This is a genomic window from Pseudomonas sp. 25 R 14, from assembly GCF_900004755.1.
In the GTDB taxonomy this organism is placed as follows: Bacteria; Pseudomonadota; Gammaproteobacteria; order Pseudomonadales; family Pseudomonadaceae; genus Aquipseudomonas; species Aquipseudomonas brenneri.
Map to the genome: position 1 here is coordinate 57,672 of NZ_CVTS01000036.1, position 99,826 is coordinate 157,497.

The following is a 99,826-nucleotide window of genomic DNA, read 5'->3' on the forward strand; positions in this document are numbered from 1 at the left end:
GCCGGCGTAGCACCGCCAGTGATTTCGTTTTGCAACTCGTCCAAGGTGTAACCGATCGCCAGCTTGGCAGCGATGCGCGCAATCGGGAAGCCGGTAGCTTTTGATGCGAGCGCCGAAGAACGCGATACACGCGGGTTCATCTCGATCACGACCATGCGGCCTGTGTCCGGGCAGATGCCGAACTGAACGTTGGAACCGCCGGTTTCAACGCCGATCTCACGCAGTACCGCCAATGAGGCGTTACGCATGATCTGGTATTCCTTGTCCGTCAGGGTCTGTGCCGGCGCAACGGTGATCGAGTCACCGGTGTGCACGCCCATCGGGTCGAAGTTTTCGATCGAGCAGACGATGATGCAGTTGTCCTTTTTGTCGCGGACAACTTCCATCTCGTACTCTTTCCAGCCGATCAGGGATTCGTCGATCAGCAGCTCTTTGGTCGGCGACAGGTCCAGACCGCGTGCGCAGATTTCTTCGAACTCTTCACGGTTGTAAGCGATACCGCCACCGGTGCCACCCATAGTGAAGGACGGACGGATAATGCACGGGAAACCCAGCTTTTCGAGAACCGCGTTGGCCTCTTCCATGCTGTGGGCGATACCCGAGCGCGGGCAGTCAAGACCGATGGACTTCATGGCCTTGTCGAAACGCGAACGGTCTTCAGCCTTGTCGATGGTGTCGGCATTGGCGCCAATCATCTCTACGCCGAACTTTTCCAGGACGCCTTCGCGCTCCAGGTCCAGGGCGCAGTTCAGTGCAGTCTGGCCGCCCATGGTCGGCAGCAGTGCGTCCGGGCGCTCTTTCTCGATGATCTTGGCAACGGTCTGCCATTTGATCGGTTCGATGTAGGTGGCGTCGGCCATGTCCGGGTCGGTCATGATGGTGGCCGGGTTGGAGTTCACCAGGATGACGCGGTAACCCTCTTCACGCAGGGCCTTGCAGGCCTGGGCGCCGGAGTAGTCGAATTCGCATGCCTGGCCGATAACGATCGGGCCAGCGCCGAGAATCAGGATGCTTTTTATGTCTGTACGTTTTGGCATGGGTTTGTCACTCAAATCCGCAGGTCAGTCGGCAAGCCGTCTTGAACAATCCTTGAAGAGCCTGAGGGGGCCGCCGATTTTCCGGGCCACCCTCAGGCCACTCATTTAGCGTCGCTTGGCCATCTCATTGATGAAACGGTCGAACAGCGGCGCTACGTCGTTCGGGCCCGGGCTTGCTTCAGGGTGGCCCTGGAAGCTGAACGCGCTCTTGTCGGTGCGCTCGATACCCTGCAGGGAACCGTCGAACAGCGACTTGTGAATGGCACGCACGTTGGCCGGCAAGGTGGCTTCGTCCACCGCAAAACCGTGGTTCTGGCTAGTGATCATCACGACGCCAGTGTCCAGGTCTTGCACCGGGTGGTTGGCACCATGATGGCCGTGGCCCATTTTCAGGGTCTTGGCACCGGAGGCCAGGGCCAGCAGCTGGTGGCCCAGGCAGATACCGAATACCGGGATCTCGGTTTCCAGCACATCCTTGATCGCCTGGATCGCGTAGTCGCAAGGCTCCGGATCGCCCGGGCCATTGGACAGAAACACGCCATCCGGTTGCAGGGCCAGCACATCGCTGGCCGGGGTTTGCGCCGGCACCACGGTCACGCGGCAACCACGTTCGACCAGCATGCGCAGGATGTTGTACTTAACGCCGTAGTCATAAGCGACCACGTGGTAAGGCAGCTCGCTAGCCTCGATGGTCGCGTGACTGTCAGTCTTCAAGTCCCAGACAGTGGAGCGCCACTCGTACTGTTCTTGGGTGCTGACGACTTTCGCCAGATCCATGCCTTTCAGGCCAGGGAAGCCTTGCGCTGCAGCAATCGCTGCGGCTTCGGAAACATTGTCACCGACCATGATGCAGCCATTCTGCGAGCCTTTTTCACGCAGGATGCGTGTCAGGCGGCGCGTATCGATACCGGCGATCGCCACAACGTTGTTGGCTTTCAGGTAATCGGACAGCGACATCGTGTTACGCCAGTTGCTCGCAACCAGTGGCAGGTCACGAATCACCAGACCGGCCGACCAGACACGATCAGACTCGACGTCTTCCGGCGTAGTACCGGTGTTGCCGATGTGCGGATAGGTCAGGGTAACGATCTGCTGGGCGTAGGAAGGATCGGTAAGGATTTCCTGATAGCCGGTCATGGCGGTGTTAAACACCACCTCTCCAACGGTCTGACCGTCGGCTCCAATGGCTTCGCCGCGAAAAATGCTGCCATCAGCAAGGGCGAGTATGGCTGGCTTAGTCAAGAAGACCTCCCGTAAATAAAGCCTGAAAGGGCGATCGCAGGTTGTAAAAAAGCGGAGTGACGTATGGACACGTCACCCCGCTTCTTCACTGAATTATTCTGCGCGCTTTTAGTGGACACACTAAAGCTGTAGCTTACAGAAAAAGGCTTTTTTGGTCCACCGCTAAAGAGCCTAAAAGGCAGGAGAATGCGACAGGACGTCGCTTAGCGGGTAAAAACGGGGCCCTAGAGTAATACCCAGGGCCCGTTTTTGCTACTGATTAACGCAGATCCAGCACGTCTTGCATGTCATAGAGGCCCGCTTCGCGCCCCTCCAGCCACAATGCCGCACGCACCGCGCCCTTGGCGAAGGTCATGCGGCTGGAGGCCTTGTGAGTGATTTCCAGGCGCTCGCCTTCGGCAGCAAACAGCACCGTGTGATCACCCACCACGTCACCACCGCGCACCGTGGCAAAGCCAATGGTTTCACGCTCGCGCGCACCGGTATGGCCTTCGCGGCCATATACCGCGACTTTCGACAGGTCGCGCCCCAGGGCATCGGCAATCACTTCGCCCATGCGCATGGCAGTACCCGATGGCGCATCCACTTTGTGGCGGTGATGCGCCTCGATGATCTCGATGTCCGCGTCATCACCCAGTACCCGTGCAGCCATGTCGAGCAACTTCAGCGACAGGTTGACGCCCACACTGAAGTTGGCGGCAAACACGATCGGAATATCCTTGCCCGCCGCGACAAGCAATTGCTTTTGCTCGGCATTCAGGCCAGTGGTACCAATAACCATGGCCTTGCCCGCCTTGCGGCAGAACGCCAGGTTTTTCAGCATCACCTCGGGCAGGGTGAAGTCGATCAATACATCAAATTCATCAGCCACTTGCTCCAGGCTGCCAGACAACGCCACACCGATCCGCCCCAGCGAAGCCAGCTCACCGGCATCGGCACCGATCAGCGTACTGCCCGGACGCACGATTGCCGCCGTCAACCCCGACAGAGGCGAGCGTTGCTGCACCGCCTCCACCAGGTTCTTGCCCATGCGCCCGGCGGCGCCCATCACTGCTATACGTCGCATATCCACGTCCTTACAGGTCGCCGAAGAAGCGCTTCACGCCTTCAAACCAGCCAGCGGTCTTGGGCGAATGGGAGCCATCACCGTCCAGGGAGCTGCGGAACTCTTCGAGCAACTCACGCTGACGACGATCCAGGTTGACCGGAGTCTCGACAGCCACACGGCACATCAAGTCGCCCGCCCCACCGCCACGCACTGGCGCAACGCCTTTGCCACGGATGCGGAACTGCTTGCCGGTCTGCGTCCCCTCAGGGATCTTCAGCTTGACGCGACCATCGAGGGTCGGAATCTCCAGCTCGCCACCCAGGGCAGCATCGACAAAGCTGATCGGCACTTCACAGAACAGGTGCTTGCCGTCGCGCTGGAAGATCGAGTGCTCGCGCACATTGATCACCACGTACAGATCGCCCGTCGGACCACCCTGCGTACCTGCCTCACCTTCACCCGACAAACGGATACGGTCGCCGGTATCGACACCTGCCGGCACTTTCACCGACAGGGTCTTGTACTCTTCGACACGCCCTTCGCCGTGACAGGAGTCGCACGGATCGGAAATGATCTTGCCCTGACCATGGCAGCGCGGACAGGTTTGCTGAACAGAGAAAAACCCCTGCTGCATGCGTACCTGGCCAATACCACCACAGGTTGGGCACGTAATCGGCGACGAGCCCTTCTTGGCACCCGAACCGTCACACGGTTTGCAATTGACCAGCGTCGGCACGCGGATGTTGACGCTAGTGCCGCGCACAGCCTCTTCCAGGTTCAGCTCCAGGGTGTAGCGCAAGTCGCTACCACGCTGGGCACCGCCACGCTGACCACCACGACCGCCACCGAAGAAGTCGCTGAACACGTCGCCGAAGATATCGGAGAAGTTCTGGCCGCCAAAACCGGCACCGCCGCCGCCCATGCTCGGATCGACACCGGCGTGGCCGTACTGGTCGTAGGCCGCGCGCTTGTTCGGATCACACAGGCATTCGTAGGCCTCATTGGCCTCTTTGAACATTTCTTCGGATTCTTTGTTATCCGGATTACGGTCCGGGTGGTGCTTCATCGCCAGACGACGGTAGGCCTTCTTCAGGTCCGCCTCGCTGGAGCCGCGCTCCACACCCAACACTTCGTAATAGTCACGCTTTGCCATAAGTCTTTGCACTCTTAAGGACGTTCGGCAAAACCCTCCTGAGCTTACCAAACTCGTTGAGCCCCAATACAGGCCCGGACCCAACTCACGTCAAATTCAACGATCCTGGTCTTTACTGCTCTCAGCCGAGACCCAGCTAAAAACGCGGTGACTGTCGATCGCAAAGCAGGAGCATTCCCGATCACACCGCCAGCATCCGAACCTTGTCGCATGCTGTAAAAATTCGCGTACCCCAGACACGCCAACGCGGGAGCAAGCTCCCGCGCGGCGACATCCTACCAGTCACCGCTTGATAGCGGTCAACCGGGCGACCAAGTTACTTCTTCTGGCCTTCTTTGACTTCTTCGAACTCGGCATCGACAACGTCGTCGTGCTTGGCTTCAGGCTCTGCCTGTTGCGCAGCGCCATCACCTTGCGGAGCCTGCTCGGCGTACATCTTCTGAGCAACCGGCGCGGAGACTTTCGACAACTCCTCAACCTTGGCTTCGATGGTGGCCTTGTCGTCGCCTTTGACGGCGGCTTCCAGGGCAACCACGGCTGCTTCGATTGCGGTCTTCTCTTCAGCAGTCACTTTTTCGCCAGCATCAACGATCATTTTGCGCGTCGAGTGAACCAGCGCATCACCCTGGTTGCGGGCAGCGGCCAGCTCTTCAAACTTCTTGTCGGCCTCGGCATTGGTTTCAGCATCACGAATCATCTGTTGAATTTCTTCATCAGACAGACCGGAGTTGGCCTTGATCGTGATCTTCTGCTCCTTGCCGGTAGCCTTGTCTTTCGCGCCGACGTGCAAGATACCGTTGGCATCGATGTCGAAGGTCACTTCGATTTGTGGCACGCCACGTGGTGCTGGTGGAATATCGGCCAGGTCGAACTTGCCCAGGGACTTGTTCTGAGCAGCCTGCTTACGCTCACCTTGCAGCACGTGAATGGTCACAGCGCCTTGGTTGTCATCGGCAGTCGAGAACACTTGCGATTTCTTGGTAGGAATCGTGGTGTTTTTCTCGATCAGCGCAGTCATCACGCCGCCCATGGTTTCGATACCCAGGGTCAGCGGGCTGACGTCCAGCAGCAACACGTCTTTCACGTCGCCGGCCAATACCGCACCCTGGATAGCAGCACCCATGGCAACCGCTTCGTCCGGGTTCACGTCTTTACGTGCTTCTTTACCGAAGAACTCGGTCACTTTCTGCTGTACCAACGGCATACGAGTCTGACCACCGACCAGAATCACGTCGTTGATCGCACCCACGTCGATACCGGCATCTTTCAAAGCGGTACGGCAAGGTTCGATGGTGCGCTGAACCAGGTCTTCAACCAGGGATTCGAGCTTGGCGCGCGAGATCTTCACGTTCAAGTGCTTAGGGCCGGTGGCATCTGCTGTGATGTACGGCAGGTTCACGTCGGTCGACATGCTCGACGACAGCTCGATCTTCGCTTTTTCAGCAGCTTCTTTCAGGCGCTGCATGGCCAGCGGATCACCCTTGAGGTTCATGCCGCTTTCTTTCTTGAATTCGTCGACGAGGTAGTCGATCAGACGAATGTCAAAGTCTTCACCGCCCAGGAACGTGTCACCGTTGGTGGCCAACACTTCGAACTGGTGCTCACCGTCGACTTCAGCGATTTCGATCACGGAAACGTCGAAGGTGCCGCCACCCAGGTCATAAACGATCACAGTGTGATCGCCCTTGGCCTTGTCCATACCGTAGGCCAGAGCGGCTGCGGTTGGTTCGTTGATGATGCGTTTTACGTCCAGGCCCGCAATGCGGCCGGCGTCTTTGGTCGCTTGACGCTGGCTGTCGTTGAAGTAGGCAGGAACGGTGATCACCGCTTCAGTCACTGCTTCACCGAGGTAGTCTTCGGCAGTTTTCTTCATCTTTTTCAAGACTTCAGCCGAGATCTGCGGTGCAGACATCTTGTTGCCGTTTACTTCAACCCAGGCGTCACCGTTGTCAGCCTTGGCGATTTTGTAAGGCACCATCTTGATGTCTTTTTGTACGACTTCTTCGTCGAACTTACGACCGATCAGACGTTTCACCGCGTACAGGGTGTTGTGCGGGTTGGTTACAGCCTGACGCTTGGCCGACTGACCAACGAGGATTTCACCGTCGTTGGCGTATGCAATGATCGACGGCGTGGTACGCGCGCCTTCGGCGTTTTCGATAACTTTGGCTTTGCCGTTTTCCATGACGGAGACGCAGGAGTTGGTGGTCCCCAGGTCGATACCGATAATTTTGCCCATGATTTACTCTCCCGAAACTTGAATTTGGTTGCCGCAGCAGTGGTGGCTGACTGCGACAGACTTAAACACTTGACTTATAAATGGGGTCGTTACGAAGGATTTCAAGCCTGCTCGTCAATCGACGGTGCAACAGGTGCAGGAGCCTTGCTCACCACGACCATCGCAGGGCGCAACAAGCGACCATTGAGCAAGTAACCCTTCTGGAACACTTTCAACACACTATTGGGCTCAAGATCTGCACTTTCCTGCATCGCCATGGCCTGGTGATGTTCAGCGTTGAACGGCTCACCGCCTTGCGGATCGATGGCTTCCAACTGATAACGCTTCAGGGTGTCCTGGAACATTTTCAGGGTCAGTTCGATCCCCTCGCGCATGGCGCGGATGTTTTCGTCGTCCGGGTTGGACAACTCAAGGCCACGCTCCAGGCTGTCGATGATCGGCAACAGATCACCGGCAAACTTTTCCAGCGCGAACTTGTGGGCTTTCTCTACATCCTGCTCGGCGCGGCGGCGGACGTTCTGCAGATCGGCAGCAACACGCAAAGCCTGATCCTGAGCGCCTACCAACTGCTCTTCGAGCACTTGCACACGAGCCGCCAGGTCTTCACCCGCTGCCTGCGAGGCCTGGTTGGCGTCTGGGTTTTGCGTATCCAGCGTCTGTTCGTCAGCCATAGTTCTCTCCTTTCTAAATCCTGCGCGAACTCGACTCGCGCTTCTGTTCCGGTATATGGGGCCACAATTTCCAGGTTCAAGGGCCGACATGTCCCGACTCATACTTTCCACTCATTCCTCATCGCACTAAAAAAAACTACCACCCAAGCAAATTGAGCTAAGCCGCAGGATTGTCAGCCCAGAACAAAACACTGTATAAATAACCAGACCTAAAGCCTGGGAGCAGCCGTCATGCTGGTTCACCTGTCCGTACATAACTACGCCATCGTCGAGCATCTGGATCTTGAACTGGATCGCGGGATGAGCGTAATCACAGGCGAAACCGGCGCCGGCAAGTCGATCATGCTCGACGCACTGGGCCTGACCCTGGGCGACCGCGCCGACAGTGGCGTGGTTCGCCCCGGCGCAGACAAGGCCGACATCCTGGCAACCTTTGATCTGGCCGACATCCCGGAGGCCAGCGCCTGGCTCGCCGAACGCGACCTTGACAACGATGGCCCGTGCATCCTGCGCCGGGTAATTACCGCCGAAGGCCGCTCCCGCGGCTACATCAATGGCACGCCCTGCCCACTCGGTGATTTGAAAGCCCTTGGCGAACTGCTGATCGACATCCATAGCCAACACGAACACCAGTCCTTGCTCAAAACCGACACCCATCGGCGACTGCTGGACGAATACGCCGGCGCGACCGACCTGGCGCGCCAGGTACAACTGGCCGCACAACGCTGGCGCCAGACCCGCCAGGAGCTGGAACGGCTGTCCAATTCCGGAGACGAACAACGTGCCCGCCACCAGCTTCTCAGCTATCAGTTGGAAGAGCTGGAAAGCCTGGGCCTGGGCGAAACCGAGCTGGAACAGTTGGAGCAGGAGCACAAGAACCTGACCAATGCCGAGACACTGCTGGGCATTTGCCGCCAGGTTGTCGAGCAATGCAGCGAAAGTGACTCCGGCAATGTGCTGAATGCACTGACAGCAAGCCTTAACCGCCTGTCGAGCGTGAACAGCGGCTCTGGATCATTGAATGAAGCCACCACCCTGCTGACCAGCGCACAAATCCAGGTAGAAGAAGCCGTTGGCGAGCTGAACCGCTTCCTCGACCACTTCGATGCCGACCCGGCACGCCTGCAAGAGATCGAAGAACGCCTCGACACTATTTATACCCTGGCACGCAAACACCGTATCCAGCCGACCGAAGTCGCAGCCATGCAGCAAAAACTGCTGGACGAGATCGAAACCCTGAATGCCAATGATGAATCCATCGAGCGCCTGGGCGATGAACTGGCCTCCTTCGCCCGCCACTACCAGGAAAAGGCCCGGGAGTTGAGCGACCTGCGACATCATGCGGCAACCGGACTGGCCTGCGCCGTGGAACAGGAAATCCAACGCCTGGGCATGCCCGGCGGGCGCTTCACCATCGAGTTGCACACCAATAGCGGCAATGAACTGCAGCCCAACGGCCTGGAGCAGGTCGAACTACTGGTGAGCGCCAACCCTGGTCAACCCCTCAAGGCACTGGCCAAGGTGGCGTCCGGCGGCGAACTGTCACGGATCAGCCTGGCGATTCAGGTCATTACCGCCCAGACCTCACGCGTACCAACATTGGTATTCGACGAAGTGGACGTGGGGATCGGCGGGCCGACTGCAGAAATTGTCGGCCAATTGCTGCGCCGCCTCGGCGAGCGTGGGCAAGTCTTGACGGTTACCCACTTGCCACAGGTGGCAGCCCAGGGGCATCAGCATCTGTTCGTGCATAAGGTGCGGGGCAGCGATGCGACGCATACCGCCGTGTCCAAGCTGAACAAGACCGAGCGGGTGGAAGAAGTCGCGCGCATGCTCGGCGGCATCGACCTGACCAAGGAGTCCCTGGCTCATGCGAAAAAGATGGTGGTAACGGCAAAGGTTTGATCCCGTTCTTTCCGGGATTTTCTGGCGACAGACAGCACGAAGGCGACCCTAGGGTCGCCTTCGATCGTTTCGCAGAGTGAATCTGCGTAGCTTTCTTACTTTTTCTTACGTATGTATAGAACCAGATTATGGTCCACCAAATCGAATCCGTGCTCCTCAGCAATCTTGTGCTGCAGCGCTTCGATTTCGGGACTGGTGAACTCGATAACCTCATTGGTATCCAGGTCAACCATGTGGTCGTGATGACCACCGTCAGCCAGTTCAAAAACTGCATGACCGCCGTCGAAATTATGACGAACCACCAGCCCTGCGGCTTCAAACTGGGTCAGTACACGGTAAACCGTGGCCAGGCCGACGTCCTCGTTAGACTCCATCAGCGCCTTGTAGACATCCTCGGCACTCATGTGGCGCTGCTCGGCGGAATCGAGCATTTGTAGAATCTTGACTCGTGGCAGAGTCACTTTAAGACCGGCTTTGCGTAGTTCGCTATTTTCAACCATGGTTAGCTTTCTCGCGGATGCTGCTTCGCAGCTTCTCTTAATACGGGTATGATCGGCGTTTACGTTGTCCCAGCCAAGATAGTGGAAGTCGCCCACCGATGCAAAACACCAAGCTCTTGCTAACCAGTTTCACCCTTGTGGGACTGCTCGCACTCGCCGGTTGTTCATTCCCCGGGGTTTACAAAATCGACATCCAGCAGGGCAATGTCGTCACGCAGGACATGATAGACCAGTTACGCCCGGGAATGACCCGACGGCAAGTACGGTTTATCATGGGCAATCCCCTGCTGACCGACACATTCCATGCCGATCGCTGGGATTATCTCTATAGCCTGCAGCCTGGAGGCGGGGAGCGCCAACAGGAGCGCGTCAGTGTCATCTTTAATGGCAACGACCAGCTCGTCAGCCTTTCCGGTGACTTCATGCCTGGCGTAAGCCGCGATGAAGCCCTGCTAGGCAAGGATAACGGCACCAACGTCACTGCTCCTGTGCAGAACGGCGAGAAGCCCAAGTCCGAAGTGCCGGCCAAGCCAGGTTCTTTGCTGGATACGATCCAGAAAGACATCGACAGCGTGGAAACCGTTCCGGTGCCAACACCAGAGCCGCTGGATACTGGCCCGCAATAATTTTCATTGTTCAACAAAAAGCCCGGCATGCCGGGCTTTTTGTTGCCTGCTATTTCACAGGTCACGGATTTTGCCGCCGAGCCTCGGCCGCTTTTGCCGCTCGCAAGCGCCTCACCTCTTTGGGATCCGCCAGCAAAGGGCGATAAATTTCGATGCGATCGCCGACCTGCACGCTGCGGGTTTGCGCATCCGCCACGACCTTGCCGAAAATCCCCAAAGGGCAATTAGCCACATCCACCTCGGGAAACTGTGCCGCAATGCCTGAGGCCAACACCGCCGCCCGCAGGCTCGTACCCGGCGCAACGGCCAGGTTCAACAGCTGTTGGCGGTCTACAGCGGCGTAGACCACTTCAATCTCGATCAGCGGCTCAGCCATGCAGTTGCTTGGCTCGCTGGCAAAACGCATCCACCAGGGTATTCGCCGCCTGGTTGAACAGTGGGCCCAACGTCGCCCGCACTATGGAGCCTGCATAATCAAACGTCAGGTCCAGGCTGATCTTGCACGCCTTCTCCCCCAATGGCTTGAATACCCAGACACCGTGCAGTTGAGTGAATGGCCCTTCTTCCAGATTCATCTCGATGGACCGGCCAGGAACCAGCACATTGCTGGTCACAAATTTTTGGCCAAGCCCGCCCTTGGACACTTCCAGACTCGCACGCATATGCTCATCGCTGCTCTCCAGCACCGTGGACGAGGAGCACCAGGGCAGGAAATCCGGGTAGCTCGCCACGTCGTTGACCAGGTCATAGAGCGCTTGTGCCGGGTAAGGCAACAGGGCCGAGCGTTGAATATGCGTCGTCATGGGAGCGTTATTTCCGAAGCTGAGCGGCAAACATCGCGAAAAGACTGCCCGATTCGCGAGAGAAAAAAATCAGAGAACAGCCTGTATTGTCCGGGATTCATCCAACACGCTCAAGCACGCAGGTTGACCGTAGCCGACACGCTCGCAACTCCCTATAATGCCGCCCCTATGGCTAAACAAAAGAAACACCCAACAGGGACCATCGCGCAGAACAAGAAGGCGCGACACGATTACTTCATCGAACATCGGTTCGAGGCTGGTCTGGTCCTGGCCGGCTGGGAAGTAAAAAGTCTGCGCGCCAGCAAGTTGCAACTGGTCGACAGTTACGTGCTGCTCAAGGATGGCGAGGCCTGGCTGCTCGGCAGTCATATCACGCCGCTGATGACCGCCAGTACCCACGTGATTGCCGACCCGGTGCGTACGCGCAAGCTGCTGCTCAATGCCCGCGAACTGGAAAAGCTTGCCGCTGCCGTGCAGCAGAAGGGTTATGCCTGCGTTTGCCTGTCGTGGTACTGGAGCAAGCACCTGGTCAAGTGCGAGATCGCACTGGGCAAGGGCAAGAAGGAATACGACAAGCGCGATACCGAGCGCGAGCGCGACTCCAATCGGGAATTGCAACGCGCCGTACGCAACAAGGGCAAGGAAGACTGATCTTCCCCACCCCTTGATGCAAGCCCGCGCGGCGTAGGGACGGCTCCCTGCGCCGCAATGGCAGGCTATATGCCCTTGCGCCGCTCCGCCCGAGCCATGCGCTGCACTTCCTGACGCACCTCCTCCAACACCTCCTGCACATACAGCAGGTGACGTGTTGAAACTTCCCGTGCCTGTTCCGCCCGCCCTTCAATAATCGCCAGGTATAAATCCCGGTGCTGGTTGATCAGCATGTCGCGGGTTTCGGTGCGTTGCTGGTACATGCCGCCGATATTGGTCACCACGTTGCGCTTGAGCAAATCAAACAAGCCGCGAATGGTGTGCAGCAATACCGCGTTGTGGCTGGCCTCGGCGATAGCCAAGTGAAACCTGGCATCGGCCGCCCCCTCTTCAATGCGACTCACTTCATCATCACGCGTGTAGCAATCCTGCAACGCGTCAAAAGCTGCGGTCAGCCGCTCCCGGTCCACTTCGGTGGCGCGCAAGGCGGCGTAATACGCACAAGAGGCTTCGAGCGTCTGGCGAAACTCCAACAGATCGCGCTGGGCCTCGGGATTGCTTTCCAACAAATGCAGCAATGGATCGCTGAAGGTTGAACCCAGCGTCTCCACCACATAATTGCCGCCGCCCTGACGACTGACCAGCAACCCCTTGGCCGCCAGCTTCTGGATCGCCTCGCGCAGCGACGGGCGCGACACACCGAACTGTTCAGCCAGTGCGCGCTCGGCTGGCAATCGCTCGCCCGACTTCAACGTGCCCTCAAGGATCATCCCCTCAAGCTGCTCGACAATATCGTCGGACAAACGGCGCTGACGCACCTGATCAAACGCCATAACTGACTCTCCACGATCCCGGCCACTCGCCGGGCCCTCTATTCTGGCCTATTGCCGCGCCGGCGGCACCTATCAGAACCCCTTTGATTACACCGATCAGACCCAACGCCCGCCGACATGCGACCAAAGTTTCTCAGGCGGCAAATTGACACATCACCCCGAAGGCTCTTACCCTAGCCATCAGCGATTGTAAATTGGTATTACCAATTACCCAGATCCGCTGAGCATGCATGACCAACAACAATTAGGGGCCACCCCATATGCAAACCTGGCAACAGCTCTACAGCCCACTCGGCAGCCTTGGCCTGTCCGCACTGGCCGCCGTCATTCCTATCGTATTTTTCTTCCTGGCCCTGGCGGTATTTCGCCTTAAAGGCCATGTTGCCGGGAGCATCACCCTGGCGTTGTCGATCCTGGTGGCGATCTTCGCCTTCCAGATGCCGGTCGATATGGCACTCGCCGCTGCCGGCTATGGCTTTGCCTACGGCCTGTGGCCAATCGCCTGGATCATCGTCGCCGCGGTATTCCTCTACAAACTGACGGTCAAAAGTGGCCAGTTCGAAGTGATCCGCAGCTCCGTGCTGTCGATTACCGATGACCAGCGCCTGCAAGTGCTGCTGATCGGCTTCTGCTTCGGTGCGTTCCTGGAAGGTGCCGCCGGTTTCGGCGCACCCGTGGCGATTACTGCCGCGCTGCTGGTAGGACTGGGCTTCAACCCACTGTACGCCGCCGGCCTGTGCTTGATTGCCAACACCGCACCCGTGGCGTTCGGCGCCCTGGGGATCCCGATCATCGTGGCCGGCCAGGTCACCGGTATCGACGCCTTCAAGATCGGCGCCATGACCGGTCGCCAATTGCCACTGCTGTCACTGTTCGTGCCGTTCTGGCTGGTGTTCATGATGGACGGTGTGCGCGGCGTCAAGGAAACCTGGCCTGCAGCACTGGTGGCTGGCTTGAGCTTTGCCATCACCCAGTACCTCACCTCCAACTTCATCGGCCCGGAACTGCCGGATATCACCTCGGCCCTGGCCAGCCTGATTTCCCTGACCCTGTTCCTGAAAGTCTGGCAGCCCAAGCGCACTGCGGGTGCCCAGATTGCTGGCGCCACGTCCAGCGTTTCGGTCACCGGCAGCGTCGGCGGTTTCGGCCAACCACGCACTTCCGTGGCTTCGCCTTACAGCCTGATGGAAATTTTCAAAGCCTGGTCGCCGTTCCTGATCCTGACCGTGCTGGTCACCATCTGGACCCTCAAGCCGTTCAAGGCCATGTTCGCCGCCGGCGGGTCGATGTACAGCTGGGTGTTCAACTTTGCGATTCCGCACCTGGACCAGATGGTGGTCAAGGTTGCGCCCATCGTCACCAACCCGACGGCCATCTCGGCGGTGTTCAAGCTGGACCCGATTTCCGCCACGGGCACGGCGATTTTCTTCTCCGCATTGCTCTCCATGCTGGTGCTGAAAATCAACGTCAGAACTGGTCTGACCACTTTGAAAGAGACGTTCTACGAGTTGCGCTGGCCAATCCTGTCCATCGGTATGGTGCTGGCGTTCGCATTCGTCACCAACTACTCCGGCATGTCTTCGACCATGGCGCTGGTATTGGCCGGCACCGGCGCGGCATTCCCGTTCTTCTCGCCGTTCCTTGGTTGGCTGGGCGTGTTCCTCACCGGTTCCGATACCTCGTCCAATGCCCTGTTCAGCTCCCTGCAAGCCACCACCGCGCACCAGATCGGCGTCAGCGATACCCTGCTGGTAGCGGCGAACACCAGTGGCGGCGTGACCGGCAAGATGATTTCCCCGCAATCGATCGCCGTGGCCTGCGCCGCGACCGGCCTGGTGGGCAAGGAATCCGACCTGTTCCGTTTTACCCTCAAGCACAGCCTGTTTTTCGCTACGATTGTCGGCCTGATCACCTACGCCCAGGCGTACTGGTTCACCGGCATGCTGGTGCATTAAGACCACAGGCAATACCGTAAGAACCGACGCCGCAGCCGCCTTGCGGCGTCAGCTATTCACAACCCAGTCTGCTGAGCCGTGGCGCCCAGGCTCCTCAGACTGGGTGCTGCTGATCCTGGAGGCACCATGAGCCTACCCATCGCGTTCCTTGATGCTGTCGCACGACTGATCCCGAAAGATCGGCGCTTCGACGACCCTCTTTCCACCCTGGCCTTCGGTACCGATGCCAGTTTTTACCGACTGATCCCACAACTGGTGATCCGCGTCGAATCGGAAGATGAGGTAGTCGAACTGCTGCAACTGGCGCAACGCGACCGCGTGCCAGTGACCTTTCGCGCAGCCGGTACCAGCCTCTCCGGCCAGGCGATCAGCGATTCAGTGCTGATCGTGCTCGGCGATAACTGGAACGGGCGCGAGATTCGTGGCCAAGGTACGCAGATCCGCTTGCAACCCGGGGTGATTGGGGCCCAGGCCAACGCCTGGCTTGCGCCGTTCGGACGTAAGATCGGTCCGGACCCTGCGTCAATCAACGCCTGCAAAATTGGCGGAATTGTCGCCAACAATGCCAGCGGCATGTGCTGCGGCACCGCGCAAAACACCTATCACACCCTGGCGGGGATTCGCCTGGTACTGGCCGACGGTAGCCGCCTGGATACTGAAGATGCCGCCAGCGTCGCAGCGTTTCGCCAGCAACACGGCGCACTGCTTGAACGTTTGGCCACCCTGGGCCGCGAGACCCGGGCCAATGCTGAACTGGCTGCAAAAATCCGCCACAAATACCGTCTGAAAAACACCACCGGCCTGTCACTCAACGCCCTGGTGGATTTCGACGAGCCGCTGGATATCCTCAGCCACTTGCTCGTGGGTTCCGAAGGCACCCTGGGGTTCATCAGCGCAGTCACCTACGACACGGTGATCGATCACCCGAACAAGGCTTCGGCCCTGATCGTGTTCCCCGATGTGGAAACCTGCTGCAACGCGGTGACGGTGCTGAAAACCCAGCCCGTCTCAGCGGTCGAGTTGCTGGACCGACGCAGTATGCGTTCGGTGCAGGACAAACCCGGCATGCCCGCTTTCGTACAGCAGCTATCGGAAGGTGCCTGCGCGCTATTGATCGAATCCCGCGCGGCTTCGTCCTCATTGCTGCATGAGCAACTGGCGCTGATCATGGCATCGCTGGCCAGTTTCCCAGTCGAGAAGCAAGTCGACTTCACCGAAGACCCGGTGGAAAACGCGCGCCTGTGGGCGATCCGCAAGGACACTTTCCCTGCCGTCGGCGCCGTACGCAAAACCGGCACCACGGTGATCATCGAAGACGTGACCTTCCCGGTGGAGCAACTGGCCATTGGTGTGAACCGCTTGATCGAGCTGTTCGACAAACATCACTACGACGAAGCCATCCTTTTCGGACACGCCCTGGAAGGTAATCTGCACTTTGTCTTCACCCAAGGCTTCAACAGCGCGCAAGAAGTCACACGCTACCAGGCGTTCATGGATGACGTAGCACAACTGGTGGCCGTGGAATTCGGCGGTTCGCTGAAGGCCGAGCACGGCACCGGTCGCAATATGGCGCCTTTTGTCGAACTGGAATGGGGCAGCGATGCCTACCAGTTGATGTGGCAGCTCAAGCGCCTGCTCGACCCCAACGGTATTCTCAACCCGGACGTGGTGTTGAGCGAAGACCCGCAAATCCACCTCAAGCACCTCAAGCCACTGCCGGCGGCCGACGAAATTGTGGATAAGTGCATCGAGTGCGGCTTCTGCGAGCCGGTATGCCCATCCAAGGGCCTGACCCTGAGCCCGCGCCAGCGCATCGTGATCTGGCGCGATATCCAGGCACGCAAACGCGCCGGTATCGATACCACTGAACTGGAAGCGGCCTATCACTACCAAGGCATCGACACCTGTGCCGCAACAGGGTTGTGCGCCCAGCGCTGCCCGGTAGGCATCAATACCGGCGACCTGGTGAAAAAACTGCGCAGCCGCGAAGCGAGTAGTACGAAAACCGCCGAGTGGCTGGCCGGCCATTTCTCCACCGCGCTGCAAGGTGCACGCTTTACCCTGCATGTAGCCAACGGCGCCCGCATGCTGCTCGGCGCGCCCCGCCTGGCGAAACTCTCGGCCACGGTAACCCGCCTGTCCAAAGGGCAAATACCGCAGTGGAACACCGCCATGCCCCAGCCGGAAAAAGCCATCCGCTTCAGCCCGGCCGTCAATGACGAGCGCCCCCGAGTGGTCTACCTCGCGGCCTGTGTATCGCGGGCAATGGGCCCGGCTGCTGGGGATAAAGAGCAGATGTCGCTGTACGACAAAACCCGAGGCCTGCTGGAAAAAGCCGGTTATCAGGTCGTCATCCCGGACAATCCCGACAGCCTGTGCTGCGGCCAGCCCTTCGCCTCCAAAGGCTACGCAGAGCAGGCCGAGCACAAACGCCAGGAACTGATCGGCGCCCTGCTCCACGCCAGCCGTGGCGGCCTCGACCCCATCTACTGCGACACCAGCCCATGTACCCTGCGCCTGGTCCAGGACCTTGGGCAAACGCGCCTGGACCTCTACGACCCGGTACGTTTTATCCGCACCCACCTGATGGACCGCCTGGACTTCACCCCCCAGGATGCACCGATTGCAGTACATGTCACCTGCAGCACCCAGCACCTGGGCGAAAGCCAGGCCCTGATCGACCTGGCCCGGCGCTGCAGCAATAACGTGGTAATCCCCGAAGGCATCCACTGCTGTGGGTTTGCCGGCGACAAAGGCTTCACCACCCCGGAACTCAACGCTCACTCACTGCGCACCCTCAAGGACGCCGTGCAGTACTGTAGCGAAGGCATCTCCACCAGCCGCACCTGTGAAATCGGCCTGACCCAACACGGCGGCATCGATTACCACGGGCTGGTCTACCTGGTGGACCGCGTCACCGAAGCCCGAGCCCACTGACCCGACTCAATCCCACCAACCGCTCAAGGCCAACCTTTCGGGTTGGCCTTCTGTGGCCGTTTGACGTACACTGCACAGGCTTGTCGCTCACGATCACATCGAGCAACAAGCACGGGGCCGTTTAGGATTCGACGCCGGTTGCGAACCTTTAGGTGCATGCCGAGTTGGTAACAGAACTCGTAAATCCACTGTTGCAACTTTCTATAGTTGCCAATGACGAAACCTACGGGGAATACGCTCTCGCTGCGTAAGCAGCCTTAGCCCTTCCCTCCTGGTACCTTCGGGTCCAGCAATCATCAGGGGATGTCTGTAAACCCAAAGTGATTGTCATATAGAACAGAATCGCCGTGCAGTACGTTGTGGACGAAGCGGCTAAAACTTACACAACTCGCCCAAAGCACCCTGCCCTTCGGGTCGCTGAGGGTTAACTTAATAGAAACGGCTACGCATGTAGTACCGACAGCAGAGTACTGGCGGACGGGGGTTCAAATCCCCCCGGCTCCACCAAATAAGCTATACAAATCAGGCACTTAGCGTTTACCGCGAGTGCCTTTTTTGTGCCTGAATGGGTGGTTTTGGCTCGGTTATGCCAGCTTAATGACAGCGTCACGTGAAGCGACTGGGGCAAAATATGAGTTCGGAGATTGACCGGGTAAAGGATCGCGCTAGAAGCCGGGCCTTGGTGGATGAGCTCTACCAAGACGCAAGCCGTGTATACGTCGTGCATTACTCATGCGAATCATTTTATGAGGGGTCCACCGGCGCTTCGAAACGAGTGACGTCCATCGCCGTGAGAAACCTAAAGTCTGCACAGACAAAATCTTGGTCGCTTCATAAATCAGCGGAGCTGAAGGGTTCACTTGCGACGATGTCGGATGAGCTGGATAACCATGAAAAATCAATGCTTGATGGCTATTTTACTTTTCTAGAGCAGCATAGAGACTGCCGATTCATTCACTGGAATATGCGAGACGAGCATTTTGGCTTTTTCGCCCTTGAGCATCGACACCGCGTCATGGGCGGTCAGCCTTTTGAACTTCAGGATGACAAAAAAGTAGATCTGGCTAGGGTACTAGTTAGCCTCTATGGCAAGTCCTATGCTCCACACGAGGACAGCAAGGGCCGCAGAGGCCGAATAATGAGCCTGACAGAGCTGAACAATGTATCGGACGTCGACGCGCTGACAGGCGAACAGGAAGCTGACGCATTCGTCAGTGGTGATTATCTTAAGATGCACAGATCAACGCTCAGAAAGCTGGACATGTTTGCCAATTTCTTCGAGCGCACACATGAAAAACGCCTAAAAACAAACGCTACCTGGGCAGACAAGTTTGGTGTCCGTCCGATTGCGATGCTGGAAATCGTAAAAGGCCACCCGCTATTTTCCGCGTTTACCGTCATTGCAATCGTGTTGGGGGCAGTCGCGAAATACACTGAATTTTTCAAACAATTCCTGAACGTCGGTTCTTAAATGCCTGGCGCTGCTGATGCAGCAAGATAGGCGTGAACAGTGCATAGACAATGGCCTGTGTCGCCTACGGCGATTCACTCCTGGTCATATCCGTGGCTTACATCCTGATACGCTTTTTAATAGCTGCGGGTTGAAAAGCCATCATTTAGGCATCATTTCTGATATGCCTCAAACGGAGGCGGCACTTAAGGAATGATCATGGCAAATTTTACCGTTCGAGTAGAGTTACACGGGGCAGACGAAAGCGATTACGAAACTCTATATGAACACATGAAGGCGAAGGGCTTTACCAAGACCATTACCGGGGGAGACGGCAAGGTCTACGCACTTCCGCCGGCGGAGTACAATCTAGTCAAGGAGATAACGCGAGACAAGGTTCGTGATTTAGCCGTCACTGCCGCTAAGGCCACCAAAAAGAGCGCTGGGGTTCTAGTGACCGAAGGCACACGATCTTGGTCTGGCCTCGAAGAAACTAGAGTTAAGTGATCTGAGCATTTGTGCCGTCGACTCTGCTGGGCGGCACCTTGCGATTTTGTGCAGGTTGACAGATCGAGCGAATCGCCATGAAGCCTGGTTGACAGACTATAGAATCAGCCACGTAGATTTTCGCGTCACTGATGTAGGTCAGCGCCCAATCGCCCTGACACATACCGGCGATGAAGAAGGCAGGAGTCAGATATCGCCGGCCCTACCAGACTCGGCACACTTATGCCTCGATGATGCTGTCCTCAGGCGAGCATCCGATGTGGGTGGCAAAGCAAATGGGGCATTCCGCTTGGACTATGATCGCAAGAGTGTACGGACGATGGATGCCTTCGGCCGACTCAAGCGCGGGAACAAGCGCCGAATCGCTATGGGTACTCACCGATATAGATCAAAGTCCTGACGCCCGAAAGCTTCTATAAGGCGAGGTTGAGTTTCGCGGCCTTTAACTCGAGAGCGCGATTGATTTTTTCGAACAGTTTAAAAAAACCTTCACTTGAATCGTAGGTACGATCGTCATCATAAAGCTCTAAGATGAATTTCATGAACGTTTTTTTAGAGCCATCCCTAATTTTGAACTCCACCAAGCCTCCGTCTGAATCAACGATGGGGGCGCCACCTTCAAACCAAGCTGGTTCATGTTCAAACGCACCAATAATCCAGTCAGACGGAAAGAGCCCCTCGATTGGGTGGCCTCCCGAGATCAATACATAGTCAACATTGGAATTGAACTTATAATCCTTATTTGCGCAGTAATGCCCCATTTCCCTTACGGCATCTACTCCCGCTTTATCGCCATCAAAAAGCGAAACGATACAAACCTCTTTTTCCAGCAATCCAAAATTTGACTTCAGGAAACCTTTCAAATCAGATACACCTGTGAAGTCTTTGATTAGCAAATTTGTGCGCGACAGGTATGGATACTCCTCTTGCATTTCAGGCTGCATAGCTCTCCACACGTGGTCAATATAGGCCCGATCAGTCTCGCCCTCGACAAACAAATTATATTTGGAAAGTGCAAAGTAGTCTGCAAACTTCACACCCAAAGATTTCCTAATCGATTCAGTAGCATCTCTGTGCGAAGCGTACTGAATTATCGAAGTAGCTTTATTAGCTTGCGTTCTTCGAACACCCTGAACCAATTTAATATTGGTCGGGACGAAGTTTATCGCATGCGTAGTTTTAATTAGAGTGGATATCTCGCCGAGATCATCCAATATTCTCGATGCTCTCTCCGCAAGACGCGGATGCATGTACGTTTCAGGCTCTTCAATTAGCCAGACGACATTTACGTTTCTTTGTTGCTGAGTAATCCATTTGAAAGAGGATAGTAATACAGCTGCCTGAACGCCCATACCCTTAGAATAGATAGAACTGCTCTCCGGATCTTTTACGGCCAAGTCAAACCCGGTAATTAGATCAGTTATAGCGCCATTGGGTATCTTGAAAGCTACCTGAATCTGACCAAGCCCATTGTTCTTAAGTACTGTATTCATGCTTGTCGCGATCTCCGCGACGCTTAGCTGTATTTCTGGTATATGACGCCTAAGGGCCGTAGCGACTTCCATTCTGATAAATGGAGAAACAAACTCATCGTATAGCTCATCAATAGATTTCTTAGAAGGAATGTAATAACACTTGAAAGAATCTAAAACAGCCTGAATGAAAGCTTTCTGAGCCATTGAGCATTGAGGGGATTTCCCCGCAGGTCGTTTTAGACCTGGGTAAACTTGGTAAACTGGATTATTTCCATTAAAATAGACATTAATGGAAAATTCATCGCTAGGATCATAGTGACCTAGCAGAACTCGCAACTTGTCCAGCTTTTCAAAAATATCCTTATCTTTCCCAGAAGAGTCTCCTCTAAAATGACAAGTTAAGCTTGTCTTAACAGATTTATCGCCAGAAGAAAAATCAGTGGAATGCTCATATTTATGCAAGTTCTCATAGCCAGTGAAGAACATATAGATCGCCATCAACGCATTTGTCTTTCCTGCGTTATTTGGACCTACCAGGGTGAGCCCACCCGTAAGGTTCAAGGTTTGCTCACCTCTTATAGTACGAAAATTTTTAACCTTTAAACTTTGGATTTTCACTCGACTTCCCTGCCAGATTATTAATTCTATCGATAGTGGCATAAGGCAACCGACCAATGGAAGCGGTCGAGCGGAAGTCGAGCCGCGCGAATGATCTGCTATGTCACATTGGGAATGACAGCAAAATGGCAGCATTGGCGCTGAAAGCTCCGCATTACAGGGGCCGGATGCGGGTTCACCCCTCCCCGAATACACAAAATTAGCTATAAAAATCAGTCACTTAGCGTTTATCGCAAGTGCCTTTTTTGTGCCTGAATGGGTGGTTTTGGCTCGGTTATGTCAGCAATGACAGCATCTGCGATGATTATCTGCTGCATTCCCGCTAAGCTCAGGCGATAACCAGGAGCGGCGCAAAGATGAATGAAAACGCAGAAGGACCTGACAGCTATCATTCGCGCGCGAAGGAAGACGAGGCTTTCGTGACGATTTTTTCGTGAGTCGACTTGAGCAGAGAGAGTGGCAAAATGCTTGGACCCGAAGAATGGACAAACCGCACCGGTAGATTAATGTCGCCGTTATGCGAAGGAGTCGAGCGATTAACACTCTTTTTCTCTTAATGGCTCAATATCATGGCCAGACGATTGTGTCCTTGAGTCGGGTATGCGCCGACTATTTCACTCATCTGACACCAGCAAATCTACGAACAAAGGTCTCCTCAGGCGAGATTGACCTACTGATTGTCTCCATGGAGCTGAACGAAAAAACTGCACGAGGCGTTCATCTGTCGGATCTTGCTGATTACATTGATCGACAGCGAGATAGAGCCAAGCTTGAGCTTGATCGGACGAGAAAGCAGGCTACCAAATCCTTGAGCCAAGTGCCGCGCGAAGTCGAAAAACCTGAGGCTGATACATTTTCTCGACCTAGAGAGTCAAATGATCTTAGTCGACAACCGATCCTTTTCATTAGGCTGGCTGAAGTAAAGCGAATTACAGGTATGTCGACTAGTACGATCTACAAAATGGTAAGTCAGAGCACATTTCCACGACAAATTAAACTAGGTGGTCGAGCTGTGGCCTGGGTTAGGGTAGAGGTAATCGAGTGGTGCGATCTACGAATCAAAAAGTCTAGAATGCTAAAGAGTGAGAACTAGGGATGTAGCAGAACAGCCAATAAATCGCATCTCTCATCTCAAAAATCGGACCTCCCACGCCCAACTCAGCCCTGCTCCCCACTTTGCTTTACAAGATCAACGAAAATCAGCTCGCGCTCGAGGCAGCCATTATGGATTGTCCAAATGGGCGGAGCAGCAAGGATCGTCAGAAGTCTCCGACAATGTGCGCGGCGCCCTGGACTGTCTAACCGCAAAGCCCATCCGCGGCTGTCGCCTTTACTTCAACAATCGACAGAACGTTTTCCGGCGCTTTTTTGGTTTGAAATCGCCCCCCAACTGACCGGACAGAATATTTAATAGGAGTCGACTTACACACAGAGCCCCACACATGTCGACACATGCCCCCAAGAAATACCTGATCAGTCACACCTCTCTTCAGCACTGCTTTGACAAGAGCCGCTCCGGACTAGAAAAGCTACGCGAAACCGATGCCAGCTTCCCTCGCCCCATCAAATTTGGCCCGAGCAAACAGGCTGGGGTTTATTTCGTTGTCGCAGAGGTGGAGGCCTGGCTGGAGAGCAAGATCAGCGAGCGTGATGGTGTTGCTCTGGATCTCGCCGGACGAGAAGAGCAATGACTACACACGAACAGATACCGTCGTTTTTGGCAGAGATGCCCGCGCCGGCGCTTGCCGCATACATGAACCCTAACATTGCACCAAAGCAGCTCCCTAGCGGGTTGCCCAAGGTCATGCCCTGGCGCGACGAACTACTGCCCCCGGCTCTTAGGGAATATGTACGCGATGTAGCTGAGCGCACCCAGTGTCCACCTGATTTTGTTGGGGTCGCGCTTGTCGTGGCTGTCAGCACCGTAGTCGGGCGTAAATTCACCATCCATCCGAAACAGCACGATGATTGGACAGTCGTTCCAAACCAGTGGGGCGTCATCATCGGGCGACCGTCCGCGATGAAAACGCCGGCACTCAAACAGGCCCTGCATCCACTCCGCGCATTGGATGCCAAAGAGCGAGAACGCTATAGCCAGGCTCAAGCTGAGCACAAGGCTGTCAGTGAGCTATACGACATGAAGCGCAATGCAGCCAGGGCAAAAGCCAGAAAGCTTTACAGTAGTGGTGACGAGAATGCAGCTCAGGTAGAACTGAAACGTCATTCAAGCGAAAACCTACCTCCAATCCAGCGGCGCTACATCGTCAACGACGCAACGGTCGAAAAACTCGGCGAGCTGCTCAACGAGAATCCAAACGGCCTAGTAGTTGAGCGTGACGAGCTGGGGGGATGGCTGGCTACGATGCATAGCGAAGACGGCTCGGTTGCGAGAGCTTTTTATTTGGAATGTTTCGACGGCAACGGCTCATTCACCTATGACCGTATCGGCCGAGGAACTATTTATATCAAGTCATGCTGTTTATCTTTAATCGGCGGGATTCAACCCTCACGAATCGCGTCTCTCGTAAACGCTGCCGTCAGCGGCGAACTGGATGACGGCCTGATTCAGCGCCTGCAGCTGGCGGTATATCCCGACGATGTTCGAGAGTGGCGCTATATCGACCGTTGGCCGAATAAAATCGCGGCTGACCGCGTTGCGGAGGTTATCGAACAGCTCGACCAGATACCTGATGAGCCTCACTCTGCCCTCAAATTTACCCCAGAAGCCCAGGAGAAGTTTATCGCCTGGTATACCTGCCACATGCAAGCAAGCCGGAGCGATCATCTTCACCCCGCATTACAATCCCATTACCTGAAAATGCCGAAAACCATTGCAGGCTTGGCCCTTCTATTTGAGCTAATTGAAGGCGGGCGGGAAGCAGTGGGCGCTGAGTCCACTGACCGCGCCATCAACTGGGCGAACTACCTGATGAGCCACGCCCAGCGGCTGTACGGGGCGGCAATCAACGCACCACTAATCGCTGCGAAGCGGATTCTGGAGCGCCAGCAGAAATTGCCCGAGCCGTTTACTGCCCGAGAGGTGCGCCAGAAAGATTGGACAGGATTAGGCACGCAGGACGCGGTAAATAATGCGCTCGCCGTTTTAGCTGAACATGACTTCATCGTTGGCTACGAGGTGGCCGGAGAAAAAGGTGGCCGCCCATCGACTCGCTATGTCTGGCGAAAAACGTAGCTCAACCCAACCTGTTCACTAAAAAGACCGGTAGGGCCACCTACAAAACCTACGAAACCTAGTTCTGTAGGTTTCGTAGGTAGCCCTTCCCCCCTGGCAGGGATAAAAACTGCCACAACAACAGTGATCTCCGAGTTCATACTTACTTGGGTGAGCAGGCTACCTGGGTTGTGACTCACGCCTCTGCGAAGTAGTCGCTGTCGAGCTGCTTCACCTCGTACACCTGCTTAACGCTCACCCCCAGGTTGTTCTCCACCATCAGACGCGCCAGCTCAACACCGTCGATTAGCACCACCTTGATATCCAGCCCCAGCGCTGCAGTACGGGCACCATCGGAAAAGTCCGAAGTGGTGATAAACACGCCCTTTCGCGCTCGCTGGCGGGTTAAGGCTCCGATGAATTTGTCGATCTCCGGGCGATGTACCGTGTTGGCCCAGCGCTTGGCCTGCAGGTAGATCACGTCGAGGCCGAGCTTGTCTTCTTTGATGATGCCGTCGATGCCGTCATCGTTGGTCGCCTGGGTCGCCTTGCCAGCCTCTTTGCGCGAGCCGCCGTAACCCATTGAGATCATCAGATCGACCACCAACTGTTCGAAGAAACTCGGGGTGGCTGCCAAGACTTGCGTCAGCAGCTCGTCTGCGAGGGACTGCATCAGCGCTTGATGCGCCTCGGCCAACTGTTCGTCTGGCGTTGTTTCGGCAATACCAACGTTCAGTACGGCGGGAACGTCAACCGCTTGCGGCTTGGCAGTATGGAAGTCCGCAAACTCGGGAAACTGCTTCAACCAGCTCACCGTGATGCGCTGCGGACCGTTGGCCAAAGCATCAAGGCCACGTGGGGTGATTTGCACCAAGCCCTTGGCGGGAATGCATAGCAGGCCCGCCTTGTTCAAATAGGTGCGAGCCCAACCCACGCGGTTATTGATCACTGTCTGATGACCAGAAGGTAGGCGCTCCTTGCGTTCGTCTTCGGTCAGTTGAAACTGATCCGCCACCCGCTCGCGCAACTCATTGAGCGGCAGCGGCGCACCGCTCTGCACGGTACTCAATACCGGGCGCATCACACTTTGGAAATCTGGAATAGCCACCGTTACTCCCTCATTTAAACGACCGTCTTAGGCCCCGCCCACGCGGCGCTCATCAAAAGCCACTGCGGTCTTGATCATTTTTAAAATCACTAGCGCAAATGCTCGGCTCTTTGTCTCGTTATCCAGCACTTCCAGCGAAAGCTTCTCGTAGTCGGTCATGGCGTCCAACACGGTGTCGAGGACGCGCTTGGGAAACAGGCCGTGCATCACTTGATCCACTGAGTGGTTATTCACCTGAGCCATCACATCTTCCTGACGGCTGATGCGCTGGGCGATGCCGGTAAGGAACTGCAGTTGGTCGTCGTCGCTCACTTCGGCACCGAAAATATCGTTCAGCGCCTCAATAATTTCGGATAAACGCTTTTTTTCCGGATCATGCGGCTTACCGCTCCCCACGTCACTGCCGGGCTTGACGGTGTATTTTCCCGTTTCCTCGTTCAGACGCAGCAAGTGTTCGGCGCGCTTGCTCAGGCGGTAGTGGCTCAGTTGCAGCTCCCCCACATCCACGTCGTCTTCTAGCAAGCGATCTACGCGCAACAGCGGGTGTAAATGCTTGGCGTACACGCACAGCTGCTCTAGTTCGCGATCCTCGTAAGGCACGATCTGCGACAGAAACTCGTACAGGCGCACAAAGCTCTGCAGGTTCTTGCGGAACAGGTCGAGCTGATCTACCTGCTCGCCAGCTTCTTTCAATGCGTGCTCGGCTTTTTTCAAGCCGGCGCTATCCCCATTGGCTTCGGCGGTTCGTTTGTAATCAAGCGCCTGCTGACGAGATTCCAGCGAGAAGGTATAGCGCTTGGCAAAACGCTCTTTGGCCGGTGCGCAGTAATAACTGAGCTTGCTGGCTTGTGCCTTAGGGTCGAAGAAGGCTAAGGCAAACGCTTCGACCTCTTGCCAGTGATAGATGCCCTCGGCATCCAGCGTCTTCTGCAGGTCATAGATGATCTGCGGGTCGGTCACATCGGTCAGCTCGGCCTTGGTGTAGTAAGGCAAGAAGGCGTCGAGAATATCCTGCGGCTCGTTGAAAAAATCGAGGATGAAGGTTTGCTTGCTGTCACCGAAAGTACGGTTCAACCGCGACAGAGTCTGTACGCAGTCCACCCCCTGCAGCTTCTTATCCACGTACATAGCGCACAGCTTGGGCTGATCAAAACCGGTCTGATACTTGTTGGCCGCGATCATCACGTTGAAGTCTTGGGTGTCGAAAGCGTCCGCCAGATCTCGGCCATTCAGGCCCGCGTTGAGCAGGCTGCTGTTTTCTGTCACCTCTTCGGGGATAACTTCATCCGGTAACACACTGCCGGAGAACGCCACCAGCGGGTGCACATCGCTGTAACCCATCTGCTGCACATAGGTGTTCAATGCCAACTGATAACGAACCGCTTCTTGACGGCTGCTGGTCACTACCATTGCCTTGGCTTGACCATTGAGCAAACCGCGGATATTGGCGCGGAAGTGCTCGACGATCACTTCGACCTTCTGGCTGATGTTGTACGGGTGCAAACGCACCCAGCGTGCCAGCTTGACGCGCGCTTTTTTACTGTCCACCTCATCGTCTTCGCCATCCGGGTGGGCGATCTTCCAGGCGGTGCTATAGGTGGTGTAGTTGCGCAGTACGTCGAGGATAAAACCCTCCTCGATAGCCTGACGCATGGAATACAGGTGAAACGCTTCAGGCTTATTGCTGGTGCTCGCGGGCAGCGTGGGGTCGGCCGGACGACCGAACAGTTCCAAGGTTTTAGCTTTTGGAGTGGCGGTAAAGGCGTAGTAACTGATGCGCTCATTGGGCTGGCGCGCTTGTACGGCGGCATCCAGTAACTCTTCGGCGCTAACTTCTTCCGCCTCCAGAGCATCGCTGCCAAGAATCTGTTTCAGCTTGCTGGCCGATGAGCCGGTTTGCGAGGAATGTGCCTCGTCAGCGATCACTGCATAGCGCCCGCTGGCCAGCTTGGGGTACTTGTCCAGCGCATCGAACAGCGCCGGGAAGGTCTGGATGGTGACGATGATGACGCGCGTTTGCTCAGCCAGCGCCTCCGCCAGTTGTTCGGATTTACTTTGGTTGCCGACATCCCGGCTGATCGGTTTAACCACGCCCTGTGCGTGTTCGAACTGGTAAATAGTGTTTTGCAGTTGGCTGTCCAGCACCGTGCGGTCGGTGACCACGATCACCGAATTGAAAAGGCGCTGGCCTGTATCGTCGTACAGCGAGGCCAGTTGATGCGCGGTCCAGGCGATGGAGTTGGACTTGCCTGAGCCTGCGCTGTGCTGAATCAAATATCGCTTGCCCGGCCCTTCGGTGCGGGTGGTATCGATCAGCTTATTGACCACTTCCCATTGGTGGAAACGCGGGAAGATCATCGTCTCCTTGGTCACCAGCGTGCCGTCGAAGCCTTCACTGGTTTTCTTGTCCAAGTGCAGAAAGCGCCCCAGCACCTTGAGCCACGCATCTGGCTGCAACAGGCGTTGCCAGAGGTAGCTCGTGGCGTATTGACTATCGTCCTCAGGCATCGGGTTACCCGCACCACCTTCCGCGCTGCCGAGGTTAAACGGCAGGAAGAAGGTGTCTTTACCCGCAAGTTTGGTGGTCATCGCCACTTCGTTCTGGCCCACGGCAAAGTGCACCAGCGCACCACGTTTGAAAGTCAGCAGTGGTTCGAGTTTGCGTGTTAGCGGGTCTTTTACCGGGCGGTCATTGCGGTACTGGCGTTTGGCGTTTTCCACCGACTGCTTGAATTCGCTTTTCAGCTCCAGCGTGGCGGTGGGGATACCGTTGACGAACAGCACCAGATCCAGACGCGGGTCGTAACTCTGTCCGCCCTTGCCAGAATCACGCGCATGCGGTGAATAAGACACCTCCGGCACCACGCGCAAACGATTGCATTGGTAGCGTTTGAGGGTGTCCGGGTTCATGCCGTGGTCGGGCTGAAAGCTACACAGCTCCACCTTCACTGCCGGCAGCTTGAAGCCATGGCGCAGCACATCCAGGGTGCCGCTCTGCTCCAGCTCGCGCACCAGCTTTTGCACCAACACATCATCCGGATTATTCGGGTTGGCCTTGGCGAACTTTTCCCAGCGATCAGGCCATGCATCCTTGAAATAGCCCAGCACGTCCTCGGTATACAACGCCGTGCGGCGGTCGTAGCCGTTGGCGGTGCCAACCAGCCAGCCTTGGGCGGCTAGGGCTACGATGATGTCCTGCTGGAATTGCGCTTCCTTGCTGTTCGCCATTACACGACCTCTTGGGCTAATTCAGGTGATTGCGAACGGACCGGTGGCTGCCAACCGCGCACGTCGATTTTGCCGGTGACGGCGGCGGAGATAAGGGCGGAGCGGCGTTCTTGGAGATAGCCAATTAGCTCTTCAGCTTTAGAGGTTGTGTTTTGAATTTTCGAAACCACGGCAGTAATTTTTTCAGCGATATGTACCTGCTCCTCCAAGGGCGGAAAGGCAAATCGATATTGACGCAACTGTTCTGCCGTCAAGTGATCGATAGTTGTTTGATTACCACCTGCAACGAAAACCCCTTGTTGAGTAGCCATTTCCATGACGTGAAGAAAAAACTCTGCAGTATCTCTTTTCAGATCACGAGGCCGTAATCGATGAAGCGCCTTCTGGTAATAGCACTCATCTAAATCGCCTCGCCATATAGCCGATCGACCAACATAACTCCCACCCTCATTGACCATGAGGTCACCGCTCTTTAGGCGATACATAGACTGCGCCTCTGGGGGGAAATCCATCAGTGGCAAATCGGTTGTATTAATTGCGTTCCACTGAACATCAAAAACACGCAGGTATGGCTTCAAGTGATCGCCCTGCGCACGTTGCTCATTAAGCATTCGCCCAAGTTGAATCTCATAACGATAGTTAGTTGGAACAACGTCCCAATGCGCCGGCACCGCGCCTAGCCACTCCACGCCGGAGTCTTTCGTGGGCACCGTGGGGTCGAGGCCTTTGGTGACGGCGTGGGAGATCACGGCCTGGCGCTTTTCCTTGAGCAGTCCTATCAGACGCTTCTGCTCTTTGATCAGCGCGTCGATGCGGGCGGTTTCGTGATCGAGGAAGCGGGCGATTTGGGTTTGTTCAAGCAGAGATGGAAAAGCGCCTTGAAACTTCAAAATATCACTTGGATTGACTCGTTGATGGCTACGGGTAGCTGATTCAACCAAAGATTCAAGTCGCTTCCTGAAGTTCTCAGACCCAACAAGATAATAAAGCCACTTATGGTTAAGAGTGTCTGACTGCAAGGGAACAAATTCGCCTGAACAGACAGTAAGGGCATCATGCGGTCGAGCCAAGCAAACTGTGTTTTTCCTCGGATTAAGCTTGGATATCAGAACTTGCCTGCGCTGAACCAAAAGCTTTGAGCTATCGATCTCACTTCCATCTTCAAGCTGCCCATCGCCAGATGCCTGAACAACGGGTATTGAATAGTGAAAAATCTCTTTATCGTTCAAGCTCTCAGCGCTCACAAGCTTTGATATTGAGCTGATATATGCATCCCCACGCGAGAGGGTCCATTGCTCAGGAACATCACCCAGCCACTCTACGCCCGAGTCCTTGTATTTCGGATAACAGGGAAACGTCATGCCGACAGCCCCTCGATCATCTGCTTGATGCGGTCGGTGCAGGCTTTTAGGTCGCGGTCGATCTCGGCCAACGGGCGCGGTGCTTGGAACACATAGAAGTGGCGGTTAAAAGGAATCTCGAAGCCGACAATGCCGACCTCGCCGTCCAGCGCATCGGTTTTGCTTTCGTCGATCCAGGCATCCGGTACATGGGGGATGACTTCGCGCTGGAAGTAGTCGTACACCGACTCGCCCAGCGGCACGTTCTCGTTATCGCGCAGGCCGGTGTCCGCTTCCGGCTGGCCTTTGCTGGTGCAGATATCCGCCTCGGGGTCGCGCTCGCTTAGGGCGCTCATCAGGGCTTTTAGCTCCGGCGTGCTAAGGCTGACGCTGTGCGCGGTGAGGGCTTTTTTCAGCAGTTTGCTGAACTGCTCGCGGCTGCGGTTCAGTTGGCTGGCATCGATGGATTGCAGGGCAGCCAGCAACTGTTGCTGGGCGGCGCTGTCGAGCTTCTGCAGGGCTTTTTCTTCCAGCACTTTAGCGATGCGCTCGGCGCTCGTTTGGAAGTTCAGGCGCAGCGGGCGTTCGACGGTGATGCGGCGGTAGCCGAAGGCGTCGATGGGGAAGATCTTGCTCTGTGCGGTTTGCTCAAAGCTGCCATACAGGCGCACCAGCTCGCTGATTTGATCATCGGTGATGTACTGGCGCTTGCTGCCCAGCCCTTTGCGCATTTTGGCGTAGTGCTGGCTGCCGTCGATCAGCTGCACCTTGCCCTGACGCTCGGCGGCCTTGTGGTTGCTGAGTATCCACACATAGGTGGCGATGCCGGTGTTGTAGAACATGTCCGTCGGCAACGCGACGATGGCTTCGACCAGATCGTTCTGCAGCAGGTAGCGGCGAATCTCCGACTCACCCGAACCCGCGCCGCCGGTAAACAGCGGCGAACCGTTGAGGATGATACCAATGCGCGAGCCACCGTCGCGTGGGTCACGCATCTTGCTGACCAGGTGCAAGAGGAACAGCAGCGAGCCGTCGGACACACGCGGCAGGCCCGGGCCGAAGCGACCGTCGAAGCCCTTGTGGCTGTGTTCGTCGGTGATCTGCTTTTGCACCTTCTTCCATTCCACGCCGAACGGCGGGTTGCTGAGCATAAAGTCGAAGTGATGTTCTGGGCCGGCCAGTTGGTCGTTGGACAGGGTGTTGCCGAGTTTAATGTTCTCGACCTTCTGCCCTTTAATCAGCATGTCCGCCTTGCAGATGGCGTAGGACTCGGGGTTGAGCTCCTGGCCGTGCAGCGACACGCTGACCTTTTCGCTGATGGACTGGATGTACTCATCACCCTCCGACAGAAAGCCGCCCGTGCCAGCGGTTGGGTCATAGATGGTGACGATGCTGTTGGGCGCGAGCTTGTGGTGCTGATTGGTGATCACCAAGGATGTGGTGAGGTGCACGATATCGCGCGGGGTGAAGTGCTCACCGGCGGTTTCGTTGGAGCTTTCTGCAAACTTGCGAATCAGCTCTTCGAAAATGATACCCATGCCGAAGTTGCTGATGAACTCGGGGCTCAGATCGGTGGCGGCGAAGCGCTGTACCACCTGATATAGCAGATTGGCGGTTTCCAGTTGCTGAACGAAGTCTTCAAAGTGGAAGTGCTCGAAGATCTCGCGGGCATCCTTGCTGAACGCCTGCACGTAGCTCATCAGGTCAGCGGCGGTTTGGGTGTCGGACAGAGTACCGAGGGTCAGTGGCGAGGCGTTGAAGAACTGCTGTCCACCTGCGGCCCGCATCATATACATATCACGTACGGTGTCCGGGCGGCCTTCTTGAGCATAGAACTCGCGAACCACAGCGTCTTTGTTTGGCGCCAGAACACACTCCATGCGCCGCAACAGGGTGAACGGCAGAATGATGCGGCCATATTGCGATTGCTTAAAGTCACCGCGCAGCAGATCGGCAATGGACCATAGAAACGCGGCCGTCTGGGAATGATTTTCCGTGTTCACGCAATAACTCCTTGGAGTACGGGCAAAAACGCAAGTTTACCCCTTAGAGCTGGCGCCCTGTCACAGAACCGACGGCCTATTTTCACTCCGCTCCGAATACTCAAAGGTGCTAAGGCCGCACTCGAAAGTTAGCCAGCAACGATATATCTGCTGCAATGTGTTCTCGAAACGGGGTTTTAGCAGTCTATGCACTGGTACCCCGGCAAAAAACCGATCAGCCAGCCTGACCATTTGAGTAGCGGGATTTCTAAAGCAACTCATCGTCGTCATCTGTTGCACATTCATTGCTCGCGCTCTTTCGCTGGCCCGGAGAGTCGTCATTTGCCCACCATGTGTTGTCACTGCGCGCGCCTGGCGGATACCTTCTGATGCTCAGTTGTCATCTACTGTCGTTCTCCCGCTGCCGCCATGGCCATTGCGAACTGTGGAGACCCTGTATCCATAGAGCGGCAGCGACGACACCTACTCACGACACCCCTTCACAACGCCGATTATCTTGTACAAAGCTCGTGAAAGACCCGAAACCCAGTATTCATGCGCGTTACAGAGACAACACCCCTTCACGACACCCCTTCACAACGCCGATTATCTTGTACAAAGCTCGTGAAAGACCCGAAACCCAGTATTCATGCGGGCTACAGAGACAACACCCCTTCACGACACCCCTTCGCTCAGATCGGCAGATCACTCTATGGGAGGTGAAGCGTCAGACTCCCATAAGTAATAGATGGGAGGTGAGCATGTTTTTTTTGAAACGTGTCGCGGAGCGGATATGAGCGGTGCTCTGGTCGCTTTGGAATTTAGTCACCCAAGAGCCGACGGAGCGAATTTCAGGAGGATAAAGTCCTTGGGATTGGCATGGCAGATGAGAAGCTGTATTCAGTGCAAATTTTCAGCCCAGAAGGAGCAAGACATGGACTCGATTGAGCTACTGGTTTATGCGGTCATCGGCGTGGTCGGCACGCTGGGAGTGGCTGCGGTGATTGGCTACAAGGTCGCAGATCATCTCGATAAGAAGCATCACACCGACTGATTTTGCAGCACATCGGCAGATGCGCATGGTGGTGGCTTGGGATTCGCCAGTGCTTGGGTAACGTTCAGGCATGTGCCAAGTCCAGCAGGTTCACGTCATGAGCAAAGTTAAGTGCCAGTGCTGCAAGAAGATGATGGCTCCAAAGGTGGTCACTAGCGTGCCGTTCTACATCAATGGAATACCCGTGGGCGGCCGTGACCCGGAGTCGTCCGTATGCCCCTTCTGCCTGTCGCAGAAGTGGATGCTCACCGAACATCAGGCTCTGGCTGCCGGTAGGGCCAATGCCGAGTTCTACGGGATCATGGTTCTCGCCATGGTGAACATCGTTGCGTTCGCCCGTTTCGGCGAACTGGCGGGCGGTATGACGCTTGCGGTGTCAGTCGCAAGCTTTCTCCTGCGCGCCAGAATTATCAGGGTATTGCTACGGCATCTGGGCCGTTAGACGAGCCAGCACATTCAAGGCGACCGGAATGCTACCAGGCGGCGAATACTGCCTGGTTAGAATTCGTAAAGGATGTCACTGCTGCTCGACAGTTAGCGAAACTGCGTCGTTACCTGGTCACTTCATCGGGTTTAAGCGCTGTGGTGGTACTGAACCCTGCATGGCGAGCGGTTGCCCGAATGCCCTGGCCAGCACCAAGCAGTTCCCCAATGCGCTGATGTAACCCCGTTTCAGGCGGACCTTTTTAAACACCGGAAACTTTGCCCCTCCTAAGGGGAAGGTTGGCCGTTCGAACCGGCCCTGGGACACCATATAATTCAGGCCTTAGAGCCATTTCCTTGCCAGCCTGAGATCTTCGTGACAGCAGGGTGGCAGCGGCAATCTTGTGAAAATCCTCTGTTTCATTCAGCAAGCTGAGGCTTTTTTTGCGGGTACCCATTTTTCCGATTAAGATCAGCTTTTCGCAAGGATGCGCCATGAGCCGCTGTTTGGCGGTTAGCCCTGGATAGGTGATTTCTCATGAATGCTTTTTCCGACCGTGTCGCCGCTAACGTCCTTCCTTGCTCTCACAGTCAATCGCTACCTGATGCGTTGAAGGAATGGTCCGTAACAGATGCAATGATTGATCATGAGCACGCCACTGAGACGTGCGAGTTGTGTGATCATGAGGCTCTCAGGTACCAATACGAAATTGCTAATGCATCTACCCGGCGAACGCTCTGGGTCGGATCGAGCTGCATCCTGAAATTCGGAGTTTCTGTCCGAGAAAATGGTGTGGTGCTTTCTAGGAAAAACGCGGAACGTAAGCTTGAGCGCCTTTTGCAAACTACAAGGCACGCTACATGCATTCGTTCACTTGAGAAATTAGCGCAATCTGATAACGATCAGCGTCTCGTGGGTGCTTTAGCTTATTACAGAAAGAACAAGTACTTATCGCCGAAGTACGCTTTCATGGTGCTCTGGCGGCTGCAGGTCGAAAAGATTGATCATAGCCCAAGTTTTTTCAAGATAAGCCTGCGCCGCTCTCAGCATAAAGATGACCTCAGGGCCATGCAGCTCAGCAAGGTACAATTGATCTGGCCCGCGCTGACTTCCTCGCAGCGCACGACAGCAATTGCAATGGGGCATCGTCCGCCACCGCCACCGGTACCACTAGACCCTAAGCCGTTGCCGTTGCCGCCACTGCATTTGTCACCGCTGCCTCTCCCGCCGCTTCCCCGGCTCTAGATTTAAGCGGATACCTTATCCCTGATCCTTAAAACTGTGGTTGTCGAACAATTGGCGTGGCGGGCCGTTGCACGGATGCCTAGGCCTGCTTCAAGAAGTTCAGTGACCCGCTTGTGAAGGTCAGCATCGACTGGTCGACCCTGATACTTACCTTCGGCCTTGGCTTTCTCTATACCTTGGGCTTGGCGCTCTCGGCGTTGCTCGTAATCTTTACGAGCAATGGCCGCCATCATCTCCACCAGCATTGAGTTGATCGCCCCCAGCATCCGCCCGGTGAACTCATCTCCCTTGGTGTCCTGCATTCCCTGGTGGCTGGTCGGCAGGTCGAGCGCAACGATGCGCAGGCCCTTGGAGTCGATAGCGGTCTTGAGCTTTTGCCAGTCCTCCACCGGGAGACGGGATAGGCGGTCTATCGATTCCACCAGCAGGACGTCACCCTTGCGCGCATCTTTCAGCAGGCGCACCAGCTCCGGCCGGTCGGCGGTGGCGCCGCTGGCGTTCTCCAGGTACACGCTGGCGATGACCTTGTTATGGTCGCTGGCGAACTGCTCAAGCGAGGCGCGGGCGCGGCCGGCGTCTTGTTCTTCGGTGGAGGCTCGGAGGTATGCGCGGATGAACATGATGGGTGCCTGTATCAGTTAGGGCGTTCTACTAATACTGTTGCACTATGGGTGTTACTTATCAAGCGAAAAGCACGAAAAAGGCAAAATATGCCTGTATCTGGATAGGCATACTCAAAAAAATTGTCGCAGACTAGCGAAAGCCTGCGACGAAAGACCAGCAGGATTATTTTCCTACGAAGTAAAGCGCTCGACCTTGGTTGAAGATGGCAGCAGGGATTGAATCTTTCCTCAGTCGCTGACCAGGATGGTAGATGTAGATCCATTCGGGTAGGTACTTCGATGCCTTTAGCATGGCTTCCGAAGTCGTCATGTCGTTCTTGTAGGCATCAAGCGTGAACTGGTTGTGCCGGATAAATATCGGCCCGTAGCTGCGAGGCGACGCCAAGAAGCTTGGTGACGCAGCGGGTGTATCCGCGAATGGGATAGGACGTTCCGCAAAGATATCTGCTGGCGTTGCGTACGAGCGCGAATGACCATCAGGGTATCGGCCGGTCTGCATACCCAGCTTTGACAAACCACCTGAAAAACTCTTTCTGCGGGCCTCCTCCACCTTCTGCAGGGCCAGAGCCGATGCCTCCTCTGGTGAGCCGGCCTGATCGGAAGGCACCCAGGCAACAACCTGAGTTGCCCGAGCCGGATCACTTGACCCACCCAGTAGCATCAAACCCAAGCCAACACCTGCGGCCGCGCCACCGCTCATGCCTGAAGGTGGTGACACATATCCAATAGCACTTAATCCAGCGTCCCCTAGCCCTGCCACTGAGCTGTTGGCGGGGCTCACTCTATCAACTCCCCCTACGATCTCGATTGGAACGTCACGCTGCCCGGAAATCCCCATGGCAGTCAGAACGTGCATCGCATCCGACCATTTTTCTTTCGGCACATCCTTTGGCTCAGAAAGCTGAACAGTCTTCGGCGATTGAGTGGCAGAGCACCCAGCCAGAAAAGCTATTGCCGCAGCCAGCATGCTGACTCGAATCACTGTTGATGTACTACCCATGGCGCTACTCCCTGTTGTGATCACCACAGCCTATGGCGGCTTGCAGAAAACCCAACGGCATCCCCTGCGACAGGACCAGCTTGGGATTTCCAAGACCTGGCATAGCGTGTCATGCAACGTCATGCACACGGAGCACCACCATGGAATTTCGTGACCTTGGGAACGGAAGAATTTTCCCACCAGTAGCACCGAATGGCCGGATATACGCCGTACCTGTCACCCAAGAAAGCCAGGTAGAAATTTTCTGTCTGACACCTGAAGGAGTCATTGGAAGCGGAATCAAGGCCAATTGGGCTGAGATCACAGGTTTCTACTACGACCACGAGTCCTGGGAAATCATCCTGCGCAACTACATCGGCAGGGGAATGCGTTTCCGGCGGGGTGTGCCCTGTGGAATGGTCGAAGACGGTTGCGAAACCCTCAAAACAAATATCCAAGGATTCGCAATTCCAGTTTGCGTAATGAACCGCATTGCATACGAACAGAAAAGGCTGCAGCAGACCTGAGCGTTTCACAGGACAACCTGCAACCTGACTCGCGTTACGTCACTCCGCGCAGGCTCACGCACGTTTCCTGGCTGGGAAATCCTGATTTCAAATTCCGTCGCTTTTGTTGCCTGAAAGCGAAACACACTCCGGGCAGCCGCTCGTAGCCTATCCGGGTAGCTCAAAGGAACTCGGAAAATGAACCAGCACAGGGTTAACCGCTGCATTTACATGCAAGAAGTCAACGACAAGCCTGAAGACAACGCTGCTCCAGCGAACCGGAGTCAACTAACAGATACGTCATCCTGCGCGCAGTCGCTAACCCTGACGAGTCAGGATTAACGGCATATGCGCTACGTGACCGTCAGGAAATTCGCCAGCGAGTCTGGCTACTCCGAAGACGCTATCCGCTCGAAACTTCGCGACGGGATTTGGCGGCTAGGGGAAATATGGATCAAGGCCCCAGATGGCCGAGTTTTGATAGATGTTGAGGGATATGAGTCATGGGTAGAGATGGGAGGGGAGTCCGGGCAGTGTCCGAGTCGAGTATCGAAATCACGTTCATGTTCCGTGGCGTTCGGTGCCGCGAGCGCATCTCGCTCAAGCCCACCGCCACTAACCTGAAAAAAGCCGAGCAGCATAAGGCTGCGATCGAACACTCCATAGCTATCGGCACATTCGATTACGCAACCACCTTTCCAAGGTCCAAGCTGGCTGGAAAGTTTTCCAGTTCGGTCGGGCAGATGAAGCTCGAGCGATACCTCACGACATGGCTGGAGAAAAAACAGCCACAACTAAAATCCAGTACTTTTGCCGGCTACAAAAAGATCATTCAGGGTCGACTCATCCCGCTTTTCGGTGAACGGACACTGGGCGAATTGTCACGCCGGATGATCCGCGAGCAGCTAGAGACACTCGAAACGGGCAACAAACGATTGGCCAACATCCAGAGCTGTCTGCGCTCGGCTCTCAACGACGCCATTGACGACGAGCTGCTGGAAACTAACCCTCTTGCCGGCTGGACATTCAGCCGCAAGCGCGCTCTGAAAAGGGTCGACGACGTAGACCCATTCGATGCCGAAGAACAAGCTGCCATCCTCAGCATGCTCGATGGCCCGGCGCACAATATGTATAAGTTTGCTTTCTGGACAGGCCTGCGCCCCAGTGAGTGGATCGCGCTGGAGTGGGACGACATCGACTGGGTTAAACGCATAGTGCGCGTGGTACGGGCGCAGACCCAGGACGCTGATGAGCCAGAAATAACCAAGACCGACAGCTCCGAACGCCGGGTCAAGCTGCTTGGACCAGCGCTACAGGCCCTTATCGCGCAGAAGAGCTACACCTTCCATACTGGCAATCACATATTCCTCGACCCGCGCTACGAGACGCCTTTCAGCGGGGATCAAGCCATACGCAAGAGTTTCTGGATACCGGCACTGAAAAAAGCAGGCGTGCGGTATCGCCGCCCTTACCAGACTCGGCATACCTTCGCATCGATGATGCTGTCAGCAGGGGAGCATCCGATGTGGGTCGCCAAGCAAATGGGGCACGCCGACTGGATGATGATCGCGCGTACATATGGCCGGTGGATGCCATCGGCGGACGAAAATGCCGGGGCAAAGGCTGAGCTGGTGTTTGCCCGAGACACTCAACGGCAAGAATCAGATCAAACTCACAATGACAGCTTTATGCCAGCTTCTGCCTTGGAAGCCCCAGAATTAGAGGAATAAACGGGGGTTCAAATCCCCCCGGCACTTCAACATCTAAAGACGTCCACAGACGTCTTTTTTTGTGCCTGAACCCCAGTGAATACGGGCACGGGGGCAGCCCAGAATTGCTAGTGGCGCGTACCCTCGACACTCTTGTAGTTCCAACCAATACCCCACCTGCCCTATAGGAACGAACATGTTCACGAAGTCCCCAAAGTGATCGCGATTATCCACCCCAATACACGTTATCGTTAACGCTCATCGCTGGCACGCCAGCGCCTCTTCGTCATTCATCAGGACCGTGCCATGCCGTTGAGCTTTCACAAAATGCACGCCAACGGCGATGACTTTGTCATTGTCGACGCACGTACCACCATCAACCCCATCACCAGTGCCCTGGCCAAGCGCATGGGCGATCGTCACCATGGGATTGGTTTCAACCAACTGGCGGTGATGCTCGATTGCGAGGATGCGGCGGCGTGGGTGATGTTCTGGAATGCTGATGGTACTGCGCTGGATGCGTGCGGCAGTGCCACGCGGGGGGTTGCCAGTCGTTTGATGAGCGAATTGAACAGCACGTCGGTGGTGCTGCGGACCCATCGCGGCTTGCTTACCTGTGAGCGCAGCGCAGCCAACACAATCACCGTGGGCATGGGTGAGCCGCTGTTCGATTGGCAGCAGATTCCTCTGGCCCGTGAGTTGGACACAGCGCATCTGCCGCTGGCCGGTGAGCCTGCCGCGTGCAGCATGGGCAATCCGCACTGCAGTTTTTTTGTCGATGATCTGGGCACTCTTGATATCGCGGCAATCGGGCCGACGATTGAGACCAACCCATTGTTTCCCGAGAAGACGAATGTGCACTTCGTGCAGGTGGTCAATCGCCGGCATATTCGGCTGCGGATCTGGGAGCGCGGCGGCGGTGTTGCGCTGGGTTCGGGCACGTGTTCATGTGGTGCGGCCGTCAACGGTATGCGTCGTGGGTTGCTGGACGATTGCGTCGAGGTTGAATGCGACGGCGGGAGCGTCACGGTGCAATGGCGAGGCACCGGCCCGGTGTTGCTCACTGGGCCGGTTGAGGTGGTTTTTTCAGGAGCGTTTGCGCTCTAGAAATCCCAGCGTGTGGTGACCATCACGTTGCGTGGGTCACCGTATTACGCCTTGTCGAACATTTATCCGACCAAAAGGCATGGGCGATGATATGCCCCCCTCATTGTTCATGCATGGAAGCCCATTGAATTGAAAAAACTTCACTGGGGGACGGCTTTTTGACCGGGAATTGGAGAGACGAATAAAGATCTGCCAAGCAGATACTCTGAGAGATGGCGGCAAAATGCGCGTGGAAAAACTCAGCGGCCCTTTAGGTATGGTGGTGCAGCGAGTTCAATTGCTCTGACGACAGGCCCTCTGTAGGCGCGAGCTTGCTCACGAAGCACTTGGAAACGCCGCGTTTACCCAGCAAACACGCGTTATCGTTGACGCCCTTCGCGAGCAAGCTCGCTCCTACAGTGGGGCTAGGCCAGTGCCCTGCGCCCACCATGAATCACCCCATGCACCAGCAACCCCGCCACCAGCCCCCAGAACGCGCCGCCAATCCCCAGCAATGTGACATTGGCCGCCGTCGCCAAGAAGGTGATCAACGCCGTTTCCCGGGTACGTATGTCGGCCATCGCATTGGCCAGGCTTGAACCGATGGCCCCAAGCAACGCCAGGCCCGCCAGGGTTGTGATAAACGCGCGCGGCAAGACCATGAACAAGGTCGCCAGCGTCACGCCAAACACCCCGACCAGGATATACAGCGCCCCGCACACCAACCCGGCGATGTAGCGTTTGGACGGATCCTGATGGGTGTCGCGCCCGGTGCAGATCGCGGCCGTGATCGCCGCGACATTGAACGTATGGGCACCAAACGGCGCCATCAACAGCGACCCCAGCCCCGTCACCGTGATAATCGGGTTGGCGCTGGTCTTGAACCCGTCATTGCGCAGTACCAGCATGCCGGGGATGTATTGCCCGGTCAGGGTGATCACGAACAGCGGCAATGCCACGCCAAAAAACGCCGCGATCGAAAAGTGCGGCATTTCAAACACCGGTGCCGCCAGTTGCAGTTCCAGGCTGTACAGGTCGAGCCGCTGCTGGACAAGCAGCAACCCCAGGCCCACCAACAGAACCCCGACCATCGCATAACGCGAGGTGAAACGGCGCAGCACCGCGTAGGCCACCACCAGAACGATCACCAGCAGCGGGTCCGCGCTGGCCCCTCCAAACGCCGCCACGCCAAATTGCAGGAGAATCCCCGCCAGCAAACCCGCCGCAATACCACCGGGGATCAGTCGCACCAGCCGCTCAAATGCACCGCTCAGGCCCAACACGATAAAACCGACAGCACACATCACATAGGCGCCGATCACTTCGGCATAGGGGGTAAACGCCATGACGGTCGCCAGGAAGGCTACCCCCGGCGTCGACCACGCCGTGATGATCGGCTCACGGTAGCGGTAGCTCAACCACGCACCTGTCACGCCCACGCCAATACTCACCGACCAGACCCAGGAAGCGGTTTGTGCCGCGCTCAGTTGGGCCAAGTGGGCGGCCTGGAACACCAGGACAAAGGTGCCGGCGTAATTGACGATGACGGAAATCAGCGCACTGATACTGGGTGACAGGCAGTCGACGAGGCGCAGGCGTGGGGCGGGTCGGTTCATGGCGCATTCCTTTTGTTTAGGCCGCAAAGGCTAACAAGCGCCGGACCGCCCTTTCAGTCCACTTCCCTATCGTGCACCAGACCACTCTTGAGCACCTTGGCCAACTGCCGGCAGGCAGTGTCGATCTCACCGGGCGTCAGCGCCGAGAACCCCAGCAACCAGCCGCCCCGTGGCGGCGGCTGGGCATAGAGGCGAGTGAGGCCCGGCAACTGGATACCCACCCGCGCCGCCTGGCGAATGGTCGAAAGCTCCGACCACCCTTCATGCAGCACACAAGGTAACTGCAAGCCACCGGGCGGCAGGCTGGCAGTGACCACATGGCTCAAATGGCGCCCGAGCGCCTCGGCCATGGCGTCACGTCGCTCACCGTAGACTTTGCGCATCGCGCGTATATGGCTGCCGAAGTGCCCATCGCTCATAAACCGCGCCAGGGTCAGTTGGGCGATTTGCGGGGTGTGGCCATCGAGAATGCTGCGGGCGTAGGTCATGGGTTTGACCAACTCCCGCGGCAGCACCATAAAACCCATGCGCAAACCGGGGTACAGGGATTTACTGAAGGTGCCGAGGTAGAGCGTGCGCTGATAGTTGTCCAGGCCCTGCACACAGGCGGTCGGCAAGCCTTCGTAGTGGAACTGGCTGTCGTAGTCGTCCTCGATGATCCAGCCTTGACGTTGCTCGGCCCAGGCGATCAGGTCCAGGCGTCGTTCCAGCGCCAGGGTCGCACCGGTGGGGTATTGATGGGACGGCGTGACGTAGACGGTGTTGGCGCCGCTGCGGTTGGCGCGCAATGCGTCGATACACAGGCCTTTGTCGTCCACCGCAACCGGCACCACCTGCAACTGGGCCATTTCAAACGCCTTGCGAGCGCCGAAGTAACCCGGGTCTTCCATCAGGATCGGCTGGCCGCCATCCACCAGCACCTGCGCGCACAAGTACAGGGCCTGGCGCGTACTCGACAACACCAGCACCTGATCCGGCGTGACCCGCGCACCGCGTTCCAGGTTCAGATAATCCGCAATGGCCTGGCGCAGGGGCTCGGCGCCTTGCGGGTCGCCATGCAACAGCAGGTTCGGACGATAATCCTTCAACGCCTGGCGGTGCAGGCGCTCCCAGATACCGACTGGAAAGGTGCGCGTTTCCGGCAACCCCGTGGCAAACGCCTTGACCACCTGCTGATCGGTAACCCCGCCGCCGGCGAGGATCTGTGCGCCCCTGGCACTCAGCGACGCGGCTTGCTTGGGCAGCACCGGCTTGCGCTTGCGCGCACCCAGCAGGCTCGGTCCGATCTTTTCAGAGACGAAACTGCCCGAGCCTTCGCGCCGACACAGGTAACCGTCCAGTTGCAATTGGACGTAGGCCATTTCCACGGTATCCCGTGAAATACCCAGGGACTTGCACAGCGTGCGCGTGGCGGGCAGGCGGCTGCCAGGTGCGAGGATGCCTTCCAGGATCAACTGGCGCAGCACGCGCTGCACCCGCACACGCAAATCCAGGGCGGCCAGCTTGGGGTCCGTCAGGCGGATCTTCAGCGTGTCCAGTTCAAGGTTGTGGGTCATCGACTTGGCCAAATGCGCGTAAGGCACGCATCTTTGTGCGCTGCCGCCGATATGTCCACGACCAATATCGGCGAGCGTCGCGGGCGGGCGTTACAGGGCCATCCGGTACTCGATGCAACCCGAGTCTTCGGCGATCCAGTTGTAGAGTTTTTGCGCGCGTTTATTGGTCTGCTGGGTATGCCAGTACAACCGTGCGCAGGCGTGGTATTGCGCATAACGCTGGACCCATTCGATCAGCAATTTGCCGGTACCGCCGCCGCGTACCGTGGGGGCCACGTACAAGTCTTCGAGGTAGCAGAAGTCAGCGACTGCCCAGGTCGAACGATGCAACACCGCATGCACCAGCCCCACCAGCTCATCACCCTGGACTGCCACGGCGCAGGCCATGGCTTCATCGGCGTTGAGCAAGCGGCTGAAGGCGGTGCGGGTCGTCGTCTCATCCAGGGAGACTTGATAAAAGTCCTGATAGGCCAGCCACAGTTGCAGCCATTGCTCATAGTCATCGAGCTGCACGGCTCGTACCACGATTGCCTGTGGGTCGTTAGTCATTGCACTCTCCTGTAGGAACCCCCGCTCCGGTGTGGCTCGGGACCCGGCAATGGTAGGTTCCCAAGGTGGCGGCAAACCGACCACTTCCAGGCCACCTGGCAGGCCAATTCGCAACAAGCGCCCCATCGTTCGGACGTTCACAATTGGTTAAGGATTGCCTTCGTATACTCGAACGCTGTCCCCTTGCATCCGGTAACCCTCCCCATGACACGCCCTGCCCCGCTGCTGTTGCTGCTTGCCGGTCTGCTGTTCTTTGTTGCCCTGGGCAATCACGAGCTACAAGGTTCCACCGAAGCCCGGGTGGCCGGGATTGCCATGGCCATGCACCTGGATAACGACTGGGTGGTGCCGCGTCTGTTCGATGAGCCGTTCCTGGAAAAACCGCCCCTGAGCCTGTGGCTGGATGCCGGGGCGATTCGCCTGTTTGGCGCCAGCACTGGCGCGGTGCGGCTGGCCTCGGCGTTTGCCGGTTTGTTCAGTGTGATGCTGCTGTACGGCATGCTGCGCCGGTTCGGGCGGCCCAAGCCTCTGGCGTTTTGCGCCGCGCTGATACTGGCGACGATGGCCAGTTACTGGAGCAACGTGCGCGGCGTGGGTGAAGATGCGTTGCTCAGCCTCGGCGTAACCCTGGCGTTGCTGGCGTTCTACCAGGCTACGCGCCCTGAATCCCGAGACGCGTCTAACGCGGGCAGTTGGCTGCTGTTTACCCTGGGGATGGTAATCGCCACCTTGAGCAAAGGCGTGCTGGGCCTGGCGATGCCGGGCATCGTGATATTCGCCTACCTGGCCTGCACCAGCCTGATGGACAAACGCTTGCAGCTCGGCCAATGGCTCAAACCGGGGGTGTTCACTTTGCTCGCGCTGGTGCCGCTGCTGATCTGGCTGGGATTGCTGTATCAACGCGGCGGGATGCAGGCAGTCGGCGAGGTGTTGTGGACCAACAGTGTCGGACGTTTCAGCGGCTCCTTCGTCGAAGCCGGGCATTACGAGCCGATCTACTATTACCTCGCCAAATTGCCCGAAGCTTTTTTGCCGTGGAACATCCTGGTGTACCTGGGCCTGTGGCACTTTCGCAAAAGCCTGGCGAGCAATCGCTACCTGCTGTTTTTCAGCCTGTGGCTGGTGGCGCAATTTACCCTGCTGACCTTCGCATCCAGCAAACGCGTTGTGTATCTGATGGCCCTGACCCCGGCGGCGGCCGTCCTCGCAGCCGAGTACGGTGCAGTCCTGCTCGACCGCCTGCCAGCTTATCGCCGTGGCGTGATCACCGGCGTGTTTGCCCTGGTGATCGCCTGCTACCTGGGTGCCGCGATCTGGTATGCACCCAAGGCCGATCGACGCGAGTCCTTCGTGCCCCTGACCAGCCAAGTCCAGGTACTACAGAGCCAAGGCCGTCATGTGGTGCTCTATCAACCCAATGAGCGCGTGGCCGGCGCCACGGTGTTTTACACCATGAGCAACTTGCCGATCCTGCAGACACAAACACAACTGCGTGCCTATCTCGATGCCCAGCCGGGCAACGTGGCCTTGCTCGATCGTATCGAAACGTTGACGACCCCGGTCACCACGCTCAAGCAAATCACCGTGGGCAGCCGCCCCTACTACTTTGTCGAGCAGTAGGGCTTACCAGAGCGCCAGGTCGTACGTCAGGTAGACCCGGTAGTTATCGCGGTCACTGGCGTAGGTCGAACGGTAGGTCGCCTTGCGCAACTCCACGCCCAGGCCTTTGAGCGTGCTGTCCTGGATCACGTAGCGCAGGTTGGTGTCGGACTCCCACTCACGGGCTTCGCGGCCCTTGAAGTCGCCGTTCTGCCCCTTGTAGTAACGGGTCATGAAACTCAGGCCCGGCAGCACGGCGGCGAAGTCGTAGTCATAGCGCAGCATCCAGGTTTGCTCGCCAGCCTGGATAAACTTGCCGACCCCGGCGTTGCTGAAGGAGTACACCGTCGACACGCTGGCATAGGGCAGCGCGGTATCGCCGCTGACCTTCTGGTAGCCCACGCCCAACGCCTGCGGCCCCAACCGATAGGTGAACAGGCCGCTGAACATATCGCTATCAACCTTGCCATTACGCGCCTCGCCCGCTTCATTGCTGATGAAGTAGCGCAGATCACTGGTCAGGCTGCCCGGACCCAACGGCTGCTTATGCACCAGGCCGAGGAATTGTTGGCGATAGAACTCGCGCATTTCCCCGTAGTACCAGGTGCCACTGAGCGTAGGCGTGAAGGCATAGGTCGCGCCCGCGAAGTCGAAGTCGCTGCCCTTTTTGCCACTGTAGCCCTGTGGATAAATATCCACGCTGTCGGTGGAGTTGCGCTGCTTGAATTGATCCAGGTGCCCGCTGTGCAGGTACAGGTTGCGGATGCCCGTGTATTCGATCTGGGTGCCACGAAACGTCTGGGGCAGCAGGCGCCCATCGTTGTGTACCAACACCGGAATCTTCGGCAACAAGGTGCCGGTTTTCACCACGGCGGCGCCGATGCGCATTTTTGCGGTCACGCCGAGGCTGGAAAACTCATTGGCGGCGCGTCCATCATCGTGGACCGGCAACAGGCCGGTGCCTGAGTGGGTGCGGCTGGAGTCGAGCTTGATCCCCGACAGCCCCAGGGCATCCAGGCCAAAACCTACGGTGCCTTCGGTGTAGCCCGATTGCAGGTTGAGCAAAAAGCCTTGCGCCCACTCCTTGCGGTCCTCGCCACCGTCGCGATAACCGTCGTTGAAATAGTAATTGCGCAGGGTCAGCTTGCCCTGGGAATCCTCCCAGAACCCCTGGGCCATCAACGACGGCGACAGACTCGCCAACACACTGGCAGTGACCACGCCGCCCCTGGTGAAAAGTTCACGCATAACTGTTTCCTCAATGCCGTATTGTCGATTTTTATGGGCAGTTGCTCCGTGTACCAGGCTGGACGCCAGGTCACATTGGGGCGGACACTAACGGCTTGCCGAACGCCCCACAACGTTATGCGAGAAGCGCATGACGCTATGCGCAAAGCCGCCCTTCGACAGGAAATCCACGGTGAATTTCAAGCAACTCGAAGCCTTCAAGGCGATCATGTCCACCGGTTCGACCATCGGCGCAGCCACACGCATGGGCTTGTCGCAGTCTGCGGTCAGCCGCCTGTTGAGCCAGTTGGAGGACGCCCTGGGGTTTGCCCTGTTCCTGCGCAAAAAGGGCCGCTTGATGGCCACGCCAGAGGCCGAGGAACTGCTCACCGAAGTTGCAGGATTGGTGGACGGCATGCAGCGTATCCAGCGCCTGGCCGATGAAATGCGTGTGGGCCGTTCACGCAAAAGCCTGCTCAAGGTCGGCGTGCCTACCAGCATGACCCAGGAATTGTTGCCGCGTATTGTCGCGGACTTTCTCAAGGACCATGAAGACATCGTGGTCGAACTGCTGACCGGCTCCTACGACATGATCGAGCGCGCCGTACTGGACCGTTCCGCCGACCTGGGTTTTGTGCGCCTGCCCACCGAGATGCCCGACTTTGATATCGAACCGATGCTGCGCACTGAAGGCGTGTGCGTGATGCCGGCCGACCACCCGTTGAGCCGGCATGAATTTATCGAGGTACAGCATCTGCGCGATGTGCCGCTGGTGATGTTGGGCCGACAACGGGCAGTGCGTACCGAGCTGAACCAGATGTTCCGCGCGGCCAACCTGACACCGCAAGTGCGGGTCGAAGTACATTCGGTGGGCGCTGCGTGCAGCTTTGTCGCCGAAGGGCTGGGGGTGTCGATCGTCAACGGTTTACTGGCCAGCCACTTCATGCATTTGCCGATTGTCAGCCGCCCGTTTCGCCCGGCGCTGCCCTATGAATTTGGCCTGGCATTCCGTGCTGATGAACCTCGCTCGCAGTTGGTAACGGCCTTTGCCGAGCACCTCAAGCAACGCCTGAGCACAATCCCGTGACCGCAACTGGCAGGAGCGGTTTTGTGTAAAACGCATACCCCAACCCGCCCCACGCATAACGTTGTGGCCGGCAAAACTTTGCCCTAGTGTCCGCCCAACCAAGCGTCACTACCCACAACAATAACAGCGCACGCACCCCGCTCAGACGGGGCCGCGCCGGGGCCGCCAGCATGACCGAACCGCAGATCCTCCGTACCCCGCCGCCCACCGAGGCGGCTGCAGACAAACCCGTGCAACGCAAGCAAATCAACCCGGCGATCATTCTGTTGAGCATCGTTCTGCTCGCCGTGGCGTTCACCTACGCGGTAAACGCCGGCAAGTTCCAGCGCCAGAATGGCCTGGTGGTACCGGGCTCCTACCAGGTGCTGGAAAAGCAGGACACCTTCAGCCAGTTGTTCTCCCTGGAACCGCGCAAGGCCGGCGACACCGTGGCCCGCCCGGTGTCGCTGGTGGAGGGTTTCATGGCCATTCCCCAAGGCATCGAAAAGCGTGCGGCGCTGATTTTCATGGTGCTGTTCATCGGCGGCATGTTCGGTGTGCTGAACAAGGCCGGGGTGATCGATGCCGGGCTGGAGCGCCTGCTGGGGCTGACCCGGGGCAATATCTATGTGCTGGTGCCAAGCCTGATGCTGGTGTTTTCTGCCGGCAGTACGTTTATGGGGCTGGCCAAGGAATTCATCCTGATCGTGCCGTTGATGGTGGCCATGGCCAATCGCCTGGGGCTGTCGAACCTGATTGGCCTGGCCATCGTCACCATCTCGGTGAAGATCGGCTACCTGGCGTCGATCTCCAACCCGGTGGCGTTGTCGGTGGCCCAGCCCATGGTCGGCCTGCCGATTTTCAGCGGCTTGAGCATGCGCGTCGCGGCTTATTGCACCTTCTTGCTGGTGGGCATCGCGTTCGTGCTGTGGAGCATTCGCAAGCACGGGTTTGATGCCAGCGCGCAGATCACCTTCGAAAGCAAACCCCTGCCCGTTCGCCACCTGTTGAACCTGCTGGTGCTGGGTGGTGGCATTGGTTTCCTGGTCTATGCCTCTAACCGTTGGGGCTGGAAATACCATGAGCTGTCGGCGTTCTACCTGCTGCTGACCGTGGCTTTCGCGGTGATCGCCGGCCTGGCCGCCAGCACCGCCGCCAGCGCCTTTGTCGACGGCATGAAAAAAGTCCTGATCGCCGGCGTCCTGATCGGCCTGGCCACCGCCGTGGAAATCATCCTCAGCACCGGCCAGGTACTGGACACCATCGTCAACAGCCTGGCCAACCTGGTCGGCGACCACGGCCCGGTGGTCTCGGCCTACGGCATGTTCTTCGCGCAACTTGGACTGGACGTGCTGATCCCCTCCACCTCCGGCCAGGCCGCCGTGACCATGCCGATCTTCGGCCCGCTGGGCCAGTTGTCCGGGGTCAGCCCACAAACCACCGTGTTTGCCTTTTTGATGGGCAACGGCCTGACCAACATGATCACCCCGACCTCCAGCGGCCTGCTGGTACTGCTGGCCACTGCCAACGTCGGCTGGGGCCAATGGGCGCGCTATATCCTGCCGCTGTTCTTGATCTATGCGGTGCTGGCAATGGTGCTGCTGGCCATTGCCGTGCACACCGGATATTGAGTCGATGAGTGTTTTACCTATGCAAACCCTGCACAACCAGATGATCGCCATGCGCGACGGCATCCACCTGGCGACCGATATCTACCTGCCGACAGGCGGCGAAGGACCGTTCCCGGTAGTGATCGAACGCACGCCCTATGACAAGAGCAAACCGTCGCGTTCGGAAAAACAGCTCGACGGCCAGCACATCTCCCGCGAGCAAATGGCCGCTCGGTTTACCGCCCGGGGCTTTGTTGCAATTTTCCAGGATTGTCGCGGACGCTATGCGTCAGAAGGCGTGTTTACCAAGTACACCGCCGAAGGCGAAGACGGGTTCGACACCCTGGCCTGGATCGTCCGCCAGCCATGGTGCAACGGCAAGATCGGCAGCATGGGCCTGTCCTATGCCGCCCACACCCAACTGGCGATGGCCTGCCTGCATCCGCCGGGCTTGAGCGCCATGGTGCTGGACAGCGGCGGCTTCGCCAACGCCTACCAATGCGGGATTCGCCAGGGCGGTGCGCTTGAACTCAAGCAGGCCACCTGGGCGTTTCGCCAGGCCAAGGAAAGCCCGGCCGCCCTGGCCGATCCGCAGGTGCGCCAGGCGCTGGAAGCCGAAGATATCCATGAGTGGTTCCGCCGCATGCCCTGGCAGGCGGGCCAATCACCGTTGCGCCATGTGCCCGAGTACGAGGCCTATCTGCTGGAACAGTGGGCCCAGGGTAGCTTTGGCCCTTATTGGCAGAAGCCGGGTATTTATGCCGAAGGCCATTACGCAGCGTTGCCGGATATTCCGGTGTTGTTCATGTCCAGTTGGTATGACGCCTATGTCAGCTCGACCCTGGCCAACTACACCGCCTTCAACCACGCCAGCAGCGCACCGCAACAGTTGATCATGGGACCGTGGTTGCACGGTGACCGCAACATCAGCCACAGCGGTGATGTGGAATTCGGCCCCCAGGCCGCCTTTGACGGCCAGGTGGCCGAGGACTGGTTGAGCTGTCGCCTGCAATGGTTCGAACAGTCCCTCAAGCCCGAGACGCCACAACCGCCGGCCAGCGTGAAGGTGTTCTTGATGGGGGGCGGCAGCGGCACCCAGGATGAAAACGGACGCCTGCGCCATGGCGGCCGCTGGTTGCACGCACAGCAATGGCCACTGCCCGGCAGCCAATCGTTGACGCTGTACCTGGACGCACAACGCCAGTTGACGCAGCGCTTGCCCAGCGCAGACGAGGCCGCCTTGGGTTATTACGCCGACCCGGCCAACCCCGTGCCCACCGTGGGCGGAGCATTGACCTCCGGTGCACCGATCTTTGTCGGCGGTGCTTTCGATCAACGTGAGCGCGCAGACTTTTTTGGCAGCCGTGGCGACAATCGTCCCTTGTCCGAGCGCGACGATGTGCTGGTCTTCCAGACCGCGCCCCTGGCCGAAGACCTGATCGTCGCAGGCCCGGTACAGATCGAGTTATGGATCGACAGCGACGCCCCGGACACGGACTTCACCGCCAAGCTGGTGGACGTCTACCCACCCAGCGCCGATTACCCGGAGGGCTTTGCGATGAACATCACCGACGGCATCCGGCGCTGCCGTTATCGCGACTCTTGGGAGCAGCCCAAACCGCTGGCACCCGGTGAGCGGGTGAAGGTGACCATCGAGCCGTTCGCCACCTGCAACCTGTTCAAAAAAGGCCATCGCCTGCGCCTGGACATATCCAGCAGCAATTTCCCGCGCTTCGACGTCAACCCCAATAGCGGCGAGGCCGAGGGCCAAGCCCGGCAGCCGCGCATTGCTCACAATCGTCTGCACCTGAGCCGAGACGCTGCGTCGTGCCTGGTCCTGAACATCCTCCCCAACCCTTGAAAATCCCCCTGTAGGAGCCGGCTTGCCGGCGAAGAACCTGAGAGCAACGCGGGGCACCAGGCACCCCGCGTTATCGTTGACGGCTTTCGCCGGCAAGCCGGCTCCTACAGGGATATCGATGACCGCTCATCCGCGAATCCCACATTCATTAAAAAACCGTTTCAGCTCTCGCCCTGGCTGCCGATACGTCCTGACTATCCATCGGCTGGGCGACCTTCCAGCAACTGATGTACACGCAATCTGTTCCTGGAGGAACTCGATGAATACATGGTTTGGCAACATCAGCGTCAACTTGAAACTGGGCCTGGGCTTCGGCCTGGTGCTGGTGCTCACCTCGATCCTGGCCCTGACCGGCTGGACCAGCCTCAGTGGCCTGATCGACCGCAGCAACTGGATGAGCGACATCACCCAGCTCAACGCATCGCTGACCAAACTGCGTATCGTGCGCCTGCAATACATGCTCGCCAACGGTGACGAAACCGTGGCGCAGAATGTCCAGACCACCCTCGACAGCTTTGCCGCACAACAGCAACAGCTGATCAACAGCTTCAAGAGCCCGGAAAACCTCAAGCTGCTGACCGAGCAGAAAGACATCATCACCGCCTACCGGCAGTCGCTGAACAAAATGCGCGAGGCCTACCGTAACGGCAATGCGGCACGCCAAACCATGGGCGAGCGCGCCGACGCCGCCGGCCTGGTGATTGCAGCCCTGGACCGCAGCGTGCGGCAGATGCCTGAGAGCAGTGAGCGCTTCGCCCAGTACGAAGCCGTCAACCACGCCAAGGAAGAGTTCCAGGTCGCCCGTTATGAAGTGCGCGGCTACACCGGCAACGTCAACCCGGATACCGAAGCCCGTGCAGTGGCGCAAATCGAATCGGCGATCAATGGCCTCAAAGGCTTGAAGAACGTGTTCGGTGAGTCCCAGCAAACCGAGCTGAACGCCCTGGAAAACGCCCTGGGCGCCTACCGCAATGCGCTACAAGTGTATAAAACCGCCAACGCCAATATCGTCCTCGCCCGCCAGGAAATGACCGTGCAGGGCGCCGATATCGTGTCGCGCAGCGAAGCGCTGTATGACATCCAACTGCAACGCCGCGACGCAGAAAGCGCCCGGGCCCGTAGCTTGCAATTGATCAGCACGTTGCTGGCATTGCTGGTGGGGATTATCGCCGCACTGGTCATCACCCGACAGATCACCCGCCCATTGCGGGAAACCCTGGCCGTGGTCGAGCGCATCGCTTCCGGCGACCTGAGCCACAACATCCAGGTGACCCGCCGTGATGAACTGGGTGTGCTGCAACAAGGCATCCAGCGCATGGGCACGACCTTGCGCGAGCTGATTTCCGGGATCCGTGATGGCGTCACGCAGATCGCCAGTGCCGCCGAAGAACTGTCGGCCGTGACCGAGCAGACCAGCGCCGGGGTCAACAGCCAGAAGATCGAAACCGATCAGGTCGCCACCGCCATGCACGAGATGACTGCCACCGTGCAGGAAGTCGCGCGCAACGCCGAGCAAGCCTCCCAGGCCGCATCCGCCGCCGATGGCCAGGCCCGTGAAGGCGACAAGGTGGTGGCCGAAGCCATCGCCCAGATCGAACGCCTGGCCGACGAAGTGGCGCGCTCCACCGACGCCATGGCGCACCTGCAACAAGAGAGCAACAAGATCGGCAGCGTGATGGACGTGATCAAGGCCGTGGCCGAACAGACCAACCTGCTGGCGCTCAACGCCGCCATCGAAGCCGCCCGTGCCGGTGAAGCCGGGCGCGGGTTTGCCGTGGTCGCCGACGAAGTACGTGGCCTGGCCCAGCGCACGCAGAAATCCACCGAGGAAATCGAAGGCCTGGTCGCCGGCTTGCAGAACGGTACCCAGCAAGTGGCCAATGTGATGAACAACAGCCGCAGCCTGACCGACAGCAGCGTCGAGCTGACCCGCAAGGCCGGCGTCTCCCTGGAGAACATCACCCGCACGGTGTCGAACATCCAGTCGATGAACCAACAGATCGCCGCCGCTGCCGAACAGCAAAGCGCCGTGGCCGAAGAAATCAGCCGCAGCATCGTCAATGTGCGTGATGTGTCGGAACAGACCGCAACCGCCAGCGACGAGACAGCCAAATCCAGTGTCGAGCTGGCACGCCTGGGCAGCCAGTTGCAGCAGATGGTCAGCCACTTCCGGGTGTAAACAAAAAGCCGCCCCGGCCAAAACCGGGGCGGCTCCGCTTCTCAGGCCTTAACGGTCATCGAAGCTGTCTCGCAGGAATTTCCACACGTGATAGACACGCAGGTAATTCACTACGAGGTCCCACGTACGTCGTGCATACTCGGCCCTCCTTGAGTTGGGCCTTACCTCCAGCGCACTTACCGGAACACGTGAGCCTTTGGACGCTAGTCGATTGCGTCTTTTGAGGTGGCCGGGCTAATGGTCCTTCCGCATGAATCCGGCACGGATTACTAGCCCGTGGCGGCCGGTCCAGAATTCGCGTGCGTACCCGACGCCCCCAAAAGCGACAAACGCAGAACGGGGAAGATCCTAACCAACATTTCGGCCAAAAGTGTGACCAACAGTGGTCAAATATCCAGTATTGGACGGGATATTTATTGCAGCCTTTTGCAGCCAGAGTTGACGCGAGAAAAGCTCAAAAAACGATCAGCGCTCAATCTTGCAGGCCGATATGAACAGCGCTAATATTCCTGCGAGTCGATTGCGTCTTTTGAGAGAGCAACCCTAGCTGCTAACTGGGATTGCAATAAAAAACCGCCCTACTAAGGCGGTTTTTTATTGCCTGAAATTTGTCAATCAGCCCTCGCCTTCCTCGACAAACACCAGCCGATTGCCAAATGGATCCTTGATGCTCATCTCCCGTGTGCCCCAAGGGGTTTGCTCGATCCCGGGCTTGGCAAAGCGATAATCCTTGGCCTGCAATTGCCCAAGGTAAGCGTCCAGCCCCTCGGCCTGGATCCGCACCGCCGCGCCGGGTGACGCATCGCCATGATGCTCGGACAGATGCAGCACACAGTCCCCCCGCGACACTTGTAGGTACAACGGGAAGTTGTCCTCGAAGCGGTGCTGCCAATCGACCTTGAAGCCGAGAAAATCGACGTAGAACTCCCGGGCCTTGGCCTCATCGAACGTGCGCAGGATCGGGGTGACTTTTCCTAAGTGCATGGCGCTGGCTCCTTGTCTGAAACCCTCACTATAAAGGCCCGGCCAAGAGAAATGACAGAACCCTAGCGCAGCACATCAAACCCCCGGCGCAAATCCCCGGAGCGCGCCAGAAACTGCCCTGCCCGTTGCCCGTTCGCCTGCCCGTCCTGATAGCTCAACACACCATTGATCCAGACCCCGTCGATGCCTTCGGCAGCGCGTTGCGGGTCCTTGAAATCCGCCACATCCCGTACCCGCAACGGGTCGAACAGCACCAGGTCGGCCCAGTGCCCCTCGCGGATTTCACCGCGCCCGGCCAGGCCAAATCGCGCGGCCGACAAGCCGGTCATTTTGTGTACCGCCGTGTGTAGCGGGAACAGTCCGAGGTCGCGGCTGAAATGTCCGAGTACCCGCGGGAATGCGCCCCACAAGCGCGGATGGGGGAATGGGTCTTCCGGCAGGCCATCAGAGCCAACCATCGACAGTGGATGGGCGAGGATACGCTGCACATCAGACTCATCCATTCCGTAATACACCGCCCCCGCCGGTTGCAGGCGGCGGGCAGCGTCCATCAGGGAAACGTCCCACTCGGCGGCGATGTCCTGCAAGTCTCGCCCGCCTACTTCCGGGTGCGGCGTCGACCAGGTGATGGTGATACGGAAGGCATCGGTGACTTGCTTGAGGTCCAGGGTCGAGGAACTGGCGGCATAGGGATAACAGTCGCAGCCCACCGGATGGGTCTTGGCTGCCTGTTCCAGGGACGCCAGCAACTGTGGACTGCGCCCCCAATTGCCCGCGCCGGCGCATTTGAGGTGGGAGATAATCACCGGCGCCTTGGCGTGGCGGCCGATCAGAAACGCCTCGTCCATGGCCTCCAGCACCGGTTCGAACTCACTGCGCAAATGGGTGGTGTACACCGCGCCAAACGCTGTCAGTTCTTCACTCAGTTGCAGCACTTCGTCGGTGTCGGCGTTGAACGCGCTGGCGTAGGCCAGGCCTGTGGATAAACCGAGGGCACCCGCTTCAAGGCTTTCCTGCAATTGCACACGCATCAAGGCGATTTCAGTCGGCGTGGCGCTGCGCTGCAGGTCGTCCATATGGTTGCTGCGCAGCGCCGTATGGCCGATCAATGCCGCGACGTTGAGCGCCGGCTGGGCGTTTTCCACGGCGCTGCGGTAATCGATAAAACGCGGATAGACAAACGCCTCGGCCTTGCCCAGCAGGTTCATCGGGTCCGGCGGGTCACCGCGCAGGCTGACCGGCGAGGCGCTGATGCCGCAGTTGCCGACAATCACCGTAGTCACGCCCTGGCTAAGCTTGGGCAGCATCTGCGGCTGACGGATCACCACGGTGTCATCGTGGGTGTGCACGTCAATAAACCCCGGCGCCAATACGCGGCCACTCGCCTCGATCTCATGCTCGCCACGGGCCGCCGACAAGTCGCCGATCTTCTCGATACGCCCATCACGCACACCCACGTCAGCGACATACCCCGGTGTGTTGCTGCCATCAATGATCAGCGCCTGGCGGATCAGCGTGTGGTACTTCATCTCAATCTCCAAGCGGCAGGCTGTCAGGGCCGCCGCGATAGTCGTCCAGGGCCAGCTTGATCCGGCGCAGGCGTTCCTGGTTGTCGTCCGGCAAGGCCAGAGCCAGTTCGGTAGCGAGTACATCAATGGCCAGCAGCATGCCGTAACGCGCCGCCGTGGGTTTGTAGATAAAACTGGTTTCGGCCGGTTGCAGTGGCAGCAGCACGTCGGCCAATTGCGCCAGCGGTGAATCGGCCAGGGTGATGGCGACAATCCGAGCACCGTAGTTGCGGGCCAGTTCCACCACGCCCAGCAACTCGGGCGTGCGGCCAGTCAGGGAGCAGACGATCAGCGCATGCTCCGGTCCCAATGTCGCGGCGGTGACGCGCATCATCACTGGGTCATGGCAGGCCGCAATCGGATAACCCAAACGCACCAGGCGCACCTGCAACTCGTCGCTGCACAGGCTCGACGGGCCGCCCATGCCGAACGCGTGGGTCATCCGCGCCTTGCCCAATAGGTTCACCGCATCGACAAAAGCGGCCTGGTTGAAGCCCGACAGGTGCTGGCGCAAGGTCGCTTCGATATCACCGAGGATCTGGCGATGAAACGCCGATTGCTCGGGCAACCCCGCCGGATCGAGAAAACGGCTGCCTACGCCGCTGGCCTGGGCCAGTTGCAGGCGCAGGTCACGCAAGTCACGGCAACCGACGCTGCGGGCAAAGCGCGACAAGGTCGCGGTGCTGACCTCGGCGCGCTGGGACAACTCTTCCAGGCTGGCGGATGCGGCGAAGCCCACGTCGTCAAGCATCAGCCGGGCGATACGCCCTTCACCGGCGCTGAAGGAATCCTGGCGGGCGCGGATCTGGTAGAGGATGTCCATGGGGTCTCCGGGTTACAAGATGCAGGACAGACCATAGGTCAGACCGAAGGCGACCAGCGAAATCAAAGTCTCCAGCACGGTCCAGGTCTTGAAGGTCTGGATCACCGTCATATTGAAGTATTCCTTGATCAGCCAGAAGCCGCCGTCGTTGACGTGGGAAAAGATCACCGAGCCAGCACCGGTCGCCAGCACCAGCAATTCCGGGTGTGGATAACCCAGGCCCAGGGCCACGGGTGCGACAACGCCCGAAGCGGTGGTCATGGCCACAGTGGCCGAGCCGGTGGCAATGCGCATCAGCGCGGCGAACAACCAGCCCATCACCAGCGGCGACAGGTTGAAGGCATTGGCCATGCCGAGGATTTCGTGGGTCACGCCGGCGTCCACCAGGATCCGGTTCAAGCCACCGCCCGCGCCCACCAGCAAGGTGATGCTGGCGGTCGGTGCCAGGCATTCGTTGGTGAACTTGAGGATCGACTCGCGGTTAAAGCCCTGGGCCAGGCCCAGGGTCCAGAAGCTGAGCAGGGTCGCCACCAGCAAGGCGATCACCGAGTTGCCGATAAACAACAGGAACTGGTTGAAGCCAGTGCCCGGCGTGGAGATCAGGTTGGCCCAACCGCCGATCATCATCAGCACCACTGGCAACAGGATCGTGCCCATGGTCAGGCCAAAACTTGGCAGACGGGTGCGTGGTTCGCGCTCGATGAACTGGCGCTCCAGCGGGTTCTCGGCAGGCAAGTGAATGCGCGGCACGATGAACTTGGCGTACACCGGGCCGGCGATGATCGCGGTAGGGATGCCGATCAAAATCGCATACAGCACGGTCTGCCCGACGGAGGCGTTGTACGCCAGCACCGCCATCATCGCCGCCGGGTGTGGTGGTACCAGGGCATGTACCACTGACAGGCCGGCAACCATCGGCAGGCCGACCATCAGGATCGACACACCCACGCGCCGGGCCACGGTAAAGGCAATCGGCACCAGCAATACAAAACCGACCTCGAAAAACAACGGCAGCCCCACCAGGAAGGCAATGCACACCATGGCCCAATGGGCATTACGCTCGCCGAAGCGGTCGATCAGGGTACGTGCCACCTGCTCGGCACCACCGGACTCGGCCATCATCTTGCCGAGCATCGTGCCCAGGGCCACCACCAGCGCAATATGCCCCAGGGTCTTGCCGACACCCGCTTCATAGGAGCCCATGATCGTATCCGCCGGCATCCCGGCCAGCAGCGCCAGGCCAATGGACACCAAGGTGATAACGATAAACGGATTGAGCCGATAACGTGCAATCAGCACGATCAATGCAATGATGGCGATGGCAGCGTATGCCAACAGCCAGATGCCCGGTGATGCGGCCATGCGGTACTCCTCGGAAAGGGTCACGTCGAATTGGTTGTGAAACTCATAAATCATTACCGAGGAATATTTTCAAATTTTATGAAAGTAATTTTCGCGAACGGATAAGCGCTGTCGCTTTGGGACATGCCCGCAGAGCAAAGATGAAAATCGGGGGATAGTTCTTACATGCAGGCTGTAGTGGGTACGGGAAACTCGACTGCCGCTTTCCGGTCATAGATTGCGCATCGAATCCCCTCAGGAAATCCACCATGAACCGCACAACCCTCGCCGCCAGCGCGCTATTGCTGGCCTTGTCCGGCACCGCAGCGGCCAGCAGCCCGGCGCTGCAAAAGTGTCTGGACAACGCCAGCAACACCGGCGCGATAGTCGGCTGCAACGCCCAGGAAACCAAGATCCAGGACAAGCGCCTGAACAGCGCCTACAAGACCGCGCTGCAGGCCCAGCAAGGCCCGCGCAAGCAACAGTTGCAGGCTGTGCAGCGCCTGTGGATCAAATACCGCGATGCCAATTGCGCCTTCGCCGGCTCCGCGACCGGCGGTAGCATCGATCAGGTCAACGGCTCCGGCTGTGTGCTGGACATGACCCAGACCCGCGCCGAAGAACTGGAAAATCTCGTCGGGCCTTGATCCCTGTGGGAGCGGGCTTGCCCGCGAAAAACCTGAGATCGCCGCGTGTATCCAGAAAGCCCGCGTTATCGTTGACGCTTTTCGCGAGCGAGCTCGCTCCTACAGGGGGGATCAGTCGTGCTGCACCCGCGCGCGCTTGAGCAATTTCTTGCAGCGCTCGGACAAGTGCAGCACCCGCAGGTGCTTGCCAGCCTTGCTGTAGCGCTCGCGCAAGGTCATCAACGCCGCGATGGCGGAGTAGTCGACAAAGCTCAGGTGCCGGCAATCGAGTGTCACCTGCTGCGGGTCGTTGGCCGGGTCGAACTGGTTGAGGAACGGCGTGGTCGAGGCAAAGAACAAGGTGCCGTGCAGCCGGTAGAGCTTGCTGCCATCAGCCTCCAGGTGTTCATCGGCATACAGCTCGCGGGCCTGTTGCCAGGCAAAATTGAGCGCGGCAATCACAATCCCGCACAGCACTGCGGTGGCCAGGTCGGTGAATACTGTAATCACCGTCACCGCAATGATCACCAGCACATCATTGAGCGGCACTTTGTTGATGACCCGCAGCGACGCCCAGGCAAAGGTCTGCTGGGACACCACGAACATCACCCCTACCAGCGCCGCCAGGGGAATGCGCTCGATCAGCGGCGACAGAAACAGGATAAACAGCAGGATCATCACCCCGGCAAACACCCCGGAAAAACGCCCGCGCCCGCCCGAGCTGAGGTTGATCACCGTCTGCCCGATCATCGCGCAGCCGCCCATGCCGCCAAACACCCCGCTGACCATATTCGCCGCGCCCAGGGCCACGCTTTCACGGTCGGGGTAGCCGCGGGTCTCGGTGATTTCATCGGTGAGGTTCAGGGTCAGCAGGGTTTCCAGCAACCCCACCATCGCCATCAAAAACGCGTAAGGCGCAATGATGCCGAGGGTTTCCAGGGTCCAGGGAATCTGCGGCAGCGCGAAGGTCGGCAGGCCACCGGCGATATGGGCCATGTCGCCCAGGGTGCGGGTGGGCAAGCCCAGCAGGTACACCGCAAGCCCCACGCCGAGAATCGCCACCAGCGCCGGCGGTACCGCGCGGGTCAGGCGCGGCAGCAGGTAGACGATGGCCATGGTGGCCGCCACCAGCCCCGTCATCACATACAGCGGCGTGCCGCTGAGCCAGGCCTCACCACTCTTGAAATGCTCCAGTTGCGCCAGGGCAATGATGATCGCCAGGCCGTTGACGAAACCGAGCATCACCGGGTGCGGCACCATGCGCACCAGTTTGCCCAGGCGCAGCAGGCCGAAGGCAATCATGATCAGGCCGCCCAGCAACACCGTCGCCAGCAAGTACTCCACCCCGTGTTGCACCACCAGCGCGACGATCACCACCGCCATCGACCCCGCCGCCCCCGAGACCATCCCCGGCCGACCGCCGAACAACGCGGTCAAGGTACAGATGATGAAGGCGCCGTAGAGCCCCATCAGCGGGTTGAGGTGGGCCACCAGAGCAAAGGCGATGCATTCGGGCAGCAAGGCAAAAGACGTGGTCAGTCCGGCCAGGGCGTCGGCGCGCAGACGAGAGAGCTTCATGGGTATACCGGGGAGTGGCGGGGAGTGAGGCCGGGAATGGTACGCAAATGCGCAAAGCGCAGCTAGTCGGCGTAGCGCGCCAACTTCTCCTGGATAAAGTCCAAGAAGCACTGGATACGCAGGGCCAGTTGCGAGTTGCGGTAGTACACCGCATTGATCGGCTGGCGATAACCGCTGTTGAACGGGGCGAGTACCGTCTGCAAGCGGCCGGCGTTGATGTCTTCGATGGTCATGAAATGCGACAGGCAGGCGATCCCCTGCCCTTCCAGCGCCAACTGGCGCAGGGTTTCACCGCTGGACGCGGCAATCCCCGGTTCGATCTGCCAGCGATCACCCTGCACATGGCGCAGCGGCCAGTGGTTGAGGGTTTCGGTCTGGGTGAAGCCCAGCAACGTGTGGTTCGCCAACTCGGCCACCGTGCTCGGCGTACCGTGCTGCGCAAGGTACGCGGGGCTGGCGAGGATATGCAGCGGGCTGCAGCCCAGGGAGCGGGCGTGCAGGGTCGAATCCGCCAGGGTGCCGATGCGGATCGCAATATCGGTGCTCTGCTCCAGCAGGTCGATGATCAGGTCGTTGCTGTTGAGCTCCAGCTGGATATCCGGGTACAGGCGGCGGAACTCAGCGACGTACGGCACGATGGCATGCAGCATGAACGGCGATGCGGCGTTGATCCGCAAGCGCCCGGAGGGGGTTTGGTGTCGCGATGACAGACGCTCTTCCAACTCCTCCATCTGCGCCAGGATCAGCTTGGCCTGCTCGAAGAAGTACTTGCCCTCTTCGGTCAGGTCCATGCGTCGTGTAGTGCGGTTGATCAGGGTGGTGTCGAGCTTGGCTTCAAGCCGCGACAAGGTACGGCTGACCGCCGAAGGCGTCTGCCCGACCTGTTCGGCAGCGGCGGAAATCGACCCGCATTCAATCACGCAGACAAAGATCTGTAGCTCATCGGATCGGGCTTTCAACGTGAATCCTCGTGAATACGGCTGCGTGGATACTAGCCGTATTACAGCGCCAGGTTAAACACCTGGGCCAGATGCTGCTCGTAGCGCAGCACATCGGCTTCGATGGATGGGCGTTTCATCACGTCCACACAGAGGAACGTCGGCAGGCCACTCATGCCGAGAAACTGGTTGGCCTTGTGGAACGGGAAGTACACCGCATCCACACCCTTGGCTTCGAAGAAATCGCTCGGATCGTCGAAGGCCGCCTGCGGCGCGTTCCAGGTCAGCGACAACATGTATTGCTTGCCCTGGATCAGGCCGCCGCTGCCGTATTTCTGCGACGCATCGGAACGGGTGCGGCCATCGCTGGCGTACAGGCTGCCGTGGCCTTCGGTGAACACCTCGTCGATGTACTTCTTGACGATCCACGGTGCGCCCATCCACCAGCCGGGCATCTGGTAGATGATCACGTCGGCCCAGAGGAACTTGGCGACTTCTTCAGCGACGTCATAGCCGGCGTCGATATGGGTGACTTTCACGTCGATACCACCACGGTCCAGCACGGCCAGGGCGGCGTCGTGCAGGGTGTTGTTGTAGCGACCGTCAGAGTGGGCGAATTTTTTACCACCGTTGAGCAACAGAACTTTTTTCATGGGGGGTTAACCTGAAGGCTGAAAATGTATGAGCGCAGGCTACCGGCAACCCCTCGGGTGAATAAGCCGTGGATCGGCAAAACGCTTTTGACTTAAACGCACGAATAGCCATTTGATTATTGCTTCAACCACGCATCAACAGATGCCCACCCAAGGCCGCCATGCCGATGAAGAACACGCGCTTGAACAGCACGGCACTGATGCGCTGGCGCAGCTTTTGCCCCAGCCACATGCCCAGCAGCGCCGGCACCAGCGCCAACAGCGAGGCATTGAGTTCGCCAGCACCGAGGTTACCGCGCCAGAGCAGCCCGGCCGCCAGGGCCAGGGTGGAGACGGTGAAGGACAGGCCCAGCGCCTGCACCAGTTGGTCACGGCTCAAGCCCAGTGCTTGCAGGTAGGGCACGGCCGGGATCACGAAGACGCCGGTGGCCGAGGTGATGATCCCTGTCAGCAGGCCACACACCGGGCCCAGCCAACGCTCGGCGGCCGCAGGCACGCTGAACGCCGGTAGAAACAAACCGCACAGGGCATACACCAGCAATGCCCCGCCCAATGCCCGCACCACCCATGCACCACCGTCCATGCCCAACCACAGCGAACCGAGCCCGGTGCCGAGGAAAATCAGCAGGAGCATGGGCCACAGGCGTTTGCTCAATGCGCCCAAGTGCCCACCGAAGGCCAGTTGCCAGAGATTGCTGATGGTCGAGGGAATGATCAGCAGGGCCGCAGCCTGCGCCGGCAACATAGCCAGACCGAGCAGGCCCATGGCGACGGTGGGCAGGCCCAGGCCGATCACACCCTTGACGGTGCCGGCCAGCAGGAAGGTGCCGATCACCAGCAACGTCAAGGCTGGGCCGAGGTTTTGGTAGAACGCGAGGAAGGTCGTCATGGGGGGATTGTGCGGGGTTGGCGTGGGGTTGGAAATTCGCCATATACTGAGGCAGCCTCTTGTTTTGTGTGAGGCTGAGAACGCTATCGGAATTTCCAGCCATGCACTTTGACCTGATCGACCTGCGCCTCTACCTGCACATCCTCGACACCGGCAATATCACCGCCGGCGCCGCCCGCAGCCATTTGTCCCTGGCCGCCGCCAGTGCGCGCATCCGGGCGATGGAAGCCTCGGCAGGCGTCGCATTCCTGGAACGCGGCCGGCGCGGCGTGACCCCGACCGCCGCTGGCAACGCCCTGGCCCGTCATGCCCGGCTGTTGTTGCAACAGGACGAGCGCCTGCAACAAGAGCTGGCCGAATACGCCAACGGCGTCAAAGGCCAGGTGCGCCTGCTGTGCAACACCACAGCCCTCAGTGAATACCTGCCGGAGTTGTTGGCGGATTTTCTCTGCACCCATCCCAACCTCGATATCGACCTGCAGGAACTGCCCAGCCTGCGCATCACCCACGCCTTGCGCCAGGGCGCAGCAGACCTGGGGATCATTTCCGATGCGGTGGACACCCACGGCTTGCAGACCCGGCCGTTTCGCGATGACCCGCTGGTGCTGATCATGCCCACAGGTCATCCGCTGGCGGCGGGCCCGGTGAGTTTTATCGACAGTTTGCTCCACGACTATGTGGGATTGGCCGCCAACAGCGCGTTGGCGGTGTACCTGGAAGAACAGGCGCTGCACTCAGGTTTTCGCTTGCAGACACGGGTGCGCGCCGACGGATTTGACGGGGTGATGCGCATGGTCGCCCGTGGCGCAGGGCTGGGGATTGTGCCGCAGGCGGCGTTGCAGCGCTGGCCCCACGCCCAGCAATTGCAGGCCCAACCCCTGACGGAGGATTGGGCCTGTCGCAAATTGCTGCTGTGCGCACGGTCGTTCGAGCAGTTGCCGGGTTATGCCACTGCCCTGCTGAACGCACTCACGGTAGGAGCGGGCTTGCCCGCGAAGGTCGTCAACGATAACGCGGGCTTGCAGGTTTAACGTGGCGCGCTCGGGTTTTTCGCGAGCACGCTCGCGCCTACAGGAGTTGGGCGGCGCTTGCGAAAGAACACGTAATACACCGTCGACAGGATCAACAGGAACGGCACACCAAACACCAGGGTCATCTTGAACGCCTCGGTGAAGAACGTGGTGATCATCACCGCCCCCATCAGCACCAGCCCCAGCAGTGTGCTGTAGGGGAACAGCCGCAGTTGGAACGACAACTTCGGCCCGCCGTGACGCTTGCGGTAGCGGCGGAAGAACAGGTGCGTGAGGAAGATCATGAACCAGGTGAAGATCGCGCCAAACATCGAGATGGCCATCATCAGGGTGAAGGAGCTTTCCGGGTACACCACATTGAGCAGGGTCGCCAGGGCGATGCCCGAGCTGGACAGCAGCAGGGCATTGAGCGGGATCCCGCTTTTGCTCAGGGCGCCCATGGATTTTGGTGCAAAACCGGCGCGGGACAGGCTGAACATCATGCGCGTGGTGATGTAGAGCTGACTGTTCATCGCCGACAACGCGGCAATCAGGATCACAAAGTTCATCACCCCGGTGGCGCCGGGAATGCCGATGGTCTGCATCACCGTGACAAACGGGCTCTGGCTCTGCCCGGCCTGGTTCCACGGCACGATGGCCAGCATCAGCGCCAGGGTCAGCAGGTAGAACACCACCAGCCGCACAATCGTGGCGCGGAAGGCTTTTTTCACCGCCTGTTCCGGGTCGGCGGCTTCACCCGCCGCCACCGCGATCATCTCCACGCTCAAGTAGCTGAAGATCGACACGATCACGGCAATCCACATACCGCTCAGGCCATTGGGGAAAAACCCGCCATGGGCCGTGTAGTTCTGCACCCCGTAATCCGGGTTTCCGGAGCCGAACACCACATACACCGCGAGGATGATGAAGCCGACGATGGCGCTGATCTTGATCGTCGAGAACCAGTACTCGAAGTTACCGAACGTCTTCACGCTGATGGCGTTGAGCACGATCAGCACGCTGGAGAACGAGACGATCCACACCCATTCCGGCACGTTGGCGAACCAGTACTTCATGTACATCGCCACCGCCGTGACTTCGGCACCCACCGCCAGCACAATCGCCGCCCAGTAGGCATAGCGCACCAGGAACCCGGCCAATGGGCTGACATAGAACTCGGCGTAGGCGCCAAAGGAGCCAGAGGTGGAATGAGCCACCGTCATCTCCGCCAGGCAGCCCATCAACAACAAGGTAATCAACGCGCCGATGGCGTAGCTGACCAGCACGCTGGGCCCGGCATAACCGATGGCGTAGGCGCTGCCCATGAACAACCCGGTGCCGATGGCGCCACCGATGGCGATCATGCTCATCTGCCCGGAAGTGAGCTGGCGCCGCAGGCCCAGTTCGCGATTGGTGATTGCTGCAAAGCCGTTGTCTGGCGTGGTCACGTGGCGTGCCCCTTTATTATTGTGATGGTTACTGCTGACCAAGCACCTGTGGGAGCTGGCTTGCCTGCGATGAAATCGCCTCGGTATCACTGACATACCGAGGTGCCTGCATCGCTGGCAAGCCAGCTCCTACATGGGTTTTGTGGTGTTCTTAGGTGACGCTGTGGCGCACTTTGAATTGCGGTTGGTCCCAGGTGTTGCCGTCGAGGATTTCGCCAAGGATTTGCACCGCATCCCACACCTCGGTGAAGCTGGTGTACAGCGGGGTAAAGCCAAAACGCATGATCTTCGGCTCGCGGTAATCACCAATCACGCCACGGGCAATCAGGGCCTGGACGATGGCGTAGCCTTGCGGGTGTTCAAAGCTGACATGACTGCCACGCTTGGCATGGTCGAGCGGGGTAATCAGGGTCAATTCATGGGCGGCGCAGCGGCTTTGCACCAGCTCGATGAACAGGTCGGTCAGCGCCAGGGATTTGCGGCGTAGGCTGGCCATGTCGGTCTGGGCGAAGATATCCAGGCCGCACTCGACCATCGCCAGCGAGGTGATCGGCTGGGTGCCGCACAGGTAGCGGGTGATGCCCTTGCCCGCCACGTAGTTGGACTCCATGGCAAACTGGCGGCTATGGCCGAACCAGCCCGACAGCGGCTGTGTCACCAACTCCACCAGCGCCGGGTTGACCCAGACAAACGCCTGGGAGCCCGGGCCGCCGTTGAGGTATTTGTAGGTGCAGCCAATGGCGTAGTCGGCTCCGGCCTGGTGCAGGTCGATCGGCACTGCGCCCGCCGAATGCGCCAGGTCCCAGATTGCCAGCGCGCCGCATTCATGGCTCAGGGCGGTCAGCGCCTGCATGTCATGCATGTAGCCGGTCTTGTAGTTGACGTGGGTGATCATCACCACCGCCGTGTCCTGGTCGATGGCTTGCGGCAGTTCCTCGGGGCTGTTCACCAGGCGCAGGGAGTAGCCCTGTTGCAACAGCGCCGCCAAGCCTTCGGCGATGTATAGGTCGGTGGGGAAGTTGCTCGCCTCACTGACAATCACTTTGCGCTGCGGCTGGCGTTGACGCTGCACGGTCAAGGCGGCGCTGAGCACCTTGAACAGGTTGATCGAGGTGGTATCGGTAATCACCACTTCAGCCTCGCCCGCGCCAATCAGCGGCGCCAGGCGATTGCCCAGGCGCTGGGACAGGTCGGCCCAGCCGGCACTGTTCCAGCTGCGGATCAAACCATTGCCCCACTCCTCGGCGATCACCACTTGCGCCCGCTCCAGCGCCGCCACCGGACGCGCCCCAAGGGAGTTGCCGTCAAGGTAGATCACGCCTTCCGGCAGGGCGAATTGATCGCGCAATGGCGCCAGCGGGTCCTGGGCGTCGAGGGTCTGGCAATGGTTTCGGCTGGTCATGGAAAGTCCTGTTTTTATAGGTGACGATGGACCAAATAATGAACGAAGATTTGCAGAATTTTCGTGCAAAGTGCGCTACAACTGGCTTAATAAGCTGTAGGAAATTCGAATTTAACCTCCAAATACGCGGATTAATTCTAAGCATGATTCTCGACGCCACCGACCTGCGCCTCCTGCATTTCCTGCAACAGGATGGCCGTATCAGCAACCAGGAACTGGCGGAGAAAGTCGCCCTGTCGCCATCCGCCTGCCTGCGCCGTTTGCGCCTGCTGGAGAGTGAGGGGGTGATCAGCGGTTATCGCGCGGTGCTCAATGCCGAGCAGTTGGGCATCGAGCTGGAGGCCATCGTCCACCTGTCGCTACGCCAGGATGTGGAGGATTGGCACGAGACGTTTATCAAGAAGGTCCAGGGCTGGCCGGAGGTGGCCAGCGCCTATGTGATCACCGGCGCCAGCAACTATGTGCTGCGGGTGCAGGCGCGCAACCTCAAGCACTTCTCCGACTTTATCGTGAACCACCTGAACCGCACGGCGGGGGTGATGGATATTCGGTCGGAGATCGTGCTGCAGAAGATCAAGGATCGGGATGAGGTGCTGGATCTGGTCGTACGCAAATAACCAGCTCCACCGCCGCTCCCACATTTTTTTACTGCATTCAGTCTTCGAGGGCGCGTACGCGTTGCATGCGTTTTTGCTCGACCGATGCCACCGCTGGCTGCAACTCGAAGTCAAAGTCGATCTGCGCAAACTTGCCTTCCACGCCAAATTCGCGCGCCAGCTGTTGATCCTCGCTGAAACGAATCTCGGCAATCAACTCATCCCGCGTGGCATAGGCAAAGTCATCATGTAGGTACGGATCATCCGACAGGTTGATCTGCGTGGTCAGGTGCCGATGCCCCGGTGCCGAGATGAAGAAGTGGATATGCGCCGGCCGCTGGCCGTGACGCCCCAGCTGATCGAGCAACTGCTGGGTCGGGCCGGTCGGTGGGCAGCCGTAGCCGGACGGGACGATGCTGCGAAAGCGGTAGTTGCCCTGGGCATCGGTCTCGATCCGACGACGCAGGTTGAACTCCGATTGCGTCGGGTCGAACCAGGAGTAAGTGCCGCCGGTATTGGCCTGCCACACATCCACAATCGCCCCGGCCAATGGCTTGCCATCGACATCGCGCACCTGCCCGCGCATGAACAGCGGCACGGCCGCATCCAGGCCATCGTCAAGTCGCGCCTCGTACTTGGACAGCGGCGCGCCGGCCACATACAACGGCCCTTCGATGGTGCGCGGGGTACCGCCGGACTTGCCGGCTTCCTCGTCGGCCGCGTCCATCAACATATCCAGGTAATGCTCCAGGCCCAGGCCTGCGGCCAGCAACCCGGCTTCCTGGTTCTTGCCCAGCTCGTTGAGGTAGTTGACCGCCTTCCAGAACTCTTCCGGGGTCACTTCCAAGTCTTCGATGATGTTCACCGTATCGCGCAGGATCCGGTAGATCAGCGCCTTGGCCCGTGGGTTGCCGGCGTCATTGAGGTTGCCGCTGGCTTCTTCGAGGAAGCGTTGGGCGTGGGCAGTCTGGGACAGTCGAATGGACATGGTGCAATCCTCATCTTGTAATTATTAGGTGGCTAGACAGGCTCAGCGATCATCCTCACGGATCGACGACGGATGCCGGCAAAGGGCATTCACTTCGATGGCCATGTAGGGATAGAGCGGCAGTTGCATCAGCAGGTCATGCAGTTCCTGCACGCTGTCGACATCGAACACGCTGTAGTTGGCGTACAGCCCGGCGATACGCCACAGGTGGCGCCATTTACCCTGCGCTTGCAGGCGTTGGGCCAGGGCCTTTTCGTCGGCCTTGAGGGCCGCCGCGCGCTCGGGGTTCATATCGACGGGCAGGTTGACGGTCATTTTTACGTGGAACAACATCGCAGGCGTCCTCTTAATGTTTGTCGCGACGGAAGAACGCCAGGCGCTCCTCATCAATGGCCAGGCCCAAACCCGGGGTGGTCGAGACATGCAGGTGGAAATCGCGATACAGCAGCGGCTCGGTGAGGATGTCCTCGGTGAGCAGCAGCGGCCCGAACAGCTCGGTGTCCCAGGCCAGTTTGTTCAAAGTGAGAAACGCATGGGCCGACGCCAGGGTGCCGACCCCGCCTTCGAGCATGGTGCCGCCATACAGGCCAATACCGGCCGCCTCGGCAATCGCCGCCGTGCGCAATACCGCGCGCGGGCCGCCGTTTTTCGCGATCTTCAGCGCGAACACCGAGGCCGCACCTTCGCGGGCCAGGTTGAAGGCATCTTCGACACACTCGATGGATTCGTCCGCCATGATCGGTGCCGGGCTCGACAGGTTGAGCCGGGCCATGCCGCCACGGTTATTGCGCGAGATCGGCTGCTCGATCAGATCGATACCGTTGTCGCCCAGCACCTTGCAGGCACGCAGGGCCACGGCTTCGTCCCAGGCCTGATTGACATCGACCCGCACGCTGGCGCGCTCGCCCAGGGCCTTTTTGATCGCGATCACGTGGGCCAGGTCCTGGCTGACTTCCCCGGCGCCGATCTTCAACTTGAAGATCCGGTGGCGGCGCAGGTCGAGCATCTTCTCGGCTTCTTCGATGTCTTTTGCGGTGTTGCCGCTGGCCAGGGTCCACGCCACCGGCAAGGCATCGCGCACGCGGCCGCCGAGCAGTTCGCTGACGGGCAGCCCCAGGCGCTTGCCGAGGGCATCGAGCAAGGCGCTTTCGATACCGGACTTGGCAAAGGTGTTGCCACGGATGCTGCGCTCCAGGCGCAACATGGCCGCATTGATGTTGCTGGCGTCCTGGCCAATCAACAGCGGCGCAAAGTGTTGGTCGATATTGGTCTTGATGCTGTCGGGGCTTTCGTTGCCGTAGCTCAAGCCACCGATGGTGGTGGACTCGCCAATCCCTTCGATGCCGTCGGCGCAACGCACGCGAATGATCACCAGGGTCTGGTTCTGCATGGTGTGCATCGCCAGCTTGTGCGGGCGGATGGTGGGGAGATCGACGATGATGGTCTCGATCGACTCGATGGCACAAATCGGCATGGCAATACCCGTTGGGTTCTTTATAGGTCTGGCCTGATTCTGTCGCCCATTGTTGTTGGCTTCCAATATAGAATTGGTCTCGAACAATACCCTCAAGGTATGAGAGGAATCCGTATGGAACTGCGCCACCTGCGTTACTTCCAGGTGTTGGGGGAAACCCTGAACTTCACCCGTGCTGCCGAACGCCTGCACATTGCCCAGCCGCCGTTGAGCCGGCAGATCCAGCAATTGGAGGATGAATTGGGCGTGGTCCTGCTGGAGCGTGGCCGGCCACTGCGGCTGACCGAAGCCGGGCGGTACTTCTATGAACACGCCAATGTGCTGTTGGAGCAACTGGCCAAGACCTGCGATAACACGCGGCGCATTGGCCTGGGGCAGAAGACCTGGCTGGGCATCGGTTTTGCCCCCTCGACCCTGTATGGCGTACTGCCGGAGCTGATTCGCCGCCTGCGCAGCCATGACGCGCTGGAGCTGGAGCTGGGGCTGGCGGAGATGACCACCCTGCAACAGGTCGAAGCGCTCAAGGCCGGGCGTATCGATGTGGGTTTCGGGCGGATTCGCATTGATGACCCGGCCATCGTCCAGCGCGTGCTGGTAGAGGATCGGCTGGTCGCGGTGTTGCCCGCCGGGCACCCGCTGCTGGGCGCGCCGGTAACGCTCGCGCAACTGGCCGCCGAGCCACTGGTGCTCTACCCCGGCAACCCACGCCCCAGTTATGCCGACCATGTGATCGCACTGTTCGACACCCATGGCTTGGCGATCAAGGTGGCGCAATGGACCAATGAATTGCAGACCGCCATCGGCCTGGTCGGCGCGGGCATGGGCGTGACGCTGGTGCCGGCCTCGGTGCAGATGCTGCATCGGGCCGATATCGGCTATACGCCGATTGTCGAGGCCACGGCGACTTCGCCGATCATTCTCAGCCGGCGGATTAATGACCAGTCGCCGGGACTCAGCCATTGCCTGCAATTGCTTGAAGAGCTGATCTGAAATCTCCCAAACACCAGCTCCCACATTTTGATCTGCAGTGTGTTCAGGCACCGCGCATGCGTCGGGCATCGTTGCGCTGCAAGGTCTGGCTGGGGGACTCGTCGAACAGCTTGCGGTACTCGGCGGAAAACCTTCCCAGGTGGGTAAAGCCCCAGCCCAGGGCGATCTCGGAGATGGTGCGGGTGGCCCCGTGTTCAAGAATTTCCTGGCGCACTGCGCTCAGGCGGTACTTTTTCAAATACGCCATGGGCGACAGGGCGAAGTATTTGCGAAACGCATCGAACAGCTTGAACCGCGATACGCCGGTGGCCGCCTCCAGGTCTTCCAGGTGCAGCGCTTCGCGGGCGTTGGCGTGGATGTACTGGCGGGCGCGGATCAGATAGTGGGGCAATTTGACCCCCAGCACGTCGCGCAATTCTTCGGAGTAGTTGTTCGGCTGGGCCAGGATCAGGCCCTTGATCAGCGAGCTTTCCAGGTCACGGGTGAAGGCGGCCTGGTCATACAGTTCGCTGCTGTGTTCCAGCTCCGCGATGAAGTGCCGCGCCATGCGCCACCACGCCGCCGGTGCACCCTGCACCGCATCCATCACCGACTCAAAGCGCAACGGCGCATCAATCGGGCGCTGCAGCAGGCCCTCCAGGGTTTCGCTCATCGCCGCGCGGGTAATCACCACTTGCAGCTTGCGGCAGTCCCCCGAAATCGCCAGCACCTGGTGCTCATTGGGCGAGATGATCACGCCCTGGTCGCGGTTGGAGCTCAGGCGCTGGCCACCCTTGCTCAACTCCTGCTCGCCCACCAGCGGCAGGCTCAGGCTGTAGCTGCTGAAGTGTTCGGCGTCTTCGATATCAATGGTCACGTCGGTGCCGTATTCGATCACCCCCAGCGTAGTGGCGCGGGACTTGAACACGTTGGCACTGTGGTGGAATCGCAGGCGTTCCGGGGTGGTGGTTTCCAGCCGATGGGCCCCGCAGATGCCGGACATCCAGCTGCGGGCGCCTTCAAGGTCGAAACGTTCAATACGGATATCGCGTGTATGGCTACTCATCAGGTTGCACTCACGGCGGTTGTGGCCAGCGCGCTCTGACGGCGCGTCCGGTGGATCAAGGCAAGTTCTGCGCCACGCCAGGCACTTGCCCACTGGGTGGATAGCAAGCGCCGACTATGTGGATAAGAAGCCGGCTTTTGCGACAAATGCCTGGCAAGACAGTAGCGCATTCCCCTGCGTCGTTGCACCCAAGTGGGTACTTGCTCCCCAACTATGCGGCCCATCTTCCCCGACTAAGCGGATAGCTGGCCGCCCTCCTGCCCGCCTCTAATGGACCACCGATTAGCCACCCAACAAAAAGGTGCCTCCCATGAGTGGTGCAAGAAGCGTCGAGCAGTGGAAAACCTTTATCGAAAGCTGCCTGGATTTTCGCCCGGCAGACGAAGTGTTCCGCATCGCCCGTGACATGTTCACCGAGCCCGAACTGTTCGACCTGGAGATGGAACTGATCTTCGAGAAAAACTGGATCTACGCCTGCCACGAAAGCGAATTGGCCAACAACCATGACTTCGTGACCCTGCGCGCCGGGCGCCAGCCGATGATCATCACCCGCGACGGTGAAGGCCAGCTCAATGCCCTGATCAACGCCTGCCAGCATCGCGGCACCACCTTGACCCGCGTCGGCAAGGGCAATCAGTCCACCTTCACCTGCCCGTTCCACGCCTGGTGCTACAAGAGCGATGGTCGCCTGGTGAAGGTCAAGGCGCCGGGGGAATACCCGGAAAGTTTCGACAAGGCCACCCGCGGCCTGAAGAAGGCGCGCATCGAGAGCTACAAGGGCTTTGTGTTTATCAGCCTCGACGTGCAGGGCATCGACAGCCTGCAAGACTTCCTCGGCGACGCCAAAGTGTTCTTCGACATGATGGTCGCGCAGTCGGCCACCGGTGAGCTGGAAGTGCTGCCCGGCAAGTCGGCCTACACCTACGACGGCAACTGGAAGCTGCAGAACGAAAACGGCCTGGACGGCTACCACGTCAGCACCGTGCACTATAACTACGTGGCCACCGTGCAGCATCGCCAGCAGGTCAACACCGAAAACGGCAGCGCCTCCGGCAGCACCCTGGACTACAGCAAGCTCGGCGCCGGCGATGCCAACACCGATGACGGCTGGTTTGCCTTCAACAACGGCCACAGCGTGTTGTTCAGCGACATGCCCAACCCCAGCGTACGCTCGGGCTACGCCACCATCATGCCGCGCCTGGTGCAAGAGCATGGCCAGGCCAAGGCCGAATGGATGATGCACCGCCTGCGCAACCTGAACGTCTACCCGAGCCTGTTCTTCCTCGACCAGATCAGCTCACAACTGCGCATTATCCGCCCGGTGGCGTGGAACAAGACCGAGATCATCAGCCAGTGCCTGGGGGTCAAGCACGAGTCTGACGCCGACCGCGAGAACCGGATCCGCCAGTTTGAAGACTTCTTCAACGTGTCCGGCATGGGCACCCCGGACGACCTGGTGGAGTTTCGCGAAGCCCAGCGCGGTTTCCAGGGCCGCCTGGAACGCTGGAGCGATATCTCCCGGGGCAGCCATCGCTGGGCAACCGGGCCGACGCCCAACAGCGAAGCCATTGGCATTACACCTGCGATGACCGGCACCGAATTCACCCACGAAGGGCTGTACGTCAACCAGCACCGCAACTGGCAGAAATTCCTGCTGGACGGTCTCGACACCCAAGCCCTGAAACTGCACGAGGTGAAATGATGAGCGCGCAATTGCAGTACCAGATCGAGCAGTTTTTCTACCGTAAATCCGAGCTGTGCGACGCCCAGGACTGGGATGCCTATGTGCAACTGTTCGACCCGCAGAGTGAGTTCCACCTGCCGCAATGGGATTCGGAACACGTCTACACCCGCGACCCCAAGCGCGAGATGTCGCTGATCTACTACGCCAACCGTTCGGGCCTGGAAGACCGGGTATTCCGCCTGCGCACCGGCAAGGCGGCTTCCGCAACGCCGATGCCGCGCACCTTGCACCTGATCAATAACGTGCGGATTAGCGAGCTGGCAGACGGCTGCCTGGAGGTGCGGCTGAACTGGCACACGCTGTTTTATCGGTTGGCGATGTCGGAGCAGTTCTATGGCCACGCCACCTATAGCCTCAAGCCCCATGGCGACAGCTGGCTGATCACGCGCAAGCATGCGCTGCTGCTCAACGACACCATCAACTCGGTGCTGGATTTCTACCACCTCTAACAGTCCCCCCCAACTGTAGGAGCGAGCTTGCTCGCGAAAAACCCAAGGGCGCCGCGGGCATTCAGGATGCCCACGCCATCGTTAACGCTTTTCGCGAGCAAGCTCGCTCCTACAGGTATTACCCAATCCATGGAGAACGGTGGATGAATCACAAAGTGGCCTTCAGTTTTGCCGACGGCAAGACCTTGTTCTTCCCGGTGGGCGCCAACGAGATCCTGCTGGATGCGGCGCTGCGCAACGGGATCAAGATCCCCCTCGATTGCCGCGAAGGTGTCTGCGGCACCTGCCAGGGGCGCTGCGAGTCCGGCGACTACAGCCAGGATTATGTCGACGACGAGGCGCTTTCCAGCCGCGACCTGCAACAACGCAAGATGCTCAGTTGCCAGACCCGGGTGCAATCCGACGCGGCGTTTTACTTCGATTTCGATTCAAGCCTGTGCAATGCGCCAGGGCCGGTGCAGCTCAGCGCCAAGGTGTTCGCGGTGCAACAGGTGTCGGCCAGCACCGCGATTTTGTCGCTGCAGCTTGAGCAGGACCTGGATTTTCTGCCAGGCCAGTACGCCCGGCTGTCGATTCCCGGCTCCGATAGTCAGCGCTCGTACTCCTTTGCCAACCGTCCGGGCAACCGTTTGCAGTTTCTGATCCGCCTGCTGCCGGACGGGGTGATGAGCAATTACATCCGCGAACGCTGCCAAGTCGGCGATGAACTGCGACTGGAGGCCCCCCTGGGCGCGTTTTATCTGCGCCACGTGACCCAGCCGCTGGTACTGGTGGCTGGCGGTACCGGGTTGTCGGCGCTGCTGGGGATGCTGGACGAATTGGCCGAGCGCGGCTGCGAGCAACCGGTGCATCTGTACTACGGCGTGCGTGGCGCTGAAGATTTGTGCGCAGCGCAGCGCATCCAGGCCTATGCCGAATCAATCCCGGGATTTCGCTACACCGAAGTGCTCAGCGACCCATCGCCGCAGTGGACCGGCAAACGTGGCTATCTGACCGAGCATTTCGACATGGCCGAATTGCGGGACAGTTCGGCCGATATGTACGTATGCGGCCCCCCTCCAATGGTCGAATCCATCAAGAACTGGCTGCAAGATCAGGCACTTGATGGCGTTCAGCTGTATTACGAAAAGTTTACCGAGAGTAATATCTGACCCCTCAGCAGTGAGGGGCGGGTCTGGCGTGCAGGATCAACCCTGAAAAAAACAAGTAGAAGGGAATGTTAATGGCGGATGACATGGTTAACCCGGTGGGCCTCAAGCGTGGCCTGAAAAACCGGCATATTCAGCTGATTGCCCTGGGAGGGGCGATTGGTACGGGTTTGTTCCTCGGTTCGGCCGGGGTACTGAAGTCGGCGGGGCCGTCGATGATCCTGGGCTATGCGATAGCCGGGTTCATCGCGTTCCTGATCATGCGCCAGCTGGGCGAGATGATCGTCGAGGAACCGGTCGCCGGCTCCTTCAGCCACTTCGCCCACAAATACTGGGGCGGGTATGCCGGCTTCCTCGCCGGCTGGAACTACTGGGTGCTGTATGTACTGGTGGGCATGGCCGAACTGACAGCCGTGGGCAAGTACATCCAGTTCTGGTGGCCGGAAATACCGACCTGGGTCAGTGCCGTGGTGTTCTTCATTGCGGTGAACCTGATCAACACCCTGAACGTGAAGTTCTTCGGTGAGACCGAGTTCTGGTTCGCGATCATCAAGGTGGTGGCGATCATCGGCATGATCGTGCTCGGCTGCTACCTGCTGTTCAGCGGCACCGGCGGCCCGCAAGCGTCGATCAGCAACCTGTGGGACCACGGCGGCTTCTTCCCCAATGGCGGCATGGGCCTGCTGATGGCCATGGCCTTCATCATGTTCTCGTTCGGTGGCCTGGAGCTGGTAGGTATTACCGCAGCCGAAGCCAGCGAGCCGCGCAAAGTGATCCCCAAGGCGATCAACCAGGTGGTGTACCGGATCCTGATTTTCTACGTCGGCGCACTGACCGTGCTGCTGTCGCTGTACCCATGGGATCAACTGCTGCAAACCCTCGGTGCCTCGGGCGATGCCTACAGCGCCAGCCCGTTCGTGCAGATCTTCTCGCTGATCGGTAACGACACCGCTGCGCACATCCTCAACTTCGTGGTGCTGACCGCCGCGCTGTCGGTGTACAACAGCGGCGTGTATTGCAACAGCCGCATGCTGTTCGGCCTGGCCGAGCAAGGCGACGCGCCCAAGGCGCTGATGAAACTCAACAAGCAAGGCGTGCCACTGCGTGCCCTGGGCATTTCGGCCCTGGTGACGCTGCTGTGCGTGGTGATCAACTACGTGGCGCCCAAGGATGCCCTGGTGCTGTTGTTTGCGCTGGTGGTTGCCTCGCTGATGATCAACTGGGCGCTGATCAGCCTGACCCACATCAAGTTCCGCAAAGCCATGGGCGAACAAGGCGTGGTGCCGTCGTTCAAGACCTTCTGGTTCCCGTTCAGCAACTACCTGTGCCTGGCGTTCATGCTGGTGATCGTGGGCGTGATGCTGGCGATTCCGGACATGCGCCCGTCGGTGTATGCGATGCCGGTGTGGGTGGGGATTCTGTTTGCGGCGTATTGGTTGCGGTCGAGAAAGGCCAAGGCCTTGGCCGTCGCGCAATAACCTGGTAGGAGCTGGCTTGTGTGGGAGCTGGCTTGCCTGCGATGCAGGCGGCTCGGTCTAACTGAACGACCGAGCCGCCTGCATCGCGGGCAAGCCCGGCTCCCACATGAACAGGGCCACAACAGGAATACACGACCAACAAAAAGCCCCGGTACTCGATGAGTGCCGGGGCTTTTTGTTGGGTTTCAATCAGAGCGTTGAACGCACTCGCCACAGCTCGGGGAACAGCACGGTGTCGAGCATCTTGCGCAGGTAGCCCACGCCCTCGGTGCCGCCGGTACCCGGCTGGAAGCCGATGATCCGCTCCACCGTGGTCACATGGCGGAAGCGCCATTGGCGGAACGAGTCTTCCAGGTCGATAAACTTCTCGGCCAACTGGTACAGGTCCCAGTACCGGTTCGGATCGCGATACACCTCGCGCCACGCTGCTTCCACGGATTCGTCATGCACCGTGGGCGCCGTCGGGTCGCGTTGCGCGCGTTGCGGGTCAATCGCCAGGCCCGCCTTGATCATCAGGTTGATCGCCTCGTCATACAGCGACGGCGTGGCAATCGCCACTTGCAGTTCCTTCAGCAGCTCTGGGCGATGCGCATGAGGCCGCAACAGTGCCGCGCTTTTATTGCCGAGGATGAACTCGATTTCCCGGTACTGGAACGACTGGAAGCCCGACGACTGCCCCAGGTACGGGCGGATCGCCTTGTACTCCGACGGCGTCATGGTCGCCAGCACCGCCCAGGCGTGTACCAGTTGGTCGAAGATCCGCGACACCCGCGCCAGCATCTTGAACGCCGGCGCCAACTCACCCAGGCGCACGTGTTCACGGGCAGCCTTGAGCTCGTGCAGCATCAGCTTCATCCACAGCTCGGAAGTCTGGTGCTGGATGATAAACAGCATTTCATTGTGGTCCGGCGACAGCGGGTGCTGGGCCGTGAGCACTTTGCCCAGGTCCAGGTAATCGCCGTAGCTCATCGACTCGGAAAAATTCAGCTCAGCGTTATGCCATTCTTCCGGCGGCTGGTAATCAGGGGAAAAAGGACACTGGCTCATCGCGTGGGCTCCTTGAGCGGGCGCAGGATTGCTCGTACCGGGCTGGCATCGAGGTTGGCAAAACGCAGCGGCAGGGCGATCAACTCGTAGTCGCCCTGCGGCACGTCGTCGAGGACGATGCCTTCGAGAATCGCCATGCCATGACGGGCGACGGCGTTGTGGGCGTCCATGGTCTTGGACTGTTGCGGGTCCAGGGACGGGGTGTCGATGCCGATCAGGCGCACGCCGAGGCTGGCCAGCAGCTCGACGGTTTCCTTGGCGACAGCGGTGAAGTTCGAATCCCAGCTCGTCAGCGGCGCCTGTTGATAAGTACGCAGCAGAACCCGCTCCGGCAGGTTGTCCAGGCGGCCTTGCAACTGCTCCGGTTGCACCAGCGCGCCGCTGTCCAGGCAATACAGCACCCGACACGGGCCCATATACACGTCCAGCGACACTTCGCCGATAGGCGCGCCGTCGGCGCTGTAGTGCAGCGGCGCATCGACGTGGGCGCCGGTGTGGGGCGACAGGGTGATGCGCCCGACATTCACCGGGCATTCGGGGCCGAACTGCCAGACGCGCTCTTCCTGGAATGGCGTATCGCCCGGCCAGGTCGGGGTGGCGGTGCTCAAGGGCGGGCTGATGTCCCACCACGTTTTTATTGGATTCATACGAGGCTCTCGGTTGTTTCTAAAGTGAATGATACGAGGGCCAGCGGTAAATATTCTTGCGATTTCCAGCGCCCGGCAGGATTTCTTTCGCACTTACTGCGAAGAAACATCCGATTATTGAACGGATCCATCAGCCGCCGCAGATCAAATGTGGGAGCGGGCTTGCCCTAATGCCAGTCAGTTAAGCGGATTCTGATTTCTGTAGGAGCGAGGGGGACGCCTAGTTCTTGCTCGCGAAGGACGTCAACAATAACGCGTGTTTGCTAGGTAAACGCGGCGCTCTCAAGTTCTTCGCGAGCAAGCTCGCTCCTACAGGGGGGCTGTGCAGGTTTTAAGATCGTATTCCAATGCGCTTCTGGGCATCCCGATGTCGAGTTCAGACCACTGGCATTCGCCCCGGCGCTATAGGGTTCACCTTTCCCTTTCCTGCCTTGGAGCCATCATGTCCCAGCCAATCACCGTATTGCGCGATACCCACCCCCTGCCGGTGCTGGACGCCTGTAAATGGGAAAAGCTCGAAGGTGACCCGCACACCGTCAACCTCAACGCCTACACCAGCGAAGACGGCAGCAAGATCATGGGCACCTGGATCTGCACCCCCGGCAAATGGCGGGTGGAATATGTGAAGTGGGAATACTGCCACTTTCAGGAAGGCTACTGCGTGATCACCCCGGACGGCCTGGCGCCGATCCATCTGCGGGCTGGGGATATCTTTGTGGTAGAGCCCGGCATGACGGGCACGTGGGAAGTGGTCGAGACGGTGCGTAAGTATTTCGTGTTTGCCTGACCACGAAAAAACCGGGAACCCGCCCGACGCGGGTTCCCGGAAAATACCTTACTGGGGTTTGCGATAGCTGTTGATGATCGCCGAGAAGTCCTTGCCCCCGTCCCCGCGCTGGCTCATCGATTGATACAACTGCTGCGCCACCGCGCCCAGGATCACTGGCTGGTGCGCCTGGCGTGCGGCTTCAGTCGCCAGGCCCAAATCCTTGAGCATCAGGTCGGCACCAAACCCGCCGGTATACCCCCGGGAGGCCGGCGCGGTTTCGATCACCCCCGGCCATGGGTTGTAGGTGTCGGAACTCCAGCAGCGCCCGGTGGAGCTGTTGATGATGCCGGCCAGCACTTGCGTGTCGATACCCAGGGCATCGCCCAGGGCCATGGCCTCGCTGACGCCAACCATGCTGATCCCCAACAGCAGGTTGTTACAGATCTTGGCGATCTGCCCGGTGCCCACATCACCGCAATGCACGATGTTGCGACCCATCTGCGCCAGCACCGGCTGCAGGGTGGCGAACAGTTCCGGGTTGGCGCCGACCATAAAGGTCAATGTCCCGGCCTGGGCGCCACCGGTGCCGCCGGAGACCGGTGCATCGGCCATCGCCACGCCGTGTTTGGCTGCCGCAGCCGCTACGTCACGCGCGGTTTGCGGGTCGATGGTGCTGCAATCCACCGCAGGCACGCCCTTGCCGATACCGGCGAGCACGCCGTCTTCATTCAGCCAGACGCTGCGCACATGGGCCGCGGCCGGCAGCATGGTCAACACCAGCTCGGCGCCCTGGGCTGCATCCCGCGGCGACGCGCTGATAGTGCCGCCCAGCGCGGCCAGTTCGTTGAGCACCGTCTGGTTCAGGTCGAACAGGTTCAGCGCGTGGCCGGCCTTGATCAGGTTGCGGGCCATGGGCGCGCCCATGTTGCCCAGGCCGATAAATGCAATCTTCATGGTCGTCTCCTTGATCAACGCAGGTTGATGGTGGTGTTGACGCCATCATTGACACTGCTGTCGTCGAACCAGCGGCTGGTGACGGTTTTGGTCTGGGTGTAGAACTGCACCACTTGCTTGCCGTACGGGCCCAGGTCGCCGAGTTTCGAACCACGGGAACCGGTGAAGCTGAAGATCGGGACCGGCACCGGGATCGGGATGTTAATGCCCACCTGGCCGACGTCGATTTCGCTCTGGAATTTGCGCGCCGCCGCACCGCTCTGGGTGAACAGGCCGGTGCCGTTGCCGAACGGGTTGGCGTTGACCAGGGCGATGGCTTCGTCGAGGGTGTCGACTTCCAAAACCACCAGCACCGGGCCGAAGATTTCCTGGGTGTAGATCTGCATGTCGGTGGTCACGCCCGAGAACAGGGTCGGGCCGACGAAGTTACCTTGCTCGAAGCCCGGCACCTGGATACCGCGCCCGTCCAGCTCCAGCTTGGCGCCTTCTTTCACGCCGCTTTCGATCAGGTCGAGGATACGTGCCTTGGCGCGTTTGGAAATCACTGGGCCAACGTCCGTTCCGGCTTCGCTGCCGGCGTTCACTTTGAGTTTCTGCGCCAGGGCCTTGAGGTCCGGCAGCCATTGCTTGGCGGCGCCCACCAGCACCACCACCGAAGTGGCCATGCAGCGTTGACCGGCAGCACCGAAACCGGCGCCGACCAGGGCATTGAGGGTTTGTTCGCGGTTGGCGTCCGGCAGGACCACGGCGTGGTTCTTCGCGCCCATCATCGACTGCACGCGCTTGCCGTGTTTGCCCGCCAGGTCGTAGACGTGGGTGCCGACGGCGGTCGAGCCAACGAAGGACACGGCCTTGATATCTTTGTGGGTGCAGAGTGCGTCCACCACATCCTTGCCACCATGGACCACGTTCAGCACGCCCGCTGGCACGCCAGCCTCCAGCGCCAGCTCCACCAGCATCAGGGTCGACAGTGGATCCTGCTCCGAAGGCTTGAGCACGAAGGTGTTACCGCAGGCGATGGCCATCGGGAACATCCACAACGGGATCATTGCCGGGAAGTTGAACGGGGTGATGCCAGCGCACACGCCGATCGGTTGGCGCAGGGTGTAGGTGTCGACACCACCGGCCACGTTCTCGGCAAATTCGCCCATTTGCAGGGTGCCGATGGAACAGGCGTGCTCGACCACTTCCAGGCCACGGAAAATATCGCCTTCAGCGTCGGCAATGGTCTTGCCCTGCTCGGCGCTGAGCACTGCGGCAATGCGCTTGGAGTGCTCACGGATCAGGGCCTGTAGCTTGAGCATGATGCGCATGCGCGCGCCGATAGGCGTCAGCTTCCAGGTCTGGAAGGCGCGCTGGGCGGCGTCGATGGCAGCGTTGACTTCATCGGCCGTGGCAAAGGGCACACGGGCCAGGACTTGCTGGGTCGCCGGGTTGACGATGTCTTGCCACTCGGTGGTCTTGGACTCGACCCATTCACCGTTGATCAACAGTTTGGCCTGTTTCACGGTGGTATCGGCAGACGTAAGCGATGCGTTCATTGTGGTCTCCAGATCTTGTAGTTATGCAGAGAGCCAAGGCGTGAAGCGCCTTGAGGATGAGGCGTTCGGACGATTTTTGGAGTATAGATGTGCAAACATCCAATAAGAACCCACATAAAAGCCGGTCCAACATGCAAAAAAACATCACATCCTTGGGGTCGCTGAACTGGGATGACCTGAAGTTTTTCCTCGAAGTGGCGCGCACCCGCAAGGCCAGCGTCGCCGCCAAGCGCCTGGCAGTGGACTACACCACCGTGTCGCGGCGCATCAGTTCCTTGGAAGGATCCCTGGGCACCCTGTTGTTCGAAAAATCCCGCACCAGCGGCTTTGTCCTGACCAACGAAGGCCAGCGTTTGCTGGGTTACGCCGAGTCCATCGAAAGCACCCTGCACATGGCCTGCGAACAAGTGTCCGGCTCTGGTGTGGCGCTGTCCGGGCATGTGCGCATGGGCTGCACCGAGGGCTTCGGCAGTTTCTTCGTCACCCCGCAACTGAGCCACTTCGTCGACACCTACCCGGCGATCTCGGTGGATATCCTGCCCCTGCCCCACTTCATCAGCCTGTCCAAGCGCGAAGCCGACATCGTCATCGCCCTGGAACGCCCGGAACACGGCCCCTACGTGTGCTGCAAATTGTGCGACTACAAACTGCAGCTGTACGCGACCCAGGACTACCTCGACCAACACCCCCCCATCCGCCGCCCCGCCGACCTGACCGAGCATCCGTTTATCAGCTATGTGGATGACCTGGCGTTCAGCTCGGAGCTGCTGTACCTGGCCAATGTGATCCCGGGCGCCAGCGCCAGCCTGCGCAGCACCAGCGTGATCGCGCAGTACGTGGCCGCGCAGCAGGGGCGTTCACTGGCGATATTGCCGTGCTTCTTGGCCGCGCAGGATCCGCGGTTGCTGCCGGTGTTGGGGGAGGAGATCACTATTACGCGGCAGTTCTGGATGTATTGCCGGGAGGACTTGCGCAAGTTGAAGCGGATTACGCTGTTGTGGGATTACATCCGCGAGGTGACGGAACAGAACCAGGAGTTGTTGATGGGACAAACGCGGACGATGGTGTTTGCCCAATAGCCGCCAGAACGCTGAACCAACTATGGGGCGAGCAAGCCCGCTCCCACAGTTGAACGTATTTCAAATTTAGACCGAGCTGTTGGCTCAGTCGGCGATCACCACAATCGATACCCGGCGGTTTTCGGTACGCCCCGCCACTGTGGTGTTGGGCGCTACCGGCTCGCTGCTGCCCAGGCCGCGCAGTTGCACATTTTCTTCCTTCATACCCACGGCGACCAAGACCTTGCCAACGCTTTTCGCCCGGCGCAGGGACAGTTGCTGGTTGTAGGACTCCTTGCCCGAGGCATCAGTGTGGCCGTCTACGCGCACGCGTTCGATGCCTACGCCAGAGAGGGCCTTGCCGATGCGTTCGACGATTTCAGTGCTGGGCTTGTTGAGTTTTTCGACGTCGCTGCCAAACAGCACTTTACCCGACAGGCCAAATGCCCAGCCTTCGTCAGTCAGTTCGAAGCCTTGTTGCTTGAGCACCGCCACTTGTGCGGGTGTCAGGCCTTTGGGCGGGGCGGTCTGGCAGCCGCTCAGCGCCAGCAGGGCGATAAACAAGGTGATAAAGAGAACGCGTGTGTTAGCAAACAAGGGATCAACTCCTGTGTTGAACATTGGCGACAGAGTGCTCCGACTCCGCCGTGTGCTGGCCACCCTGGGAAAGGCGTTTGGCCTGGTACATTGCCGCATCTGCGGCATTGAGCAGGGCGCCGGGAGTGGCGCCATGATCGGGATAAACGGCGATGCCGATACTGAGTGAGGTCAACACTTGGGTGTTGCCCGGCAGCGGAATGGGTTGGTCCATGCTGGCGATGATTTTGTCGGCGATGCGCTGGGCATCTTCGAGCTTGTGCAGGGGTGAGAGCAGGATGGCGAATTCGTCACCGCCCAGGCGTGCCACCAGGTCACTTTCGCGCAGTTGCGCACGCACCCGCGCGGCCACCGCCACCAGCACCACGTCGCCAGCGGCGTGGCCAAAGCTGTCATTGATGTCTTTGAAACGGTCGCTGTCGAGAAACAGCACCGCCACCCGCTCGTTGAGTTTGGCCGCACTGCGCAACGCGCGAATCAGCCTGCCCTCGAAGAACGCGCGGTTGGGCAGCCCGGTCAGGCTGTCATGGCTGGCCTGGTGAGCGAGGGTTTCGTTCTCGCTTTGCAGGTGGGTTTGCCAGGCTTCCAGTTCGTCGAGCAGGGCATTGAAGTCATTGCCCAGGCTGTCGAGTTCGGCAATCTGCGCCGGCGGCACACGCCGGTCGAAAGCCCGTTCGCTGCGCGCGGCGTGGGCCACATCGGCCAGGCGGTGCAGTGGGCCGGTGATGCCGCGCAACATGCGTCGCGCCAGGTAGATCGCCACCCAGCCGCTGAGGGCCGTGCAGACGATGATCCCGGCCAGGCCACTGAGCAAAAAGCGCAACAGACTACCGCCGTGGCCACTCAACTCGACGGTGCCGATTTTTTTGCCATCGCGCAGGATCGGTTGGCTGATGGGTTCTTCAAGCAGCGAATGGGCCAGCTCCAGCTCCACCTTGGACAGCACCCCTGTTTCCGGGCGCACCCAGTGCGCCAGGGTGACGCCGTTCACATCCAACACCCGGGCTTCGGCCACTTCTTCGGTGGAGGCGATCATCGCCAGGGCCTCGGTGGCCACTACGCGGTCGTTGAACACCACTGCCGCTTCCACGGTGTAGTTGATGGAGCGCGCGATCAGGTGCAGGTTGTGATCGGCGTAGACCCGCAGGGCCAGCACACCGAGCAGGGTCAGGGACACACTGGCCATGCCCACTGCCAGCAACGCCACACTCAGGTGCCCGCGACCAAGGACCGAGCGTAATGTGGGCCGGGTTGTGGCGGTGCGCAGCCTCATGGTTCCGGCGCTCGGCGACGGGACAATTGCAGGACGCTGGGATGAATGCGCACACCGCTGCGGGCCACGGAGTCGAGGTTGACCTCGAACGATACCTGCTCATCGCTCACCCGCAGGCAGAACAGGCTGCCTACGGTGCATTGGTCGCCGCCTTCGCTGATGCTCAGCACCGGATGACCGATCAGCGCGGAGAACAGGCGGCTGCGCTCCTCAGGGGCGAGCTTGCCGATATACAACGCGTCGCAGGCATTGACGATGGCAGGGTTATCCGCCAGCAGACGCTGGACCACCACCGGCCGGCCGGTGGCCTGGGTGGTGCCCTTGACCAGGTCATCGGTGTATTGGGTCGGGCCAACGATGCACAAGCGCAGTTGGGCGGGCTCCACCGGCCAGCGGGCGTAGCTGAGAATCCCCAGTACCACTTGGGTCACTGCCTGGGCTCGCTGGTCGGCCGCACTGGCAGTGGACACCTGGGCAAAAGCCAAAGGCGTGACAAAGCACAGAACGGCCAACAGCAGCATTCGTCTCCAGCTCCAACTACGCTCTGCGGGCGAGACAGCCACGTTCATGCAGCGATTCTCTTTGATCTTCTCGGGATGATGCCGCAACGATAGCATATTGGCGGAAACCCCAGCGAGGCGGGGCCTAGGTAGATTCCGCCATTTATTAAGAAAAAACCTACACAGCGGTCAGGTTTTTCCCACCCCATTACGCACCCAGCTCCAACATCAGCCCACTCAAACGTTTCACCTTGCGCCGTACTGCTTCCTCGAAAACCCCGCCACGGGTTTCGATCAAACTGAAGCGATCCTTGGCCCGGGTGATGCCGGTATAGATCAACTCCTTGGTCAACACCGGATTCAACGCATCCGGCAGGATCAGGGCCGTGTGGGCGAACTCCGAGCCCTGGGACTTGTGCACGGTCATGGCGTAGACGGTTTCCACGTCATTGAGCCGGCTCGGCAGGACAAAACGCACCCCGCCCTGGCCATCGTTGCGCGGGAAAGCCACACGCAGTACCTGCGGACCGCCGTCGCTTTCGGGCAATTTCAAGGCGATACCAATGTCGCCGTTCATCAAGCCCAGGCCGTAGTCGTTGCGGGTCATCAGCACCGGACGGCCTTCGTACCATTGCTGGTCGCTGTCGATCAGCCGGGCCTTGAGCAACGCGGCGGTGATGCGCTGGTTGAGGCCTTCCACACCCCAGGGCCCCTTACGGACCGCGCACAGCAGTTGGAAGGCATCGAAGGCTTGTAACAACTGGCGCGCCCAGTCGGTCCAGCGCGGGTCGTCGCGGGGTGTCTCGGCCGCTGGGCGCGAGGTGCGCAACAGGTTCAGGTAATAACGATAGCCGTGGGCATCGGCGCCCTGCCCGTCCAGCACCAGGCGCTCCAGGGCACGGTCATGCTCGCCCTTGAGACTCAGGCGAAACAGGTCATGGCTGCCGGCGTCCAGCAGTTGGCGGGCCTGTTCGGGATTCTGCTGGTTGACCCAGCGTGCCAACTGACCGATGCCACTGCCTTCGCCGAAACGTCGGGAGTAGCGCAGCATGACCACTTGTTGTGCCAGGGGATGACTGGCGTCGAGGTCTTCCTGCAGGCCGCTGCCCGCCAAGCTTTCACCGCTGACGTGTTCCAGCCATTGCCGGGTGTGGGGGCTGTACCAGCCAGCCTCGGCATCCCGGCACAAGTCGCCGAGCACCGCGCCGGCTTCCACCGAGGCCAATTGGTCCTTGTCCCCCAGCAGCACCAGCCGCGCATGGGGTGGCAAGGCGTCCAGCAGGTTGGCCATCATTTCCAGGTCGATCATCGAGGCTTCATCGACCACCAGCACATCCAGCGGCAACAAGTTGCCCGCGTGATGGCGAAAATGCCGGGTGCCGGGACGGCTGCCCAGCAGGCGATGCACGGTGGTGACCTCGGTGGGGATTTTTTCGCGCACCGCGTCAGACACTTGCAGCGAACGCACTTGCTGGCTGATGGATTCGGTCAGGCGTGCCGCCGCCTTGCCGGTAGGCGCCGCGAGACGAATGCGCAGCGCCGTGCCCTGCTCCACTGCCGGCGCTTGCAACAATGCCAGCAGGCGCACCACGGTGGTGGTCTTGCCGGTGCCGGGACCGCCGGTGACGATGCTGAACGCGCCGCGCGTGGCGAGGGCACAGGCGAGTTTCTGCCAATCGACCACACCCTCCGGCGGCGCCTGGTCGAACAGGCCATTCAAGCGTTGAGGCAAGTCGGCCAAAATGGCTTCCTGGGTAGCCAGGCGCTGGCGCAGTGCGCTGTCGATGCGCCGCTCATAGGTCCAGTAGCGTCGCAGATACAGGCGCTTGCCCGACAACACCAGCGGCCGGCTTTGCGCTGCCGCGCTGCCATCGACGGCCAGCGCCACCAGCGGGCTCGCCGCCAGGGCGTGGCACCAATGGGCGCCTTCCTGGCCATCAAGCAGTTGCGAGGGCAGCAGCATCACGCCGCTCTGCACGTCACCTTCCGGCGGCAGCGACAGGGCGAAATCCGGGGCACTCAAGGTTTCGAACAAGTCCAGGCACACGTGACCGTGGCCCAGTTGGTGACTGGTCAGGGCCGCAGCCAGCAGCACCAGGGGATCGGCCTGTGGGTCGAGTTCGTGGAGAAAGCCCACGAACGCCTTGTCCAGCGCCCGCAACCAGCCACGCTCGACCCAGCGCGCAAGCAGGTGCATCAGGTCGTCAGCGCGGTCCAGCGGTGCCAGTGCCTCCAACGGCATAGTCGAGAGGCTCATAGCAGGACTCCTTGTTCCCAAGCCGGTTCGACCTTGGGTGGTGGCGGTTTGCCCTGGAACAGCAGGTCCAGGCGCTCGATCAGTTCCCGTGGTGGCCGGGTGAAATACGCGCCCTGGCTCACCGCCTGGGTGCCGCGCAGGAACAGGTAGAGCGCGCCGCCCACATGCCGCTCGTAGTCGTAATCGGGCAGGCGTGCCTTGAGCTGGCGATGCAGGGCCAGCAAGTAGAGGACGTATTGCAGATCATAACGATGGTCAAGAATCGACTGTTCCATGGCCTCGCGGGTGTAGGCCGCATCGTCGGCGCCGAGCCAGTTGGATTTGTAGTCGGCCACGTAATAGCGGCCGTCGTGTTCGAAGGTCAGGTCGATAAACCCCTTGAACATGCCATTGAGCAACACCGGTTCGGCGGCCACCCGCGACACGCCGTCGTGGGTGTATTGGCAGACCAGTAGGTCGAGGGCGAGCACGTCGACTTTGTGGCTGGCGAACCAGAACTCCATTTCGATCTGATAGTGCTGCAAGTCACCCAGGGTCACCGATGCCTGCCCATGACCCAGGCCCAGCGGCGCTTGCAGCAGGTGCCCGAGCCAGCCACTGAGGGTGCCGATCCAGCCTTCCCAACCGCGTCGGTTGCAGCGCCGGGCGACCGCATCTTCGATGGCTTCGGGCGTGACGTTGAAGCCCTCGTTACCGGCCCATTCCAGCAGCCCATGGAGAAAGGTCCCGGGGTTGGGACCGCGTGGGAAACGGTGGATGTCACCGCCAGACGCGGCGACTTCCCGTGGTGCATCCGGGTCCAGGCGTTCGTCGTCGAACAGCTTCTGCGCTTGTGGGCTTTCCGGGGCCTCCAGGCTGGCGGCGCTCATGCTTTCGCCAATGCGCAGGGCGCTGTAGGAGGCAATCCACCAGTTTTCCGCCGCCTTGCGCTTGGGTAGCAGCGGCGCAAGCAAGGTCGCTTCATTGCGCGGTGGCTGGTAGGTGCTGGTGTCGGCGTCTGGCATTTGCCCATAGGCAATCGCCGCGCAGCCGTCCTGCAAGTCCATCAGCCAGCGAGCCAGGGCTGCGGACTCACCCAGGGGCGCGCCGCCGCCCAGCAGATAGCCCAGGGCCGAGAGGTGCAAGACCGAACTGTTATTGTTGCCGCGCTTGAGGTCGGCCACGCCGAGCCAACAGGCGTGTTTGGCCCGGGTCAAGGCCACGTAGAACAAGCGCAGGTCTTCGGCCAGGCGCTCGTCATCGGCCTGGGCGATCAGTTCGGCGGTGGGTTTGAGGCTGACCTGGGGCTTGCCGTGGGCATCGTGGTAGTGCAGCGGCAAGCGGCTGCCGTCGACGGGCTTGGCCGAGCAGATAAACGGCAGGAACACCAGGTCGTATTCCAGGCCCTTGGATTTGTGGATGGTCACCACCTTGACCAGTTGCTCATCACTTTCCAGGCGCAGGATCTGCTCTTCACCGGCCTGGCCCGAGAGTGCCAGGTGTTCGGCCAGATGACGAATCAGTGCTTGTTCACCGTCCAGTTCAGCAGCCGCTTGTTGCAGTAATTCGCACAGGTGCAACAGGTTGGTCAGCACGCGCTCGCCATCGCTGCGGGCGATCAGGGTTTGCGGCAATTTGAAGTCATGCAGCAGGCGCCGCAGCATTGGCAGCACGCCTTGGGTCCGCCAGACCACGCGGTAGTCGCGAAACTGCATGACCCGCTGTTCCCAGGCCAATTCGTCCTGGTTCAGTTGCTCCAGTTCCGCCAGCGACAGGTTGAGGGTGACGCAGGCCAGCGCGGCACGCAGCGGGCGCTCGACATCGGGTTCGGCACAGGCCTTGAGCCAGGCGAGCAGGTCGTGGGCTTCCTGGGAGGCGAATACCGAATCCTTGTCCGACAGATACACACTGCGCACGCCACGCGCGGCCAGTTCACCGCGCACGGCCTGGGCTTCCTTGCCGTCACGCACAAGGATGGCGATGTTCGACGGCTGCACCGGGGTGAAGTCCGCATCCTTGATAAACCCTGCACTGCCCTGCTGGCCGCCATTGAGCAACGCGACGATCTGGCTGGCACACGCGCCGGCCAGTTGTTGGCGATAGAGCACATTGGAGATCGGCTGGTCGGTGGGCAGGTGCCAGATATTCAGGGCGGGCAGTGTGTGGCCATCAACCTGCAATTGTTCCTTGCGGCCTTGGGACGATACCGGCTGGAACGGCACCGGGTTCTCGCCGTCTGGCTCGCGGAACAGAAACGCCCCACGTCCGGTTTCCGCACGCTCGAACACATGGTTGACCGCCTCGACCATGGCATGGCTGGAACGAAAGTTGGTGCCCAGGGTGTGCAGGCGCCCGGTCGTGGCCTGGCGCGCGCGCAGGTAGGTGTAGATATCAGCGCCGCGAAAGGCGTAGATCGCCTGCTTGGGGTCGCCGATCAGAAACAGCCCGCTGTGTGGGTTGTTGTCTTCGATGCGGTAGATGCTTTCGAAAATCCGGTACTGCACTGGGTCGGTGTCCTGGAATTCATCGATCAGGGCCACCGGGAATTGCTCGCGGATCACGCTGGCCAAGCGCTCGCCGCCCTCGGTTTGCAGCGCGGCGTCCAGACGAATGAGCATGTCGTCGAAGCCCATCTCGGCCCGCCGGCGCTTCTCATCCTCAAAACGTTTACCCACCCACGCGGCCGCGTGTTGCAACACGGCGGCGTCGGGTGTTGGCAGGGCGTCGAGGCTGGCTTTGAGCCCCGCCATGGCCTCGATACCTGGATGATGGGGCGCGTCGCCCTTCCAGGCTTCGGCCATGCCGTCGGGCGTCAGGCGGGTGAAGCCGGTGCCGATATCCAGTTGCTCCAGGGTTTCGTCGGCGGCCCAGGCGCTGATTTTCTCGAACCACGGTTCAAAATAACGGGCCTGCATTTTACGGCCATCGACAGCCTTGGCGGCGACGGCTTGCAAACAGATCTCGCGCAGCTCGGCGGCCCATTGTTGCCAAGGGGCCTTGATCGCCACCAGGGCCTCACGGCGTTCGTGCAGGCAGGCCTCGATCAGTTCGGCCGGCTCGCGCGGGTCGTCACTGGGGCGCTCACTGCCAAACAGCGCACGCACCCGGGGCATCAGCGCCGCCGGGCCGCCCCAGTTGCTGCGGACCCAGTTCAGGGCATCGCCGTGCATCGGGTAGCAGAACAGGCGCCAATAATCGCGCAGCACTTCGCCGAGCAGGTCACTGTGGTCGGTTTCCAGGGTCTGGGTAAACAGGCTGCCACTGTCGAAGGCGTGCTCGCGCAGCATGCGCTGGCACCAACTGTGGATGGTCGAGACGGCGGCTTCGTCCATCCATTGCGCGGCGATGTCGAGTCGGTTGGCGCAGGCGGGCCATTGGTCGGTGCTGTACTGATCGCGCAGTTCGGCGATCAGCGCATCGGGCTGCTGGATTTCATCCCGAAAGTAGCGTGCGGCCTCCGCAAGACGGGTGCGGATGCGTTCGCGCAGTTCTTTGGTCGCGGCATCGGTGAACGTTACGACGAGAATTTGCGGCGGCAGTAATTCGCGGCCAAAACCGGCTTCGTCGCCACCATGACCCAGGACCAGGCGCAGGTACAACGCCGAGATGGTGAAGGTCTTGCCTGTGCCGGCGCTGGCTTCAATCAGTTGGCTGCCGTGCAGCGGAAAGGCCAGGGCCAGGGGTTTGGTGGCGCTCATCAGTGAGCCTCCTGGCTGGTCAGTGATCGCCAGGGAGCGGTGATCAGTGGACGGTACAAGGTTTCACACCAGCCTTCGAAATCCTCGCTGGCAATCAGGGCCGCATAGTCGGGAAATTGCCGGGTGAGTGCAGGGCTTTCGCGGCGCTCGCCATCGTGGGTGATGCCATCGCCTTCGTAGGTTTTAAGGGCGGCAGCCTGGGCTTTGTCCGGGTCAGTTTGGCCGAGCCAGGCAAACGCGGTTTTGACTGCCACCGGTAGTGGCTCGCTCATGCCAGCCTGCCAGGCCAGGAGCAGGTTACCGAGGATGTCCTGGGCCGTATTTTGCTGCAGAGGGGCCAGCAAGAGGGTGTCATCACTGGCCACCAGGCCGGTGCTCAAGGGCAAGCCACACGCACAGGCCACCAGGTGATTGACCCATGGGCGGATCAGGCGATGCCATTTGCGGGTCTTGATCGAGCCGATGCTGTTGGGGATGGTGGTCACGCTGAGCAAACCGCCATCACTGCGGCCGTGCAAGCCGCTGATCCAGCCATCGAGTTCAATACCCTGGTGCGTGAAGCTGACAGGTTCTGCCGTGTTGTGGGGCACAGGCCAAAGCGCCAGGAGTTGCTGGTAGCGCTGCAGCAAGTCAGGCAAGGGCTCGATCAGTTCATTACGCAGGCATTCGCCGAAACCCACCATGGGCAACAGGCCACTGCCTTGAAGACGTTGCGCCTGGGCCTCCAGGGCTTGCTCCAGATGGTCCGGGTCGGTCAACGCGGCAGCGAGCAGGCTGTCACTCAAGGTGTAGCGCTGCAAGGCATCGAGGACAAAAGGCTCTTCATCGGCCAGGGGTACTTCGGCCGCTTCGAAAAACACCTTGAGGCGCTGGCTGAAGAAATGCCTGACGGGGTTGCGCAGGAAGTCTTGCAACTGCCCCAGGCTCAGGGGGTCTTCCTGGAGGTAGGGTGCCAGGCGGGTTACTTCGCCGGGCTCGCCTTGGGCTTCATGTAACAGCTGCCATTCGCGGGCGTAGCTGAACAGTGGATCACCCTCGTGGAAATAGCGCGCACTGAAGGGTTGCAGCGGATGTTCCTGGGTCATTGCCTCCAGCAGCGGCGGCTCCTGGGCATGTTGCCAGCCGCTGGCCAGGTGGTCGCGCAACTGGCCGATCAGCACAGAGGCTGGGCGCTCGCTGTTGTCGCGGATACTGCGCCCCACCCAGCTGATGTAGAGCTGGTCGCGCGCCGAGAGCAGGGCTTCAAGCAATAGATAACGGTCATCTTCGCGGCGAGAACGGTCGCCGGGGCGGTAGTCGCTGCCCATCAGGTCGAAATCCAGCGGCGGTTGGGCGCGAGGATAGTCGCCATCATTCATGCCTAGCAGGCACACCAGCTTGAACGGAATCGCACGCATCGGCATCAGGGTGCAGAAGTTCACGGCACCCGCGAGGAAGCGCTGGGACAGGCGGCCCTGGTCGAGGCCGGCAAGCCAGGCCTCACGAACGACGGTCAATGGTAATTCGTCATACAGGCCGACGGACTCGCAGGTTTCCAGCCAGTCTTCGCGCAGTTGCTCCAACTGGCCCAGCAGATAGTCATCGTGTTCATTGCTGGGCAGGAAGAAGCGCTGCATCAGGTCTTGCAGGCGTACGCCCCAGGCTTGCGGTGTCGCCGGTTGTGACAGGGCTTGGTGGGCATCGTGCAGTGCGTCAAGCAAGGCGACCAGTGGGCCGATCAGCGCGGCGTCGAGGCCGCCGATTTCGTCATAGGGCTCAATGCCAGCGCAGGCTGCGCCGCTGCCGACGGCGTAGCCCAGCAGCATGCGGCGCAGGCCGAAACGCCAGCTGTTCTGCTCCAGTTCAGTGGGCAGGCCAAGGCCTGCGCGTTGTTCGGCATTAAGGCCCCAGCGGATGCCGGCGCCTTCTATCCAACGGTGCAGGGTGGGCAGGTCGCGCTCCAGGATGGCGAAACGTTCGCGCAGGGCGGGAACGTCCAGCAAGTCGAGGATTTCGCTGACTGGGAAGCGGCTGTCCGGGAGTTTGAGCAGATGTTCGACCGCGATCAACAGTGGATCTCGACCACGCTGGCCCTGGTCAGTCAGGGTGAAGGGGATGAAGCGTGGATCTTTTTTATCCAGTTGGCCGAATACCGCGCGGATATGCGGTGCATAGCTGTCGACGTCCGGGACCATGACGATAACGTCTCGGGGGCGCAGCGAGGGGTTGTCGCTAAAGCGCTGCAGCAGTTGGTCGTGGAGGATTTCCACTTCGCGCTGGGCGCTGTGGGCGATATGGAAACGGATCGAGCTGTCGTGCAGAAGATCAACAGCGGGCCAGCGTTCGCGGGTTTCGTTGAGCGGGCGCAGCTCGAGGATATCGTCCTGCAACTGGTTGAGGATTGTGGTCGGCTCGCTGTCGCTGAACAGGTCGATACGACCGTCGCGGAACGCTGAGCGGTAGCTGTTGGGATCGTCGTAGCTGTCCAGCAGGTTGATGTAGTCGCGACCTTGCTTGCCCCAGGCGGCCAACAGTGGGTGGGCGTGCTGGTGCAAGGTTTGCGGGTCGATGGTGACGGGCATCCCGGTCTTGCGCGCCTGGCGTTTGTATTCGTTTCTCAGCAGGTCTTTATCGGCAACGATGTCGGACCAGTGGTGACGGCAAGGGTTGTGTACGCAGAGCAATACCTGGCTGAAACGCGCCAGGCCGGCTAGAGCCTCAAGGGCCTGGGCCGGCAAGGAAGAAATGCCAAACACAATGACTCGGGACGGCAGGCCTTGCGGGGCGGTCGCCAGGTGATTGATACGTTCGATAAAACGCTGATGGACACCGGCCCGGCTCTGCGCCATACCTTCCTCCCCGACATCCAGCAGCAACGCCCGCCATAGCTCGGCCTGCCAGCAGTTCGCGGGGCTCAGAGCCTTGGCCTCGCCTCGGACATTGCGCAGTTGGTGACGGCCAGCAGCCCAGTCCTCCAGCCAGTCTGCGCGGTAAACCTGATATTGGTCGAACAGGTCGGCCAGGCGCTCTGCCAGTTGGTAGCGTTTGCGCAGGTCGGTGTCATGGGTGAGGAAGCGTTGCAGGGGCTCGAAGTGCGGTTGGTCGATCAGCTCGGGCAATAGGCGCATAAGACGCCAGGTCAGCGGGGCTTTATCCAACAGGGATTTGACCGGGATTTCGTCACGGCCCAGCACCATGCGATAGAGCTGCCACATGAAACTGCCAGGCAGTTGCACGTCGATCGCAGCGGCGATGCCGCAGCCACCCATATCGTCATCTTCCGGATCTTCAGCAAGCGCCAATTTGAGCCATTGCGCGATACCGTTGCTTTGCACCAGGGCGATTTCGTTTTCCAGGGGAGCCAGTGGGTAACGGCGCATCCAACTGACAACCAGGCTGCGCAGTTCATCCAGGCGATTGCCGTGGACGACCATGAATCCAGCGCTGAGGGACGTTGCATCCGGCATAACGGCTTCCTTGGGAAAAGCAAAATCGAGGGAGGGACTTTAGCATTGAAGGCGGGTGCAAGCTGCAAGCAGCCCCTTTCCGAGCGCCAAAAACAAAACCCCAACTGCTTTCGCAATTGGGGTTTCGGAATTTAATCTTGACGATGACCTACTCTCACATGGGGAAACCCCACACTACCATCGGCGATGCATCGTTTCACTGCTGAGTTCGGGATGGGATCAGGTGGTTCCAATGCTCTATGGTCGTCAAGAAATTCGGGTACTGAGTCGTGACCAGTTGGCCTCGCTTCAGCAAATTGGGTATGTAATAGAATTCGGTGTTTTGTGAGAATCGAACTTTCGGTTCATTTCGTCTTCACACACCGCAATCTGATGCTCTTTCGAGTAGTCAAATTGCTTGGGTGTTATATGGTCAAGCCTCACGGGCAATTAGTATTGGTTAGCTCAACGCCTCACAGCGCTTACACACCCAACCTATCAACGTCGTAGTCTTCGACGGCCCTTCAGGGAACTCAAGGTTCCAGTGAGATCTCATCTTGAGGCTAGTTTCCCGCTTAGATGCTTTCAGCGGTTATCTATTCCGAACATAGCTACCCGGCAATGCCACTGGCGTGACAACCGGAACACCAGAGGTTCGTCCACTCCGGTCCTCTCGTACTAGGAGCAGCCCCTCTCAAATCTCAAACGTCCACGGCAGATAGGGACCGAACTGTCTCACGACGTTCTAAACCCAGCTCGCGTACCACTTTAAATGGCGAACAGCCATACCCTTGGGACCGGCTTCAGCCCCAGGATGTGATGAGCCGACATCGAGGTGCCAAACACCGCCGTCGATATGAACTCTTGGGCGGTATCAGCCTGTTATCCCCGGAGTACCTTTTATCCGTTGAGCGATGGCCCTTCCATACAGAACCACCGGATCACTAAGACCTACTTTCGTACCTGCTCGACGTGTCTGTCTCGCAGTCAAGCGCGCTTTTGCCTTTATACTCTACGACCGATTTCCGACCGGTCTGAGCGCACCTTCGTACTCCTCCGTTACTCTTTAGGAGGAGACCGCCCCAGTCAAACTACCCACCATACACTGTCCTCGATCCGGATAACGGACCTGAGTTAGAACCTCAAAGTTGCCAGGGTGGTATTTCAAGGTTGGCTCCACGCGAACTGGCGTCCACGCTTCAAAGCCTCCCACCTATCCTACACAAGCAAATTCAAAGTCCAGTGCAAAGCTATAGTAAAGGTTCACGGGGTCTTTCCGTCTAGCCGCGGATACACTGCATCTTCACAGCGATTTCAATTTCACTGAGTCTCGGGTGGAGACAGCGCCGCCATCGTTACGCCATTCGTGCAGGTCGGAACTTACCCGACAAGGAATTTCGCTACCTTAGGACCGTTATAGTTACGGCCGCCGTTTACCGGGGCTTCGATCAAGAGCTTCGCGTTAGCTAACCCCATCAATTAACCTTCCGGCACCGGGCAGGCGTCACACCCTATACGTCCACTTTCGTGTTTGCAGAGTGCTGTGTTTTTAATAAACAGTCGCAGCGGCCTGGTATCTTCGACCGGCATGAGCTTACGGAGCAAGTCCTTCACCCTCACCGGCGCACCTTCTCCCGAAGTTACGGTGCCATTTTGCCTAGTTCCTTCACCCGAGTTCTCTCAAGCGCCTTGGTATTCTCTACCCAACCACCTGTGTCGGTTTGGGGTACGGTTCCTGGTTACCTGAAGCTTAGAAGCTTTTCTTGGAAGCATGGCATCAACCACTTCGTCACTCAAAGAGTAACTCGTCATCAGCTCTCGGCCTTAGAATCCCGGATTTACCTAAGATTCCAGCCTACCACCTTAAACTTGGACAACCAACGCCAAGCTGGCCTAGCCTTCTCCGTCCCTCCATCGCAATAACCAGAAGTACAGGAATATTAACCTGTTTTCCATCGACTACGCTTTTCAGCCTCGCCTTAGGGACCGACTAACCCTGCGTCGATTAACGTTGCGCAGGAAACCTTGGTCTTTCGGCGTGGGTGTTTTTCACACCCATTGTCGTTACTCATGTCAGCATTCGCACTTCTGATACCTCCAGCAAGCTTCTCAACTCACCTTCACAGGCTTACAGAACGCTCCTCTACCGCATCATCCGAAGATGATACCCGTAGCTTCGGTGTATGGTTTGAGCCCCGTTACATCTTCCGCGCAGGCCGACTCGACTAGTGAGCTATTACGCTTTCTTTAAAGGGTGGCTGCTTCTAAGCCAACCTCCTAGCTGTCTAAGCCTTCCCACATCGTTTCCCACTTAACCATAACTTTGGGACCTTAGCTGACGGTCTGGGTTGTTTCCCTTTTCACGACGGACGTTAGCACCCGCCGTGTGTCTCCCATGCTCGGCACTTGTAGGTATTCGGAGTTTGCATCGGTTTGGTAAGTCGGGATGACCCCCTAGCCGAAACAGTGCTCTACCCCCTACAGTGATACATGAGGCGCTACCTAAATAGCTTTCGAGGAGAACCAGCTATCTCCGAGCTTGATTAGCCTTTCACTCCGATCCACAGGTCATCCGCTAACTTTTCAACGGTAGTCGGTTCGGTCCTCCAGTTAGTGTTACCCAACCTTCAACCTGCCCATGGATAGATCGCCCGGTTTCGGGTCTATTCCCAGCGACTAGACGCCCTATTAAGACTCGCTTTCGCTACGCCTCCCCTATTCGGTTAAGCTCGCCACTGAAAATAAGTCGCTGACCCATTATACAAAAGGTACGCAGTCACCCAACAAAGTGGGCTCCCACTGCTTGTACGCATACGGTTTCAGGATCTATTTCACTCCCCTCTCCGGGGTTCTTTTCGCCTTTCCCTCACGGTACTAGTTCACTATCGGTCAGTCAGTAGTATTTAGCCTTGGAGGATGGTCCCCCCATATTCAGACAAAGTTTCTCGTGCTCCGTCCTACTCGATTTCATGACTAAGAGATTTTCGCGTACAGGGCTATCACCCACTATGGCCGCACTTTCCAGAGCGTTCCGCTAATCTCAAAGCCACTTAAGGGCTAGTCCCCGTTCGCTCGCCACTACTAAGGGAATCTCGGTTGATTTCTTTTCCTCAGGGTACTTAGATGTTTCAGTTCCCCTGGTTCGCCTCTTACGCCTATGTATTCAGCGTAAGATAACCATCTTATGATGGCTGGGTTCCCCCATTCAGACATCTCCGGATCAAAGTCTGTTTGCCGACTCCCCGAAGCTTTTCGCAGGCTACCACGTCTTTCATCGCCTCTGACTGCCAAGGCATCCACCGTATGCGCTTCTTCACTTGACCATATAACCCCAAGCAATCTGGTTATACTGTGAAGACGACATTCGCCGAAAATTCGATAATACTCAAAACTGAGTAACTCACAAATTTTACCTTAGCCTGATCCGTTACCAGTGAAAGTAACGTTCAGTCTATCTTTCTATCACATACCCAAATTTTTAAAGAACGAACTAGTCAAAGACTAGAAATCAACATTCACCATCACAACGATGGAATGCTCATTTCTAAGCTTTATACAAACAGAAGCAGTAGTGGTGGAGCCAAACGGGATCGAACCGTTGACCTCCTGCGTGCAAGGCAGGCGCTCTCCCAGCTGAGCTATGGCCCCGTATTTCTACAGGCGTTTCCCACACAAAATTGGTGGGTCTGGGCAGATTCGAACTGCCGACCTCACCCTTATCAGGGGTGCGCTCTAACCAACTGAGCTACAGACCCAATTTCGGGCTGCTTCTTTCGTCTTCTTCAATGAATCAAGCAATTCGTGTGGGAACTTATGGAGCAGCTGATGTCGTCGATTAAGGAGGTGATCCAGCCGCAGGTTCCCCTACGGCTACCTTGTTACGACTTCACCCCAGTCATGAATCACACCGTGGTAACCGTCCTCCCGAAGGTTAGACTAGCTACTTCTGGTGCAACCCACTCCCATGGTGTGACGGGCGGTGTGTACAAGGCCCGGGAACGTATTCACCGCGACATTCTGATTCGCGATTACTAGCGATTCCGACTTCACGCAGTCGAGTTGCAGACTGCGATCCGGACTACGATCGGTTTTGTGGGATTAGCTCCACCTCGCGGCTTGGCAACCCTCTGTACCGACCATTGTAGCACGTGTGTAGCCCAGGCCGTAAGGGCCATGATGACTTGACGTCATCCCCACCTTCCTCCGGTTTGTCACCGGCAGTCTCCTTAGAGTGCCCACCATTACGTGCTGGTAACTAAGGACAAGGGTTGCGCTCGTTACGGGACTTAACCCAACATCTCACGACACGAGCTGACGACAGCCATGCAGCACCTGTCTCAATGTTCCCGAAGGCACCAATCTATCTCTAGAAAGTTCATTGGATGTCAAGGCCTGGTAAGGTTCTTCGCGTTGCTTCGAATTAAACCACATGCTCCACCGCTTGTGCGGGCCCCCGTCAATTCATTTGAGTTTTAACCTTGCGGCCGTACTCCCCAGGCGGTCAACTTAATGCGTTAGCTGCGCCACTAAGAGCTCAAGGCTCCCAACGGCTAGTTGACATCGTTTACGGCGTGGACTACCAGGGTATCTAATCCTGTTTGCTCCCCACGCTTTCGCACCTCAGTGTCAGTATCAGTCCAGGTGGTCGCCTTCGCCACTGGTGTTCCTTCCTATATCTACGCATTTCACCGCTACACAGGAAATTCCACCACCCTCTACCATACTCTAGTCAGTCAGTTTTGAATGCAGTTCCCAGGTTGAGCCCGGGGATTTCACATCCAACTTAACTAACCACCTACGCGCGCTTTACGCCCAGTAATTCCGATTAACGCTTGCACCCTCTGTATTACCGCGGCTGCTGGCACAGAGTTAGCCGGTGCTTATTCTGTCGGTAACGTCAAAACAGCAAAGTATTAATTTACTGCCCTTCCTCCCAACTTAAAGTGCTTTACAATCCGAAGACCTTCTTCACACACGCGGCATGGCTGGATCAGGCTTTCGCCCATTGTCCAATATTCCCCACTGCTGCCTCCCGTAGGAGTCTGGACCGTGTCTCAGTTCCAGTGTGACTGATCATCCTCTCAGACCAGTTACGGATCGTCGCCTTGGTGAGCCATTACCCCACCAACTAGCTAATCCGACCTAGGCTCATCTGATAGCGCAAGGCCCGAAGGTCCCCTGCTTTCTCCCGTAGGACGTATGCGGTATTAGCGTCCGTTTCCGAACGTTATCCCCCACTACCAGGCAGATTCCTAGGCATTACTCACCCGTCCGCCGCTCTCAAGAGAAGCAAGCTTCTCTCTACCGCTCGACTTGCATGTGTTAGGCCTGCCGCCAGCGTTCAATCTGAGCCATGATCAAACTCTTCAGTTCAAACATCTTTGGGTTTTTAAGAAACCCTAAACTTGGCTCAGCAATCGTTGGTTACATCTTTGATTTCTCGCGGAGTAACTTGTGATGCTGATAATCTTGTTGACTATCAGTCTGACTCCACAAGCACCCACACGAATTGCTTGATTCAGTTGTTAAAGAGCGGTTGG

General features: G+C 59.0%; 76 protein-coding genes, 2 tRNA genes, 3 rRNA genes, 1 other RNA gene and 3 pseudogenes (1 of these 85 running past the window's edge). 34 read left to right on the forward strand and 51 right to left on the reverse strand.

All coding sequences use genetic code 11. From position 1 onward, the window contains the following. The 6 genes from carB to grpE all read right to left on the reverse strand — a co-directional run. A protein-coding gene (gene carB / locus BFQ03_RS09535; RefSeq protein ID WP_032862901.1) for a carbamoyl-phosphate synthase large subunit crosses the window boundary here: on the reverse strand, window positions 1-1,037 show its 5' portion. 2,185 nt of this gene lie to the left of the window's left edge; only the first 1,037 of its 3,222 coding nucleotides appear in the window; its start codon is at window positions 1,035-1,037; the stop codon falls past the left edge of the window. Between the two features lie 105 nt (window positions 1,038-1,142). After that, window positions 1,143-2,279: a glutamine-hydrolyzing carbamoyl-phosphate synthase small subunit gene (carA, locus tag BFQ03_RS09540; protein WP_065942930.1), complete on the reverse strand. Its 1,137-nt coding sequence runs from the start codon at window positions 2,277-2,279 to the stop codon at window positions 1,143-1,145. Window positions 2,280-2,538: 259 nt separating this feature from the next. Next, entirely contained in the window at window positions 2,539-3,345 is an 807-nt protein-coding gene (dapB, locus tag BFQ03_RS09545; RefSeq protein WP_032862899.1) for a 4-hydroxy-tetrahydrodipicolinate reductase, read from the reverse strand. A gap of 10 nt (window positions 3,346-3,355) precedes the next feature. After that, the gene (dnaJ, locus tag BFQ03_RS09550) at window positions 3,356-4,480 is read right to left on the reverse strand and encodes a molecular chaperone DnaJ (RefSeq protein WP_032862898.1); all 1,125 of its coding nucleotides are present in this window, start codon (window positions 4,478-4,480) and stop codon (window positions 3,356-3,358) included. 316 nt (window positions 4,481-4,796) lie between these two features. Next, window positions 4,797-6,719: a molecular chaperone DnaK gene (dnaK, locus tag BFQ03_RS09555; RefSeq protein ID WP_032862897.1), complete on the reverse strand. Its 1,923-nt coding sequence runs from the start codon at window positions 6,717-6,719 to the stop codon at window positions 4,797-4,799. Between the two features lie 101 nt (window positions 6,720-6,820). Next, window positions 6,821-7,390, reverse strand: coding sequence for a nucleotide exchange factor GrpE (gene grpE / locus BFQ03_RS09560; protein WP_032862896.1), 570 nt, complete (start codon window positions 7,388-7,390; stop codon window positions 6,821-6,823). A 231-nt stretch (window positions 7,391-7,621) separates the two neighbouring features. Here grpE and recN point away from each other — a divergent pair, with 231 nt between their 5' ends. Beyond that, window positions 7,622-9,295: a DNA repair protein RecN gene (gene recN / locus BFQ03_RS09565; protein ID WP_065942931.1), complete on the forward strand. Its 1,674-nt coding sequence runs from the start codon at window positions 7,622-7,624 to the stop codon at window positions 9,293-9,295. Between the two features lie 95 nt (window positions 9,296-9,390). Here the strand turns inward: recN and fur are convergent, their stop codons facing one another. After that, the gene (fur, locus tag BFQ03_RS09570) at window positions 9,391-9,795 is read right to left on the reverse strand and encodes a ferric iron uptake transcriptional regulator (protein ID WP_003194220.1); all 405 of its coding nucleotides are present in this window, start codon (window positions 9,793-9,795) and stop codon (window positions 9,391-9,393) included. A gap of 98 nt (window positions 9,796-9,893) precedes the next feature. Between fur and BFQ03_RS09575 the strand changes: the two genes are divergently transcribed. Then, window positions 9,894-10,421 (forward strand): outer membrane protein assembly factor BamE, encoded by a 528-nt coding sequence (locus BFQ03_RS09575; RefSeq protein ID WP_032862893.1) that lies wholly within the window; start codon window positions 9,894-9,896, stop codon window positions 10,419-10,421. Between the two features lie 61 nt (window positions 10,422-10,482). On the opposite strand, the gene BFQ03_RS09580 is transcribed toward BFQ03_RS09575, so the two are convergent. Both BFQ03_RS09580 and BFQ03_RS09585 read right to left on the reverse strand, forming a co-directional pair. After that, complete coding sequence (locus BFQ03_RS09580) at window positions 10,483-10,797, reverse strand: RnfH family protein (RefSeq protein WP_065942932.1); 315 nt, start codon at window positions 10,795-10,797, stop codon at window positions 10,483-10,485. After that, window positions 10,790-11,224, reverse strand: coding sequence for a type II toxin-antitoxin system RatA family toxin (locus BFQ03_RS09585; protein ID WP_032862891.1), 435 nt, complete (start codon window positions 11,222-11,224; stop codon window positions 10,790-10,792). Before BFQ03_RS09585 ends, BFQ03_RS09580 begins: the two co-directional genes overlap by 8 nt. Window positions 11,225-11,392: 168 nt before the next feature. Here BFQ03_RS09585 and smpB point away from each other — a divergent pair, with 168 nt between their 5' ends. Next, the gene (smpB, locus tag BFQ03_RS09590) at window positions 11,393-11,875 is read left to right on the forward strand and encodes an SsrA-binding protein SmpB (protein ID WP_029299012.1); all 483 of its coding nucleotides are present in this window, start codon (window positions 11,393-11,395) and stop codon (window positions 11,873-11,875) included. 65 nt (window positions 11,876-11,940) lie between these two features. On the opposite strand, the gene BFQ03_RS09595 is transcribed toward smpB, so the two are convergent. Further along, a complete protein-coding gene (locus tag BFQ03_RS09595) occupies window positions 11,941-12,708 on the reverse strand; it encodes an FCD domain-containing protein (RefSeq protein ID WP_065942933.1) in 768 nt (255 codons plus the stop codon). Between the two features lie 260 nt (window positions 12,709-12,968). Between BFQ03_RS09595 and BFQ03_RS09600 the strand changes: the two genes are divergently transcribed. The 6 genes and pseudogenes from BFQ03_RS09600 to BFQ03_RS30580 all read left to right on the forward strand — a co-directional run. Further along, window positions 12,969-14,663, forward strand: a complete 1,695-nt coding sequence (locus tag BFQ03_RS09600; protein ID WP_032862887.1) for a lactate permease LctP family transporter — start codon at window positions 12,969-12,971, stop codon at window positions 14,661-14,663. A 126-nt stretch (window positions 14,664-14,789) separates the two neighbouring features. Continuing rightward, window positions 14,790-17,600, forward strand: coding sequence for an FAD-binding and (Fe-S)-binding domain-containing protein (locus BFQ03_RS09605; protein WP_065942934.1), 2,811 nt, complete (start codon window positions 14,790-14,792; stop codon window positions 17,598-17,600). A gap of 113 nt (window positions 17,601-17,713) precedes the next feature. Continuing rightward, window positions 17,714-18,107: a transfer-messenger RNA gene (gene ssrA / locus BFQ03_RS09610) on the forward strand. Between the two features lie 124 nt (window positions 18,108-18,231). Next, window positions 18,232-19,071: a hypothetical protein gene (locus BFQ03_RS09615; protein ID WP_175403889.1), complete on the forward strand. Its 840-nt coding sequence runs from the start codon at window positions 18,232-18,234 to the stop codon at window positions 19,069-19,071. 198 nt (window positions 19,072-19,269) lie between these two features. Then, the gene (ghoS, locus tag BFQ03_RS09620; protein ID WP_065942935.1) at window positions 19,270-19,557 is read left to right on the forward strand and encodes a type V toxin-antitoxin system endoribonuclease antitoxin GhoS; all 288 of its coding nucleotides are present in this window, start codon (window positions 19,270-19,272) and stop codon (window positions 19,555-19,557) included. A gap of 164 nt (window positions 19,558-19,721) precedes the next feature. Beyond that, window positions 19,722-19,976, forward strand: a pseudogene (locus BFQ03_RS30580) (site-specific integrase); the annotation flags it as partial. Here BFQ03_RS30580 and BFQ03_RS09625 read toward each other — a convergent pair. Further along, window positions 19,971-21,650: an ATP-dependent nuclease gene (locus BFQ03_RS09625; RefSeq protein ID WP_175403890.1), complete on the reverse strand. Its 1,680-nt coding sequence runs from the start codon at window positions 21,648-21,650 to the stop codon at window positions 19,971-19,973. The pseudogene BFQ03_RS30580 and the gene BFQ03_RS09625 sit on opposite strands and share 6 nt — an antisense overlap. Window positions 21,651-22,167: 517 nt before the next feature. Between BFQ03_RS09625 and BFQ03_RS31065 the strand changes: the two genes are divergently transcribed. From BFQ03_RS31065 to BFQ03_RS09635, 4 genes and pseudogenes are all read left to right on the forward strand, one after another. Further along, the gene (locus BFQ03_RS31065; protein WP_345788457.1) at window positions 22,168-22,743 is read left to right on the forward strand and encodes a pyocin activator PrtN family protein; all 576 of its coding nucleotides are present in this window, start codon (window positions 22,168-22,170) and stop codon (window positions 22,741-22,743) included. A gap of 44 nt (window positions 22,744-22,787) precedes the next feature. Next, window positions 22,788-23,044, forward strand: a pseudogene (locus BFQ03_RS30595) (hypothetical protein). Window positions 23,045-23,092: 48 nt separating this feature from the next. Next, window positions 23,093-23,341 carry a helix-turn-helix transcriptional regulator gene (locus BFQ03_RS09630; protein ID WP_065942937.1) on the forward strand — a complete coding sequence of 83 codons (249 nt, stop codon included), beginning with the start codon at window positions 23,093-23,095 and terminating at the stop codon, window positions 23,339-23,341. Beyond that, on the forward strand, window positions 23,338-24,843 hold the full coding sequence (locus BFQ03_RS09635; protein ID WP_065942938.1) for a YfjI family protein: 1,506 nt from the start codon (window positions 23,338-23,340) through the stop codon (window positions 24,841-24,843). The genes BFQ03_RS09630 and BFQ03_RS09635 overlap by 4 nt, the downstream gene beginning before the upstream one ends. 175 nt (window positions 24,844-25,018) lie before the next feature. Here the strand turns inward: BFQ03_RS09635 and BFQ03_RS09640 are convergent, their stop codons facing one another. The 4 genes from BFQ03_RS09640 to BFQ03_RS09655 are packed head-to-tail and all read right to left on the reverse strand — an operon-like array spanning window position 25,019 to window position 32,501. Beyond that, window positions 25,019-25,930 (reverse strand): restriction endonuclease, encoded by a 912-nt coding sequence (locus BFQ03_RS09640; RefSeq protein WP_083204824.1) that lies wholly within the window; start codon window positions 25,928-25,930, stop codon window positions 25,019-25,021. 27 nt (window positions 25,931-25,957) lie between these two features. Continuing rightward, on the reverse strand, window positions 25,958-29,158 hold the full coding sequence (locus BFQ03_RS09645) for a type I restriction endonuclease subunit R (RefSeq protein ID WP_065942940.1): 3,201 nt from the start codon (window positions 29,156-29,158) through the stop codon (window positions 25,958-25,960). Then, window positions 29,158-30,519 carry a restriction endonuclease subunit S gene (locus BFQ03_RS09650; RefSeq protein WP_065942941.1) on the reverse strand — a complete coding sequence of 454 codons (1,362 nt, stop codon included), beginning with the start codon at window positions 30,517-30,519 and terminating at the stop codon, window positions 29,158-29,160. The genes BFQ03_RS09645 and BFQ03_RS09650 overlap by 1 nt, the downstream gene beginning before the upstream one ends. Continuing rightward, window positions 30,516-32,501 (reverse strand): type I restriction-modification system subunit M, encoded by a 1,986-nt coding sequence (locus tag BFQ03_RS09655; protein ID WP_065942942.1) that lies wholly within the window; start codon window positions 32,499-32,501, stop codon window positions 30,516-30,518. The genes BFQ03_RS09650 and BFQ03_RS09655 overlap by 4 nt, the downstream gene beginning before the upstream one ends. 772 nt (window positions 32,502-33,273) lie before the next feature. Between BFQ03_RS09655 and BFQ03_RS09660 the strand changes: the two genes are divergently transcribed. From BFQ03_RS09660 to BFQ03_RS09675, 3 genes are all read left to right on the forward strand, one after another. Then, the gene (locus BFQ03_RS09660; RefSeq protein ID WP_065942943.1) at window positions 33,274-33,534 is read left to right on the forward strand and encodes a hypothetical protein; all 261 of its coding nucleotides are present in this window, start codon (window positions 33,274-33,276) and stop codon (window positions 33,532-33,534) included. A gap of 97 nt (window positions 33,535-33,631) precedes the next feature. Further along, the gene (locus BFQ03_RS09665) at window positions 33,632-33,976 is read left to right on the forward strand and encodes a hypothetical protein (protein WP_065942944.1); all 345 of its coding nucleotides are present in this window, start codon (window positions 33,632-33,634) and stop codon (window positions 33,974-33,976) included. A 519-nt stretch (window positions 33,977-34,495) separates the two neighbouring features. Then, window positions 34,496-35,203: a hypothetical protein gene (locus tag BFQ03_RS09675; RefSeq protein WP_065942946.1), complete on the forward strand. Its 708-nt coding sequence runs from the start codon at window positions 34,496-34,498 to the stop codon at window positions 35,201-35,203. Between the two features lie 2 nt (window positions 35,204-35,205). Here the strand turns inward: BFQ03_RS09675 and BFQ03_RS09680 are convergent, their stop codons facing one another. Both BFQ03_RS09680 and BFQ03_RS09685 read right to left on the reverse strand, forming a co-directional pair. After that, the gene (locus tag BFQ03_RS09680) at window positions 35,206-35,823 is read right to left on the reverse strand and encodes a recombinase family protein (RefSeq protein ID WP_065942947.1); all 618 of its coding nucleotides are present in this window, start codon (window positions 35,821-35,823) and stop codon (window positions 35,206-35,208) included. 166 nt (window positions 35,824-35,989) lie between these two features. After that, on the reverse strand, window positions 35,990-36,826 hold the full coding sequence (locus BFQ03_RS09685; protein ID WP_065942948.1) for a hypothetical protein: 837 nt from the start codon (window positions 36,824-36,826) through the stop codon (window positions 35,990-35,992). Window positions 36,827-36,966: 140 nt separating this feature from the next. Between BFQ03_RS09685 and BFQ03_RS09690 the strand changes: the two genes are divergently transcribed. The 3 genes from BFQ03_RS09690 (at window position 36,967) to dapF (ending at window position 40,127) form a co-directional block, all read left to right on the forward strand. Further along, a complete protein-coding gene (locus BFQ03_RS09690; RefSeq protein WP_065942949.1) occupies window positions 36,967-37,332 on the forward strand; it encodes a hypothetical protein in 366 nt (121 codons plus the stop codon). A gap of 512 nt (window positions 37,333-37,844) precedes the next feature. Continuing rightward, window positions 37,845-39,041 carry an Arm DNA-binding domain-containing protein gene (locus BFQ03_RS09695; RefSeq protein WP_327382203.1) on the forward strand — a complete coding sequence of 399 codons (1,197 nt, stop codon included), beginning with the start codon at window positions 37,845-37,847 and terminating at the stop codon, window positions 39,039-39,041. 285 nt (window positions 39,042-39,326) lie between these two features. Further along, a complete protein-coding gene (dapF, locus tag BFQ03_RS09700) occupies window positions 39,327-40,127 on the forward strand; it encodes a diaminopimelate epimerase (RefSeq protein WP_065942950.1) in 801 nt (266 codons plus the stop codon). A gap of 404 nt (window positions 40,128-40,531) precedes the next feature. Here dapF and BFQ03_RS09705 read toward each other — a convergent pair whose 3' ends face one another. The 3 genes from BFQ03_RS09705 to BFQ03_RS09715 all read right to left on the reverse strand — a co-directional run bounded on the left by BFQ03_RS09705 (window position 40,532) and on the right by BFQ03_RS09715 (window position 43,827). Next, a complete protein-coding gene (locus tag BFQ03_RS09705; RefSeq protein WP_065942951.1) occupies window positions 40,532-41,722 on the reverse strand; it encodes a benzoate/H(+) symporter BenE family transporter in 1,191 nt (396 codons plus the stop codon). A 53-nt stretch (window positions 41,723-41,775) separates the two neighbouring features. Then, complete coding sequence (locus BFQ03_RS09710) at window positions 41,776-43,278, reverse strand: MocR-like pyridoxine biosynthesis transcription factor PdxR (protein WP_065942952.1); 1,503 nt, start codon at window positions 43,276-43,278, stop codon at window positions 41,776-41,778. Window positions 43,279-43,368: 90 nt separating this feature from the next. Then, a complete protein-coding gene (locus tag BFQ03_RS09715) occupies window positions 43,369-43,827 on the reverse strand; it encodes a GNAT family N-acetyltransferase (protein WP_065942953.1) in 459 nt (152 codons plus the stop codon). 204 nt (window positions 43,828-44,031) lie between these two features. Between BFQ03_RS09715 and BFQ03_RS09720 the strand changes: the two genes are divergently transcribed. Next, the gene (locus BFQ03_RS09720; RefSeq protein WP_065942954.1) at window positions 44,032-45,447 is read left to right on the forward strand and encodes an ArnT family glycosyltransferase; all 1,416 of its coding nucleotides are present in this window, start codon (window positions 44,032-44,034) and stop codon (window positions 45,445-45,447) included. Between the two features lie 3 nt (window positions 45,448-45,450). On the opposite strand, the gene BFQ03_RS09725 is transcribed toward BFQ03_RS09720, so the two are convergent. Then, window positions 45,451-46,674, reverse strand: coding sequence for an OprD family porin (locus BFQ03_RS09725; RefSeq protein ID WP_065942955.1), 1,224 nt, complete (start codon window positions 46,672-46,674; stop codon window positions 45,451-45,453). 172 nt (window positions 46,675-46,846) lie between these two features. On the opposite strand from BFQ03_RS09725, the gene BFQ03_RS09730 reads away from it, so the two are divergent. From BFQ03_RS09730 to BFQ03_RS09745, 4 genes are all read left to right on the forward strand, one after another. Continuing rightward, the gene (locus BFQ03_RS09730; protein ID WP_032862955.1) at window positions 46,847-47,740 is read left to right on the forward strand and encodes a LysR family transcriptional regulator; all 894 of its coding nucleotides are present in this window, start codon (window positions 46,847-46,849) and stop codon (window positions 47,738-47,740) included. Window positions 47,741-47,910: 170 nt separating this feature from the next. After that, on the forward strand, window positions 47,911-49,350 hold the full coding sequence (locus BFQ03_RS09735) for a YfcC family protein (protein ID WP_065942956.1): 1,440 nt from the start codon (window positions 47,911-47,913) through the stop codon (window positions 49,348-49,350). A gap of 19 nt (window positions 49,351-49,369) precedes the next feature. Continuing rightward, the gene (locus BFQ03_RS09740; protein ID WP_065942957.1) at window positions 49,370-51,190 is read left to right on the forward strand and encodes a CocE/NonD family hydrolase; all 1,821 of its coding nucleotides are present in this window, start codon (window positions 49,370-49,372) and stop codon (window positions 51,188-51,190) included. 259 nt (window positions 51,191-51,449) lie between these two features. Continuing rightward, window positions 51,450-53,369 (forward strand): HAMP domain-containing methyl-accepting chemotaxis protein, encoded by a 1,920-nt coding sequence (locus BFQ03_RS09745; protein WP_065942958.1) that lies wholly within the window; start codon window positions 51,450-51,452, stop codon window positions 53,367-53,369. Between the two features lie 615 nt (window positions 53,370-53,984). Here the strand turns inward: BFQ03_RS09745 and BFQ03_RS09750 are convergent. The 4 genes from BFQ03_RS09750 to BFQ03_RS09765 form a co-directional block, all read right to left on the reverse strand. Next, window positions 53,985-54,353: a glyoxalase superfamily protein gene (locus tag BFQ03_RS09750; RefSeq protein ID WP_032862839.1), complete on the reverse strand. Its 369-nt coding sequence runs from the start codon at window positions 54,351-54,353 to the stop codon at window positions 53,985-53,987. Window positions 54,354-54,415: 62 nt separating this feature from the next. Continuing rightward, window positions 54,416-55,882, reverse strand: a complete 1,467-nt coding sequence (locus BFQ03_RS09755) for an N-acyl-D-amino-acid deacylase family protein (RefSeq protein WP_065942959.1) — start codon at window positions 55,880-55,882, stop codon at window positions 54,416-54,418. A 1-nt stretch (window position 55,883) separates the two neighbouring features. Continuing rightward, on the reverse strand, window positions 55,884-56,744 hold the full coding sequence (locus BFQ03_RS09760; RefSeq protein WP_032862836.1) for a MurR/RpiR family transcriptional regulator: 861 nt from the start codon (window positions 56,742-56,744) through the stop codon (window positions 55,884-55,886). Window positions 56,745-56,756: 12 nt separating this feature from the next. Next, window positions 56,757-58,160 (reverse strand): GntT/GntP/DsdX family permease, encoded by a 1,404-nt coding sequence (locus tag BFQ03_RS09765; RefSeq protein ID WP_065942960.1) that lies wholly within the window; start codon window positions 58,158-58,160, stop codon window positions 56,757-56,759. Between the two features lie 194 nt (window positions 58,161-58,354). Between BFQ03_RS09765 and BFQ03_RS09770 the strand changes: the two genes are divergently transcribed. Further along, window positions 58,355-58,732, forward strand: a complete 378-nt coding sequence (locus BFQ03_RS09770) for a lysozyme inhibitor LprI family protein (protein WP_065942961.1) — start codon at window positions 58,355-58,357, stop codon at window positions 58,730-58,732. 111 nt (window positions 58,733-58,843) lie between these two features. Here BFQ03_RS09770 and BFQ03_RS09775 read toward each other — a convergent pair whose 3' ends face one another. The 4 genes from BFQ03_RS09775 to BFQ03_RS09790 form a co-directional block, all read right to left on the reverse strand. Further along, window positions 58,844-60,289, reverse strand: a complete 1,446-nt coding sequence (locus BFQ03_RS09775) for a SulP family inorganic anion transporter (protein ID WP_032862831.1) — start codon at window positions 60,287-60,289, stop codon at window positions 58,844-58,846. Between the two features lie 62 nt (window positions 60,290-60,351). After that, window positions 60,352-61,248: a LysR family transcriptional regulator gene (locus tag BFQ03_RS09780; protein ID WP_065942962.1), complete on the reverse strand. Its 897-nt coding sequence runs from the start codon at window positions 61,246-61,248 to the stop codon at window positions 60,352-60,354. A gap of 41 nt (window positions 61,249-61,289) precedes the next feature. Then, the gene (locus BFQ03_RS09785; RefSeq protein ID WP_065942963.1) at window positions 61,290-61,880 is read right to left on the reverse strand and encodes an NADPH:quinone oxidoreductase MdaB; all 591 of its coding nucleotides are present in this window, start codon (window positions 61,878-61,880) and stop codon (window positions 61,290-61,292) included. A gap of 124 nt (window positions 61,881-62,004) precedes the next feature. Continuing rightward, window positions 62,005-62,769, reverse strand: coding sequence for a sulfite exporter TauE/SafE family protein (locus tag BFQ03_RS09790; protein WP_065942964.1), 765 nt, complete (start codon window positions 62,767-62,769; stop codon window positions 62,005-62,007). A 101-nt stretch (window positions 62,770-62,870) separates the two neighbouring features. On the opposite strand from BFQ03_RS09790, the gene BFQ03_RS09795 reads away from it, so the two are divergent. Further along, window positions 62,871-63,800, forward strand: a complete 930-nt coding sequence (locus tag BFQ03_RS09795) for a LysR substrate-binding domain-containing protein (protein WP_065942965.1) — start codon at window positions 62,871-62,873, stop codon at window positions 63,798-63,800. Here BFQ03_RS09795 and BFQ03_RS09800 read toward each other — a convergent pair. Beyond that, complete coding sequence (locus BFQ03_RS09800) at window positions 63,797-65,227, reverse strand: amino acid permease (protein WP_032862826.1); 1,431 nt, start codon at window positions 65,225-65,227, stop codon at window positions 63,797-63,799. The genes BFQ03_RS09795 and BFQ03_RS09800 overlap by 4 nt on opposite strands. A gap of 151 nt (window positions 65,228-65,378) precedes the next feature. Further along, a complete protein-coding gene (kynU, locus tag BFQ03_RS09805; RefSeq protein WP_065942966.1) occupies window positions 65,379-66,629 on the reverse strand; it encodes a kynureninase in 1,251 nt (416 codons plus the stop codon). Between the two features lie 143 nt (window positions 66,630-66,772). On the opposite strand from kynU, the gene BFQ03_RS09810 reads away from it, so the two are divergent. Further along, entirely contained in the window at window positions 66,773-67,246 is a 474-nt protein-coding gene (locus BFQ03_RS09810) for an Lrp/AsnC family transcriptional regulator (protein WP_017531067.1), read from the forward strand. A gap of 37 nt (window positions 67,247-67,283) precedes the next feature. Here BFQ03_RS09810 and catA read toward each other — a convergent pair whose 3' ends face one another. Genes catA through BFQ03_RS09825 form a run of 3 tightly spaced genes read right to left on the reverse strand, consistent with a single transcriptional unit; the run spans window position 67,284 to window position 69,687 of the window. Further along, window positions 67,284-68,213 carry a catechol 1,2-dioxygenase gene (catA, locus tag BFQ03_RS09815; RefSeq protein WP_032862822.1) on the reverse strand — a complete coding sequence of 310 codons (930 nt, stop codon included), beginning with the start codon at window positions 68,211-68,213 and terminating at the stop codon, window positions 67,284-67,286. A 42-nt stretch (window positions 68,214-68,255) separates the two neighbouring features. Then, complete coding sequence (gene catC / locus BFQ03_RS09820; RefSeq protein ID WP_032862821.1) at window positions 68,256-68,546, reverse strand: muconolactone Delta-isomerase; 291 nt, start codon at window positions 68,544-68,546, stop codon at window positions 68,256-68,258. 13 nt (window positions 68,547-68,559) lie between these two features. Further along, on the reverse strand, window positions 68,560-69,687 hold the full coding sequence (locus BFQ03_RS09825; protein ID WP_065942967.1) for a muconate cycloisomerase family protein: 1,128 nt from the start codon (window positions 69,685-69,687) through the stop codon (window positions 68,560-68,562). A gap of 114 nt (window positions 69,688-69,801) precedes the next feature. Between BFQ03_RS09825 and BFQ03_RS09830 the strand changes: the two genes are divergently transcribed. Further along, window positions 69,802-70,677 (forward strand): LysR family transcriptional regulator, encoded by an 876-nt coding sequence (locus BFQ03_RS09830; protein WP_065942968.1) that lies wholly within the window; start codon window positions 69,802-69,804, stop codon window positions 70,675-70,677. A gap of 43 nt (window positions 70,678-70,720) precedes the next feature. Here BFQ03_RS09830 and BFQ03_RS09835 read toward each other — a convergent pair whose 3' ends face one another. Beyond that, the gene (locus BFQ03_RS09835) at window positions 70,721-71,722 is read right to left on the reverse strand and encodes an AraC family transcriptional regulator (RefSeq protein ID WP_065942969.1); all 1,002 of its coding nucleotides are present in this window, start codon (window positions 71,720-71,722) and stop codon (window positions 70,721-70,723) included. 310 nt (window positions 71,723-72,032) lie between these two features. Here BFQ03_RS09835 and antA point away from each other — a divergent pair, with 310 nt between their 5' ends. Both antA and antB read left to right on the forward strand, forming a co-directional pair. Continuing rightward, window positions 72,033-73,424: an anthranilate 1,2-dioxygenase large subunit gene (gene antA, locus BFQ03_RS09840; protein ID WP_065942970.1), complete on the forward strand. Its 1,392-nt coding sequence runs from the start codon at window positions 72,033-72,035 to the stop codon at window positions 73,422-73,424. After that, a complete protein-coding gene (gene antB / locus BFQ03_RS09845; protein ID WP_065942971.1) occupies window positions 73,424-73,915 on the forward strand; it encodes an anthranilate 1,2-dioxygenase small subunit in 492 nt (163 codons plus the stop codon). The genes antA and antB overlap by 1 nt, the downstream gene beginning before the upstream one ends. An 11-nt stretch (window positions 73,916-73,926) precedes the next feature. Here the strand turns inward: antB and BFQ03_RS31070 are convergent. Then, window positions 73,927-74,046, reverse strand: a pseudogene (locus BFQ03_RS31070) (outer membrane lipoprotein carrier protein LolA); the annotation flags it as partial. A 12-nt stretch (window positions 74,047-74,058) separates the two neighbouring features. On the opposite strand from BFQ03_RS31070, the gene antC reads away from it, so the two are divergent. Continuing rightward, on the forward strand, window positions 74,059-75,066 hold the full coding sequence (gene antC, locus BFQ03_RS09850) for an anthranilate 1,2-dioxygenase electron transfer component AntC (RefSeq protein ID WP_065942972.1): 1,008 nt from the start codon (window positions 74,059-74,061) through the stop codon (window positions 75,064-75,066). A 71-nt stretch (window positions 75,067-75,137) separates the two neighbouring features. Next, window positions 75,138-76,541 (forward strand): amino acid permease, encoded by a 1,404-nt coding sequence (locus tag BFQ03_RS09855; RefSeq protein WP_032862813.1) that lies wholly within the window; start codon window positions 75,138-75,140, stop codon window positions 76,539-76,541. A gap of 189 nt (window positions 76,542-76,730) precedes the next feature. On the opposite strand, the gene kynA is transcribed toward BFQ03_RS09855, so the two are convergent. Next, window positions 76,731-77,588 (reverse strand): tryptophan 2,3-dioxygenase, encoded by an 858-nt coding sequence (kynA, locus tag BFQ03_RS09860; RefSeq protein ID WP_032862811.1) that lies wholly within the window; start codon window positions 77,586-77,588, stop codon window positions 76,731-76,733. Further along, window positions 77,585-78,235: an arylformamidase gene (gene kynB / locus BFQ03_RS09865; RefSeq protein ID WP_032862810.1), complete on the reverse strand. Its 651-nt coding sequence runs from the start codon at window positions 78,233-78,235 to the stop codon at window positions 77,585-77,587. Before kynB ends, kynA begins: the two co-directional genes overlap by 4 nt. Before the next feature lie 442 nt (window positions 78,236-78,677). Here kynB and BFQ03_RS09870 point away from each other — a divergent pair, with 442 nt between their 5' ends. After that, window positions 78,678-79,022, forward strand: coding sequence for a cupin domain-containing protein (locus BFQ03_RS09870; protein WP_032862809.1), 345 nt, complete (start codon window positions 78,678-78,680; stop codon window positions 79,020-79,022). A 48-nt stretch (window positions 79,023-79,070) separates the two neighbouring features. Here the strand turns inward: BFQ03_RS09870 and mmsB are convergent, their stop codons facing one another. Continuing rightward, the gene (gene mmsB / locus BFQ03_RS09875) at window positions 79,071-79,958 is read right to left on the reverse strand and encodes a 3-hydroxyisobutyrate dehydrogenase (protein WP_032862808.1); all 888 of its coding nucleotides are present in this window, start codon (window positions 79,956-79,958) and stop codon (window positions 79,071-79,073) included. A gap of 14 nt (window positions 79,959-79,972) precedes the next feature. Then, window positions 79,973-81,499, reverse strand: a complete 1,527-nt coding sequence (locus BFQ03_RS09880; protein ID WP_032862806.1) for a CoA-acylating methylmalonate-semialdehyde dehydrogenase — start codon at window positions 81,497-81,499, stop codon at window positions 79,973-79,975. Window positions 81,500-81,630: 131 nt separating this feature from the next. Here BFQ03_RS09880 and BFQ03_RS09885 point away from each other — a divergent pair, with 131 nt between their 5' ends. Beyond that, the gene (locus BFQ03_RS09885) at window positions 81,631-82,578 is read left to right on the forward strand and encodes a LysR family transcriptional regulator (protein ID WP_065942973.1); all 948 of its coding nucleotides are present in this window, start codon (window positions 81,631-81,633) and stop codon (window positions 82,576-82,578) included. 84 nt (window positions 82,579-82,662) lie between these two features. Here BFQ03_RS09885 and BFQ03_RS09890 read toward each other — a convergent pair whose 3' ends face one another. From BFQ03_RS09890 to BFQ03_RS09940, 11 genes are all read right to left on the reverse strand, one after another. Continuing rightward, complete coding sequence (locus tag BFQ03_RS09890) at window positions 82,663-83,154, reverse strand: outer membrane lipoprotein YfiB (RefSeq protein WP_032862802.1); 492 nt, start codon at window positions 83,152-83,154, stop codon at window positions 82,663-82,665. 4 nt (window positions 83,155-83,158) lie between these two features. Continuing rightward, a complete protein-coding gene (locus BFQ03_RS09895) occupies window positions 83,159-84,427 on the reverse strand; it encodes a diguanylate cyclase DgcN/YfiN (RefSeq protein ID WP_032862801.1) in 1,269 nt (422 codons plus the stop codon). Further along, entirely contained in the window at window positions 84,424-84,996 is a 573-nt protein-coding gene (locus tag BFQ03_RS09900; protein WP_065942974.1) for a regulatory sequestration protein YfiR, read from the reverse strand. Before BFQ03_RS09900 ends, BFQ03_RS09895 begins: the two co-directional genes overlap by 4 nt. 139 nt (window positions 84,997-85,135) lie before the next feature. Beyond that, a complete protein-coding gene (gene recD, locus BFQ03_RS09905; protein WP_032862798.1) occupies window positions 85,136-87,184 on the reverse strand; it encodes an exodeoxyribonuclease V subunit alpha in 2,049 nt (682 codons plus the stop codon). Continuing rightward, window positions 87,181-90,861, reverse strand: coding sequence for an exodeoxyribonuclease V subunit beta (gene recB / locus BFQ03_RS09910; protein ID WP_065942975.1), 3,681 nt, complete (start codon window positions 90,859-90,861; stop codon window positions 87,181-87,183). Before recB ends, recD begins: the two co-directional genes overlap by 4 nt. Continuing rightward, window positions 90,861-94,307, reverse strand: coding sequence for an exodeoxyribonuclease V subunit gamma (gene recC, locus BFQ03_RS09915; protein WP_065942976.1), 3,447 nt, complete (start codon window positions 94,305-94,307; stop codon window positions 90,861-90,863). Before recC ends, recB begins: the two co-directional genes overlap by 1 nt. Before the next feature lie 135 nt (window positions 94,308-94,442). Then, a 5S ribosomal RNA gene (gene rrf / locus BFQ03_RS09920) occupies window positions 94,443-94,558 on the reverse strand. A 157-nt stretch (window positions 94,559-94,715) separates the two neighbouring features. Beyond that, window positions 94,716-97,609: ribosomal RNA gene (locus tag BFQ03_RS09925) — 23S ribosomal RNA — on the reverse strand. 249 nt (window positions 97,610-97,858) lie between these two features. Beyond that, window positions 97,859-97,934, reverse strand: a tRNA-Ala gene (locus tag BFQ03_RS09930). 30 nt (window positions 97,935-97,964) lie between these two features. After that, window positions 97,965-98,041, reverse strand: a tRNA-Ile gene (locus BFQ03_RS09935). An 81-nt stretch (window positions 98,042-98,122) separates the two neighbouring features. Then, window positions 98,123-99,659: ribosomal RNA gene (locus BFQ03_RS09940) — 16S ribosomal RNA — on the reverse strand. The 16S, 23S and 5S rRNA genes sit together here with 2 tRNA genes alongside, the layout of an rRNA operon. Between the last annotated feature and the right edge of the window lie 167 nt (window positions 99,660-99,826).

What these genes read in the sequence shown, in the direction of transcription:
- dapB (WP_032862899.1), bottom strand. Translation starts at nt 3,345, where the DNA reads ATGCGACGTATAGCAGTGATGGGCGCCGCCGGGCGCATGGGCAAGAAC.
- dnaJ (WP_032862898.1), bottom strand. Translation starts at nt 4,480, where the DNA reads ATGGCAAAGCGTGACTATTACGAAGTGTTGGGTGTGGAGCGCGGCTCC.
- dnaK (WP_032862897.1), bottom strand. Translation starts at nt 6,719, where the DNA reads ATGGGCAAAATTATCGGTATCGACCTGGGGACCACCAACTCCTGCGTC.
- grpE (WP_032862896.1), bottom strand. Translation starts at nt 7,390, where the DNA reads ATGGCTGACGAACAGACGCTGGATACGCAAAACCCAGACGCCAACCAG.
- recN (WP_065942931.1), top strand. Translation starts at nt 7,622, where the DNA reads ATGCTGGTTCACCTGTCCGTACATAACTACGCCATCGTCGAGCATCTG.
- fur (WP_003194220.1), bottom strand. Translation starts at nt 9,795, where the DNA reads ATGGTTGAAAATAGCGAACTACGCAAAGCCGGTCTTAAAGTGACTCTG.
- BFQ03_RS09575 (WP_032862893.1), top strand. Translation starts at nt 9,894, where the DNA reads ATGCAAAACACCAAGCTCTTGCTAACCAGTTTCACCCTTGTGGGACTG.
- BFQ03_RS09580 (WP_065942932.1), bottom strand. Translation starts at nt 10,797, where the DNA reads ATGGCTGAGCCGCTGATCGAGATTGAAGTGGTCTACGCCGCTGTAGAC.
- BFQ03_RS09585 (WP_032862891.1), bottom strand. Translation starts at nt 11,224, where the DNA reads ATGACGACGCATATTCAACGCTCGGCCCTGTTGCCTTACCCGGCACAA.
- smpB (WP_029299012.1), top strand. Translation starts at nt 11,393, where the DNA reads ATGGCTAAACAAAAGAAACACCCAACAGGGACCATCGCGCAGAACAAG.
- BFQ03_RS09595 (WP_065942933.1), bottom strand. Translation starts at nt 12,708, where the DNA reads ATGGCGTTTGATCAGGTGCGTCAGCGCCGTTTGTCCGACGATATTGTC.
- BFQ03_RS09600 (WP_032862887.1), top strand. Translation starts at nt 12,969, where the DNA reads ATGCAAACCTGGCAACAGCTCTACAGCCCACTCGGCAGCCTTGGCCTG.
- BFQ03_RS09605 (WP_065942934.1), top strand. Translation starts at nt 14,790, where the DNA reads ATGAGCCTACCCATCGCGTTCCTTGATGCTGTCGCACGACTGATCCCG.
- BFQ03_RS09615 (WP_175403889.1), top strand. Translation starts at nt 18,232, where the DNA reads ATGAGTTCGGAGATTGACCGGGTAAAGGATCGCGCTAGAAGCCGGGCC.
- ghoS (WP_065942935.1), top strand. Translation starts at nt 19,270, where the DNA reads ATGGCAAATTTTACCGTTCGAGTAGAGTTACACGGGGCAGACGAAAGC.
- BFQ03_RS31065 (WP_345788457.1), top strand. Translation starts at nt 22,168, where the DNA reads ATGCGAAGGAGTCGAGCGATTAACACTCTTTTTCTCTTAATGGCTCAA.
- BFQ03_RS09630 (WP_065942937.1), top strand. Translation starts at nt 23,093, where the DNA reads ATGTCGACACATGCCCCCAAGAAATACCTGATCAGTCACACCTCTCTT.
- BFQ03_RS09635 (WP_065942938.1), top strand. Translation starts at nt 23,338, where the DNA reads ATGACTACACACGAACAGATACCGTCGTTTTTGGCAGAGATGCCCGCG.
- BFQ03_RS09645 (WP_065942940.1), bottom strand. Translation starts at nt 29,158, where the DNA reads ATGGCGAACAGCAAGGAAGCGCAATTCCAGCAGGACATCATCGTAGCC.
- BFQ03_RS09650 (WP_065942941.1), bottom strand. Translation starts at nt 30,519, where the DNA reads ATGACGTTTCCCTGTTATCCGAAATACAAGGACTCGGGCGTAGAGTGG.
- BFQ03_RS09660 (WP_065942943.1), top strand. Translation starts at nt 33,274, where the DNA reads ATGAGCGGTGCTCTGGTCGCTTTGGAATTTAGTCACCCAAGAGCCGAC.
- BFQ03_RS09665 (WP_065942944.1), top strand. Translation starts at nt 33,632, where the DNA reads ATGAGCAAAGTTAAGTGCCAGTGCTGCAAGAAGATGATGGCTCCAAAG.
- BFQ03_RS09675 (WP_065942946.1), top strand. Translation starts at nt 34,496, where the DNA reads ATGAATGCTTTTTCCGACCGTGTCGCCGCTAACGTCCTTCCTTGCTCT.
- BFQ03_RS09680 (WP_065942947.1), bottom strand. Translation starts at nt 35,823, where the DNA reads ATGTTCATCCGCGCATACCTCCGAGCCTCCACCGAAGAACAAGACGCC.
- BFQ03_RS09685 (WP_065942948.1), bottom strand. Translation starts at nt 36,826, where the DNA reads ATGGGTAGTACATCAACAGTGATTCGAGTCAGCATGCTGGCTGCGGCA.
- BFQ03_RS09690 (WP_065942949.1), top strand. Translation starts at nt 36,967, where the DNA reads ATGGAATTTCGTGACCTTGGGAACGGAAGAATTTTCCCACCAGTAGCA.
- dapF (WP_065942950.1), top strand. Translation starts at nt 39,327, where the DNA reads ATGCCGTTGAGCTTTCACAAAATGCACGCCAACGGCGATGACTTTGTC.
- BFQ03_RS09705 (WP_065942951.1), bottom strand. Translation starts at nt 41,722, where the DNA reads ATGAACCGACCCGCCCCACGCCTGCGCCTCGTCGACTGCCTGTCACCC.
- BFQ03_RS09710 (WP_065942952.1), bottom strand. Translation starts at nt 43,278, where the DNA reads ATGACCCACAACCTTGAACTGGACACGCTGAAGATCCGCCTGACGGAC.
- BFQ03_RS09715 (WP_065942953.1), bottom strand. Translation starts at nt 43,827, where the DNA reads ATGACTAACGACCCACAGGCAATCGTGGTACGAGCCGTGCAGCTCGAT.
- BFQ03_RS09720 (WP_065942954.1), top strand. Translation starts at nt 44,032, where the DNA reads ATGACACGCCCTGCCCCGCTGCTGTTGCTGCTTGCCGGTCTGCTGTTC.
- BFQ03_RS09725 (WP_065942955.1), bottom strand. Translation starts at nt 46,674, where the DNA reads ATGCGTGAACTTTTCACCAGGGGCGGCGTGGTCACTGCCAGTGTGTTG.
- BFQ03_RS09735 (WP_065942956.1), top strand. Translation starts at nt 47,911, where the DNA reads ATGACCGAACCGCAGATCCTCCGTACCCCGCCGCCCACCGAGGCGGCT.
- BFQ03_RS09740 (WP_065942957.1), top strand. Translation starts at nt 49,370, where the DNA reads ATGCAAACCCTGCACAACCAGATGATCGCCATGCGCGACGGCATCCAC.
- BFQ03_RS09745 (WP_065942958.1), top strand. Translation starts at nt 51,450, where the DNA reads ATGAATACATGGTTTGGCAACATCAGCGTCAACTTGAAACTGGGCCTG.
- BFQ03_RS09750 (WP_032862839.1), bottom strand. Translation starts at nt 54,353, where the DNA reads ATGCACTTAGGAAAAGTCACCCCGATCCTGCGCACGTTCGATGAGGCC.
- BFQ03_RS09755 (WP_065942959.1), bottom strand. Translation starts at nt 55,882, where the DNA reads ATGAAGTACCACACGCTGATCCGCCAGGCGCTGATCATTGATGGCAGC.
- BFQ03_RS09760 (WP_032862836.1), bottom strand. Translation starts at nt 56,744, where the DNA reads ATGGACATCCTCTACCAGATCCGCGCCCGCCAGGATTCCTTCAGCGCC.
- BFQ03_RS09765 (WP_065942960.1), bottom strand. Translation starts at nt 58,160, where the DNA reads ATGATTTATGAGTTTCACAACCAATTCGACGTGACCCTTTCCGAGGAG.
- BFQ03_RS09770 (WP_065942961.1), top strand. Translation starts at nt 58,355, where the DNA reads ATGAACCGCACAACCCTCGCCGCCAGCGCGCTATTGCTGGCCTTGTCC.
- BFQ03_RS09775 (WP_032862831.1), bottom strand. Translation starts at nt 60,289, where the DNA reads ATGAAGCTCTCTCGTCTGCGCGCCGACGCCCTGGCCGGACTGACCACG.
- BFQ03_RS09785 (WP_065942963.1), bottom strand. Translation starts at nt 61,880, where the DNA reads ATGAAAAAAGTTCTGTTGCTCAACGGTGGTAAAAAATTCGCCCACTCT.
- BFQ03_RS09790 (WP_065942964.1), bottom strand. Translation starts at nt 62,769, where the DNA reads ATGACGACCTTCCTCGCGTTCTACCAAAACCTCGGCCCAGCCTTGACG.
- BFQ03_RS09795 (WP_065942965.1), top strand. Translation starts at nt 62,871, where the DNA reads ATGCACTTTGACCTGATCGACCTGCGCCTCTACCTGCACATCCTCGAC.
- kynU (WP_065942966.1), bottom strand. Translation starts at nt 66,629, where the DNA reads ATGACCAGCCGAAACCATTGCCAGACCCTCGACGCCCAGGACCCGCTG.
- BFQ03_RS09810 (WP_017531067.1), top strand. Translation starts at nt 66,773, where the DNA reads ATGATTCTCGACGCCACCGACCTGCGCCTCCTGCATTTCCTGCAACAG.
- catA (WP_032862822.1), bottom strand. Translation starts at nt 68,213, where the DNA reads ATGTCCATTCGACTGTCCCAGACTGCCCACGCCCAACGCTTCCTCGAA.
- catC (WP_032862821.1), bottom strand. Translation starts at nt 68,546, where the DNA reads ATGTTGTTCCACGTAAAAATGACCGTCAACCTGCCCGTCGATATGAAC.
- BFQ03_RS09825 (WP_065942967.1), bottom strand. Translation starts at nt 69,687, where the DNA reads ATGCCGATTTGTGCCATCGAGTCGATCGAGACCATCATCGTCGATCTC.
- BFQ03_RS09830 (WP_065942968.1), top strand. Translation starts at nt 69,802, where the DNA reads ATGGAACTGCGCCACCTGCGTTACTTCCAGGTGTTGGGGGAAACCCTG.
- BFQ03_RS09835 (WP_065942969.1), bottom strand. Translation starts at nt 71,722, where the DNA reads ATGAGTAGCCATACACGCGATATCCGTATTGAACGTTTCGACCTTGAA.
- antA (WP_065942970.1), top strand. Translation starts at nt 72,033, where the DNA reads ATGAGTGGTGCAAGAAGCGTCGAGCAGTGGAAAACCTTTATCGAAAGC.
- antB (WP_065942971.1), top strand. Translation starts at nt 73,424, where the DNA reads ATGAGCGCGCAATTGCAGTACCAGATCGAGCAGTTTTTCTACCGTAAA.
- antC (WP_065942972.1), top strand. Translation starts at nt 74,059, where the DNA reads ATGAATCACAAAGTGGCCTTCAGTTTTGCCGACGGCAAGACCTTGTTC.
- BFQ03_RS09855 (WP_032862813.1), top strand. Translation starts at nt 75,138, where the DNA reads ATGGCGGATGACATGGTTAACCCGGTGGGCCTCAAGCGTGGCCTGAAA.
- kynA (WP_032862811.1), bottom strand. Translation starts at nt 77,588, where the DNA reads ATGAGCCAGTGTCCTTTTTCCCCTGATTACCAGCCGCCGGAAGAATGG.
- kynB (WP_032862810.1), bottom strand. Translation starts at nt 78,235, where the DNA reads ATGAATCCAATAAAAACGTGGTGGGACATCAGCCCGCCCTTGAGCACC.
- BFQ03_RS09870 (WP_032862809.1), top strand. Translation starts at nt 78,678, where the DNA reads ATGTCCCAGCCAATCACCGTATTGCGCGATACCCACCCCCTGCCGGTG.
- mmsB (WP_032862808.1), bottom strand. Translation starts at nt 79,958, where the DNA reads ATGAAGATTGCATTTATCGGCCTGGGCAACATGGGCGCGCCCATGGCC.
- BFQ03_RS09880 (WP_032862806.1), bottom strand. Translation starts at nt 81,499, where the DNA reads ATGAACGCATCGCTTACGTCTGCCGATACCACCGTGAAACAGGCCAAA.
- BFQ03_RS09885 (WP_065942973.1), top strand. Translation starts at nt 81,631, where the DNA reads ATGCAAAAAAACATCACATCCTTGGGGTCGCTGAACTGGGATGACCTG.
- BFQ03_RS09895 (WP_032862801.1), bottom strand. Translation starts at nt 84,427, where the DNA reads ATGAGGCTGCGCACCGCCACAACCCGGCCCACATTACGCTCGGTCCTT.
- BFQ03_RS09900 (WP_065942974.1), bottom strand. Translation starts at nt 84,996, where the DNA reads ATGAACGTGGCTGTCTCGCCCGCAGAGCGTAGTTGGAGCTGGAGACGA.
- recD (WP_032862798.1), bottom strand. Translation starts at nt 87,184, where the DNA reads ATGAGCCTCTCGACTATGCCGTTGGAGGCACTGGCACCGCTGGACCGC.
- recB (WP_065942975.1), bottom strand. Translation starts at nt 90,861, where the DNA reads ATGAGCGCCACCAAACCCCTGGCCCTGGCCTTTCCGCTGCACGGCAGC.
- recC (WP_065942976.1), bottom strand. Translation starts at nt 94,307, where the DNA reads ATGCCGGATGCAACGTCCCTCAGCGCTGGATTCATGGTCGTCCACGGC.